98 protein-coding genes and 2 tRNA genes (2 of these 100 only partly in view) are annotated in these 114,256 nt (G+C 69.6%); 53 read left to right on the top strand and 47 right to left on the bottom strand.

Annotated elements, in window-relative coordinates; all coding sequences use genetic code 11:
* The 3 genes from LPC04_RS10625 to LPC04_RS10615 form a co-directional block, all read right to left on the bottom strand.
* Positions 1-216: the 5' end (the start) of an NADPH-dependent FMN reductase gene (locus LPC04_RS10625; protein ID WP_275682191.1), read on the bottom strand. 330 nt of this gene lie to the left of the window's left edge; only the first 216 of its 546 coding nucleotides appear in the window; it begins with the start codon at positions 214-216; the stop codon falls past the left edge of the window.
* A gap of 47 nt (positions 217-263) precedes the next feature.
* Positions 264-3,527: a PAS domain S-box protein gene (locus LPC04_RS10620; protein ID WP_275682190.1), complete on the bottom strand. Its 3,264-nt coding sequence runs from the start codon at positions 3,525-3,527 to the stop codon at positions 264-266.
* A gap of 104 nt (positions 3,528-3,631) precedes the next feature.
* Positions 3,632-4,681: an NADP-dependent oxidoreductase gene (locus LPC04_RS10615; protein WP_275682189.1), complete on the bottom strand. Its 1,050-nt coding sequence runs from the start codon at positions 4,679-4,681 to the stop codon at positions 3,632-3,634.
* 97 nt (positions 4,682-4,778) lie between these two features.
* On the opposite strand from LPC04_RS10615, the gene LPC04_RS10610 reads away from it, so the two are divergent.
* The 3 genes from LPC04_RS10610 (at position 4,779) to LPC04_RS10600 (ending at position 7,401) form a co-directional block, all read left to right on the top strand.
* Complete coding sequence (locus LPC04_RS10610; RefSeq protein ID WP_275682188.1) at positions 4,779-5,687, top strand: LysR family transcriptional regulator; 909 nt, start codon at positions 4,779-4,781, stop codon at positions 5,685-5,687.
* 66 nt (positions 5,688-5,753) lie between these two features.
* The gene (locus tag LPC04_RS10605) at positions 5,754-6,320 is read left to right on the top strand and encodes a tetratricopeptide repeat protein (RefSeq protein ID WP_275682187.1); all 567 of its coding nucleotides are present in this window, start codon (positions 5,754-5,756) and stop codon (positions 6,318-6,320) included.
* Positions 6,321-6,327: 7 nt separating this feature from the next.
* Complete coding sequence (locus LPC04_RS10600) at positions 6,328-7,401, top strand: cytochrome-c peroxidase (protein ID WP_275682186.1); 1,074 nt, start codon at positions 6,328-6,330, stop codon at positions 7,399-7,401.
* A gap of 16 nt (positions 7,402-7,417) precedes the next feature.
* Here LPC04_RS10600 and LPC04_RS10595 read toward each other — a convergent pair whose 3' ends face one another.
* Entirely contained in the window at positions 7,418-7,711 is a 294-nt protein-coding gene (locus LPC04_RS10595; protein WP_275682185.1) for a hypothetical protein, read from the bottom strand.
* An 82-nt stretch (positions 7,712-7,793) separates the two neighbouring features.
* Between LPC04_RS10595 and LPC04_RS10590 the strand changes: the two genes are divergently transcribed.
* The gene (locus tag LPC04_RS10590; protein WP_275682184.1) at positions 7,794-9,098 is read left to right on the top strand and encodes an NRAMP family divalent metal transporter; all 1,305 of its coding nucleotides are present in this window, start codon (positions 7,794-7,796) and stop codon (positions 9,096-9,098) included.
* 72 nt (positions 9,099-9,170) lie between these two features.
* On the opposite strand, the gene LPC04_RS10585 is transcribed toward LPC04_RS10590, so the two are convergent.
* Together LPC04_RS10585 and LPC04_RS10580 are read right to left on the bottom strand one after the other, a co-directional pair.
* Positions 9,171-9,533 (bottom strand): hypothetical protein, encoded by a 363-nt coding sequence (locus LPC04_RS10585; RefSeq protein WP_275682183.1) that lies wholly within the window; start codon positions 9,531-9,533, stop codon positions 9,171-9,173.
* A gap of 63 nt (positions 9,534-9,596) precedes the next feature.
* Positions 9,597-9,866, bottom strand: coding sequence for a GlsB/YeaQ/YmgE family stress response membrane protein (locus tag LPC04_RS10580; protein ID WP_275682182.1), 270 nt, complete (start codon positions 9,864-9,866; stop codon positions 9,597-9,599).
* 297 nt (positions 9,867-10,163) lie between these two features.
* Between LPC04_RS10580 and LPC04_RS10575 the strand changes: the two genes are divergently transcribed.
* The gene (locus LPC04_RS10575) at positions 10,164-11,609 is read left to right on the top strand and encodes a sigma-54-dependent transcriptional regulator (RefSeq protein WP_275682181.1); all 1,446 of its coding nucleotides are present in this window, start codon (positions 10,164-10,166) and stop codon (positions 11,607-11,609) included.
* Between the two features lie 59 nt (positions 11,610-11,668).
* Here the strand turns inward: LPC04_RS10575 and LPC04_RS10570 are convergent, their stop codons facing one another.
* Complete coding sequence (locus tag LPC04_RS10570) at positions 11,669-11,878, bottom strand: YMGG-like glycine zipper-containing protein (RefSeq protein WP_275682180.1); 210 nt, start codon at positions 11,876-11,878, stop codon at positions 11,669-11,671.
* Positions 11,879-12,092: 214 nt separating this feature from the next.
* Between LPC04_RS10570 and LPC04_RS10565 the strand changes: the two genes are divergently transcribed.
* The gene (locus LPC04_RS10565) at positions 12,093-12,533 is read left to right on the top strand and encodes a response regulator (RefSeq protein ID WP_275682179.1); all 441 of its coding nucleotides are present in this window, start codon (positions 12,093-12,095) and stop codon (positions 12,531-12,533) included.
* A 39-nt stretch (positions 12,534-12,572) separates the two neighbouring features.
* Here LPC04_RS10565 and LPC04_RS10560 read toward each other — a convergent pair whose 3' ends face one another.
* The 4 genes from LPC04_RS10560 to LPC04_RS10545 all read right to left on the bottom strand — a co-directional run bounded on the left by LPC04_RS10560 (position 12,573) and on the right by LPC04_RS10545 (position 22,610).
* On the bottom strand, positions 12,573-14,720 hold the full coding sequence (locus LPC04_RS10560; protein ID WP_275682178.1) for a response regulator: 2,148 nt from the start codon (positions 14,718-14,720) through the stop codon (positions 12,573-12,575).
* Positions 14,717-20,467, bottom strand: a complete 5,751-nt coding sequence (locus LPC04_RS10555) for a HAMP domain-containing protein (RefSeq protein ID WP_420854718.1) — start codon at positions 20,465-20,467, stop codon at positions 14,717-14,719. Before LPC04_RS10555 ends, LPC04_RS10560 begins: the two co-directional genes overlap by 4 nt.
* A gap of 267 nt (positions 20,468-20,734) precedes the next feature.
* Positions 20,735-21,628: a YihY/virulence factor BrkB family protein gene (locus LPC04_RS10550; protein WP_275682657.1), complete on the bottom strand. Its 894-nt coding sequence runs from the start codon at positions 21,626-21,628 to the stop codon at positions 20,735-20,737.
* Between the two features lie 64 nt (positions 21,629-21,692).
* The gene (locus LPC04_RS10545) at positions 21,693-22,610 is read right to left on the bottom strand and encodes a hypothetical protein (protein WP_275682176.1); all 918 of its coding nucleotides are present in this window, start codon (positions 22,608-22,610) and stop codon (positions 21,693-21,695) included.
* Between the two features lie 112 nt (positions 22,611-22,722).
* Here LPC04_RS10545 and LPC04_RS10540 point away from each other — a divergent pair, with 112 nt between their 5' ends.
* The 4 genes from LPC04_RS10540 to LPC04_RS10525 are packed head-to-tail and all read left to right on the top strand — an operon-like array spanning position 22,723 to position 28,003.
* Positions 22,723-24,033, top strand: coding sequence for a DNA topoisomerase IB (locus LPC04_RS10540; RefSeq protein WP_338055434.1), 1,311 nt, complete (start codon positions 22,723-22,725; stop codon positions 24,031-24,033).
* Positions 23,966-24,379 carry a CBS domain-containing protein gene (locus LPC04_RS10535; protein WP_275682175.1) on the top strand — a complete coding sequence of 138 codons (414 nt, stop codon included), beginning with the start codon at positions 23,966-23,968 and terminating at the stop codon, positions 24,377-24,379. The genes LPC04_RS10540 and LPC04_RS10535 overlap by 68 nt, the downstream gene beginning before the upstream one ends.
* A gap of 5 nt (positions 24,380-24,384) precedes the next feature.
* On the top strand, positions 24,385-26,661 hold the full coding sequence (locus LPC04_RS10530) for an AsmA family protein (RefSeq protein ID WP_275682174.1): 2,277 nt from the start codon (positions 24,385-24,387) through the stop codon (positions 26,659-26,661).
* Between the two features lie 43 nt (positions 26,662-26,704).
* Positions 26,705-28,003 carry a cation:proton antiporter gene (locus tag LPC04_RS10525; RefSeq protein WP_275682173.1) on the top strand — a complete coding sequence of 433 codons (1,299 nt, stop codon included), beginning with the start codon at positions 26,705-26,707 and terminating at the stop codon, positions 28,001-28,003.
* 12 nt (positions 28,004-28,015) lie between these two features.
* Here LPC04_RS10525 and LPC04_RS10520 read toward each other — a convergent pair whose 3' ends face one another.
* From LPC04_RS10520 to LPC04_RS10490, 7 genes are all read right to left on the bottom strand, one after another.
* Entirely contained in the window at positions 28,016-28,243 is a 228-nt protein-coding gene (locus tag LPC04_RS10520) for a hypothetical protein (protein WP_275682172.1), read from the bottom strand.
* A 32-nt stretch (positions 28,244-28,275) separates the two neighbouring features.
* Positions 28,276-28,719: a PRC-barrel domain-containing protein gene (locus tag LPC04_RS10515; protein ID WP_275682171.1), complete on the bottom strand. Its 444-nt coding sequence runs from the start codon at positions 28,717-28,719 to the stop codon at positions 28,276-28,278.
* 106 nt (positions 28,720-28,825) lie between these two features.
* Complete coding sequence (locus LPC04_RS10510; RefSeq protein WP_275682170.1) at positions 28,826-29,314, bottom strand: hypothetical protein; 489 nt, start codon at positions 29,312-29,314, stop codon at positions 28,826-28,828.
* Positions 29,307-29,738, bottom strand: a complete 432-nt coding sequence (locus LPC04_RS10505; RefSeq protein WP_275682169.1) for a phage holin family protein — start codon at positions 29,736-29,738, stop codon at positions 29,307-29,309. Before LPC04_RS10505 ends, LPC04_RS10510 begins: the two co-directional genes overlap by 8 nt.
* Positions 29,739-29,746: 8 nt before the next feature.
* Positions 29,747-30,190, bottom strand: coding sequence for an ElaB/YgaM/YqjD family protein (locus LPC04_RS10500; protein WP_275682168.1), 444 nt, complete (start codon positions 30,188-30,190; stop codon positions 29,747-29,749).
* A 304-nt stretch (positions 30,191-30,494) separates the two neighbouring features.
* Positions 30,495-30,992: a hypothetical protein gene (locus LPC04_RS10495; RefSeq protein ID WP_275682167.1), complete on the bottom strand. Its 498-nt coding sequence runs from the start codon at positions 30,990-30,992 to the stop codon at positions 30,495-30,497.
* Between the two features lie 140 nt (positions 30,993-31,132).
* On the bottom strand, positions 31,133-31,672 hold the full coding sequence (locus tag LPC04_RS10490; protein WP_275682166.1) for a hemerythrin domain-containing protein: 540 nt from the start codon (positions 31,670-31,672) through the stop codon (positions 31,133-31,135).
* 239 nt (positions 31,673-31,911) lie between these two features.
* Between LPC04_RS10490 and LPC04_RS10485 the strand changes: the two genes are divergently transcribed.
* The gene (locus LPC04_RS10485) at positions 31,912-40,776 is read left to right on the top strand and encodes a glycoside hydrolase family 94 protein (protein WP_275682165.1); all 8,865 of its coding nucleotides are present in this window, start codon (positions 31,912-31,914) and stop codon (positions 40,774-40,776) included.
* A 37-nt stretch (positions 40,777-40,813) separates the two neighbouring features.
* On the top strand, positions 40,814-41,215 hold the full coding sequence (locus tag LPC04_RS10480; protein WP_275682164.1) for a VOC family protein: 402 nt from the start codon (positions 40,814-40,816) through the stop codon (positions 41,213-41,215).
* Between the two features lie 50 nt (positions 41,216-41,265).
* Here the strand turns inward: LPC04_RS10480 and LPC04_RS10475 are convergent, their stop codons facing one another.
* On the bottom strand, positions 41,266-41,451 hold the full coding sequence (locus LPC04_RS10475; RefSeq protein ID WP_275682163.1) for a CsbD family protein: 186 nt from the start codon (positions 41,449-41,451) through the stop codon (positions 41,266-41,268).
* A gap of 178 nt (positions 41,452-41,629) precedes the next feature.
* Here LPC04_RS10475 and LPC04_RS10470 point away from each other — a divergent pair, with 178 nt between their 5' ends.
* Positions 41,630-43,636: a S9 family peptidase gene (locus LPC04_RS10470; protein WP_275682162.1), complete on the top strand. Its 2,007-nt coding sequence runs from the start codon at positions 41,630-41,632 to the stop codon at positions 43,634-43,636.
* 268 nt (positions 43,637-43,904) lie between these two features.
* Here the strand turns inward: LPC04_RS10470 and LPC04_RS10465 are convergent, their stop codons facing one another.
* Both LPC04_RS10465 and LPC04_RS10460 read right to left on the bottom strand, forming a co-directional pair.
* Complete coding sequence (locus LPC04_RS10465) at positions 43,905-44,426, bottom strand: hypothetical protein (RefSeq protein WP_275682161.1); 522 nt, start codon at positions 44,424-44,426, stop codon at positions 43,905-43,907.
* A gap of 149 nt (positions 44,427-44,575) precedes the next feature.
* The gene (locus LPC04_RS10460) at positions 44,576-44,767 is read right to left on the bottom strand and encodes a hypothetical protein (RefSeq protein ID WP_275682160.1); all 192 of its coding nucleotides are present in this window, start codon (positions 44,765-44,767) and stop codon (positions 44,576-44,578) included.
* A 146-nt stretch (positions 44,768-44,913) separates the two neighbouring features.
* On the opposite strand from LPC04_RS10460, the gene LPC04_RS10455 reads away from it, so the two are divergent.
* Positions 44,914-46,293 (top strand): zinc-binding metallopeptidase family protein, encoded by a 1,380-nt coding sequence (locus tag LPC04_RS10455; protein WP_275682159.1) that lies wholly within the window; start codon positions 44,914-44,916, stop codon positions 46,291-46,293.
* Here the strand turns inward: LPC04_RS10455 and LPC04_RS10450 are convergent.
* The 5 genes from LPC04_RS10450 to LPC04_RS10430 all read right to left on the bottom strand — a co-directional run bounded on the left by LPC04_RS10450 (position 46,283) and on the right by LPC04_RS10430 (position 50,916).
* On the bottom strand, positions 46,283-46,609 hold the full coding sequence (locus LPC04_RS10450) for a plasmid stabilization protein (RefSeq protein WP_275682158.1): 327 nt from the start codon (positions 46,607-46,609) through the stop codon (positions 46,283-46,285). The two genes, LPC04_RS10455 and LPC04_RS10450, sit on opposite strands and share 11 nt — an antisense overlap.
* An 82-nt stretch (positions 46,610-46,691) precedes the next feature.
* Positions 46,692-47,948, bottom strand: a complete 1,257-nt coding sequence (locus LPC04_RS10445) for a hybrid sensor histidine kinase/response regulator (RefSeq protein ID WP_275682157.1) — start codon at positions 47,946-47,948, stop codon at positions 46,692-46,694.
* Between the two features lie 270 nt (positions 47,949-48,218).
* The gene (gene rpoN, locus LPC04_RS10440; RefSeq protein WP_275682156.1) at positions 48,219-49,682 is read right to left on the bottom strand and encodes an RNA polymerase factor sigma-54; all 1,464 of its coding nucleotides are present in this window, start codon (positions 49,680-49,682) and stop codon (positions 48,219-48,221) included.
* A 299-nt stretch (positions 49,683-49,981) separates the two neighbouring features.
* Positions 49,982-50,266, bottom strand: a complete 285-nt coding sequence (locus LPC04_RS10435; protein ID WP_275682155.1) for a hypothetical protein — start codon at positions 50,264-50,266, stop codon at positions 49,982-49,984.
* A 29-nt stretch (positions 50,267-50,295) separates the two neighbouring features.
* Positions 50,296-50,916: an outer membrane beta-barrel protein gene (locus LPC04_RS10430; protein ID WP_275682154.1), complete on the bottom strand. Its 621-nt coding sequence runs from the start codon at positions 50,914-50,916 to the stop codon at positions 50,296-50,298.
* A 208-nt stretch (positions 50,917-51,124) separates the two neighbouring features.
* On the opposite strand from LPC04_RS10430, the gene LPC04_RS10425 reads away from it, so the two are divergent.
* From LPC04_RS10425 to LPC04_RS10405, 5 genes are all read left to right on the top strand, one after another.
* Positions 51,125-52,399, top strand: a complete 1,275-nt coding sequence (locus tag LPC04_RS10425; protein WP_275682153.1) for a phospholipase D-like domain-containing protein — start codon at positions 51,125-51,127, stop codon at positions 52,397-52,399.
* A gap of 103 nt (positions 52,400-52,502) precedes the next feature.
* Positions 52,503-52,958: a ferritin-like domain-containing protein gene (locus LPC04_RS10420; protein WP_275682152.1), complete on the top strand. Its 456-nt coding sequence runs from the start codon at positions 52,503-52,505 to the stop codon at positions 52,956-52,958.
* Between the two features lie 84 nt (positions 52,959-53,042).
* On the top strand, positions 53,043-53,933 hold the full coding sequence (locus LPC04_RS10415; RefSeq protein WP_275682151.1) for a YihY/virulence factor BrkB family protein: 891 nt from the start codon (positions 53,043-53,045) through the stop codon (positions 53,931-53,933).
* 164 nt (positions 53,934-54,097) lie between these two features.
* Positions 54,098-54,406, top strand: coding sequence for a hypothetical protein (locus LPC04_RS10410; protein WP_275682150.1), 309 nt, complete (start codon positions 54,098-54,100; stop codon positions 54,404-54,406).
* Between the two features lie 25 nt (positions 54,407-54,431).
* Entirely contained in the window at positions 54,432-55,139 is a 708-nt protein-coding gene (locus LPC04_RS10405; RefSeq protein WP_275682149.1) for a hypothetical protein, read from the top strand.
* Between the two features lie 3 nt (positions 55,140-55,142).
* On the opposite strand, the gene LPC04_RS10400 is transcribed toward LPC04_RS10405, so the two are convergent.
* From LPC04_RS10400 to LPC04_RS10390, 3 genes are all read right to left on the bottom strand, one after another.
* A complete protein-coding gene (locus LPC04_RS10400) occupies positions 55,143-55,631 on the bottom strand; it encodes a hemerythrin domain-containing protein (RefSeq protein WP_275682148.1) in 489 nt (162 codons plus the stop codon).
* A gap of 7 nt (positions 55,632-55,638) precedes the next feature.
* A complete protein-coding gene (locus LPC04_RS10395; protein WP_275682147.1) occupies positions 55,639-56,031 on the bottom strand; it encodes a hypothetical protein in 393 nt (130 codons plus the stop codon).
* Positions 56,032-56,109: 78 nt separating this feature from the next.
* Positions 56,110-57,702: a tannase/feruloyl esterase family alpha/beta hydrolase gene (locus tag LPC04_RS10390; RefSeq protein WP_275682146.1), complete on the bottom strand. Its 1,593-nt coding sequence runs from the start codon at positions 57,700-57,702 to the stop codon at positions 56,110-56,112.
* A 243-nt stretch (positions 57,703-57,945) separates the two neighbouring features.
* Between LPC04_RS10390 and LPC04_RS10385 the strand changes: the two genes are divergently transcribed.
* From LPC04_RS10385 to LPC04_RS10340, 10 genes are all read left to right on the top strand, one after another.
* A complete protein-coding gene (locus LPC04_RS10385) occupies positions 57,946-58,638 on the top strand; it encodes a TetR/AcrR family transcriptional regulator (RefSeq protein WP_275682145.1) in 693 nt (230 codons plus the stop codon).
* A 137-nt stretch (positions 58,639-58,775) separates the two neighbouring features.
* Positions 58,776-59,816 (top strand): branched-chain amino acid ABC transporter permease, encoded by a 1,041-nt coding sequence (locus LPC04_RS10380; protein ID WP_275682144.1) that lies wholly within the window; start codon positions 58,776-58,778, stop codon positions 59,814-59,816.
* Entirely contained in the window at positions 59,816-61,591 is a 1,776-nt protein-coding gene (locus LPC04_RS10375; protein ID WP_275682143.1) for a branched-chain amino acid ABC transporter ATP-binding protein/permease, read from the top strand. Before LPC04_RS10380 ends, LPC04_RS10375 begins: the two co-directional genes overlap by 1 nt.
* A 2-nt stretch (positions 61,592-61,593) precedes the next feature.
* Positions 61,594-62,322: an ABC transporter ATP-binding protein gene (locus LPC04_RS10370; RefSeq protein WP_275682142.1), complete on the top strand. Its 729-nt coding sequence runs from the start codon at positions 61,594-61,596 to the stop codon at positions 62,320-62,322.
* A 34-nt stretch (positions 62,323-62,356) separates the two neighbouring features.
* The gene (locus LPC04_RS10365) at positions 62,357-63,370 is read left to right on the top strand and encodes an AI-2E family transporter (protein WP_275682141.1); all 1,014 of its coding nucleotides are present in this window, start codon (positions 62,357-62,359) and stop codon (positions 63,368-63,370) included.
* Positions 63,371-63,529: 159 nt separating this feature from the next.
* Positions 63,530-65,857 carry an FdhF/YdeP family oxidoreductase gene (locus tag LPC04_RS10360; RefSeq protein ID WP_275682140.1) on the top strand — a complete coding sequence of 776 codons (2,328 nt, stop codon included), beginning with the start codon at positions 63,530-63,532 and terminating at the stop codon, positions 65,855-65,857.
* A 57-nt stretch (positions 65,858-65,914) separates the two neighbouring features.
* A complete protein-coding gene (locus LPC04_RS10355) occupies positions 65,915-66,196 on the top strand; it encodes a hypothetical protein (RefSeq protein WP_275682139.1) in 282 nt (93 codons plus the stop codon).
* Positions 66,197-66,429: 233 nt separating this feature from the next.
* Positions 66,430-67,644, top strand: coding sequence for a hypothetical protein (locus LPC04_RS10350; RefSeq protein WP_275682138.1), 1,215 nt, complete (start codon positions 66,430-66,432; stop codon positions 67,642-67,644).
* 14 nt (positions 67,645-67,658) lie between these two features.
* On the top strand, positions 67,659-68,090 hold the full coding sequence (locus tag LPC04_RS10345) for a type 2 periplasmic-binding domain-containing protein (protein WP_275682137.1): 432 nt from the start codon (positions 67,659-67,661) through the stop codon (positions 68,088-68,090).
* A gap of 61 nt (positions 68,091-68,151) precedes the next feature.
* Positions 68,152-69,684, top strand: a complete 1,533-nt coding sequence (locus LPC04_RS10340; RefSeq protein WP_275682136.1) for a methyl-accepting chemotaxis protein — start codon at positions 68,152-68,154, stop codon at positions 69,682-69,684.
* Positions 69,685-69,749: 65 nt separating this feature from the next.
* On the opposite strand, the gene LPC04_RS10335 is transcribed toward LPC04_RS10340, so the two are convergent.
* The 3 genes from LPC04_RS10335 to LPC04_RS10325 form a co-directional block, all read right to left on the bottom strand.
* The gene (locus tag LPC04_RS10335) at positions 69,750-71,543 is read right to left on the bottom strand and encodes a hypothetical protein (protein ID WP_275682135.1); all 1,794 of its coding nucleotides are present in this window, start codon (positions 71,541-71,543) and stop codon (positions 69,750-69,752) included.
* An 87-nt stretch (positions 71,544-71,630) separates the two neighbouring features.
* The gene (locus LPC04_RS10330; protein ID WP_275682134.1) at positions 71,631-76,025 is read right to left on the bottom strand and encodes an nSTAND1 domain-containing NTPase; all 4,395 of its coding nucleotides are present in this window, start codon (positions 76,023-76,025) and stop codon (positions 71,631-71,633) included.
* Positions 76,022-77,365, bottom strand: coding sequence for a TIR domain-containing protein (locus LPC04_RS10325; RefSeq protein ID WP_275682133.1), 1,344 nt, complete (start codon positions 77,363-77,365; stop codon positions 76,022-76,024). Before LPC04_RS10325 ends, LPC04_RS10330 begins: the two co-directional genes overlap by 4 nt.
* Positions 77,366-77,377: 12 nt before the next feature.
* Between LPC04_RS10325 and LPC04_RS10320 the strand changes: the two genes are divergently transcribed.
* Entirely contained in the window at positions 77,378-77,605 is a 228-nt protein-coding gene (locus LPC04_RS10320; RefSeq protein WP_275682132.1) for a hypothetical protein, read from the top strand.
* Between the two features lie 24 nt (positions 77,606-77,629).
* Here the strand turns inward: LPC04_RS10320 and LPC04_RS10315 are convergent.
* From LPC04_RS10315 to cysS, 6 genes are all read right to left on the bottom strand, one after another.
* Positions 77,630-77,722 (bottom strand) — tRNA-Ser (locus LPC04_RS10315).
* A 39-nt stretch (positions 77,723-77,761) separates the two neighbouring features.
* Positions 77,762-79,039 (bottom strand): aspartate kinase, encoded by a 1,278-nt coding sequence (locus LPC04_RS10310; RefSeq protein ID WP_275682131.1) that lies wholly within the window; start codon positions 79,037-79,039, stop codon positions 77,762-77,764.
* A 148-nt stretch (positions 79,040-79,187) separates the two neighbouring features.
* On the bottom strand, positions 79,188-80,507 hold the full coding sequence (gene tilS / locus LPC04_RS10305; protein WP_275682130.1) for a tRNA lysidine(34) synthetase TilS: 1,320 nt from the start codon (positions 80,505-80,507) through the stop codon (positions 79,188-79,190).
* Between the two features lies 1 nt (position 80,508).
* Positions 80,509-81,480, bottom strand: a complete 972-nt coding sequence (locus LPC04_RS10300) for an acetyl-CoA carboxylase carboxyltransferase subunit alpha (RefSeq protein WP_275682129.1) — start codon at positions 81,478-81,480, stop codon at positions 80,509-80,511.
* A gap of 11 nt (positions 81,481-81,491) precedes the next feature.
* Complete coding sequence (locus LPC04_RS10295; protein ID WP_275682128.1) at positions 81,492-82,169, bottom strand: DNA-3-methyladenine glycosylase family protein; 678 nt, start codon at positions 82,167-82,169, stop codon at positions 81,492-81,494.
* Position 82,170: 1 nt separating this feature from the next.
* Positions 82,171-83,583 (bottom strand): cysteine--tRNA ligase, encoded by a 1,413-nt coding sequence (gene cysS / locus LPC04_RS10290; RefSeq protein ID WP_275682127.1) that lies wholly within the window; start codon positions 83,581-83,583, stop codon positions 82,171-82,173.
* A 211-nt stretch (positions 83,584-83,794) separates the two neighbouring features.
* On the opposite strand from cysS, the gene LPC04_RS10285 reads away from it, so the two are divergent.
* From LPC04_RS10285 to LPC04_RS10265, 5 genes are all read left to right on the top strand, one after another.
* Positions 83,795-84,355: a peptidylprolyl isomerase gene (locus tag LPC04_RS10285; RefSeq protein ID WP_275682126.1), complete on the top strand. Its 561-nt coding sequence runs from the start codon at positions 83,795-83,797 to the stop codon at positions 84,353-84,355.
* Positions 84,356-84,357: 2 nt separating this feature from the next.
* Positions 84,358-84,861 carry a peptidylprolyl isomerase gene (locus tag LPC04_RS10280; protein ID WP_275682125.1) on the top strand — a complete coding sequence of 168 codons (504 nt, stop codon included), beginning with the start codon at positions 84,358-84,360 and terminating at the stop codon, positions 84,859-84,861.
* A complete protein-coding gene (locus tag LPC04_RS10275; RefSeq protein ID WP_275682124.1) occupies positions 84,858-85,637 on the top strand; it encodes a UDP-2,3-diacylglucosamine diphosphatase in 780 nt (259 codons plus the stop codon). The genes LPC04_RS10280 and LPC04_RS10275 overlap by 4 nt, the downstream gene beginning before the upstream one ends.
* Positions 85,637-86,416 carry a M90 family metallopeptidase gene (locus LPC04_RS10270; RefSeq protein ID WP_275682123.1) on the top strand — a complete coding sequence of 260 codons (780 nt, stop codon included), beginning with the start codon at positions 85,637-85,639 and terminating at the stop codon, positions 86,414-86,416. Before LPC04_RS10275 ends, LPC04_RS10270 begins: the two co-directional genes overlap by 1 nt.
* A 99-nt stretch (positions 86,417-86,515) precedes the next feature.
* Positions 86,516-87,814: a dicarboxylate/amino acid:cation symporter gene (locus LPC04_RS10265; protein WP_275682122.1), complete on the top strand. Its 1,299-nt coding sequence runs from the start codon at positions 86,516-86,518 to the stop codon at positions 87,812-87,814.
* A 93-nt stretch (positions 87,815-87,907) separates the two neighbouring features.
* On the opposite strand, the gene clpA is transcribed toward LPC04_RS10265, so the two are convergent.
* The 4 genes from clpA to LPC04_RS10245 all read right to left on the bottom strand — a co-directional run bounded on the left by clpA (position 87,908) and on the right by LPC04_RS10245 (position 92,520).
* Positions 87,908-90,214: an ATP-dependent Clp protease ATP-binding subunit ClpA gene (gene clpA, locus LPC04_RS10260; RefSeq protein ID WP_275682121.1), complete on the bottom strand. Its 2,307-nt coding sequence runs from the start codon at positions 90,212-90,214 to the stop codon at positions 87,908-87,910.
* Positions 90,211-90,573, bottom strand: coding sequence for an ATP-dependent Clp protease adapter ClpS (gene clpS / locus LPC04_RS10255; protein WP_275682120.1), 363 nt, complete (start codon positions 90,571-90,573; stop codon positions 90,211-90,213). Before clpS ends, clpA begins: the two co-directional genes overlap by 4 nt.
* A 301-nt stretch (positions 90,574-90,874) precedes the next feature.
* Positions 90,875-91,687 carry a plasmid replication/partition related protein gene (locus LPC04_RS10250; RefSeq protein WP_275682119.1) on the bottom strand — a complete coding sequence of 271 codons (813 nt, stop codon included), beginning with the start codon at positions 91,685-91,687 and terminating at the stop codon, positions 90,875-90,877.
* An 89-nt stretch (positions 91,688-91,776) separates the two neighbouring features.
* Complete coding sequence (locus LPC04_RS10245; protein WP_275682118.1) at positions 91,777-92,520, bottom strand: hypothetical protein; 744 nt, start codon at positions 92,518-92,520, stop codon at positions 91,777-91,779.
* A 216-nt stretch (positions 92,521-92,736) separates the two neighbouring features.
* Between LPC04_RS10245 and LPC04_RS10240 the strand changes: the two genes are divergently transcribed.
* The 3 genes from LPC04_RS10240 to LPC04_RS10230 are packed head-to-tail and all read left to right on the top strand — an operon-like array spanning position 92,737 to position 95,235.
* The gene (locus LPC04_RS10240; RefSeq protein ID WP_275682117.1) at positions 92,737-93,699 is read left to right on the top strand and encodes a polysaccharide deacetylase family protein; all 963 of its coding nucleotides are present in this window, start codon (positions 92,737-92,739) and stop codon (positions 93,697-93,699) included.
* Positions 93,696-94,640 carry a GNAT family N-acetyltransferase gene (locus LPC04_RS10235; RefSeq protein ID WP_275682116.1) on the top strand — a complete coding sequence of 315 codons (945 nt, stop codon included), beginning with the start codon at positions 93,696-93,698 and terminating at the stop codon, positions 94,638-94,640. The genes LPC04_RS10240 and LPC04_RS10235 overlap by 4 nt, the downstream gene beginning before the upstream one ends.
* Positions 94,641-94,656: 16 nt before the next feature.
* On the top strand, positions 94,657-95,235 hold the full coding sequence (locus LPC04_RS10230) for a GNAT family N-acetyltransferase (RefSeq protein ID WP_275682115.1): 579 nt from the start codon (positions 94,657-94,659) through the stop codon (positions 95,233-95,235).
* 4 nt (positions 95,236-95,239) lie between these two features.
* Here LPC04_RS10230 and icd read toward each other — a convergent pair whose 3' ends face one another.
* Positions 95,240-96,493: an NADP-dependent isocitrate dehydrogenase gene (gene icd, locus LPC04_RS10225; RefSeq protein ID WP_275682114.1), complete on the bottom strand. Its 1,254-nt coding sequence runs from the start codon at positions 96,491-96,493 to the stop codon at positions 95,240-95,242.
* 166 nt (positions 96,494-96,659) lie between these two features.
* Between icd and LPC04_RS10220 the strand changes: the two genes are divergently transcribed.
* The gene (locus tag LPC04_RS10220; RefSeq protein WP_275682113.1) at positions 96,660-96,824 is read left to right on the top strand and encodes a hypothetical protein; all 165 of its coding nucleotides are present in this window, start codon (positions 96,660-96,662) and stop codon (positions 96,822-96,824) included.
* A 126-nt stretch (positions 96,825-96,950) separates the two neighbouring features.
* Here the strand turns inward: LPC04_RS10220 and LPC04_RS10215 are convergent, their stop codons facing one another.
* Both LPC04_RS10215 and LPC04_RS10210 read right to left on the bottom strand, forming a co-directional pair.
* Positions 96,951-97,397 (bottom strand): DNA polymerase III subunit chi, encoded by a 447-nt coding sequence (locus tag LPC04_RS10215; protein WP_275682112.1) that lies wholly within the window; start codon positions 97,395-97,397, stop codon positions 96,951-96,953.
* A gap of 4 nt (positions 97,398-97,401) precedes the next feature.
* Entirely contained in the window at positions 97,402-98,853 is a 1,452-nt protein-coding gene (locus tag LPC04_RS10210; protein ID WP_275682111.1) for a leucyl aminopeptidase, read from the bottom strand.
* 36 nt (positions 98,854-98,889) lie between these two features.
* On the opposite strand from LPC04_RS10210, the gene lptF reads away from it, so the two are divergent.
* Genes lptF through LPC04_RS10185 form a run of 5 tightly spaced genes read left to right on the top strand, consistent with a single transcriptional unit; the run spans position 98,890 to position 103,624 of the window.
* A complete protein-coding gene (lptF, locus tag LPC04_RS10205) occupies positions 98,890-99,993 on the top strand; it encodes an LPS export ABC transporter permease LptF (RefSeq protein ID WP_275682110.1) in 1,104 nt (367 codons plus the stop codon).
* Positions 99,990-101,111 carry an LPS export ABC transporter permease LptG gene (gene lptG, locus LPC04_RS10200; protein WP_275682109.1) on the top strand — a complete coding sequence of 374 codons (1,122 nt, stop codon included), beginning with the start codon at positions 99,990-99,992 and terminating at the stop codon, positions 101,109-101,111. Before lptF ends, lptG begins: the two co-directional genes overlap by 4 nt.
* Positions 101,108-101,524 (top strand): sirohydrochlorin chelatase, encoded by a 417-nt coding sequence (locus tag LPC04_RS10195; RefSeq protein ID WP_275682108.1) that lies wholly within the window; start codon positions 101,108-101,110, stop codon positions 101,522-101,524. Before lptG ends, LPC04_RS10195 begins: the two co-directional genes overlap by 4 nt.
* Positions 101,521-102,465, top strand: coding sequence for a CysB family HTH-type transcriptional regulator (locus tag LPC04_RS10190; protein WP_275682107.1), 945 nt, complete (start codon positions 101,521-101,523; stop codon positions 102,463-102,465). Before LPC04_RS10195 ends, LPC04_RS10190 begins: the two co-directional genes overlap by 4 nt.
* On the top strand, positions 102,455-103,624 hold the full coding sequence (locus LPC04_RS10185) for a pyridoxal phosphate-dependent aminotransferase (protein ID WP_275682106.1): 1,170 nt from the start codon (positions 102,455-102,457) through the stop codon (positions 103,622-103,624). Before LPC04_RS10190 ends, LPC04_RS10185 begins: the two co-directional genes overlap by 11 nt.
* Before the next feature lie 6 nt (positions 103,625-103,630).
* Here LPC04_RS10185 and LPC04_RS10180 read toward each other — a convergent pair whose 3' ends face one another.
* A complete protein-coding gene (locus LPC04_RS10180; protein ID WP_275682105.1) occupies positions 103,631-105,724 on the bottom strand; it encodes a type IV pilus assembly protein FimV in 2,094 nt (697 codons plus the stop codon).
* A 213-nt stretch (positions 105,725-105,937) separates the two neighbouring features.
* Between LPC04_RS10180 and LPC04_RS10175 the strand changes: the two genes are divergently transcribed.
* The 5 genes from LPC04_RS10175 to LPC04_RS10155 all read left to right on the top strand — a co-directional run bounded on the left by LPC04_RS10175 (position 105,938) and on the right by LPC04_RS10155 (position 110,638).
* The gene (locus tag LPC04_RS10175) at positions 105,938-106,717 is read left to right on the top strand and encodes an oxepin-CoA hydrolase, alternative type (RefSeq protein ID WP_275682104.1); all 780 of its coding nucleotides are present in this window, start codon (positions 105,938-105,940) and stop codon (positions 106,715-106,717) included.
* Positions 106,718-106,824: 107 nt separating this feature from the next.
* Positions 106,825-107,499: a histidine phosphatase family protein gene (locus tag LPC04_RS10170; RefSeq protein ID WP_275682656.1), complete on the top strand. Its 675-nt coding sequence runs from the start codon at positions 106,825-106,827 to the stop codon at positions 107,497-107,499.
* Between the two features lie 66 nt (positions 107,500-107,565).
* Entirely contained in the window at positions 107,566-108,270 is a 705-nt protein-coding gene (locus LPC04_RS10165; protein ID WP_275682103.1) for a Crp/Fnr family transcriptional regulator, read from the top strand.
* Between the two features lie 57 nt (positions 108,271-108,327).
* Complete coding sequence (locus tag LPC04_RS10160; protein WP_275682102.1) at positions 108,328-109,413, top strand: phosphotransferase; 1,086 nt, start codon at positions 108,328-108,330, stop codon at positions 109,411-109,413.
* 1 nt (position 109,414) lies between these two features.
* On the top strand, positions 109,415-110,638 hold the full coding sequence (locus tag LPC04_RS10155) for an acyl-CoA dehydrogenase family protein (RefSeq protein WP_275682101.1): 1,224 nt from the start codon (positions 109,415-109,417) through the stop codon (positions 110,636-110,638).
* Here LPC04_RS10155 and LPC04_RS10150 read toward each other — a convergent pair.
* Positions 110,622-111,284 carry a hypothetical protein gene (locus LPC04_RS10150; protein WP_275682100.1) on the bottom strand — a complete coding sequence of 221 codons (663 nt, stop codon included), beginning with the start codon at positions 111,282-111,284 and terminating at the stop codon, positions 110,622-110,624. The genes LPC04_RS10155 and LPC04_RS10150 overlap by 17 nt on opposite strands.
* Positions 111,285-111,326: 42 nt before the next feature.
* Here LPC04_RS10150 and LPC04_RS10145 point away from each other — a divergent pair, with 42 nt between their 5' ends.
* From LPC04_RS10145 to LPC04_RS10130, 4 genes are all read left to right on the top strand, one after another.
* Positions 111,327-112,022: a glutathione S-transferase N-terminal domain-containing protein gene (locus LPC04_RS10145; RefSeq protein ID WP_275682099.1), complete on the top strand. Its 696-nt coding sequence runs from the start codon at positions 111,327-111,329 to the stop codon at positions 112,020-112,022.
* 31 nt (positions 112,023-112,053) lie between these two features.
* Positions 112,054-112,130, top strand: a tRNA-Arg gene (locus LPC04_RS10140).
* Positions 112,131-112,226: 96 nt separating this feature from the next.
* Complete coding sequence (locus LPC04_RS10135; protein WP_275682098.1) at positions 112,227-112,907, top strand: Dph6-related ATP pyrophosphatase; 681 nt, start codon at positions 112,227-112,229, stop codon at positions 112,905-112,907.
* A protein-coding gene (locus LPC04_RS10130) for a cobyric acid synthase (protein ID WP_275682097.1) crosses the window boundary here: on the top strand, positions 112,904-114,256 show its 5' portion. 138 nt of this gene lie beyond the right edge of the window; 1,353 of the gene's 1,491 nt are visible here — the first part of the coding sequence; it begins with the start codon at positions 112,904-112,906; its stop codon lies beyond the right edge, outside the window. Before LPC04_RS10135 ends, LPC04_RS10130 begins: the two co-directional genes overlap by 4 nt.

Genomic DNA, 114,256 nt, shown 5'->3' with positions numbered 1-114,256 from the left:
GATCAGCCCGCTGGCCGCGGCGATCTCGCCCTTGAGCCGCTTGACGGACTCGGCCGGCGTCGCGTCGTCGTCCTGGTTGTAGGGCGGCAGGTCGTCGATGCGCAGTTGCGTGAACTCGACGCCGGATGCCAGCCCGGGCAGCGCGTCGGCCAGCTTGCGATTGAACGAGTCCTTGCGGAGGCTGCCGACGATGACGGCGATGCGGGTCTGGGCCATGAGGAACTCCTCGAAACGCGAAGCTCGTCTTGCGGCAAGACGCGTTCCTAGCGCGCGGCAAGCTGCAACGGCTCCAGCCCCAGCCGCTGGCCGCCGGCCAGCACCCAGTGGACCACCGCGCCGAGTTCCTCCAGCGTGTACTGCTTGTGCACCAGCGCGCGCACGCCCGCGTGGCGGGCCTCGCTCTGCAACTGGTCCGGCAGGTTGCCGGAGCTGATGATCACCGGCAGGTCGGCGCGCAGGTGTTGCAGCGCGCGGGCGACGTCCAGGCCGGACAGCTCGGGCATGTTGAGGTCCGTGACCACCACGTCGAACGCCTGCGGCGCCGCGCGCACCACCTCGATCGCGCGCGCCGGGTCGCCCAGGCAGGTGACCGAGTAGCCCAGGCGTTCGAGCAGCCGCTGCACCATCACTACCATCACGTCGTCGTCGTCGATGTAGAGCACGTTCTCGCCGTGGCCGCGATGCGCCGTGGCCAGCGGCAGTCCGCGCCCGGCGGCGGCCGTGCTGGCGGAGCGCGGCAGGTAGATCTCGAAGGTGCTGCCCTCGCCTGGCGCGGTCTGCACGCGGATCACGCCGCCGTGCGCGGCGACGATGCCGTGGGCCACCGCCAGCCCGAGCCCGGTGCCTTCGCCCACCGGCTTGGTCGTGAAGAAGGGCTCGAAGATGCGCGCCCTCGTCTCGGCGTCCATGCCGCGGCCGTTGTCCGCGACGCTCAGGCGCGCGTAGGCGCCCGGCGTCAGGCCCGCGCCGAGATGGCGCGCCGCATTGGCGTCGAGCTCGACGGCGTCCAGCGCCACGTCGACCCGTCCCGGCTTGCCACCCAGCGAATGCCAGGCGTTGGTGCACAGGTTCATCAACACCTGCTCGACCTGGGTGGCATCGGCCATCACGAACAGCGGCTCGGCGTGCAGCGACGCCTCCAGCGTGACGCCCGCGGGCAGCGTGGAGCGCAGGAGCGCGACGCAGTCCTCCACCAGCGGCCGCAGCTCGCAGCTGACCACCGCGCGCGGCTGGCGGCGCGCGAAGGCGAGGATCTGCTGCACGAGGCCGCGCCCGCGCATTCCGCCCTTGCGGATCTGCTCCAGGCTGGCCGCGGCGGGGTGGTCGGGCGGCAGGTCCTGGATCGCCAGCGCCACGTTGCCGAGGATGCCGGCCAGCACGTTGTTGAAGTCGTGCGCGATGCCGCCGGCGAGCACGCCGATCGCCTCCATCTTCTGCGCCTCGCGCAACTGGGCCTCCAGCTCGAGGCGCACGGTCTGGGCGCGCCGCTGCTCGGTGATGTCGCGCCCGACGCCGCGGTAGCCCGTGAAGCGGCCGTGCTCGTCGAACACGGGCTCGCCGCTGACGCTGACGGTGTGCAGCTCGCCGTCGTCGCCGCGATGCGTGATCTCGAAATCGCGGAACGGCTCGTGCGCCTCGAGCTGGCGGCGATGGTTGTCCCAGTCGGCCTCCTCCATGTTCTCGCTGGCCGCCTCCCACGGCCGCTGGCCATAGCCGCGGCGCAGGCCGACATTGTGGTCGTACGCGCGCCCGCCCACGACCTTGGTGAGCCGGAACTCCTCGTCGTGTTCCCAGTACCAGTCCGACGACAGCATCGTCAACGAGCGGAAGCGTTCCTCGCTCTCGCGCAGCGCCTCCTCGGCGCGGCGGCGCTCCGTGATGTCGGTGACCATCGCGAGCGCGCCCTCGTAGCGGCCGTCGGCGTCGAACGCCGCGCTGGTGCTCATCGCCGTCCACAGGTCGCTGCCGTCCTTGCGCGTGAGCCGGAAGTCGTGCTGTTCCGAGATGCCCTGCTCGCGCCGGCGCACGTTCTCGCGCGCGTCGGCCTTGGCGCGCTCGTCCATGAAGTCGTACATGGAGCGGCCCATCATCTCCGCCGCGGTGTAGCCCAGCATGCTGGCCATCTTCGGGTTGACGAAGGTGGTGGCGGTCGCCGCATCGATCATCCAGATGCCCTCCTCGGCCGTCTGCACGATGCGCCGGTAGCGCTCCTCGCTGAGCTGCAGCGCCTGCTGCTGCTGCATGCGCTGCGTGATGTCGCGCATGAAGGCGCCGAAGACGCGGCTGCCGTCGATCTGCATGTCGCTGAAGGAGATCTCCACCGGGATCTCGCGGCCGTCGCGATGGCGCGCGACGATCTCCACCGCCCGCCAGTCGAGCTTGCGCGTGCCGGTCGCGAGATAGCGCGCGAAGCCCAGGCGATGCGCCTCGCGCATTCGTTCGGGCTGCAGCATCGTCAGCGGCTGCCCGACGACCTCCTCGGGCCGGTAGCCCAGCACCTGCAGGATGGCCGGATTGGCGAAGCGGATCAGGTTGCTCTCGCTGACCATCAGCACCACATCGGTCGACGTCTGCCACAGCAGGCGGTCGCGCTTGGCGCTCTCGAGCACGAGGCGCTCGGCGAGCCGGTTCTCGGTGATGTCCTGCAGCGTGCCGCGCAGGCGCACGACCCGCCCTTGCGCATTGCGCACGGGCTCGCAGGCGGCGCTCAGCCAGCGCGTCCGGCCGTCCGGCGCGACGTGGCGAAACTCCGTCTTCATCGGGACGTGCTCGTAGAACGCGCGCCGCACCACGGCGTCGAACTCGGGCCGCTCGGCCTCGGGCATGCTGGCGCTGAACTGCGCCGCCGTGATCGGACCGTCGGCGGGATCGCGGTCGAACAGCTCGTAGAGCGCGGCCGACCAGGCCGTCAGGCCCGTGTCGACGTCGATGTCCCAGCTTCCCAGCCGCGCCAGGCGCTGCGCCTGCCGCAGCATCGCCTCGGACTCGCCGAGCTCCGCCGCCAGGTCGACGGCGTGCTCGCGCTCCTGCTGCAGCAGCATGCGCTTGTTGCGCGCCTGCAGCAGGCTCTCGACCATGCCTGCGAGGTCGACCAGGATGGCGCGCTGGTCGTCGCTGAGCCGGCGCGGCCGCGAGTCGAGGACGCACACGGTGCCCAGCACGAGGCCGTCGAACAGCACCGGCACGCCGACGTAGGAGCGGATCGCGCGCGGCCCGCGCACGAACGGGTTGTCCGTGAAGCGCGCGTCCTGCGTCGCATCGCGGATCTCGACCAGCCCGGTGCCGTCCAGCGTGCTGGTGCAGAAGCTATCGCGCATCGAGGCCACCGTGGCCTGCGTGCCAACGCGCGAGCGGATGAACTGGCGGTCGCCGGCGATGAAGGTGATCATCGCGATCTCTGCGCCCGTGACGACCGCGGCGATGCGGCTCAGCCGGTCGAGCGCCGCATCGGGCTCGGCGCACAGCAGGTCCAGCGCGCGGAGCAGGTCGAGGCGGCGGGTATCGTCGGCGATTCGGGTGGAGTCCATCCTGGAGGCCGGAGTGTTGGGCCCAGGATAGCGCCGATGCTCGTCCGCGGCGAGTCGGTGTTGCTACCCATGATCGGGCAGCCGTACCCCCGCCCGGTATTTCCTCAGACTTCGACTAGCAGCTTGCCGCGATGGTCGCCCGTGAACAGCTGGTTCAGCGTCGCCGGCAGCTTGTCGAAGCCGTGGACGACGGTCTCCTCGAACACGATCTCGCCGCGCTGCACCCACGGGCCGGTGATGCGGATCATCTCGTCCATCCGGTGCAGGTAGTCGCGCGCCAGCATGCCCTGGATCGTGGCGCGCTGGTACAGCATGTGGTGCAGGAAGCGCGGGCCCAGCTCGGGCACGTCCAGGCCGCCCGAGTACTGGCTGATCGTGCCGCAGATCACGATGCGCGCTCGCCGGTTGATGATGGGGATGATGGCGTCGGTGATCCAGCCGCCGACGTTGTCGAAGTAGACGTCGACGCCGCCGGTGCGCTGCTTGATCGCCGCGGACAGCGCGTCCGCAGACTCGAAGGCCTTGTAGTCCAGCGCCCAGTCCAGCCCCAGCGTGCCGGTGAGCCAGTCGCACTTCGCGGCGCCGCCGGCGATGCCCAGCACGCGGCAGCCGTGGCGCTTGGCGAACTGCGCCACCAGCGAGCCGACGGCGCCGGCCGCGCCGGAGACGACGACGACCTCGCCCGCATGCGGCCGCCCCGATTCGGTCAGGCCGAACCAGGCGGTGCGTCCCGGCATGCCCAGCACGCCGAGTGCAGTGCTGACCGGCGCCAGCGCCGGGTCGAGCTTGCGCAGCGCGCCCTGGTGCACGCGCGCGTGCGTCTGCCAGCCCATCATGCCCTCGACCCAGTCGCCCGGCGCGAACGCCGCCGACTTCGACGCCACCACCTGGCCCACGGCGCCGGCGGTCTGCACGGTGTCCAGCGCATGCGGCAACTCGTTGTAGGTCGGCTTGAGCGACTGGTTGATGCGCATGTAGGGATCTACCGACACGTAGCGCATGCGCACCAGCGCCTCGCCGTCCGACAGCTCCAGCGACAGCGGCGCCTCGACGAGCTCGTAGTGCTCCGGCCCGACGACGCCCGCCGGATGGCGGCGATAGAGCCAGCGGCGGTGGATCTCGGCGGTGCTGGCGGGAACGAATGGGGTGGACATGAGGCGGACTCCGGCTTGCAGGATGGCCGGATCATGAAGCCTGGCAAGATTCCAGTAAAGCAATCAAAATGCACAGATCGTTGCGCCGCAGGCACTCATGGAATTCTCCGATCTTCGCCTTTTCGTCACCGCGACCCGCCACAGGACGCTGCTCGAAGCCGCCGGCGAGCTCAACCTGACGCCGTCGGCCGTGTCGCGCGCCATCCGCCGGCTCGAGGACGCCCTGCACGCGCCCTTGTTCGACCGCGCCGGCAAGTCGCTGCGGCTCAATGCCGCCGGCCAGCGGCTGCGCGAACGGGCGCTGGCGTTGCTGGCGCTGGCCGAGCAGACCCGCGCGGAGTTCGAGGGCGCCGACTTCGGCGTGCGTTGCCGCATCGCCGCACCGCCGCTGCTGCAGTGGCGCTTCGGCGCCGCGATCGCGGCGGCGCTGTCGGCGCGCTGGCGCGATTCGAGCCTGGCGCTGCGCCCGGCGTGGGAAGACGACGCGCTGGCGGCGCTCGCGCGCGGCGAGGTCGACTTCGCGATCGTCACCGACGAGCCGCTGCGCAACGCGCGCGCCGCCTCCGGCTTCGAGGCGATCGCGCTCGGCGCGTTGACGATGCAGGTCGCCGCCGGCCCGACGCATCCGCTGGCGCTCAAGGCGCGCGGCGGCAGCGCCCGCGCGTCGTCCGCCCGCGTGCTCGCGCACGATTTCGCCTGCCCGAGCCGCTCGATGCTGGGCGGCCAGCCGCGCGGCACGCGCGCCGACGGCTGGCGCGACGACCAGCTGCCGCGCCGCATCCGCTACTGGATCGACGACCTGCAGGTGCTGCTGAGCCTCGTGCGCCAGGGCCACGCGCTGGCCTACCTGCCTGCGTTCGCGCTGAAGGAAAGCGGGCTCGTGCAGGTCCGCGTCTCCGACTGCCCGTTCACGTGCGTGGAGCAGGCGCACCTGGTCTGGCGGCCGGTGGCGGCGGCGGGCTGGCAGGCCACGCTGGTCGACGCGATGCGCGTGCCCGATGCCTGAGTGAACCGCCGCGGGCGGCGCCGGCATCCACCTCGGACACCGCCACAACGTCCAGAGGAGTTCCTCATGCCATCGCTTTCGCATCCATTCGCCCGCCTGTCCTTCGTGTTGCTGCTGGCCGCCGGCTTCGCGGCCCCCGCATTCGCCTCCGGCGGTGGCGGGGGTGGGGGCGGCGGAGGCGGAGGCGGCGGTGGTGGGGGCGGCGGGATGACCACGCTGAGCAACGGCCAGCTGTCCTCGGTCGATCCGGAATACAGCCAGGCCGTCGACGAGATCCACGCCGAGCACTTCCCGCAGGCGATCACGCTGCTCGAGTCCTACATCTCGCGCAGCCCGGAGCACGATCACGACGCCGACGCGCACAACTGGCTCGGCTACGCCTATCGCAGGTCCGGCAACCTCGACGCCGCCTTCCTGAACTACGACAAGGCCCTCGCGATCAACCCGAAGCATCGCGGCGCGCACGAGTACATGGGCGAGGCCTACCTGATGACCGGCAACATCGCGCAGGCCGAGGAGCACCTGAAGGCGCTCGACAAGCTCTGCTTCACGCCGTGCTCGGAGTACTCGGCGCTCAAGCGCGCGGTCGCCAGCTGGAAGTCCGCGCATGCGGAGACGGTGGGCAGCAAGTAGCCGGGCGATGCGACGCTCGCTGGCTGCGGCGGCCGGTGCCCTGCTCGCCGGCGCGGTGCTGGTCGCGCTGCTGGTGCTCGCGGGCAACACGCCGGCGGCCGCCACTGACGCCGCGGCGCTGACGCCCTCCGAGCGCGCCGCGATCCTCGCGCTCGGCCCGTGGCCGCCCGCGCCGGTTCGCGACGCCGCCAATCCCGCGTCAGGCAGTCCGGAGGGCATCGCGTTCGGCGAAGCGCTGTTCCACAGCCCGCGCCTGTCGCCGACCGGCCTGCGCTGCGCCAGCTGCCACGAGCCGTGGCGCCACTTCGCCGACGGCCGCGTCGTCGCCCAGGGCGTGGCCGCCGGCTCGCGCAATACGCCCAGCCTGCTCGACGCCGCGCGCCATCGCCGCTACGGCTGGGACGGCGCGCGCGACCAGCTCTGGCAGCAGAGCCTGCGGCCGCTGCAGGATCCGCGCGAGATGCCCGCGGACGCGGCGCAGGTCGCGGCCCTGATCCGGAGCGACGCCGCGCTTTCGGCCCGGCATGCCCGCATCTTCGGTGCGCCGCCCGGTACGGACGACGAGCGCGTGCTGCGCGAGGTCGGCCTCGCGCTGTCCGCCTATGTCGAGACCCTCGCGACGCCGCGCGCGCCTTTCGACGACTGGCGCGACCGCCTCGCCGGCGCCGGCATCGAACCGGCGACGTCCGACGCATTCCCCGCCGCCGCCCGCCGCGGACTGCGGCTGTTCGTCGGTCGCGCCGGGTGCTCGGCCTGCCACGCCGGCCCGACCTTGGGCGACGACGCGTTCCACGTCTCGCTGGTGCATTCGATGACCGCGCCCGGCGTGCTCGACCCCGGCCACGCCGGCGAGCCGGCGAACCGGTTCCGCACGCCGGGGCTGCGCGACGTCGCGGCCACCGGCCCCTGGTTCCACGACGGCAGCGCCGCGCGCCTGTGCGACGCGGTGCAGCCCCACGCCGCCGATCCTGGCCTGGAACCGCCGCTGCTGACGGCGCTCGAACGACGCGACCTCGTCGCATTCCTGCGCACGCTTTCCGCGGATCCACCAGCCGACGAATCCTCCCGTGCCTGCGACTAGGTGCGACGGCCGACGCTCAATCGAACGTCAAGCCCAGGATCGGCACGAGCAGCACGGCCCAGGTCAGCGCGGTCGCATAAGGGATCAGTGCCAGCCGGCGCGCCTTCTCGGGTCGGTCGCGCCACTCCCGCTTTCGAAGGCGAAGCGCGATCAGCGCCGAGAGCACCAGCGGGATGGCAGCCGCCATCAGCGTGTGTCGGGCCAGATCCAGGCGATCGCGATGGAAATCGGACGTGACGGTCAGCCCGATCGCCACGAATGCCATCAGCATCGCCGCGCCGGCGAGAACCCGGTGGGTCAGCCAGTTCATCTCGTGCTCCCCTTTTCGCGCATGCTCATTGCAACCCCGAGTGTGACCTGAACGCCCGGCACGGCCATTGCCGTGGCGCGGCATGAAGCCCATCGCCGCCGCCGTCCCGAACACACGTTCCGCAGGCGACGGCGACGGCAAGAAGAAGGGCCTCGCCGCCCTCGTCGGCCCCGGCCTGCTCACCGGCGCGTCCGACGACGACCCCAGCGGCATCGGCACCTATTCGCAGGTCGGCGCGCAGTTCGGCACCGGCATGCTGTGGACGATGGTGTTCTCGTACCCGTTGATGGTGGCGGCGCAGCTGATCTGCGCGCGCATCGGGCGCGTCACCGGCAAGGGCCTGGCCGGCAACCTGCGCGAGCACTATCCGCGCTGGGCGCTGTATCCGCTGGTGTTGCTGCTGCTGGTGGCCAACACCATCAACATCGGCGCCGACCTCGGCGCCATGGGCGCGGCCGTGCGCCTGCTGCTGCCCGGCGAGGCCGGCTGGTACACGGTGGCCTTCGGCCTGCTGTCGGTCGTGCTCGAGGTGATGGTGCCGTACCACCGCTACGTTCACGTGCTCAAGTGGCTGACGCTGGCGCTGTTCGCCTACCTGGCCATCGGCTTCTTCGTGAAGATCCCGTGGGGCCAGGTGCTGCACGACACCTTCCTGCCGAAGCTCTCGTTCGACAAGGCCGCCGTCACCGCGATCGTCGCGATCTTCGGCACGACGATCAGCCCGTACCTGTTCTTCTGGCAGGCCTCGCAGGAGGTCGAGGACCTCGATGCCTGCGACGAGGACAAGCCGCTGCTCGAGGCGCCGCACCAGGCGACCGAGCAGCTGCACCGCATCGGCGTCGATACCTACCTGGGCATGGGCGCGTCCAACGTCGTCGCCTTCTTCATCATCCTGACGACCGCCGCCACGCTGCACGCGCACGGCGTGCACGACATCGAGAGCGCCGCCCAGACCGCGCAGGCGCTCAAGCCGGTGGCGGGTCAGTTCGCGTCGGCGCTGTTCGCTATGGGTATCGTCGGCACCGGCCTCCTCGCGGTGCCGGTGCTCGCGGGCAGCGCGGCCTACGCCGTGGGCGAGACGATGCAGTGGAAGAGCAGCCTCGAGAGCAAGCCGGGCAAGGCCCGCGGCTTCTACGCCGTCATCGCGGTCGCCACCCTCGTGGGCACCGCGATGAACTTCGTGCACGTCAACCCGATCAAGGCGCTGTTCTGGACGGCGGTGATCAACGGCGTGATCGCGGTGCCGATGCTGGCAGCGGTGATGCTCGTGGCCGCCAAGCAAAAGGCGATGGGCAGGTTCGCGATATCGGGAACGCTGCGCACGATGGGCTGGATCACCACGGCCGTCATGGCGGCCTGCGTCGTCGGCATGGCCGTCACCGCCTGAACGTGAAAGCGGCCCGCCCCTTGCAGGGCGAGCCGCGAGCGAGGACGCTGTCCAGGCGCCAACGCAGGAACTTCAGCGAATGGAATCGTCGCCGGCGCGTTCGGTCTCGTCGATCGTGTCGTCGTCGTCGGGGCCGAGGCCGGCCTCCGCGGGCGCGAGGCTGTCGCGCGCGAGATCGATGTCGGGGTCGCCGTCGACGACGCGCTCGGCGTCGCGATCGGCGTCCAGCGCCTCCTGGCTCGGGATCACCGACTCGCGCGCCACTTCGCGCGCCGCATCGAGATAGATGTCGCCCTTGCCGGACTTGGGTTGATCGGAGCGCTCGCCGGGCAGGTCGGCCCGGTCCTGGCGCGCCATGACGTCGTCGACGCCACCGGATTCGCGGTCGATGTCGTCGAGCGGATCGGCGGCGGGTCGGATGGAGGGTGCGGGCATGGGGGTCTCCAGTGGAAAGCTGTTGCTACCGTCTGGTTCGGCAACCCATATGCCACCTGCGACTCAACGGCGTCGACTGCGCACGACGCTCAACAGCGCCAGCGAGATGATCGCGCCCACGAGCGCGACCGACAGCGCGCCGAAGTCGAGCACCTTCGGGTCGCCCGCGTGCAGCCCGAAGTACGGCGCGACGATCCAGCCGGCGATCAGCGCCCCCAGCACGCCCACCAGCACGTTGACGAACACGCTCTGGTCGTCGTTGCCCCGCATCAGCAGTCCGGAGACCAGTCCGACGAACGCGCCGACGACCAGCCAGATGACGATGTGCAGCATGACGAAAAGTTCCTTTGCGGGTGAGCAATTGTTCAGTGAACGCCGGGCGTCGCCAGCTCGACGGCAATCTCCATTCCCGAGCAGCTGCACCCCTGGACCGTAGGTGAACATCCCCCAGCGGTCGAGCTATCGTCTGACAAGCGTCTCGCTCGACCATGTGCAGAATCACCTCTGACTCGGCGTATCCTTCACTGGACTTCAGCCGACGCCGGGCGGTGCCCCCGAGGGTTGAGGGAACGCCCGCCGAGCCCCTGCCCTCGCGGCAAGCCGACCGACCGCCAGAAGAAACTGACTGCCATGACCCATGCGCTGATCGTCGAAGACGACGCCGACTCCGCCGAGACGATGGCGGCCCTGATCTCCGCCCAGGGCTTCACCGTCGCCATCGCCAGGACGATGCGGGACGCCCGCCGCCAGATCGTGCTTCAACTGCCCGACCTGGTGCTGCTGGATCTGCAACTGCCCGACGGCAGCGGCATGGACCTGTTCCAGGATGCCCAGCTCGTCGCCAATTCCGAGATCGTACTGATCACCGGCCACGCCAGCCTCGAGAGCTCGATCCAGGCGCTGCGCATGGGGGCGGCCGACTACCTCGTCAAGCCGATCAACATGAAGCAGCTGCAGGGCATCCTGTCGCGCGTCATGCGGCCGTCCGCGATCCAGGCCGAGCTGGCCTCGCTGACCGCCGAATGGGAGGCGTCCGGGCATTTCGGCCATCTGTGGGGACGTTCGGCGCCGATGCGGCGCATCTACGAGCAGATCTCGCGCGTTGCCGTCACCGCCGTGTCAGTATTCATCACCGGCGAGAGCGGAACCGGCAAGGAGGTCGTCGCGCAAACGGTGCATGACCTCAGCCGCCGCCGCAAGCATCCATTCCTGGCCGTCAACTGCGGCGCGATCTCGCCCAACCTGATCGAGAGCGAGATCTTCGGCCACGAGAAAGGCAGCTTCACCGGCGCCGATCGCCAACACCAGGGCTTCTTCGAGCGCGCCCACGGCGGCACGCTGTTCCTCGACGAGATCACCGAGATGCCGCTGGAGCTACAGGTCAAGCTGCTGCGCGTGCTCGAGACGGGCATGTTCATGCGCGTCGGCTCGACCGTCGCGCAGGAGACCGATGTCCGCGTCATCGCCGCCACCAACCGCCCGCCGGAGCTCGCCGTGTCCTCGGGCAAGCTGCGCGAAGACCTGCTGTACCGACTGAACGTCTTCCCGATCGAGCTGCCGCCGCTGCGCGACCGTTCGGAGGACGTGCCGTTGCTGGCACAGCACTTCCTGACGGCCATCTGCGAGCGCGAAGGCACCTCCAAGAACTTCACGCCCGGTGCGCTGACCCGCCTGACCGCCTACCGCTGGCCCGGCAACGTGCGCGAGCTGCGCAACGTGGTCCAGCGCGCCTACGTGATGGCCTCGGGCAACTCGATCAACGAGGAATGGCTGCCCGACGATCCGCACGGGGCCAACAGCGCCTATTCGACGACCCTCACGCCGCGCAGCGCTGCGCCGTCGTCTGCCCCTGCAACTGCGCCGGCCGCATCGTCCGCCAGCGGCGGGCCGTCGATCACGATCCCGATCGGCACCTCGATGGCCGAGGCCGAGCGCCAGCTGATCCTGGCCACGCTGGAGCACTTCAACCAGCAGAAGGAACGCACGGCCGCCGCGCTGGGCGTGAGCCTGAAGACGCTCTACAACCGGCTGAAGGAATACGCCGCGGACAAGGTCGTCGACGTCACGCCGGAGTGATCCGGCCTCCGTCAAGAAGAACGGCACCCGCGGGTGCCGTTTCTTCTGGTCAGGAGCGATCAGCGCTTGATCTGGTTGCCGATCACGCCGCCGGCCGCGGCGCCGACCGCGGCGCCTTCAGGCGTGCCGGTCAGCACGGCGCCGGCGACGCCGCCGACGCCCGCGCCAACGGCGGTGCTGTGTTCGCGCGGCGTCATGTCGGAGCAGGCGCCCAGGGTGGCGACGAGGGCCAGGCCGGCGATCATGGAGTGGATTCGGGTGGAGGTCATGGTCAGTTCCTTGTGGGTGGCGGGCGACGGCCCGATGCCCCGAAACTGGCAAGCGACGTACCGCGGCCACGCGCGCGCAAGAGTTGCCGACGGTCGTGCCGGTTCCGATCCCTCAGTCCCCCTCAAAATGGGGGATCCGCGGGAACGCCGATTGCTCCACAGTCCCTCGGGTCGAGGTGACACGCCCGGCAAAGCCGGCCAGCAGGGGAACGAGATGCGTGATGTGGTGCTGTATGTCGAGGATCACCCGGTCAACGTGCTGCTGATGCAGACGGTGTTCGAGTTGAGGCCCGAACTGGAACTGGTGATCGCCATCGACGGGGCGTCTGCGATGGCCACCACCCTGCAGCTCAAGCCCTCGCTGCTGCTGCTGGACCTGCGCCTGCCCGATTGCCACGGCACGGAGCTGCTGGAGCGCATGCGCCGGGTGTCGGGCTGGGAGGAGATCCCGGCCATCGCCGTCACCGCCGAGGCGGAGTTCATGCCGGCCGGCACGACGTTCTGCGACGTCTGGCACAAGCCGTTGCGCGTGCCCACGCTGCTGACTCGCCTGGATCGCGTCATCGCGCCCAAGCCCGTGCGGCGCGAGTCGCCGCCCAGCCCCGCGGCCGGGCGCGCGCCGTCGCCGTTCTCGCGGACGACCTTCGCGACCTGAACGGGCCGCGTTCACGGCGCCGCCCCCCGCCGTCCGGCCTCAGCCCTCGATCATCTTCGCCAGCGCGTGCGGGTCGACGGGTTTGAGCATGTGCCCGTCGAAGCCCGCGTCGCGACCGCGCTGGCGGTCGCCCTGCTGGCCGTAGCCCGTCAAGGCGATCAACAGCGCGCCCGCGGTCTGCGGCGTCTGGCGCAGGCGGCGCGCCACCTCGTAGCCATCCATCAGCGGCAGGCCGATGTCCAGCAGCACGACGTCGGGCCGGAACTCGGTGGCGATGTGCAGCGCCTGCAGGCCGTCCTTGGCGCTGCGGACCTGATGGCCCGACAGCGACAGCAGCATCGTCGTCGTCTCGACGACGTCGACGTTGTCGTCGACCACGAGGATGCGACGCGCCACCGTCGCCGCCGGCAGCTGCTCGCTGCGCTCCGGCGCGACCGGCTCCTCGACATCGCCCAGGCACGGCAGCAGCACGCGGAACTGCGAGCCCTGCCCGGCCCCGGCACTCGTGGCCACCACCTCGCCGCCATGCAGCTGCACCAGGCGCTGCACCAGCGTCAGGCCCACGCCCAGGCCGCCCTGCGTGCGATCGAGCGCGCGCTTGCCCTGCTCGAACAGCTCGAACACGTGCGGCAGGAGATCGGCGTCGATGCCGATGCCGTTGTCGCTGACCTCCAGCAACGCGAACTCCCCGGGGCCGCCCGGCTCGTGCGCGACGCTGACCGAGATCGCACCGCCCTCGGGCGTGTACTTGATCGCGTTGGACAGCAGGTTGTTGACGACCTGCGCGAGCCGCGTGGCATCGCCGTTGAGGTTGACCGGCTTGTCCGGCAGCGACAGCGTCAGCGTCTGGTGGCGCTTGTGCAGCATGTCGCGCTGCGAGTCGATGGCCTGCGTCACCAGCGTCACGAGGTCGAGGCACTGCGTCTGCAGCACCACCTTGCCCTGGCTGATGCGCGCGACATCCAGCAGCTCGTCGACCAGCCGCGTCAGCTGGCGCACCTGGCGGTCGGTGACGTCGGCGGCCCAGCGCACCTTGGCCTCGGCCGGCGCGGCCAGTCGGATCAGTTCGACCGCGTTGCGGATCGGCGCGAGCGGATTGCGCAGCTCGTGGGCCAGCATCGCGAGGAATTCGTCCTTGCGCCGGCTGGCCTCCTCGAGGCGCGCCTCGGCCTGCCGCCGCTCGGCGATCTCCACCTGCAGCGCACCGTAGAGGCTGGCCGTGGCGAACGCGATCGCCGCGCGCGCGGCCACCTCGTCGAGCAGCGCGGCCGACAGCGCCGTCAGTTCGCCGTCGATCCACAGCCCGCCGATGAAGCGGTCGCCGTGGATCAGCGGCAGCATCTGCAACGCGCCGTCGACGAAATTGGCGGTGCGGGCAGGCGCGTCGGCCGGCGCCTCGAGCGCTTCGCGCAGCAGCGCGAAGTGCGCGCTGGGCAAGGCCGAGGGTGAAAGCTCGACGCTCGCGGCGTCGTCCTCGAACAGGCTGGACCGCGTGGCCGCGTGCGTGACGACGCCGCGCTCGTCGACCAGCGCCACCGTCGCATTGGCGGCCAGCGCCGGCACCACGTGCGTGAGCAGCGCGTGGATGCCCTGGCGCAGGTCGAGCACGCCACTCAGCGCATGGCTCAGCCCGGCGAGCAGGCTGGAGCGCCGCGTCGACTCCTCCGCCAGCCGCAGCGCCGCCTCGGACGCCGCCAGCGCGACGCGCTCCTCGGCCTGGCGCGCGATGCGGCGCTGCAGGATGTGCAGCTCGACGAACACGCGGATCTTCGAACGCAGAACCTCGGGCACCACGGGTGACGGGATGTAGTCGACCGCGCCCAGCGAATAGCCGCGCGCCGTCTGCATCTCGTCGGCGTACGACGTGATGAAGATGATGGGCGTGTGCGCGGCGCGCTTGTAGCGGCGGATCAGCGTGGCCGTCTCGAAGCCGTCCATGTCCGGCATGTTGACGTCCAGCAGGATCACCGCGAAGTCGCGCCGCAGGATCTGGCGCAGCGCGTCCGCGCCGGAGCGCGCGAAGACCAGGTTCTGGTTCAGGTCGCCCAGCACCGTCTCGAACACGAGCAGCTTCTCGGGCAGGTCGTCGACGATCAGGATGTCCGCGCGATCGGCCGGACCGTCGAGGCCGCCCCAGATGCTGGACGGTGCCGCGGCGGCCGCGGACGTTGCGGAAACGGCGCTCATCGGCACAGCCACCCCCTCAGCACGGACATCAGGTGGCGTGGATCGACCGGCTTGGAGATGTAGTCCCAGGCCCCCGCCTCGATGCACTTCTGGCGATCGCCTTTCATCGCCTTGGCCGTCACCGCCACCATCGGCAGCTCGCGGCCGCGCGGCAGCTTGCGGATCTCCTGCATCGTCGCGATGCCGTCCATCTCCGGCATCATGATGTCCATCAGCACGATGTCGATCGTCGGATCCTCCTGCACCAGCCGGATGGCCTCGCGGCCGTTGTCGGCCGACACGATGATCATGCCCTCCTCGTCCAGCACGGTGGCGAGCGCGAAGATGTTGCGCATGTCGTCGTCGACGATCAGCGCCTTGCGGCCCTTGAGCACGTCGCCGTCGACCATCAGGCCTTCGATCGCGTCGCGGTCGGCGTCCGACAGCGACGACGGGCTGCGATGCAGCCACAGCGCCGTCTGCATGCGCAGCTCGGGCAGCGAGCTGGCCTCCGCGATGGTCAATCCGGCGCGGCGCTGGTTCCAGTTGCCCGTCTCGCTTGCGCTGCCGTGGTACAGCACCACCGGCAGCTGGCAGATGCCGTGGCGCTCGGCGATGATGTCGAGGACGTCCTCGGGGCCGAAGTCGGCCAGCGTGTCCTCCACCACCAGCGCGTCGGCGCCGGCCAGCGCGTGGCGCGCGGACTCGCGATCCTCGGCGAGCACGACGTCGACGTCGGTGTCCAGCGTCGCGATGAACGCGCTGCGCCGCGCCGACGGCGGCATCACGACCGCCAGGCGCTTGGTGCCGCGCTCCGCGTAGGTGTGCAGCTGCGCGATGACGGCATCGGCCTCGTCGGAGGACTGCAGCGGCTTGGCCAGGAAGCCCAGCGCGCCGGACTGCAGCGCGCGGTCGCGCGCGTCGTCGGTCGAGACGACGCAGATCGGAATGTGCCGCGTCACGAGATCCCCCTTCAGGCGATCGAGGATTCGCCAGCCCGGCATGTCGGGCAGGTGGATGTCGAGCGTGATCACGGCCGGATGGAACTCGCGCGCCATCGTCAGCGCGCTCGCGCCCGTGCTGGTGACCAGGCCCTTGAAGCCGGCCGCGCGCGCGCTGGCGAGCAGGATGCGCGCGAAGGCCAGGTCGTTCTCGACGATGAGCAGCACGCGGTCGCCGGTGGCGATGTTGCCGCGGTCGTCGTCCGCCGCGTTGGCGAAGGCGACGGAATCGGCGGACTGCTTCTCGCGTTCCTCGTAGCGCCAGTCGCCGAGGCCGTCCTGCGATTCGCCGGCCGGCGCGCTGCGTGCGCGGGCGGTCGTCTCGGCTTCGGTCGCGACGGGCGCGGCCGGGCGTGCGTGACGCCCGCTGCGCGCGGGGTTGTAGCTCTGCGGCAGGTACAGCGTGAACTCGCTGCCCTTGCCCGGCGAGCTGACCAGGCGGATCTCGCCGCCCAGCAGCTTGGACAGCTCCCGGCTGATCGCCAGGCCCAGGCCGGTGCCGCCGTACTTGCGGGAGGTCGAGCCGTCGGCCTGCTGGAAGGCCTCGAAGATGATCTGCTGCTTGTCCGGCGAGATACCGATGCCCGTATCGCGCACCGAGAACGCCAGCACGGTGCCGGCGCGATGCAGCTCGTCGTTGTCCACCGACCAGCCGCTGGTGGCGGTGGAGATGCTGAACGTGACCTGCCCCTCGTGCGTGAACTTGAACGCGTTGGACAGCAGGTTCTTGATGATCTGCTGCAGACGCTTGACGTCGGTGACCATCGTCTTGGGCAGCGGATGGTTGAGTTCGACGACGAAGTCGACATGCTTGGACTCGGCGAAGTGGCGGAAGCCGCGTTCCACCGAGCGGTGCAGGTCGTCGACGCGCAGCTCGCTCGCGTCCACCGCGACCGTGCCGGACTCGATCTTCGAGAGGTCGAGGATGTCGTTGATCAGCATCAGCAGGTCGTTGCCGGACGAGTGGATCGTCTTCGAGAACTCCACCTGCTTGGCCGACAGGTTGCCGTCCGGGTTCTTGCACAGCTGGTCCGACAGGATCAGCAGGCTGTTGAGCGGGGTGCGCAGCTCGTGCGACATGTTGGCCAGGAACTCGGACTTGTACTTGGACGTCAGCGCGAGCTGTTCGGCCTTTTCTTCCAGCGCCTGCCGCGCCTGCTCCACTTCCTGGTTCTTGCGCTCGACCTCCTGGTTCTGGTGCGCCAGCAGCCGCGCCTTGTCGCCCAGCTCCTGGTTGGTCTGCTGCAGCTCCTCCTGGCGCGAGCCGAGTTCCTCGGCCAGCGACTGCGATTGCTTCAGCAGGTCCTCGGTGCGCGAGTTCGCCTCGATGGTGTTGATCACGATGCCGATCGACTCGGTCAGCTGGTCTAGGAAGGCCTCGTGCACCGGGTTGAAGCGCTCCAGCGATGCGAGCTCGAGCACCCCGCGCAGCTGGCCCTCGAACACGATGGGCAGCACCAGCACGTCCATCGCGGTGCTCTCGCTGAGGCCCGAGGCCACGCGGAACGCGCTGGAGGGCACATTGGTCAGCAGCACCTTGCGCTTGTCCACAGCGCATTGGCCGACCAGGCCCTCGCCGAGATGCACTTCCTTGCCATGCGTGTTCTGGCCGCCCGACGCGTAGCTCGCGAACAGGCGCAGCCGCGGCGCGTCGCTTGTCGCGTTGAGCACGTAGAACTCGGCCTGCTGTGCGCCCACCACCGGCGCCAGCTCGGACAGGATCAGATGGCCCACGGTCACCAGGTCCTTCTGGCCCTGCAGCATCCGGCTGAACTTGGCGAGGTTGGTCTTGAGCCAGTCCTGCTCGGTGTTCTTCTGCGTCGTGTCCTTGAGGTTGCGGATCATCTCGTTGATCGTGTCCTTCAGCGACGCGACCTCGCCCTGCGTCTCGACGGTGATCGAGCGCGTCAGGTCGCCCTGCGTCACCGCGGTGGCGACCTCGGCGATCGCGCGCACCTGCGTCGTGAGGTTGGCGGCGAGTTCATTGACGTTCTCGGTCAGCGCCTTCCACGTGCCCGACGCGCCCGGCACCTTGGCCTGGCCGCCCAGCTTGCCCTCGACGCCCACCTCGCGCGCCACGGTCGTCACCTGGTCGGCGAAGGTCGCGAGCGTCGACGTCATCGCGTTGATGGTGTCGGCCAGCGCGGCGATCTCGCCCTTGGCCTCCACGGTCAGCTTCAGCTTCAGGTCGCCGTCGGCCACGGCCGTCACGACCTTGGCGATGCCGCGCACCTGCGACGTGAGGTTGCCGGCCATGAAGTTAACGTTGTCGGTCAGGTCCTTCCACGTGCCCGACACGCCTTGCACCTGCGCCTGGCCGCCGAGACGCCCTTCGGTGCCGACCTCGCGCGCGACGCGCGTCACTTCCGCGGCGAAGGAGCGCAGCTGGTCGACCATCGTGTTGACGGTGGCCTTGAGTTCGAGGATCTCGCCCTTGACGTCGACGGTGATCTTCTTGGACAGGTCGCCCTGCGCCACGGCCTTGGTCACGTCGGCGATGTTGCGCACCTGGGACGTGAGGTTGCCGGCCATCGAGTTGACGGAGTCGGTCAGGTCCTTCCACGTGCCGGACACGCCCTGCACGTCCGCCTGGCCACCGAGCTTGCCTTCGGTACCCACCTCGCGTGCGACCCGCGTCACTTCCGCGGCGAACGACGACAGCTGGTCGACCATGGTGTTGATCGTGTTCTTCAGCTCGGAGATCTCGCCCTTGACGTCGACGGTGATCTTCTTCGACAAGTCGCCGGCCGCCACGGCCGTCGTCACTTCCGCGATGTTGCGCACCTGCGACGTCAGGTTGCCGGCCATGAAGTTCACCGACTCGGTCAAATCCTTCCACGTGCCCGCCACGCCCTGCACGTCGGCCTGGCCGCCGAGCTTGCCTTCGGTGCCGACCTCGCGTGCCACCCGCGTCACTTCGGCCGCGAACGATCGCAGCTGGTCGACCATGGTGTTGATCGTCGCCTTCAGCTCGAGGATCTCGCCCTTGACGTCCACGGTGATCTTCTTCGACAGGTCACCCGCCGCCACGGCCTTGGTCACGTCGGCGATGTTCCGGACTTGAGACGTGAGGTTGCCGGCCATCGAGTTCACGGAGTCGGTCAGGTCCTTCCACGTGCCCGACACGCCCTGCACGTCCGCCTGGCCGCCGAGACGCCCTTCGGTGCCGACCTCGCGCGCCACCCGCGTCACTTCCGCGGCGAACGACGACAGCTGGTCGACCATGGTGTTGATCGTGGCCTTCAGCTCGAGGATCTCGCCCTTGACGTCGACGGTGATCTTCTTGGACAGGTCGCCCGCCGCCACGGCCTTGGTCACGTCGGCGATGTTGCGCACCTGGGACGTCAGGTTCGACGCCATCGAGTTCACCGAGTCGGTCAGGTCCTTCCACGTGCCGGCCACGCCCTGCACCTCGGCCTGGCCGCCCAGCTTGCCTTCGGTGCCGACCTCGCGCGCGACCCGCGTCACTTCCGCGGCGAACGAGCGCAGCTGGTCGACCATGGTGTTGATCGTGTTCTTCAGCTCGGAGATCTCGCCCTTGACGTCGACGGTGATCTTCTTCGACAGGTCACCGGCCGCCACGGCCGTCGTCACCTCGGCGATGTTCCGGACCTGCGACGTGAGGTTGCCGGCCATGAAGTTGACCGACTCGGTCAGGTCCTTCCACGTGCCGGCCACGCCCTGCACGTCAGCCTGGCCGCCCAGCTTGCCTTCGGTGCCCACCTCGCGCGCCACCCGCGTCACTTCCGCGGCGAATGATCGCAGCTGGTCGACCATCGTGTTGACGGTGTTCTTCAGCTCGAGGATCTCGCCCTTGACGTCCACCGTGATCTTCTTGGACAGGTCGCCCTGCGCCACGGCCTTGGTCACCTCGGCGATGTTGCGCACCTGGGACGTGAGGTTGCCGGCCATCGAATTCACGGAGTCGGTCAAGTCCTTCCACGTGCCCGAGACGCCTTCGACGCGCGCCTGGCCGCCGAGCGAGCCTTCGGTGCCGACCTCGCGCGCCACCCGCGTCACTTCGGACGCGAACGAACGCAGCTGGTCGACCATGGTGTTGATCGTGTTCTTCACCGTCAGGAACTCGCCCTTGACGTCGACGTCGATCTTCTTGGAGAGGTCGCCCTTGGCCACGGCCGTCGTCACGTCGGCGATGTTGCGCACCTGGTCGGTCAGGTTGCCGGCCATCGAGTTGACGGAGTCGGTGAGATCCTTCCACGTGCCCGCCACGCCCTTGACCTTGGCCTGGCCGCCCAGCTTGCCTTCGGTGCCGACCTCGCGCGCCACGCGCGTCACTTCCGCCGAGAAGTTGCCGAGCTGGTCGACCATCTTGTTGATGGTCTTGGCCGTGCGCAGGAATTCGCCCTCGAGCGGACGCGCATCGACTTCCAGCGCCATGCTCTTGCTCAGGTCGCCCTGCGCCACGGCGCCGATCACACGCGCCACTTCGCTGGTCGGGTGCACGAGGTCGTCTATCAGCGAGTTGATGCAGTCGATCGACTCGCCCCAGAAGCCGCGCGCCTCGCGCAGCGACGCGCGCTGCTTGAGCTTGCCTTCCTTGCCGACCACCTGGCGCAGCCGCGCGAGCTCCTCGGCCATGTTGGCATTCTGCTCGACGACGTCGTTGAACGCATCGGCCACCCGGCCCGCGACGCCCGACCAGTGGATGGGCAATCGAACCGTCGGATCCCCCTTTCGAAGCTGCACCAAAGCGCCAAGCAGTTGCTGCATCTCAGTGGCGGGATCCGCCACGGGGCGGCTTTCCATGATGGTCATGAGCGTCGGTCTCCAGGTCGTCGTCGAGTGGCATGTCGGTTCAGGACATGCCACCTCGCGTTCGACTGCTCTGCAGTTTCCATGCCAGACGAGTCCTACACCGGTGCCGCTCCGCCTGGCCTGGTTTCACCGGGCGTAGCCGGGCGTGGCACGGGTTTCCACCCCCGTGGGCGCTCTCTTCATGCATCGTCTGATCGGTAGCTTTTACCGTATGGACTGCCGCGCTGGACGGTACTTCCTGTCCCGCTGAACGCGCGCTCAGGTCGGATGGATCACGAGATCGGCCGGCGGCGGTTTCGGCGCGTGCGCGACCAGGCGCTCGTATTCCGAGATCACCTGCGCGCCCAGCAGCACGAGCGTCGCGCCGAGCTCCAGGCTCAGCAGCACGACGATGGTGGTCGTCATCGAGCCGTAGACGACGCCCACCTGCGACAGCGTCGCGAAATACCAGACGAGCACGTGGCGCGTGACCTCCCACAGCAGCACCGCCGAGACGGCGCCCAGCAGCGCATGGCGAACGTCCAGCCGGCCGGCGGGCATGACGACGTAGATCGAGGTCAGCAGCACCGTCTCGCCGGCCAGTCCCAGCAGGTACAGCAGCAGGTGCGAGAAGCGACCGAGCGAGAACTCGCGGCCGAACAGGCCGATCTGGTACTCGCCGAGGTTGACCAGCGCCTCGGCGACCAGCGTCACCAGCAGCAGGCCGATCGCCAGGCAGGCCACGTAGACGTAGGGCATCAGCAGCTTCATCACCCACGAGCGCTGGCGATCGATGATGCGGTGCACGAAGATCACCGACAGCGCGTTCTCCAGCACCGCGAACGCCAGCGAGCTGAAGAACAGCATCGAGCCGAGCAGCAGCCAGCTGACGACGTCGCGGTGGTCGAGGAAGCCGTGCAGCTCGGTGACGACCGCGTTGGACTGGCTGGGCACCAGCCACGCGAGGTAGCGGCCGATGGTGGCCAGCAACTCGTGCTCGGGGATGACGTGCGACAACGCGATCACGCTGAGGATCAGCAGCGGGATGATGGACAGCAGCGCGTAATACGCGATCGCGCCGGCCAGCAGCAGGCCCTGGTTGGCGCGGAAGCCGCACAGCACGCGCCACGCGAACGCGCGCGGGTGCGCGAGGCATTGCTGCGCCGGCGTCATGTCGTGGCGCGGTGCGAAGACGGAGTCCTTGTCGGCCACGCAGCTTCCCTGGGGCGCACGCGGGTCAGCGCTGCGCCACGTCCTTCGGGGCCAGCGTGCTCGATTCCAGCGTCGCGACCGACTGGGTCGGCGCGCCCTGCTCGAACACCTCGGCGAAGGTCTTGCGCTCGGGGATCACGTAGGTCACGCCCGGGCGCTTGCCGAACACCGGCGAGATGTAGGCGTCGAAGAACGGGATCGGGATGTTGATGCACCCCCACGAGATGCGGCGCGCCTTCGGATTCGGGTTGGCCAGGTGCTGCAGGCGGTGCTCGGCCTTGACCTTGTTGATGACGCGGTGCATCGCGAGCGCCGCGTCGTAGTCCAGCCAGACGACGTCGGTGTGGTCGGCGTCCAGGCCGGGGCGCGTCACGAAGCGTCCGGCGGCGGTCGTGCGTTGGTAGGGCTTGACCTGCGCGATGGGCACGTCGCCGATGCCCGGGAAGGTCTCGTCGCCGTGCGCCGAGCCGAGCAGCACGGGCGTGTCGCCGACCAACTCGCCATTCGGCTTGAAGACGTAGAGGCGCGCGTCGCGCTTGTCGAGGACGACGAAGGACATGCGGCCGTTGTCGTGGCGCGCGACGACCCAGTCGGCCATGTGGCGGGCGTCGGGCGTCGGCTCCGAGTCCTTGAAATCGGCCGCGGTGAGCGTGGGCATCTGCGGCGGCGGTGCCACCGGGCCCGCGGACGGCGCCGCCGTGCCGGGATAGCGGTCCTCGAGGATCGCGAGCGCGCGTTCGGCCTCGGCCCGGCGGGCACTCTCGGCGGCCAGGTCGGGGCGGGGCTGCTGCAGCGTCATCGCGAAGTGGATCGCGACGATCGCCAGCGCGCCGGCGGCCGGGCCGACCAGGCCCATGATCAGCAGGTCGCGCAGGCGCCGGACGAGGCGCTGGAACAGGCCGTCGTCGCCGTATTGGCGGGTGTCGGCGGGGCGTTGGGGCATCGGATGGCGGCGCGGCGCCGGGTCTGCGAAGGTATTGGCGGACATGGTGCGGCCTGCACGGCAAGCCGCGAGCCCACCCCGACGGCACGCGGCCTGCCATGGCGAGCCCACCATGACCCGCACGCCCGCCGCCCGCCGCCGCCATCAGCCGTCCGCGCAGCCCGCCCACGTGGCCGACGCGCCGGAAACCGTGCCCGCGGGCCTGGTCTGGGTCAGCGATGCGGAGCCCGGCCTGCGACGCGTCAAGCGCGGCGACCTCGTCCACTACCTCGACGCCGCCGGCAAGCGCGTGCGCGACGAGGCGGTGCTCGCGCGCATCCGCAAGCTGGCGATTCCGCCGGCGTACGAGCAGGTGTGGATCTGCGCCCAGGCCAACGGCCACCTGCAGGCCACGGGCCGCGACGCCCGCGGCCGCAAGCAGTACCGCTACCACCCGCAATGGCAGCAGCAGCGCGGCGACGACAAGTTCGAGGCGATGCGCGCGTTCGGCGCCGCGCTGCCGCGGATCCGTCGCTGCGTCCAGCGCGACCTCGCCGCCCACGACGGCCGCCGCCCGACCCGCACGCTGGTGCTGGCCACGCTGGTGCGCCTGCTCGACACCACCTTCATCCGCATCGGCAACGAGGAATACGCGCGCGGCAACGGCTCGTATGGCCTGACGACGCTGCGCACCCGCCACGCCGGCGTGCGCGAGGGCGAGCTGCGGCTGTCGTTCAAGGGCAAGAGCGGCGTGCGCCACGAGGTGACGCTGTCGGACCGCCGGGTCGCGGCCGTCGTGCGCCGCTGCAAGGCGCTGCCGGGCCAGGAGCTGTTCCAGTACGCCGACGACGAGGGCGGCCTGCACAAGGTGACCTCGGCCGACGTCAACGACTACCTCAGCGAGATCGCCGGCGCGCGCGTCACGGCCAAGGACTTCCGCACCTGGCACGGCAGCGTGCTGGCCCTCGAGTTCACGCGCGCGGCCTGCGCCGGCGAGCGCGTGCCGGGGGCCGCCAAGCAGGTGATCGCGCAGGTCGCGGCGCGGCTGCGCAACACGGTGGCGGTCTGCAGGAAGTCCTACATCCATCCCAAGGTGCTGGAGCTCGGCGCGCTGCTGGGCGACGACGAGGCGCGTGCCGCGCTGCTGCAGCAACGCTGGACGAAGGCCGCCGAAGCCGCGCGCGGCCGGGCGCTGTCGGCAGCCGAACGGCGCCTGCTGGCGCTGCTGGGGCCGCTCACGCCGCGCCGTGCAACTCGAAACAAGTCAATGCAGCGGACGCGCGCCGACGGGAGCGGCATTTGCCCGACGGCCCCCGACCATTCCGTCGCCAACGCCCCGCATCGCAAGGCCTCCCATGCAGAAGATCTCGGATTTCATGACGCGCAACGTGCAGGTCGTCCGCCCCGACGAGAGCCTGCAGCGAGCCGCGCAAGTGATGGATGAGCTCAACGTCGGCGCCCTGCCCGTCTGCGACAAGAGCGGCCTCGTCGGCATGATCACCGACCGTGACATCACCGTGCGCGCCACGGCCGCCGGCCTGCCCGCCAACACCCGCGTGGCCGACGTGATGACCGACCACGCCCGCTGGTGCACCGGCGAGCAGACGGTGCAGGAGGCGATGCAGCAGATGTCCGACGTGCAGATCCGCCGCATGCCGGTCGTCGATGCCGAGAACCGCGTCGTCGGCATCGTGTCGCTGGGCGACCTCGCGATGCGCCACCAGGGCCACGTCGCGGCGGCGCTGCGCCGCATCTCCGATCCGTCGATGCCGGACCGGCCGTCGAACTGACCGCGATGGATCGCGCGAACCCTGATTCGAGCAAACACCGCTGGCGCAACGCCGGCCTCGGCGTGCTGGGCGTCGTCGTCCTGCTGGTGGTCGCGATCTGCGTCTGCGAGGCCGTCGAATGGCCCTTCCTGCGCCATCCGCTGGAGAACAAGCTCTCGCAGATCCTCGATCGGCCCGTTGCCTTCGGCGACCAGTTCGGCGTGCGCCTGTTCGGCTCCGTGCGCGCGCACACCGACTCGATGACCATCGGCCCCGCGCCCGCCAACGGCCCGACGCTGGTGGACGACGCCGGCAAGCCGCGCGACTTCATGCATGCGAGCAACGTCAAGCTGGCGCTGGGCTATCGCACGTTGTACGAGCAGTGGAAGGGCACCGGCCAGCCGATCGCCGTGAAGCTGCTGGACGTCGACGGCCTCGAGCTGAACCTCAAGCGCAACGCCGACGGCCACGCCAACTGGCAGTTCGGTGCCGCGCAGCCCGCGACGTCCGCCAGCTCCGCGCAGTTGCCGAGCTTCGAGCGCCTGAACGTGCGCAACGGTGCGGTGCGCATCGTCGACGAGCCGCTGCAGATCACTGCCGACGCCCGCGTCACCACGCGCGAGGGCACGGCCGAGGCCGCGGCCATCGCGGCCTCGGGCGCGTCGACGCCGCAGGTGCGCGTCGCCACGGTCGGATCGACGACCCTCGCCGGCTCGGCGCCGATCGCCGCGTCCGGCGGCACCGCCACTCCCGCGCGCCAGCCGCTCGCCATCGACGACGACACGCCGGGCCTGCAGGTCGACGGCAAGGGCACGTACCGCAAGGCGCCGCTGCTGATCCAGCTGCGCTCCAGCGGCCTGCTGCCGCTCGCGGCGTCCGACTCCGCGGCCGTCTCGGTGCCGCTGTGGCTGGACGTCAACGCCGACAGGACCCACATCCGCGTCGACGGCACCGCCACCGACCTGCTGCACTTCGGCGGCATGGACGCGACCTTCGTCGCTTCGGGGCCGTCGCTGGCCGCCGTCGGCGACGCGCTGGGCGTCACGCTGCCGACGACCGCGAAGTTCGCCACGCACGGCCGCCTGCGGAAGCACGGCAGCGTGTGGGACGCCGGGATCGCCGCGATGGACATCGGCACCAGCCGCCTCAACGGCAGCTTCAAGTTCGACAACGGCCCCGACGTCCCGGTGCTGACCGGCACGCTGGGCGGCGCGCGCCTCGCGCTGGCCGACCTGGGCCCCGCCTTCGGCGCGGCGCCGCCGGATGCGCCGGCCTCGGCGTCCAACGCCAAGCCCGGCAAGGTGATCCCCGACCGCGCCTTCGACATCCCGTCGCTGAAGGCGATGAACGCCGACGTCGGCGTGCAGCTCGCGGTGCTCGATCTCGGCACCAGGCTGCTCGAGCCGTTCAAGCCGCTGCAGGGCCGCATCACGCTGCAGGACGGGGTGCTGAACCTGAAGGAACTGCTGGCGCGCACCTCGGCCGGCGAGGTGCAGGGCGGCATCGGCCTGGACAGCCGCCCCGCCGTGCCGAAGTGGAACGCCGACCTGCGCTGGAGCGGCATCCAGCTCGATCGCTTCCTGAAGGCGCGCGACGTCGCGGTGCACAAGGACGCCAGCGGCGCCAAGGCCGATGTCGGCTACATCAGCGGCGCGCTCGGCGGCAACGCGCAGCTCAAGGGCGAAGGCAACTCGAGCGCGAAGCTGCTCGCGTCGCTGGACGGCACCGCGCGGCTGTGGGTGCGCGACGGGACGGTGTCGCACATCCTCGTCGAGGCCGCCGGCATCGACGTGGCGCAGGCGCTGGGCGTATTCGTCAAGGGCGACGACAAGCTGCCGATGCAGTGCGCGCTGGCGCAGTTCGATCTCGTCAACGGCAAGGTGATGCCCGAGGTGTTCGTCATCGACACCAAGGACACGACGATGCTGATCGACGGCGACCTGTCGCTGGCCGCCGAGACGCTCGATCTGCGCATGACCGCGCACCCGCACGACACCAGCCCGCTGGCGCTGCGCACGCCGGTCAAGGTGACGGGCACGTTCGACGACCCGCACATCCGCCCCGAGGCCAAGCCGCTGGTCAAGCGCGGCGTGGCGGCGGTCGGCCTGTCGCTGATCAACCCGCTGGCGGCGTTGCTGGCGCTGGTGGACTTGCGGCAGCAGGAGCGCGACGTCTGCACCGCGGCCGTCTCGCATGTCCAGGGCGCGGCCGCGGCCGGCGTGAAGACGGGCCCGGCCACCGCGCCGCCGGTCGCCGCCTCGTCGCCAGCGGCCAAGCTCGCGCCCCCGCGCAAGGGCGCGTGACGCGCGCGCGACCGCGCGCGGGACGCCCCGGCGGGCGAGCACCATGTTGACCGCCACGCTGCTGCTGCTGGGCGCCGTGCTGCTGGCGATGTGCCTGCTGGAGCTGCACGTCACCCGCCTGCCGATGTCGCCGGCCACCGTGTACCTGGCCGTCGGCTGGATCGCCGGCTGGATGGTGCGCTCCCGCGTCATGACGCCGCCGACGGCGCCGGAGCGGGCCGACATGCTGGTGATCATCACCGAGACAGCGGTGCTGATCTCGCTGTTCGCCGTCGGCCTGCAGCTGCGCGTGCCGTGGACGCTCAAGGGCTGGCGCGTCGCCGCGATCCTGGCCAGCGCCACGATGCTGGTCACGATCGCGCTGGCAACGCTGGCCGGCGTCTGGCTGATGCCGGGACTGGGCTGGGGCGGCGCGGTGCTGCTGGCCGGCATCCTCGCGCCGACCGACCCGGTGCTGGCCTCGGAGGTGCAGATCCGCTCGCGCATCGACCGCGACGCCGGGCGCGTCGCACTGACCGCCGAGGGCGGCCTCAACGACGGCACATCGCTGCCCGCGGTCATGCTGGGCCTGGGCCTGCTGGGTATCGGCGATCTCGGCGCGCACGGCCTGCGCTGGCTCTGGATGGACCTGGTCTGGCCGATCGCCGGCGGCGCGTTGCTCGGCTGGGCCTTCGGCCACGTCCTCGGCAATCTCGTGCGCGGCCTGATGCGCCGCGGCCACGAGCTGCGCTGGGACGAGCTGCTCTATCTGGGCATCATCACGGTCGCCTACGGGCTGTCGCGCCTGACGGAGACCTCGTCGTTCCTGTTCGTGTTCGCGGCGGCGCTGGGCCTGTTCCATCGGCATTCGCAGCAGGCGTCCCCGTCGCTGGCGCCGGTGGGCGCGCAGACGGACGAACTGTCCGATCGCCTGCTTGCGTTCGGCGAGCGCTGCGGGCGGCTGGTCGAGGTGGTGATGGTGCTGCTGATGGGATTCGCGATGCCGTGGGTGCAGTGGCGCGGCGAGCCGCTGGCGTATGCCGCGCTGCTGCTCGTCGTGATTCGCCCGCTCAGCGTGTTCCTGACCCAGCCCGGGCTGCCGAAGACGCAGCGCCGCATCGTCGCCTGGTTCGGCATCCGCGGCGTCGGCTCGCTGTTCTACCTGGCGCTGGCGATCGACTCGGGGCTGTCGCCGGCACTGTGTGCCGACCTGGTCAACGCGACGTTGCCGGCGATCGCGCTGTCGGTGCTGCTGCACGGCGTGTCGGCGACGCCGCTGATGGCGATCTATCGCCGGCGCCGGGTGCGGCAGGAGCGCGAGAAGCGGCGCATCGAGCGCCGGGCGCGCGCGAGCCCGCCTTGACCGCAGGACGGCTCAGACGCCGCCGTGCGCGAGATCCGGATCGTTGACCGCCGCCGGCGCCACCTTCACGCCCGGCCCCGGGCCGCCGGTGGGCAGGCCACCGCCCTCGCCTTCCCAGGTCTGCACCTCTTCAGGCTTGGCCGCCGGCTTCGCGTGGAAGCGCGCGGTGTGAACCTTGTTGACGCGCGTCAACGCGGCGTAGGCGATGGTGATCAGGGCCAGGCTGGTGAGCAGTCGCATGGTGGTCTCCCGCGCCGGTCGAGGGCGCCAAGTCAGTGGACGTAATAACGGCGGTTGTCGGCGAGCCAGCGGTCGTCGCCGAGGTTGGGCCAGGTCTTGGAAGTGAATCCGGGGGTGGCCTGCAGGTGGGCCTTGTCGATGTCGAGGATGTGGTCGTCCTTAGGGCCCAGCGTCAGCGCGTCCCAGGGCACCGCATGCAGCCGGTCACCGACGCCGAGGAAGCCGCCGGTGGACACGATCGCCAGCTTGATGGTGCCGCGGTCGTCAACCACCAAGTCGCGGATGTCGCCGATCTTGTCGCCGGTCTTGTTGCGCACGTCCGATCCGATGACCTTGCTGAGACGGTGCGAGCGTTCCCAGTCGTGGCGCTCGGCGGGTGTCATCGAGGGCGCGTTGGCCTGGGCGAAGGCCGACATGGTCGACATCAACAGGGTTGCGGCGATGGCAGCGGCCGTCAGGACGCGGGCGTGGGTCATGGTTCCTCTCGTGATTGAGGCAGGGACTGTGACCAGGCCCCGCGGGCGATATGGCAAGTGCCATGCCCGACAGTAAACCAGTTCTTGGCGTCCGCGCAAGCGCTGCTCAGGAGGCCTGCGCCTGCCGCGGCTTGCGCCGGAACAGCTTGCCCAGCAGCGGCGCGAGGAACGTCAGCACGGTGCTCGCGGTGCCCGGCGTGACGGTGCGCCGCCAAGCGCGCGGCAGCATCGGCCACAGCAGCGGCAACAGCCCGGCCAGCGTGAAGCCGGCGTCGCGGAACAGGTGCTCGAAGGTCGCGTGCGAGTCGGCGTCCGGTGCCGCGGCCGGCTGCGGCGGCGGTGCGTTCTTGCGGTTGTGCCGGTTGATCCACCAGGTCAGCGCGAAGGTGCCCAGGCCCAGCAGCAGGCCGCCGCCGGCGTTCTTCAGCGCCTGCGTCCTGACGCGCCGAACCACCGCATCGGTGCGACGCCGGATGCGCAAGTCGCGCGCGATGACGGCCTGTTCGGCGAGCGCGATCTGGGTCTCGAGATCGATCTCGACGACCCGCGCCCCGATCTCGGGATATTTCCTGTGCGGGGAAGCGGCGTCAGCCATGGGACGAATCGCTTTCTTCTCGACGCTCGAACGCATCCGAATCGGTCAGCCGGCGCAGCGTCGCGGGCAGCGCGAGCAGCGGCGCCAGCGCCTTCACGCGCATCAACGCCCAGACGGCGGCCGAGAGGTTGACGAACAGCACCAGCAGCACGATCCAGGGCCACTTGAGGCCGACCGCGAGGAAGGCCTCGGCCAGCCCGATCCACAGCGTGATCCACGCGGTGGCGAACAGGATGGCAGCCAGCAGGCCCAGCGCCACCATCTGCCCCAGCGCGTTGGACGCGCGCCGCAGCTCGAGCGACAGCAGGTGGACGCGATCGCTCAGCAGCCCGGGCAGGTCGGCGAACAACGCACCGATCGCCTTGGGCAGCGACTCGACTTCGTCGGGTGGCGCCTCGGGCGGCGTCGGTGCGTCATGGTCCATGGACGGGATCAGCGATCGTTGTTGGAGGTGAGCTTGGCGAGGATGACGCCGAGTGCGAGCGCGGTGCCGATCGCGGCCAGCGGATGCTCGCGCACGGCCATGCGCAGGCTCTCCGTCCATTCGTCCTTCAGGTCGGCCGCCTGGTCGGCGCGCTGCTTGAGCGACTCGGCGGCGTCGTTGTAGGTGCCGCGCAGGCGTTCGACGGCCGGGATGGCCTTGTCGGCCAGGCGGTCGACGGCCTCGTGCGCGCCCTGCACCACGCGGCGCATCACGTCGCGCTCGGCGGCGGCGGCCTGGTCGATGGCGGCGTCGGCCTTGTCGGCCGCGACGCCCGCGCCCGTGGTGGGACGCGAGCCCGAGCCGCCGGCCGACGGCGTGGCCGGAGAGGCTGAGCTGGGCGTCGTGGTGCCGGTCTTGGGGAAGCTCGTGTCGGGGGTCGAGGGCGTTGTCATGGAGGGTCTCCGGGTTGACGTCGGACGGGCGTGGCTGCCCGGTTGAGCGCATTCACGGCAACCGGTGTGCCAGTCCGGCAAGGATCCGATGCGACGGCAGGTTAGCCGAAGCCTCATCGGGAAAATACCCCATGGGGCATGCAAAACCACTGCAAGCCGTGCCGAAGTGTCGGGGGCGGCCCGTAGTTCCTGCTGTCGCGTTGGCCAGGCGCAGTTGACCACCGCGCGGACACGGCGTCAAACGGGCGCGCGCCAAAAAAAACGGGCTCCGAGGAGCCCGTCGTCATCGAGGCGGGATCGCGCCTCAGTTGCGGTCGGCCTTCGGCGCGGGCATCGGCTCCGGCGCGGCTTGCGGAGCCGGGGTGGGCTCGGCGACCGGTGCGGGGGCCGCTTCCACCGGCGCGGGCGCCGGCGGCGCGATCGTCGTCGTGGTCGTGGTTTCCTTGGTCACGGCAACGGTCGTGTCCGGGCCGGGGATGGGCGGCGTGGCGTGGTCGCCGATGCTCGGACGGGTGATGCCGTCGACGACGCCCGTCGTCATCAGGTTGTTCTCCATGCCGAGCGGGCCGTCAGGCTGCTTGTCCGTGGGCATCACGGTGTTCTTGGGCTTGGCGAGCTCGATCACGCCCGTCGGCGGCGCGGGGATGACCTGCGTGGCGGTGTCGACCGTCGTGGTCGTCGTCGTCTGGTTGCCGTTGGCGTCGGTGGTCACGGTGTCGGTCGATTGCGCGGTGGCGAAACCGACGGTCGCGAGCAGGGCTGAAGCGGCCAGGGCGGTGATGGACTTGTGCATCGGGGACATGGAGGACTCCTAGTTCGTTGGGACGCCAGGCGGCGTCTGGTTCGGATGCCACGAGTCGTCTCGCGATTCGCGGCTGGCGGGAGTGAATAGGCAACGGCTATGCCCACGCGTCGTAGGACGGCACCCCGTTGGCACCTCGGTCAATGCGCCGCCGCACGCTCCCGGGCGCGCCTGTCCTCCACGGTGAAGACGTCGTCGTCCTGCGCGGCGAGACGGGCGTCGAGCCGCTGTCGCAGCGCGTCCATGTCCAGGCAGGACTCGCGCAGGCGCGGGAACAGCTCCACCTGCTCATGGCGGGCGTGGCGCTCCACGCATTCGGTCAGGGCCAGCACCAGCGCCTCGTAGCGCGGCTCGCCCGGCTCGGCGTTCTGCAGCTGGCGGATGATCTGGCGCGCGGTCGCATGTTCGAGCTCAGCGAGATCGACCAGTCGCGACGCCTCGAGCGCGGCGCGCGCGGCCGGGAAGAACAGTTCTTCCTCCAGCGCCGCCATGCGGTGGATCGCGCGGCACAAGGCTTCGGCGAGGCCCTGCATCGCCGGGTCGGCGGAGACGTGGCGCGCGACGCGCCGGCATTCGTCGGCCAGGGCGCGGGTCTGTTCGTGGCCCTGCGACAGCATGTCGAGCGCATCGGCGCAAGGGCTGTCGCATGGCGAGGCGGAGGTGGCGGCGGCAGTGGACATGGCGGTGGAGCTCGCATGCGGAGCCGGTTGGAGAGGTGGATTCGGGACGCTCGCGCATCCCGCGCTTGCCCATGACAAGGCAAGGGGTGTGCCAGCGCGCTTGCCGCAACGTTTACCCTGCTTCTGCCCACGCCCGCCGCGCCTGTCGAGCGCTCCCCCCGAACCGTCGCCCACGGTCGGGCTCACCATTTGCTGCACGCGCATCCACGGTCCGCTCCGGACCCCAAGGACACAAGCCAATGACGGGATCCGATCGCTCCATCCGCACCCTGCTCGCACACGCCACCGAATGGGCCCACGAGCACCTGTGGAACACCGGAGCCGGAAACGAGCACGAGGAAGAGGAGCCGCTGCGCGCCGCATTGTTCAGCAGCGACCAGATGGTGGCGCACGGCAAGCTGCTGGCCGGTCGCCACCGCCTCGCGCAGAGCCATCGCCCCGACCGCCTGCTGGCCCGCCTCGCCGCCAACGAGCGGGTGCTGGAGAACGTCGCGCGGCAGCTGCGCCAAGCGGTCGCGAAGGACCGGCCGGTCACGCCCGCGTCCGAATGGCTGCTGGACAACATGTACCTGATCGACGAGGAGATCCGCACGGCGCGGCGTCACCTCCCGCACGGCTACAGCCAGGAGCTGCCGCGGCTGGCCGAGGCCTCGCCCACCACCGACGGCACGACGCCGCGCGTCTACGACCTCGCGCTGGAGGCCATCGCCCACGCCGACGGCCGCCTGAGCCGCGGCACGCTGAGCCGCTTCGTCGCGGCCTACCAGTCGGGCCAGCCGCTCAAGCTGGGCGAGCTGTGGGCGTTCCCGATCATGCTGCGCCTGGCGCTGATCGAGAACCTGCGCCGCGTGGCGGTGCGCGTGGCCGCGGCGCTCGACGAGCGCGACCTCGCCGAGACCTGGGCCTCGCGCATGCTGCAGGCCGCCGAGGAGCGACCGAGCGACCTGATCCTGGTCATCGCCGACATGGCGCGCTCCAACCCGAACATGACCAGCGCCTTCGTCGCCGAGTTCGCGCGCCGCCTGCAGGGCCAGGGCGCGGCGCTCGCGCTGCCGCTTACGTGGATGGAGCAGCGCCTGTCGGACGCCAACGAGACCATCGAGCACCTGGTGCACCTGGAGAGCCAGAAGCAGGCGGCCAGCCAGGTGTCCGTGTCCAACAGCATCGGCAGCCTGCGCCTGCTGGGCGCGACGCACTGGCCGGAGTTCGTCGAGACCCTCAGCAGCGTCGAGCAGATCCTGCGCGGCGACCCGCTGGGCGTCTACGGCCGCATGGACTTCAGCACGCGCGACACCTACCGCCACGCCGTCGAGAGCGTGGCGCGCGCGTCCGCCGGCGACGAGCCCGCGGTGGCACGCAAGGCCATCGAGCTCGCGACCGCCGCGGGCGAGCGCCTGGGCAGCACCGCGCGCGAGCTGGGCGAGGACGACCGCGAGGCCCACGTCGGCTATTGGCTGATCGGCAACGGCCGCCCTGCCCTCGAGGCGGCGATGAACGCGCGCCGCACCGGCTTCCTCAACCGCGCGGGGCACTCGCCGCTGCCGGCCTACATCGGCGGCATCTTCATGTTCGCGATGCTGATGTCGCTGGGGCCGATCCGGCAGGCGGCGCACGAGCTCGACCTGCAGGTGTGGTCGCCCAAGGGACTCGTCCTGCTGCTGCTGCTGATGCTGGCCACGAGCCAGCTCGCGCTGTCGCTGGTCAACTGGATCGTCACGCTGAGCGTCACGCCCGAGGCCCTGCCGCGCCTGGACTACACGCTGGGCATCGACCCGCGCTCGCGCACGCTGGTCGCGGTGCCCACGCTGCTGGGCAAGCATGCGGACGTCGACACGCTGGTCGACGCGCTTGAGGTGCGCTTCCTCGCCAACCGCGACCCGCACCTGCAGTTCGCGCTGCTGACCGACCTGCGCGATGCCGTGCAGGAGACCATGCCCGAGGACGACGACCTCGTCGACTACGCGGCGATCCGGATCGAGGCCTTGAACAAGCGCTACGCCGAGCCGGATGGCAACCAGCAGAATCCGTCGCCCTTCCTGCTGCTGCATCGCCCGCGCCGGTGGAACGCGGTCGAGAACGTGTGGATGGGATGGGAGCGCAAGCGCGGCAAGCTGGCCGACCTCAACGCGCTGCTGCGCGGCCGGCCCGATGCCGAGAAGGCGTTCGCGCGCATCGTCGGCGACACGCTGTCGCTGCAGGACGTGCGCTACGTCATCACGCTGGACTCCGACACGCAGCTGCCGCGCGAGTCGGCCAGCGAGATGGTCTCGGCGATGGCCCATCCGCTCAATCGCCCGCGCTTCGGCAGCGGCGTCAAGAAGGACGTGGTCGTCGAGGGCTACGGCATCCTGCAGCCGCGCGTCGGCCTGAACCTGCCCAGCGTGGGACGCTCGGGCTATGCGCGCATGTTCGGCGGCGAGCCTGGCATCGATCCGTACACGCGCGCCGTGTCGGACGTCTACCAGGACCTGCTGGGCGAAGGCTCGTTCGTCGGCAAGGGCATCTACGACGTCGACGCCTTCGAGCGCGCGACGCACGACAGCATGCCCGAGAACCGCATCCTCAGCCACGACCTGATCGAGGGCTGCTACGCGCGCTCGGGGCTGCTGTCCGACGTGCAGCTGCTGGAGGACACGCCTTCGCGCTACAGCGCCGACATGGCGCGCCGCCACCGCTGGGTGCGCGGCGACTGGCAGCTGATCGGCTGGCTGCGCCGCCGCCTGCATTCGCTGCCTGGCGCGCCGCGCAATCCGCTGTCGACGCTGTCGAAGTGGAAGCTGTTCGACAACCTGCGGCGCAGCCTCGTGCCCACGGCGCTGATCGCGCTGGCCGTGCTGGGCTGGGCCCGGCTGCCCGAGCCGTTCATGTGGACGCTGCGCATCATCGTCATCGTCGGCATCGTGCCGTTCGCCGCGCACGTGATGGGGCTGGCGCGAGCGCCGATCAACTGGGTCAACTCGACGCCCTCGCCGCGCCGCCTGCTGCCGATCGCGCTGCAGCTGGTGCAGCTCGTGCACACGCTCGCCTGCCTGCCCACCGAGGCCGTCGCCACGCTGGACGCCATCGGCCGCACGATCTGGCGCATGGTGCGCGGACGCCGCCTGCTCGAATGGACGGCGTCGGCCGACATCCGCCTGGGCCACGCGCCCGGCACGATGGACGCGCTGCGCGACAACATCCGCGCGCTGTGGGCCGGCCCGACCGCCGCGATCCTGATCTCCGCGCTGCTGGCCGACGTGCGCCCGTGGGCCATCGCCGCGGCCGCCCCGCTGCTGCTGCTGTGGTTCTTCTCGCCGCTGATCGTGTGGCTGGCGGATCGTCCGCTGGCGCAGCCGCGCAGCGAACTCAACGCCGCGCAACGCAAGTTCCTGCGCCTGGTCGCGCGCCGCACCTGGGCCTTCTTCGAGACCTTCGTCGGCTCCGAGGACAACCACCTGCCGCCGGACAACGTGCAGCTGCACCCGGTCGCGCGCGTCGCGCACCGCACCTCGCCGACCAACATCGGCTTCTCGCTGCTGGCCAACCTCACGGCGCGCGACTCCGGCTTCATCACGCTGGACCAGATGCTCACGCGCATTGCCGCCACCGTCACGACGCTGGAGCGCATGGAGCGCCATCGCGGCCACTTCTACAACTGGTACGACACGCAGTCTCTGCTGCCGCTGGCGCCGCGCTACATCTCCACCGTCGACTCGGGCAACCTCGTCGCGCAGCTGATGACGCTGCGCATGGCCCTGCTCGCGCTGCCGTCGGAGCCGCCGTTCTCGCCGCTGTGGTGCCAGGGCGTGTCCGACGTCGTCGCCCTCATCCGCGAGAGCCTGCCCGCCGGCGCGCATCTGCCCGCGCTGGATCGCGCCGACAAGCTCGTGGCCGCGGCCTGCGCCGACATGCCGACCTCGGCGCCGAAGCTGCAGGCCGTCCTGGACTCGTTCGAGGGCGCGGCGCGCGAGGTGCTGGCCGCGGTCGAGGCCGCGCTGTCCGGCGAGGCGCGCGGCGCCGATGCCGACGAGGACACCGGCGAGGCCTTGCGCTGGGCGCGCTCGCTGGTCGCGCAATGCGAGGCCGGCCGTGACGAGCTCGCCGCGCTGGGCGGCCTCGCGCTGCCACTGGCGCCCGATGCCTCGCCCGCGGCGCTCGGCGCCGCCGCGCAGGCACCGTTGCCGACGCTGGGCGTGCTCGCATCGCTGGGCATCGGCAACGCGCGCATCACCCTCGACCGCATCGAGGAGCTCGCGCGCCGCGTCGACGCGCTGAGCGAGCAGGAGCAGTCCTTCCTGTACGACGACCGCCGCCACCTGATGGCGATCGGTTTCAACGTCGACGAGCGCGCGCTCGACGCCGGCCACTACGACCTGCTGGCCTCCGAGGCGCGGCTGGGCATCTTCACGGCGATCGCGCGCGGCCAGCTGCCGCAGGAGAGCTGGTTCTCGCTGGGCCGCCTGCTGACGGCGCACGACGGCAATCCGGTGCTGATGTCGTGGAGCGGCTCGATGTTCGAGTACCTGATGCCGCCGCTGATCATGCCCAACTTCGAGCAGACGCTGCTCGACGAGACCTGCCGCGCCGCCGTGCGCCGCCAGATCGACTACGGCCGCGAACGCGGCGTGCCCTGGGGGATCTCGGAGTCCGGCTACAACGCCACCGACACCGCGCTCAACTACCAGTACCGCGCGTTCGGCGTGCCGGGGCTGGGCCTCAAGCGCGGTCTGGGCGACGAGCTCGTGATCGCGCCGTACGCGACCGCGATGGCGACGATCGTCGAGCCCGTGGCCGCGTGTTCGAACCTGCAGCGCCTGGCGTCGCTGGGCGCAGCCGGCGAGTACGGCTTCTACGAGGCGGTCGACTACACGCCCATGCGCGTGCCGCGCGGCCAGACCAAGGCCGTCGTGCGCTCGTTCATGGCGCACCACCAGGGCATGAGCCTGCTGGCCATCGAGCAGGCGCTGGGCCACTCGCGCATGCAGCAGCACTTCGCGTCCGACCGCAGCGTGCAGGCCACGCTGATGCTGCTGCACGAACGCGTGCCCAAGGACGTGATGCCCATCGTCGCCGAAGCCACGATGGAGCCGTCGGCGCCGCGCTCGGTGTCGGCCACCACCGAGACGCCGCTGCGCCTGTTCACCGACGCGCAGACCCCCACGCCCGAAGTGCAGCTGCTGTCCAACGGCAGCTACCACGTGATGGTCACGCAGGCCGGCGGCGGCTACAGCCGCTACAAGGACATGGCCGTCACGCGCTGGCGCGAGGACACGACCCGCGACGAATGGGGCAGCTACGCCTACCTGCGCGACGTCGACTCCGGCGAATACTGGTCGACCTCCTTCCAGCCGACCGGCCGCAAGGCGACCGACTACCAGGCCATCTTCACCGAAGGCCGCGCCGAATTCCGCCGCCGCGACGCCGGCATCGACACGCACACCGAGATCGCCGTGTCGCCCGAGGACGCCATCGAGCTGCGCCGCATCCGCATCAAGAACACGACGCGGCGCGTGCGCACGATCGAGGTCACCAGCTACTGCGAGGTGGTGCTGATGACGCCCGCGGCCGACGTGCAGCATCCGGCCTTCGGCAAGCTGTTCGTGCAGACCGAGCTGGTCGACGGCCTGCCCGCCCTGCTGGCCAACCGGCGGCCGCGCGCGGAGAAGGATCCGTCGCCGTGGATGTTCCACCTGATGGCCGTGCACGCGCCGCGCGGTTCCGAGGTATCGGCCGTGACGCACGAGACCGACCGCGCCCGCTTCATCGGCCGCGGCGGCAGCCTGCGCGCGCCGGCCGCGATGTTCGGCGGCGAGGCGCTGTCGAACTCGCAGGGCTCGGTGCTGGACCCGGTGGCGTCGAGCCGTTGCGCCATCACGCTGCAGCCCGACCAGACGGTCATCGTCGACCTGGTCATCGGCGTCGGCGACCAGCGCGCCGACTGCCTGGCGCTGATCGAGAAGTACCGCGACCGGCGCCTGGCCGAACGCGTGTTCGAGCTCGCGTGGACGCACAGCCAGGTGCTGCTGCGCCAGCTCAACGCCAGCGAGGGCGACGCGCAGATGTATGCGCGCCTGGCCGGCGCGGTGCTGTTCAGCCAGGCCGCGCTGCGGGCCGATCCGGGCATCATCCGCCAGAACCGGCGCGGCCAGTCGGGCCTGTGGGGCTATGCGATCTCGGGCGACCTGCCCATCGTGCTGGTGCAGATCTCCGACGTCGCCAACCTCGAGCTCGTGCGCCAGCTCGTGATGGCGCACGCGTGGTGGCGCCTGAAGGGGCTGGCCGTCGACCTCGTCATCTGGAACGAGGAGCGCGACGTCTATCGCCAGCGCCTGCACGAGCAGGTCATGGGGCTGATCGCCGCGGGGGTCGAGGCGCATGTCGTCGACAGGCCGGGCGGCATCTTCGTGCGCCACGCCGACCAGATCCCGCAGGAAGACCGCATCCTGCTGCTGTCGGTCGCGCGCGCCGTGCTGAGCGACCGCCAGGGCTCGCTGGCCGAACAGCTGGCCCGACGCCTGCGCACCGAGCGCCGCACCGCGCCCAAGAGCCAGCTGCGCCAGAGCCCGGGCCCGGAACGCCGTCTCGCGCCGTTCGTGCCGACGCGCAGCGTGCGTCCGGAGACCTCGCCGCCGCAGCAGCGCGTGCCCACCGGCGACCTCGCGCTGTTCAACGGCTACGGCGGCTACGCCAAGGACGGCCGCGAGTACGTCGTCGCGCCGCCCGCGGGCGTGCGCACGCCCGCGCCCTGGGCCAACGTGATCGCCAATCCGGACTTCGGCACGGTGATCTCGGAGTCCGGCGCGGCCTACACGTGGGCCGAGAATGCGCACGAGTGGCGCCTCACGCCGTGGCACAACGACCCGGTCTCCGATCCCAGCGGCGAGAACTTCTACCTGCGCGACGAGGAGACCGGCGTCGCCTGGATGCCCAGCGGCGTCGCGCTCAACCCCGACGGCACGCCGGGCCGCGCGGCCGTCGCGCGCCACGGCTTCGGCTACAGCACCTTCGAGCAGAACGCGCAGGGCATCCGCAGCGAGCTGAAGGTCTTCTGCGCGATCGATGCGCCGATCAAGTTCTCGATGCTGACGATCCGCAACGACTCCGGCCGCGCGCGCCGCATCAGCGTGACGGGCTACGTCGAATGGGTGCTGGGCAGCCTGCGCCCGGCGACCGCGCCGCACATCGTCACCGACCACGTCGACGACGGCCCGGCCTTCGCGCGCAATCCGTACAGCGGCGATCACGCCGACTACATGGGCTTCTTCGACGTCGACCCCGAGCACCAGCTCGCCGGCTCGATGACCTGCGACCGCACCGAGTTCGTCGGCCGCAACGGCAACCTGATCGAGCCGATGGCGCTGCGCCGCGCCGGCCTGTCGGGCCGCACCGGCGCCGCGCTCGATCCGTGCGCCGCGTTCCAGGTGCCGATCGACCTGGCCGAGGGCGAGTCGCGCACCGTCGTGTTCCGCCTGGGCATGGGCAAGAACCACGGCGACTCCGAGCGCATCGCGCTGAAGTACCGCACCGACCCGGTCGCGCAGGCGGAGTTCGAGCGCGTCGTCGCCCACTGGACGAAGACGCTGGGCGCCGTGCAGGTGCGCACGCCCGACGCCGCGCTCAACGCGCTGGCCAACGGCTGGCTCGTCTACCAGACGATCGCGTGCCGCCTGTGGGCGCGCAGCGGCTACTACCAGTCCGGCGGCGCCTTCGGCTTCCGCGACCAGCTGCAGGACGCGATGGCGCTGGTCCACGCGCGGCCCGAGCTGCTGCGCAAGCAGCTGCTGCTCGCCGCGAGCCGCCAGTTCGAGGAAGGCGACGTGCAGCACTGGTGGCATCCGCCGCAGGGCCGCGGCGTCCGCACGCACATCAGCGACGACTACCTGTGGCTGCCGCTGGGCCTGTGCCGCTACGTCGAGGCCACCGGCGACGTCGGGGTGCTGGACGAGCAGGTCACCTTCATCGAGGGCCGCCCGCTGCCCGACGATGCCGAGTCCTACTTCGACCTGCCCAACGTGTCGCACAAGACGGCCTCGCTCTACGACCACGCGGCGCTGGCGGTCAAGCACGGCCTGCGGCTGGGCTCGCACGGCCTGCCGCTGATCGGCGCCGGCGACTGGAACGACGGCATGAACCTGATCGGCGAGCACGGCAAGGGCGAGAGCGTGTGGATGGCGTTCTTCGTCTGCGAGGTGCTGCGCGAGTTCGCCAGGCTCGCGCGCATCCACCAGGACGACGCCTTCGCGCAGATGTGCGGCGAGGCGCGCGACAAGCTGTCCGTCTCCATCGAGGCCAATGCCTGGGACGGCGACTGGTACCGCCGCGCCTACTTCGACGACGGCACGCCGCTGGGCACCGCGAGCGGCGTCGAGTGCCAGATCGACTCGATCGCGCAGAGCTGGTCGGTGCTCTCCGGCATCGCGCCGCGCGACAAGGCGAAGAAGGCGCTCGACTCGCTGGCCGCGCGGCTGGTCAATCCGCAGCAGCGCATCGTCAAGCTGCTCGACCCGCCGTTCAACGGCAAGGGCCCGAATCCCGGATACATCAGCGGGTATGTGCCCGGCGTGCGGGAGAACGGCGGCCAGTACACGCACGGCGCGATCTGGGCGGCGATGGCCTTCGCGGCCAGCGGCGACGCGCGGCGCTCGTGGGACGTGGTCGACATGATCAACCCGGTCAACCACTCGCGCACGCCGGCGGAGGTGGCCGTCTACAAGGTCGAGCCCTACGTGATGTCGGCCGACGTCTACAGCGTCGCGCCGCACACGGGCCGCGGCGGCTGGAGCTGGTACACCGGTTCCGCGGGCTGGATGTACCGGCTGCTGGTCGAGGCGGTGCTGGGCCTGCGGCTGGAGGTGGTCGACGGCCACCCGTCGCTGCTGCTCGATCCGCGCATCCCGCCGCACTGGACGAGCTTCGAGGTCGACTACGTGCACGGGACGACGTTGTTCCGCCTGCAGTTCGACCGCAGCGGCCACGACAAGCAGCCGCAGGTCACGCTCGACGGCCGCGCGCTGGGCTCGAGCCGGCTGCCGCTGGTCGACGACGGACGGCAGCACAGCGTGCAGATCGCGCTGCCGTCGATGACGCCGGTGCCCACGGGCGAGTCCAGCGAGCTGCTTCTGTGAGCGGGCAGAATCCGGAACTCGCTTCCGGATTCCACCCATGCTGCATCACGTGTCCTTTGGCGTCGCCGACCTGCGCCGCTCCGCCGCCTTCTACGACGCCGCGCTCGGCGCGCTCGGCTTCGTGCGTGTCTGGGCCGACTTCGAGGGCGGCGCCAACGACCAGGCCGTCGGCTACGGCCGCGCGGGCGGCGGCGACAAGTTCGCGATCAAGCAGCGCACCGCGACGGCGATCGTTCCGCCGCCCGGCTTCCACATCGCGTTCGCGGCCCCCGACCACGCGGCGATCCACCGCTTCCACGCCGAGGCCCTGGCCCACGGCGGCATCGACAACGGCGCGCCCGGCCCGCGCTCGCACTACGGGCCGAACTACTACGCGGCCTTCGTGATCGACCCCGACGGCTACCACGTCGAAGCCGTGCTGAACGCGCCGGCCGCCTGAAGGAAAAATCCCGGCACGCGGCCGGGATTTCTGCGGAGCAGGAGATCGACTTACGAGCGGTCGATCGCGTTCTTGACCTTTTCCTTGGCATCGCCCAGGCCAGCCTGCGCCTTGCCCTTGGCCTGGTCGACCAGGCCTTCGCCCTGCAGCTTCTGGTTGCCCACCATCTTGCCGGCGGCTTCCTTGATGTCGCCCTTGGCCTCGGTGGCACGGCCTTGCACTTGGTCCTTGTTCATGTCGAACTCCTTCAGGTGTTGCGGATCGATGTGATCCGTTGATCCTGATTCGGCAAGGGCTGTGCCCAGTACGCGGCCGCGGCACGGGCCGCTAGACTCGGGCCTCCCACGCACCGCATCGACGACAGCCGCCGGGCGAACACGCCCCGAGCGCGCGGATTCCAAGGAGGAGAGAGACATGTCGTTCCCGAGCATCGCCGCCCGGATGAGCAACCACGCACGACACCTGGCGCTCGCGCTGGCCGCCCTTTGCGGCACGCTCGCGCACGCCGCGGACGATCCCGCCGATCCCGCGCACTTCTTCGCGTCGCCGCACATGACCGGCGCGTCGATCTCGCCCGACGGCCAGACGGTGGCGATGACGATGGCCGGGCCGGACACCGGCCGCATCCGCCTCGTCGCGATGAATCTCGCCACGAGGAAGCTCACGCTGCTGGCCTCCTACGACGATGCCGACGTCCGCTCGTTCGATTGGGTCAACGACCACCGCCTCGTGTTCGACCTGGCCGACCTGCAGGAGCCGGTCGGCGAGCACCGCTACGCCAACGGGCTCTACGCCGTCAACGCCGACGGCGGCACGTTGCGCCAGCTGGTCGATCGCGACTGGGCGCCCTGGATCCAGCGCGGCGGCGAGAAGCCGCTGCTGCCGTGGTGGACGCATTTCCTGCGGCCCGTCGGCGACGGCAGCGACGACGTCTATATCGTCACGGCCCAGGAAGGCGACCAGACGCACGTCGACTACGTGAAGCTGGAGCGCCTGGAGACCATCCACGGCCGCACCTCGGAGGTCGAGACGCCCGTGCACAGCTTCGAATGGGTCTTCGACAGCCACGGCGCGCTGCGCGTGGTCACCACGTTCAAGGACGACCGCGCGACGGTGCTGGCGCGCGACCCGGCCTCGGACAAGTGGACGCCGCTCGCGGAGTTCGGGCGCTACAACGACGGCAAGGCGCTGCATCCCGAGTTCATCGACGCGGACGACACGCTCTACCTGTCGGCCAACAACGGCGGCGACACCGCGGCGGTCTGGACCTACGACCTCGCCCACCACAGGCTGGCCGACAAGCCTTACCTCGTCTCGCAGCGCTACGACCTGGCCCCGACCTACCTGTCGTCGCAGGGCAAGCTGGCCGGCTTGCGCTACGACGTCGACGCCGAGGTGACGCAGTGGATCGCGCCCGACGTGGAAGCGCTGCAGGCGAAGATCGACAAGCTGCTGCCGTCGACGGTCAACCGGCTGTCGGTGGCCCCGCATGGCGACGGGCATTTCGTCGTGATCACCGCGTACTCCGACCACGTCCCCGGCCTGTACTTCCTGTACAGCGTGCCCGACGGCAAGATGATGACGCTGGGCAACGCGCGCCCCGACATCGATCCGAAGAAGATGGCCGACATGGAGCAGGTGCACTACGCCGCGCGCGACGGCCTCGAGATCCCGGCCTACCTCAGCGTGCCGCGCGGCGCGGAGCGCAGGAACCTGCCGCTCGTGGTGCTGGTGCACGGCGGCCCGTACATGCGCGGCCGCGTGTGGGGCTGGGATCCCGAAGTCCAGTTCCTCGCGGCCCATGGCTACGCCGTGCTGGAGCCCGAGTTCCGCGGCAGCACCGGCTACGGCGCGAAGCTGTTCGCGGCGGGCTGGAAGCAATGGGGACTGGCGATGCAGGACGACCTCGCCGACGGCGTGAAATGGGCCGTGGCGCAAGGGCTGGTCGATCCGAAGCGCGTGTGCATCGCCGGCGCCAGCTACGGCGGCTATGCGGTGCTGATGGGCCTGATCAAGGATCCCAACCTGTACCGCTGTGGCGTCGACTGGGTCGGCGTCACGGACATCGACCTGCTGTTCACCTCACGCTGGAGCGATGCCAGCGACGCATGGAAGAAGTACGGCTTGACCCAGCTTGTCGGCGACCCGGTGGCCGACGCCGCGAAGTTCAAGGCGACGTCGCCGACCGAGAATGCCGCGAAGATCCACGCGCCGGTGCTGCTGGCCTACGGCGAGAAGGACAAGCGCGTGCCGCTGGAGCACGGCGAGCGCTTCCACGACGCGTTGATGAAGCAGCCCGGCGCGAAGGTGGAATGGATCGTCTACGAGGACGAGGGCCACGGCTGGCACTACTACGAGCACACGATCGACTTCTGGAACCGCGTCGCGAAGTTCCTCGACGCCAACATCGGCGCGCATTGAATCCGCATCCCGAAACGACGACGGCGCCCCGGATCGCATCGCTGCGACCCCGAGGCGCCGTGCGGGGACCGCGCGTTCAGTGAAAGAAGAAGTACAGGATGACCAGTACGAAGACCGGAACGCCCAACAGCCAACCGACGAGATACTTGCCCATGATGATGTCTCCTGGAATGTTGCGGCGACGAATCGCCTGATCCGGTCGGCGCTCCTGGCGAGTCGCGTTCCGGGATGAAGAAGGCCGACGCGCCCGCGCCGGCCCGGTGAAGGATCAGCTGCGGATCAGCTGGCCGTTGGCGTCGCGCCACGAGTTCTCGAAGGCGAGCGCGTCGTCGGCGCTGCGCGGACGCACGCCCATCAGGATGCCGCCGTCGCGGATGCCCGATTCGTACTCGGCGATGCGCTCTTCCGGGATGCCCCAGCCGATCAGCGCGCCCACGAGGCCGCCCGCGGCGCCGCCCGCGCCCGCGCCCGCGAGGGCCGCGGCGATGGGGCCGGCGATGACCAGGCCGAGGCCCGGCAGCACGAGGCTGGTGCCGACGGCGGCGACGGCCGCGGCGATTGCGCCGACGGTCCCGCCGATGGCGCCGCCGATGCCCGCGCCCTCGGCGGCCTTGGTACCCAGCTCGGTATTGACGACGGCGTCCGGCGCGAAGTGGCGCTGGCGCGTCTCGTCCGACATGACGAGGTTGACGTCATCGCGGTCGTAGCCGCGCGACGCGACGGAGGAATAGGCGCGCTCGGCGCTGTCACGATCGGGGAACAGGCCGGTGACGAGTCGGGGATCTGCCATGTCGGTCTCCTGCGAAGTTGAAGTGTCTGCCCGGTGCGCGCGAGTGCCGTTTGCATTTGGCAATCACCGACCGGATTCGTTTCAACTTCAGCAAGCGAGAGGCCCGCCCTGCAGGGCATTCGTTCAGCCCTGGCCGCGTTCGGACGCCCTCAGCGGCGGATGCGCTTGCCCGCCGCGATGGCCTTGACCAGCGGCACCGTCATCATCAGCGCCGCCGAGCCAGCGAGCGCCATCGGGATGAACGAATGCGTCCACGCCATCGCGGCGGCGCCGCCGAGGATCGTGGCCTGGCCGGCCAGCCACAGGCGCAGCGGACGGCCGCGGGAAGAAGTGTTGTTCATGTCGAGGTGCCTGGACAGGACGGCGCAACGGCGCCACGAGGGCTCCAGTCTGCGCCGGCCGTTTGCCGGCGATCGCGCGATCAGCCCGCGGTTCACCGGGCAGATCCTATCCTCGCCACGGGCCCGGAGATTGCCTTCGAGTGGGGATGGACACGCCCCTGCCCGCCTACATCCGCCGCCTCGTCCCGACGCTGCTCACGTCGACCCCGACCGCCCGCCGCGCCTTCCGCTGCCGCTGCGGCCGCCCGGTCTTCTTTCGCAACGACGTCTGCCTGGCCTGCGGCACGCCGCTGGGCTACGACCCGGACCTCGTGCTGCTGCGCCCGCTCGCGCCCACGCGCAACCCGGAAGTGTTCCGCGCGATGCGCACGCGCGGCGCCGGCAAGACCGCGCCGCTGACGACCTACCGCCGCTGCATCAACTGGACATCGGCCGCGCCGTGCAACTGGCTGCTGCCCGACAACGACGAGGCGCGGCTCAAGCCCTACTGCCGATCGTGCCGGCTCGACCGCACCGTGCCCGACCCGACCGATCGCGACAACGCCGAGCTGTGGCTCAAGGTCGAGCTCGCCAAGCGCGCGCTGGTCTCGCAGCTGATCGCGATGCGCCTGCCCGTCGAGTCCCGGGTCAGCGAGAACCCCGAGCAAGGGGTGATGTTCGACCTGCTGCGCGCGCCAGAGGGTGCCCCGGCGGTGATGACGGGCCACGACGACGGCCTGATCACGCTGGACATCCAGGAGGCCGACGACGTGCACCGCGAGACGGTGCGCTCGCAGATGCACGAGCCCTATCGCACGCTGATCGGCCATCTGCGCCACGAGATCGGTCACTACTACTGGCAGCGCCTGGTGCGCGGCACCGAGTGGGAAGAGCCCTGCCGCGCGATCTTCGGCGACGACCGCCTGGACTACGGCCTGGCGCTGCAGGACTACTACGCCAGCGGCGCCCCGTTCGACTGGAAGAACCGCCATGTCAGCGCATACGCGTCGGCGCATCCCTACGAGGACTGGGCCGAGACCTGGGCGCACTACCTGCACATGGTCGACTCGCTCGACACCGCGCGCAGCTTCGGCCTCGTCGCGCACCATGACGAGATCCAGTACGACGCCTTCACGCCGCAGGTGCTGCACCCGGACGAGCCGGACGCGAAGCCCTCGGCCGACGACCTCGCCTTCCTGGCGGTGGTCAACGGCTGGATCGAGCTGACCGGCGCACTCAACGAGGTGACCCGCAGCATGGGCGAGCCGGACTTCTACCCGTTCGTGCTGTCGAAGCCGGCCGTGCGCAAGCTGCACTTCATCCACAAGGTCGTGAGGAACGCGGCAGGCGGCTTGGCGCGCGGCGGCTCGCCGACCGGCGCGGGCGGCGTGGCGCTCGGAGACGGATCGTCGACCGGCGCAGGCGGCGGCGCCATCGGCGGCGACTCCGGCGGTGCCGGCGGCGCGGAAGGCGGCAGCCCCGTGTCGGGCGGCACCGGCACGCTGCCGCCGGCGTCGGACGGGGTGGAGTCGCCGCTCATCGCTTGAGCGCCTGTTCGAGCTGCGCCTTGCTCATGCGGGACCGCCCCGCCAGGCCGGCAAGCTTCGCGTCCTCGTAGAGCTGGGCGCGCGTGCGGCCCTGCGCGCCGATGTGCGAGTGCTCCCCGCCGCGCTTCGACGGCGACATGTCGTTCAAGGACGCGGCACTGGCCTCCTCCGCCTCGCCGTGCTGCGCGCGCGTCTTGTTGACGGTGCGCGCGGCGATCTCCTCGGCGAGCTTCTCGCTGCGGCCGCGCGACAGCAGGCTTTGCTTGATGTCCCTGTATTGGCGCTCGCGCTTGGCGCTCCATTGGCCTTGAGGCATGACGTTTCTCCCGGTCGGGTCGGCGCCGCCAGCGGGCGCCCTCGCCTGCAGGCGGCAACGTCCATGCCCAGACGGCAAGAACTCAGGCCACCCGCGTGGACGCGAACCCGCCCGGCACGCGCGCGACCGCGCCGCTGCGCACCGCCTGGGCGGCGTCGAGCGCGTCGCGCACGTCCTGCATCGCGAAAGGCTTGACGAGGTAGCGGTCGAAGCCCGCCTCGGCCGCGCGCGCCCGGTCCTCGGCGCCGCCGCGGCCGGTGACGGCCACCAGCACCACGTCCTGCGTGTTGCCCTGGCCGCGGACGCGCCGCACCGTCTCGACGCCGTCGAGCGAGGGCATGCCGATGTCGACGAACGCGATGTCGGGCGGCGACCCGACGATGGATGCCACCGCCGACAGCCCGTCGTGCACGACCTCCACACGGTGGCCCAGCAGCTCCAGCATCGTGCCGAAGCTGTGCGAGAAATCGATGTTGTCGTCCGCCAGCAGCACCGACAGCGCGGGCTCGCCGGTGGCCGGCTGCGCCGGGCTGGCGCTCGCGGGCGAGGCCTCCGCCGCGGCGCTCGCGTCCACCGGCAGCGTCAGCGTGAAGCGCGCGCGGCGCGCTCCGGGCGGACGCCGGCCGCGCAGGCCGCCGCCGTGCAGCGCCGACAGCTGCAGCGCCAGCGCGACGCCCAGGCCCAGCGCGGCGACATCGACGTCCTCGAGCGGCCTTGGCGACCCGCCGGCGTCTTCGTCGAGGTCGGCGGCGGTCGCGATCGTCAGCGCGAGCGTCTGGCCTTCCCTGCTCGCCGCGATGCGGATCGTGCTGCCGCGCTCGGTGTGTCGCACGATGTCGTCGACGAGATGCCCGACCGCCTGCGCGATGCGCGGGGCGTCGCCGCGCAGGCGCGGCAGCGAGGCGGTGTCGAGCTGCAGCGTCATCTCCTGCGCGCGCAGCGTCGGCTCCAGGCGGTCGGCGAGGCCGCGCAGGACCTCGCCCGGATCGAACGAGGCCCGCTGCAGCGTCGAGTGGTCGCCGGACAGCCGCGCCAGATCGGACAGCTCGTCGGCGATGCGCATCAGGTTGCCGACCTGGCGCTCCATGATGCCGCGCGTGCGCAGCCGGCCGGCGGGGTCGTTGTCGGTCAGGCGCAGCAGCTCGATGCCGTTGGACAGCGGCGCCAGCGGATTGCGCAGGTCGTGTGCGAGGCCGGCCAGGAAGGCATGGCGCTGGCGATGCGCCGCCTCGGCATCGCGGATCGCGCCGTCGCGCTCGGCGCGCACGGCCGCGAGCGCCGACTGGGCGTCGCTCAGCGCGGTCTTCACGCGCAGCAGTTCATCGTCGATCGTGGACATGCGTAACGCCTCCTGGCGAGCCTTGGCGATCGTCTCGACATCCCGGTCGCGCTGATCCCTCAATTCCGCGATGTGGGCCGACGCCGAGCGCAGGCGCGCCGCGAGCAACACGACGAAGGCCGCCAGGGCCACGCAGAGCAGGATGAGGACAGCGATGACGGACTCTCGACGTAACGGCGCCGCCGGCAGCGAATCAGGACGTTCGCTCGCGGGCGACGCGCAGGCCCCGGCTTGACGGCCGGGCCGCGGCGATCAGACAGGGACGGCGACTCAGGACGGCGCGTGGCGGCGGCGCCGCTCGACGGCCTCGATCTTGAGCAACTGGCGATACTTGGTGACGGTGCGGCGCGCCACCTGCAGACCTTGCGTGGCGAGCTGGCGCGCGATCTCGGCATCGGACAGCGGCGCCATCGGTGCCTCGGCCTCGATGATGTCCTTGATCAGGCCGCGGATCGCGGTGCCCGAGCAGGCGCCGCCGCTGGCCGTCGTCATTGCGCGCGAGAAGAAGTACTTCAGCTCGAACACGCCGATCGGCGTGGCCATGTACTTGTTGTTCGTCACGCGCGACACGGTCGACTCGTGCAGGCCCAGCTCGTCGGCGATCTCGCGCAGGCCCAGCGGCTTCATCGCCATCGCGCCGAATTCGAGGAAGTGCTTCTGGCGCGACACGATGGCCTCGGCCACGCTGAGGATGGTCGAGAAGCGCTGCTCCACGTTGCGCATCGTCCACTTGGCTTCCTGCAGGTGAGTCGCCATCTCGGCGTTCTGGACGCCGCGCTTGTGGCGCTGGAACAGCTCCGCGTAGACCTGGTTCAGGCGCACCTTCGGGATGATGGCGGGGTTCAGCTGCACGTTCCACTGGCCGCGCACCTTGCGCACGATGACGTCGGGGATCACGTACTGCAGCTGCGTCGAGCCGAAGCGCCAGCCCGGCCGCGGGTCGAGGCGGCGGATGCGGTCGCAGACGGCCTCGATCTCGGCCGGCGTGCGGCCGAGCGCGCGCGCCATCGTGCTGACGTCCTTGGCCGCGAGGCAGTTCAGGTGCTCGCCGATGATGTGGCGCGCGATCTCGCGGGCGTTCTCGTCCTCGATGGTCGACAGCTGCGCCAGCAGGCATTCGGAGACGCTGCGCGCGGCCACGCCGGCCGGCTCCAGCGCCTGCACGCGCTTCAGGGCGATCTGCATCTCCTCGAGCGTCGCGGCGGGGTCGAGGTCGGCGACTTCGATCATCTCCTGCAGGTCGGTGCGCAGGTAGCCGTCGTCGTCCAGCGATTCGACGATCACCTTGGCCAGCACGAGGTCGCGCAGCGTCAGCGGCAGCACGGCGAGCTGGCCGTGCAGGTGGGCGGCGAGCGAGGTGGGCACGGCCATCATGTCGAGCGCGCTGGTCTCGTCGTCGTCGGCGCGCTTGCCCGACCCGAGGCCGTCGGCCTGCCACATGTCGCGGTCGCCTTCGCCGGGCAGGTCGCCCTCGGGCGCGGCCATGGTCTCGGCGGCGGCCTCCTGGGCCTCGCGCGCTTCCTGCGCCTCGGCGGCCTGTTCGGGCGACAGCCCGTCGTCGCCTTGATCGTCGGGATTGCCGTCCTCTTCCAGGAACGGGTTCTTGCCCAGGGCGTCGTGGACTTGCTGGGCGAATTCGAGCGAGGAGAGCTGCAGCAGCCGGACGGCGTGCTGCAGGCGGGGGGACAGCGTCTGTGTCTGGCGCTGTTCGGTGCGGAAGTCCATCGAACCCATTGGTTCCTCCTGAGCGTAGGGGCCCGCGTCGCCGGCAAGAGTTGCCGGATTCGCGTTCATGCCTCAGTGGATTGCAACGGTCGTGCCAGAATTCTCATCCGAGGGTAAACCCGCCACCCTCCACGTTTGATTGCTCTCAAATGAGGCAATCCCCCACTTTTGTGCAGCCTGATTGAACGCCCAGGCCGTCAATGCTCCATGCATTTGAATAATGCGGGCGGGGCAACCCGGATTCCAACGCCACCGGGCCCCAGAATTGCTGCAAGCCCGGCGCCTCGCCGCGCGCGTCCGCGGCTCGCTCAATGGCGCGGACTCGCGGGTCCGCGATGCGGCGCGACCTGCTCGTTGTAGAGCTTGTCCATCACCGGTCCCTTGTCGGTGTCCGCGCTGCCGTCGGTGGCGTCGTCGTAGGCCTTGCGGCCCACTTCCTGGTGCTGCGGCGTGGCGCTCGCCTGGCTGCTGCTGGACTCGTCCTGCTCGTGCGGCAGCGACGGCTCGTGCGCGCTGTCGCGCGACGTGGTCGTCGAGCCCTTGGGAGTCGCATCGAGCGACGCGGGATGGCGGACGGGATAGACGTGTTTCATGGAAGACCCTTGGTTGTCGTGGCGCGCGTTCAGAAGGTGTAGCCCAGCGCCAGCGTCACGTTCTTGACGTTGGAGCGGCCCTGGCCGGCGAACTTGAAGTCATGCTGCTCCCAGCCGAGCGAGCCGTGCAGGCCGCGCGCCACGTTGACGTCGAGCGCCACGCCGTAGCCCAGGCCGACGCCGGACGCGCGGCCGGTGACCAGGCCCGACTCGGTCGCCGCGGTGACGTGCGTCACGCCGTAGGTCGGACCCACCTTGCCTTCGACGGCGAACGTGTCGCCGAGCGGCACGCGGCCGACGGCGGCGAGGTTGATGCCGCGCGCGATCACGCTGCCGCCGGCGACGTTGGCCTTGCCGAGGTTCATGGCGGAGAGCTCGATGCCGACGTTGTCGGTGATCATGTTGCCGGCCGTCAGGCTGTAGGAGGTCGTGCCGCGCGAGCAGGTCAGCCCGGCCACGTTGCCGCACGAGGTGTTGTACGTGGCCTTGCCGACCGACAGGTCGACGAAGCTCTTGCCCGCCTGCGGTCCCGCGTCCCCGATCTCCTTCGCCAGGCTGGTCTGCGAGGACTGGGCGCAGGCAGCGAACGCGATCCCGAGCGCCGCCGCGGCGACTGCGCCGTGGGTGAGTGCACGAAACTTGGAGGTCATTTGGGGTTCCTCGGATGTCTTGTGAGACTGTGATGACCTGTTTTGGCAACCACCGTGCCGCGACCTTGGCGTGCGTCGTAGGACGACGGCTCGTTGGCGAGCCGCCTCCTCCTACAGCGCCGGCTGGGCATGGGCGTTGCCATGAAGACTGCCCCGCCTGCGGCAGTGCGCGTCTCCTCGCGCAGCCGAACCCGGGAAGGAAACGCCGATGTCCGCGCCCGTCTCGCTCCGGTTGTCCCCGCCGGCCAAGCTCGTTCCCGCCAAGGTGGCACCGTTGACGGCCGTGCACGCCAGCCATGCGCACGCGCTCGTCGCGGGCCTCGGCGAGCCGCTGGTCACCGGCAACCGCGTCGACCTGCTGCAGGACGGCCCCGACACCTACGCCGCGATGTTCGAGGCCATCGCCAACGCGCGCGACCACGTCAACCTCGAGAGCTACATCCTCGAGGCCGACGGCCCCGGCGAGGAATTCGCGCGGCGGCTCATCGACAAGGCCAGGGCCGGCGTGCGCGTCAACGTCATCTACGACAGCCTCGGCTCGCTCGCCACGCCCGCCAGCTTCTTCGACGAGTTGCGCGCCAACGGCGTCAACGTGTGCGAATACAGCCCCGTGCGAAAGCTGGGCAACCTGCTCAGCCGGGCGCTGCACCTGCGCGACCATCGCAAGATGATGGTGGTGGACGGGCGCATCGGCTTCATCGGCGGCGTCAACATCAGCTCGGTGTATTCGGCGGGCTCGTCGCCGCTGGCCGCGATGGGCGGCTCGGGCCCCGCCGACGGGGCCGCCGACAAGCCGGGCTGGCGCGACACCCACGTGCGCGTCGAAGGCCCGATCGTGGCGCAGCTGCAGCGGCTGTTCATGCGGCACTGGAGCCGGCACTCGGAGATCGCGCTGCGCGGCACGCACTACTTCCCGCCGCTCGCGCCCGTCGGCAGCCAACGCGTCGCGCTCGCCGCCTGCGATGCCGGGCGGCGGCGCAATCCGTTCTATCGCGCGCTGCTGTCGGCGCTGGACGCCTCGCAGCACCGCATCTTCCTCACGACGGCCTACCTGGTGCCGACGCGCCGCCTGATGCGCTCGCTGCTGCGCGCCGCGCGGCGTGGCGTCGACGTGCACCTGCTGCTGCCCGGCGTCAGCGACTTCTGGGCGCCCCTGCAGGCCGGCCGCTCGCACTACACGCGGCTGCTGCGCGCGGGCATCCACCTGCACGAACTGCACGACACCTTGCTGCACGCCAAGACCTGCGTCATCGACGGCATGTGGACGACGGTCGGCTCCAGCAACCTCGACTGGCGCAGCTTCCTGCACAACGCCGAGGCCAACCTCATCGCCCTCGACGCCGGGCTCGCGCAGGAGATGGAACGTGTCTTCATGGCGGACGTCGCGCGCTCCAAGGAGATCGTACCGGCCGAATGGAAGAAGCGCGGCTGGCGCCAGCGCGTCGTCGAGACCATCGCGCGGCGCTTCGAGTTCTTCCTCTGAGCCACGGACCAGCAGGACTTCCCGATCGCCCGCGTCGCCGCGCGACGGGCACACGATCTGCCGTCCAAGCCTTACTTCACTGCCACTCTGAAAGGCCTCCATCATGGACAACCAAGACACCATCGACGTCCTCAACACCCTCATCGAGACCTGCAACGACGGCGAGCGCGGCTTTCGTAACGTGGCCGAGCACGTGCACTCCGCGGACCTGAAGACGCTGTTCGCCACCCGTGCGAGCGAGTGCCACCAGGCCTGCGCCGACCTGCGCGCGCAGGTGCTGCAGCTGGGCGGCGATCCGGAGACCGGCGGCAGCGCCAGCGGCGCGCTGCATCGCGGCTGGGTCTCGCTGCTGGGCACGCTCTCGGGCTACAGCGACAAGTCGCTGCTCGAAGCCTGCGAGAAGGGCGAGGACTCCGCGATGGAACGCTATCGCGACGCGCTCGACCAGGCGCTGCCCGACAACGTCCGCATGCTGATCGAGCGCCAGTACGAGGGCGTCAAGCGCAACCACGCGCAGGTGCGCTCGCTGCGCGACCAGGCGCGCGCGACGGCGTCCTGATCGCCGTGCATCCGTGACGGGCTTCGCCCCGTCCGCCTGCGCCCGCCTCGTGCGGGCGCTGTCGTTTTGGAGATTCAAACCTTGATGAAGCCCGCCACCGCCTGGTCGCTCGCGCGCGAGACGCTCGCGTCCTGGAGCAACGACTACGCCTCCAGCATGGGCGCCGCCCTCGCCTACTACACGATGTTCTCGATCGCGCCGCTGCTGCTGATCGTGATCTCGGTGGCGGGCCTGTTCTTCGGCGAGCAGGCCGCGCGCGGCGAGATCCTCGACCAGCTCGAGGGCCTGATGGGCGTCGACGGCGCCCGCGCGGTGCAGAGCCTGCTCGCGAGCGTCAACCATCCGAAGGCCGGCATCCTCGCGACGCTGTTCGGCATCGGCGCGCTCGTCATCGGCGCGACGACGGTGATCGGCGAGTTGCAGAACTCGCTGGACCGCATCTGGCGCGCGCCGCAGCGCGACACCCACACCAGCGTCTTCAAGTGGTTCCGCTCGCGGATGATGTCTCTCGGCATGATCATGGGCATCGGCTTCCTGCTGATGGTCTCGCTCGTGGCCAGCGCGCTGCTGGCGACGGTGCAGCGCTGGTTCGGCAGCGTGCTGGATCTCGGCGCGGCCGCGTCGGCGGTCGATTTCGTCACCAGCTTCGGCTTCGTCACGGTGGCCTTCGCGATGATCTACAAGCTGATGCCGCGCGTGCGCATCGAGTGGCGCGACGTCTGGATCGGCGCCGTCGTGACCTCGCTGCTGTTCACGGTCGGCAAGATGGCGATCGGCCTGTATATCGGCCGCAGCGCGGTGGCGTCGACCTTCGGCGCGGCGGCGTCGCTGGTGGCGATGGTCGTGTGGGTCTACTGGTCGGCGCAGATTTTCCTGCTGGGCGCCGAGTTCACCTGGGTCTACGCGCGCCGCTGCGGATCGCTGCGCGACCGGGGCGCGGCCATGCCCGCACCGGTATCGCCGGCGCCAGGCTGAGGCGCGCGACATCTGTCAGTCCGCAAGCCGTGTAACGGGGTGTCGCCAGGCGCGCCCGCAAGCACCGCCGCGGCCGCCAGATTTCCCGTTCCGACCGGGAAAAACGCACATTTGCGCCCGGTGTTCCGCGGAACGGGGCCCATGGCCGATGTCATGCTTCAGTCATGGACTCGAAACAGCTCTTCATCGAACACCTCGCCGGCGAACTGCAGGCCATGGAGGTGGGTCGCGTGCCCATGAACGCGCTGCGCTACCGCGTGCACGCCAAGATGCTGCGCAAGGCGCTGCTGGGCGCGGCCACGCCGTCGCTGCTGGAGCGCCAGGGCGGCGCCCACCCGCAGGTCGTGCATGCGCTGTCCAACCGCTTCTTCGAGGAGACCGGCCACCTGCTGCAACCCAACGCGACGGGGCACAAGGCGCGTTCGCTGCTGGAGCGTACCCTGGCCAGTTGCCGTCAGGCGCGCCAGAAGTAGCCCAGGACTGTCTCGAGGAGCCGACGTGGCCGCCAGAATCGCTTCCGTCCTGGCGTTCTCCGCCCTGCTCCTCGCGTCGCACGCCGCCCCCGCGGCAGCCGACCTCACCGACACCGAACGCCGCTGGCTCGCCGGCGCCACGCCGCCCGTGGCCTGGGCGCTCAAGCAAGGCCTGCCGATCGACATCGTCGTGCTGCCGCAGGCCGAAGCCGGCGCCGCGCCCATCGCGATGGGCTACGACGAAGGCCGCTGCAAGCTGGTCTTCGCGATGCGCGGCAACCCCGCCGCCGAATCCACGCTCGCCGCCATCCCCCCGCCGCTGCTGCAGGCCACGCTCGAGGCGATGGCCGCGCACGAGATCGGCCACTGCCAACGCCACCGCAGCGGCGCGTTCAACAGCCTGCCCTCGGGCCTGGCCGACAAGCCAGACGCGATCGAGAACCGCCAGCCCACCGTCGAACTGCAGGCGATCGCGCGCGAGATGCGCATCACGCGACGCGAGGAGGCCTACGCCGACCTCGTCGGCCTGGCCTGGACGCACGCCCACCACGCCGACCAGTACGCCCAGGTGCTCGCCTGGTTCGACCAGGCGCGCTCGGACGAGACGCCGCGCGGCTTCCACGACACGCGGCACTGGCTCGCGCTCGCGCACGCCGCCGACGCGTTCACCGGGACGGCGGGCCCGTTCGACGAAGCCGACGCCATGTGGCAGCGCGGCCTGCTCGACGACTGACGTTCAGGGCAGCGGACGCGCCGCGTCCGTCTGCTCGTGCACCGTCTTGCGCGGCTTGCCGCGCGCCTGCATGCGCAGTTCCTGCGCCTCCATCTCACGGCCCAGCGCTTCCAGCCGCGCCGCGTCCATCTTCGCCCGCACTTCCGGAAATAGCTTGCGCTCCTCGTCGCGGTGGTGATGCTCGGCCTGCTCGCGCAGCACGTGCAGCTTGGGCTGGAAGGTCACGTCGTCGCCATGCAGCGCGAGAAGGTCCGACAGCAGGCGCTTCAGCGCGAGGTGCTCCTCGAGCGACTCCAGCAGCACGTCCTCGTTGGGCTTTTCGTGCACGGCCGGATAGAACACCAGCTCCTCCGCGGCGATGTGCAGGATCAGCGCATCGGCGATGTCGAGGAAGCGGCTGCGCTTGACGTCGGGGTTGTCGACGGCCAGCGCGGCGCGCAGCGCCTCCTCGATCTCGCGGTGCTGGCGCGTCAGGTACTCGGTGGCCTCCATGCCGGCCTCAGCGGCTGCTCGACACGAGCGACACCGTCACCGCGCGCGCGGCGTTCTCCTGCTGGTAGAGCGCGTTGGGCGGCGCGACATCGGGCGCGGCCTGCGCCGCGACCACGTCGCCGTTGAACAGCGCGATGCAGCGGCCGCGCTGGTCGGCGGGTTGGTCGGCCTCGCACTGCGCCTCGGCCACCGCGCGCGAGCGCTGCGTGGCGTGCTCCAGTTCGCTGTGGTCGACGTCCCTCTGCAGCACGATCACATACATCGCCAGCACGAACGCCGACAGCGCCAGCAGCGCCGCGCCCGTCCATTGCTCGCGCGTGAATTCGAGGCGCTGCTCCGCGGCGCGCGGCGCGAGCCGGCCGGATTGCCAGACGGTGACGGTTCCCTGTTGCGTGTCCATGATGTGGTGCTCCGTGGCGCGGCAGGAGGCCGCGCGATGCACCTTCATGGCAAGGCAGGCTCCCGCCCGTCCGTGCGGTCAGAGGCCCGGCCGGCACACGTAGTTCGCCGCCGCGTCGACGTCGCCCCGGCCGACGTAGTGCGCATAGGACGGGTACGGGCACAGCGGGCGCGTGAACGAGGCGCCGCTGACGTCCGCCGGGGCGGAGGCGCCGGCGCGCTTCCAGGCGACGGTGGGATTGCGGTACGACCCCGGCTCCTCGTTCTGCTCGACCCACTTCGCCGCCACGGCCACGAGATCCGTCGAGTCGGCGCCGTTGCCGCCGCCGCAATGGGCGACCGCCGGATCCATGTAGAGCCGGACGTTGTCGGAGGCCTCGCCCTCCGCGCGGGTCAGCGCCTTGAAGAAGTCGACGCTGACGTACGACGGCACGACGGGATCCTCCCAGCCGTGGAACAGGATCAGCTTCTTGCCGCGCTTCAGGTATCGCTCGATGCCGTAGAGATCGCCGGTCATGCCGTACACGCCGTCGAGCACCGCGGCGACGTCCGCGAACTGGCGCGGGATGTCGAACGTCGCCGGGTTGACCGGCGCCGGCGTGCGCATGGCCATCGCGAGGAAGCCGCTGCCCAGGCCGAACGACGACGCGCCGACCAGCGAGAGATCGGTCGCGCCCGACCAGGGCGCGCCGATCACGCGGCCGTCCAGCTTCAGCGGCGTGATGTAGCCCGTCACCTTGGCGAAGTCGGCATCGGACAGGCAGGCGCCGCTCGCGCCCGCGCTGCAGCGCATGCGCTCCGCCACCCTCTCGATGTTGCACGCCTGGATGTTGGCAACGATGCCGTCCTTGACGCCGTCCAGCCCGTCGCACGCGTTGACCACCGCCGCATGCAACGCGGCGCCCTGTGCCGGCGTGATCGAGCCGAGCTGCACGGTCTGGGCCCACTTCGAGGTCAGGCCCGCCATGTCGCTGCCGCCCACCGGATCGCGCGCCTGGCCCCAGACGCCGTCGCCGCCGATGATGGCGTCGAAGTAGTCCGGGAAGTTCGACGCCGCGACGGACGCGTTCTTGCCGCCGTTCGAGCAGCCCGAGAAATAGTTGTAGCGGGCCTCGTGGCCGTAGTACTGCAGCATCAGCGCGGTGGCCACCAGATGGGTGTCGAAGATCTTGCCCGAGGCGTAGCTCAAGGTCAGGCCGCGATCGACGGCGAAGCTGGCGCCGGGATACTGCGAGCCGCGATGGCCGCCGTTGTCCGCGGTCACGACGTAGCCGTTGGCGACCAGGTTGTCGCCCGCGGCCGCGAAGGCGCCACCGGCGGCCATCGCGGCGGCGTCCGGCACGTTGCCGTCGAAGCCGCCGCCACCCGATTGCAGGTAGCGGCTCTTCCAGTTGTCGGGAAGCACGACCTGGACGTCGTGCTGGGGCGCGACCGTGGCGCCGACCAGGCAGTAGTTGCCCGTCGCGGCCGTCACGTAGGTTGCGCTGGTGACCGTGGTGTTGGCGATGGGCGTGGCCTTCAGCGCCACGCACGTCGCCGCACCGGGCGCCGCCATCGCCTGCAGGATCGTCGACGACGCGAGGATGCTGGCGGCGGCGAGCGCCGTGCGGCTCGGGCCGGGCCGACGGCGGCGGGGCGAAGGATGGGTCGGGGTGGCCGTGAAGCTGTCCATTGCTTGTCTCCAGCGTGCGTTGATGTGCGGTTCGAGGACGCGGGGCTGCGCGCGCCTGCGTCCGGCCGATGCGCCGATCGTTTCGCTGCCGGAGAAATCCAGGCTCCCGACCGACCGGTCGGTTGGGATACTAAGTCGCGCGTCTTCGACGGTCTTCGGTGGAAACCCGCGCGCGGGATCCGCGTCGCATCGCTCACGCCCGTGCCTCGCCACCGTATAAGATCCCGCCATCAGATCGACGCAATGGCACGCAGCATCCAACCTTCCGTCCCTCCCCATGGCAAGGGCCAGCGCGAGGCCATCCTCGCCGAGGCCGCGGCGCTGTTCGCCCTGCGCGGCTACCACGGCACGTCGATGAGCGATCTCGCGGAGGCCTGCGGGCTGTCCAAGGCGACGCTGTATCACCACTACCGCGACAAGAGCGAGGTGCTGACGCATATCGCCGACGGGCATGTCAGCCGGCTGGTCGAGCTGTGCGACTCCGTCGAACGCGACCCCGCGGTGACGCCCGACGACCGCCTGCGCGTGCTGGTCGAACGGTTCCTGGCCGAATACGCCGAGGCGCAGAACTCCCACCGGGTGCTGACGGAAGACGTGCGCTTCCTGCCGTCGCCGGACCGCAACCGCATCCTCGACAAGGAACGCCACGTCGTCCAGTCGTTCGCCGATGCCGTCGCCGCGCTGCGGCCGGATCTCGCGAAGAAGAAGCTGACGAAGCCGCTGGCGATGCTCCTGTTCGGCATGTTGAACTGGATGTTCACGTGGCTCAGGCCGAACGGCGCGCTGACCCATGCCTCCGTCACGCCGCTGGTGCTGAATCTCTTCTTCGACGGCGTGCGCAACATGCCGGCGCCGATGCCCCACCCGCGGCTTGTCCGCGTCCCGCGTGCGGCGCCCGTCGCCGCCAAGCGTGCATCGCGGGCGAGGACGGCTTGAGACGCCCACGCCCGGGTCATCCCCAAGCCGGCGACGCGGCACGCCACCTATACTTCCTGCAATTCACGACCGACCGGTCGGTCGGGCATTGATCGGCGCCTCCACCCGGCGGAGCTTCCCAAGATGATGGAGGGTTGATGGATTCGACGATCGCCGCCGTGCTGCTGCTCGATGGCATCGGCAACGGCGCCGTGTATGCCTTGCTGGGCATGGCCATCGTGCTGGTGTTCGCCGTCACGCGCGTCATCCTGATCCCGCAAGGCGAGTTCGTCGCCTACAGCGCGTTGACGCTCGCGATGCTGCAGCTCGGGCGCGTGCCCGGCACGGTCTGGCTGGCGCTGCTGCTGGCCGCGCTGACCGTGCTGCGCGAGCTGTGGGACGGCGTGCGCACGAAGCGTGCGTGGCCGGCCACCGGCCTCGAGATCGCGCGGCTGTGCGCCCTGCCCGTCGCGGCGGCCGCGGTCACGTATGTCGCGAGCGGGCATCAGTGGCCGCTGGCCTTGCAGGGCGTGATCACGCTGGTCCTCGTCACGGCCCTCGGCCCGCTGGTCTATCGGCTCGCCTACCAGCCGCTGGCCGACGCCTCGGTGCTGCTGCTGCTGATCGTCTCGGTCGGCGTGCACTTCACGCTGGTCGGCCTGGGCCTCGTGTTCTTCGGCGCCGAGGGCTACCGCACGCCGCCGTTCTGGGACGCCAGCTTCGCCGTCGGCGCGGTGACGGTCTCGGGCCAGACCATCGTGACCGTGCTGACGTCCGCGCTGCTGATGGGCGCGCTGTACCTGTTCTTCGCGCGCACGCTCGCCGGCAAGGCGCTGCGCGCCACGGCCATCAACCGGCTCGGCGCGCGGCTGATGGGCGTGTCGACCGAGCACGCCGGCCGCAGCGCGTTCTCGATGGCGGCGTTCATCGGCGCGCTGTCCGGGCTGCTGATCGGCCCGACCACGACGATGATCTACGACGGCGGCTTCCTCATCGGCCTCAAAGGCTTCGTCGCCGCGATCTTCGGCGGCCTCGCGAGCTATCCGCTGGCCGTGGGCGGCGCGCTGCTCGTCGGCCTGCTGGACTCGTTCAGCTCGTTCTGGGCCAGCGCCTACAAGGACGTGATCGTGTTCACCGCGATCATCCCGATCCTGCTGCTGCGCTCGCTGACCGACCGCCAGCACGACGACGACGAGTGATGAAAACCTCTGCCTTCAAGATCGCCACCGCCGCCGGCGTCGCGCTGCTGTTCGCGCTGCCGCTGCTGCCCGTGCCCGAGTTCTGGATCACGCAGCTGGACTACATCGGCCTGTATGCGACGGTGGTGCTGGGCCTGGTGCTGCTGACCGGCGTGGCCGGGCTCACGTCGTTCGGGCAGGCCGCGTTCGTCGGCCTGGGCGCGTACGCGTCCGCGTACGTCACGACCGCGCTCGGCTGGTCGCCGTGGATCGGGCTCGCGTGCGGGATCGCGCTGACGCTGGTCGTCGCACTGGTCGTCGCAGGCGTCACGTTGCGCATGTCGGGCCACTACCTGCCGCTGGCCACCATCGCGTGGGGGCTGGCGATGTTCTTCCTGGTCGGCAACCTCGACTTCCTCGGCAAGTTCGACGGCCTGCAGGGCATCCCGCCGGTGGCCATCGGCAGCCTCGAGCTCCGCACCGGCCGCGCGTCGTACTTCCTGATCTGGATCGTCGCGCTGCTGGGCGCCGTGGCGCTGCGCCACCTGCTCGACTCGCGCCCCGGCCGGGCGATCCGCGCGTTGAAGGGCGGCACGCTGATGGCCGAGGCCATGGGCATCGCGACGCTGCGCTACAAGGTGCTGGCGTTCGTCATCGCGGCGATCTACGCGTCGCTCTCGGGCTGGCTGTTCGCGCATTACCAGCGCTCGGTCAACCCGTCGCCGTTCGGGCTGCAGATGGGCATCGAGTACCTGTTCATGGCGGTGCTGGGCGGTGTCGGGCTGGTCGGTGGTGCGTTCGTCGGCGCCGCGGCGGTCAAGGTCGCCGAGGACCAGTTGCAGAACTGGCTGCCGGCGCTGCTCAACACCAGCGGGCCGGTGGAGCTGGTGGTGTTCGGCATGGTGCTGATCCTGGTGCTGCAGGTGACGCCGCAGGGGCTGTGGTCGCTGGCCACCCGGCGCCTGCCGCAGCGGCGGCAGGATCCGTCGACCTGGGCCGATGCAGCGCCGCTGCCGAAGGCGACGCCGCCGGCGCGCGGCGAGACGGTGCTGTCGGTCGCGAAGGCGCGCAAGCAGTTCGGCGGCCTCGTCGCGGTCAACGACGTCGGCTTCGACGTGCGCGCCGGCGAGATCGTCGGCCTGATCGGGCCCAACGGCGCGGGCAAGTCGACGATGTTCAACCTCATCACGGGCGTGCTGCCTCTCACGAGCGGGCAAGTGGACTTCCGCGGCGCGCGCGTGAGCGGGCTCACTTCGCGCGCGATCGCGCGGCGTGGCATGTCGCGCACCTTCCAGCATGTGCGCATGATCGCCGACATGAGCGTGCTCGAGAACGTGGCTCTCGGCGCGCATCGGCGCGTCGGTGCCGGCGTGCTGCGCGCGATGCTGCGCCTCGACCGCCGCGACGAGCGTCGCCTGCTGGCCGAAGCCTGGAGGCAGCTCGATCGCATCGGCATGAGCGCGCTCGCCAACGAGCCCGCCGGCAATCTCGCGCTGGGCCAGCAGCGCCTGATGGAGATCGCGCGCGCGCTGTGCACCGATCCCGCGCTGCTGCTGCTGGACGAACCCGCCGCCGGCCTGCGCCTGAAGGAGAAGCAGGCCCTGGCCGAGGTGCTGTCGCAGCTGCGCGCCGAAGGCATGAGCCTGCTGCTGGTGGAGCACGACATGGACTTCGTGATGACGCTGACCGACCGCATCGTGGTCGTCGAGTTCGGCACCAAGCTGACCGAGGGCACGCCGGACGCCGTGCGCGAGGATCCCGCGGTGCGCGCGGCCTATCTCGGCGTGGAGCATTGATGATGACCACGCCACTCCTCGAAGTCGACGGCCTGCACGCAGGCTATGGCCGCGCCGAGGTGCTGTCCGGCGTCAGCCTCTCGGCGAAGTCCGGCAGCGTGGTCGCCGTCGTCGGGCCCAACGGCGCCGGCAAGAGCACGCTGCTCAACGCCTTGATGGGCGTCCTGCCGTCGCGCGGCGAGCTGCGCTTCGATGGCGAGACGATCCAGCGGCTGTCGCTCGAGCAACGCGTGCAGCGCGGCATCGCGCTGGTGCCCGAGACGCGCGCCCTCTTCGCGACGATGCCCGTCGTCGACAACCTCGTGCTGGGCGGCTATCGCCAGCGCCGCACGCCGCGCGCCGAGCAGGCCGCGCGGCTGGACGAGATCTACCAGCTGTTCCCGCGCCTGCACGAACGCCAGGCGCAGGCGGCGGGCACGCTGTCGGGCGGCGAACGCCAGATGCTGGCGATCGGCCGCGCGCTGATGGGCCGGCCGCGCCTGCTGATGCTCGACGAGCCCAGCCTCGGACTGGCCCCGCTGGTCGTCAAGGAGATCTTCCGCATCATCGAGCGACTGCGCGAGAGCGGCGCCACCATCCTGCTGATCGAGCAGAATGCGCGGGCCGCGATGGCGGTGGCCGACCATGCCTACGTGCTCGAGACCGGCGCGATCGCGCTGTCCGGTCCGGCTTCGGAACTTGCCGCGGACCCGCGCGTCATAGAAACCTACCTCGGCAAGGCCAAGGCTTGATCCCGCGGCCCGCCGCCCCCAACTGACAACAACAATGAGCCCCTCGACCCGCGAGCAGACCATCCGCCTGTCGTCCTACCTCCTGGCGGCTGTCGCGCTGGTCGGCGTGCTGGAGCTGCACCTGCTGGTGCCGCTGCTGGTGGGCCTGCTGGTGTACCAGCTCGTGGTGTCGATCACGCCGTTGGCGCAGCGCTGGTTCAACACCAAGCTCGCCAAGATGCTGGTGGTGATCCTGTTCGCCTCCGTCGTCATCGCCGCGATCGCGGGCGCGGTGTTCGGCCTGGTCTCGTTCTTCCGCAGCGACATCGAGAACCTGCCCCACCTGCTCGCCAAGGTGTCGGACATCCTCGATCGCGTGCGCGCCGGCATCCCGCCGTTCATGGCCGCCTACCTGCCCGACGACATCGCCGACCTGCAGCAGAAGGCGCTCGACTGGCTGCGCGCCCACGTGGCGGAGCTGCAGATGATGGGGGCGCACACGCTGGTCACCGTCGCCGAGACGATCATCGCCATCGTCATCGGCGTCGTGCTGTCGCTGCGCGAAGTCGATCCGCACGCCACGCCGGGCCCGCTGGCCCGTGCGCTGACGGCGCGCGCCGAACACTTCGCGCACGCGTTCCGGAACGTCGCGCTGTCGCAGCTCTCGATCTCGCTGCTCAACACCAGCTTCACCGCGATCTACCTCGTCATCGGGCTGCACCTGTTCGGCGTCCACCTGCCGCTGACCAAGACGATGATCGCGATCACCTTCATCGTCGGCCTGCTGCCCATCGTCGGCAACCTGACGTCCAACACCATCGTCGTGATCGTCAGCCTGGCCCACTCGCCGGCCGTGGCCGTCGCGTCGCTGGTGTTCCTGATCGTGATCCACAAGCTCGAGTACTTCCTGGGCGCGCGCATCGTCGGCACGCGCATCAAGTCGCAGATCTGGGAGCTGCTCATCGCGATGATGGTGATGGAGGCGCTGTTCGGCATCCCGGGCCTGGTCGCCGCGCCGATCTACTACGCCTACCTCAAGAGCGAGCTGCTGGACGCCAAGCTGATCTGACCGCTCGCGGCGGGCGCGGGAGCGCCTGCCCGACGGCGGGCAATCGCTTCAACTGGGGAGTTGTTGCGGTGCACCACATATTTTCGGGAATCGCGGAGTCGGGCACACTCGGGTCATTGAGGGTTTTCCCGCCCTCTTCGACTTGAAAGTTTCGAGCCGGTGAGCGAAAAGAAGATCGAGTTCTACAAGGGTCCGGCCGGTGGCTGGGCCGCGCTGAAAAGCGTCAGCAAGGCCCTGCTGGCCCAGGACATCGCCGTGAAGGGCGCCAAGACGCTGCTGTCGGCCAACCAGCCCGACGGCTTCGACTGCCCCGGCTGCGCCTGGCCCGACCGCAACCATGCGTCGACCTTCGAGTTCTGCGAGAACGGCGCCAAGGCCGTCGCGGCCGAGGCCACGGCGCGCCGCGTCACGCGCGAGTTCTTCGCCCAGCACACGGTCACCGAGCTGGCCGGCAAGAGCGATTTCTTTCTCGAGGACCAGGGCCGCCTGACCGAGCCGATGGTCTACGACCGCGCCAGCGACAAGTACCTGCCCATCGAGTGGGACACGGCGTTCGAGATGATCGCGGGCCACCTCAACGCCCTGCCCGACCCGAACCAGGCGATGTTCTACACCTCGGGCCGCGCCAGCAACGAAGCCGCGTTCCTGTACCAGCTGTTCGTGCGCGAGTTCGGCACCAACAACTTCCCCGACTGCTCCAACATGTGCCACGAGCCGAGCGGCTCGGCGATGCGGCCGCAGATCGGCGTCGGCAAGGGCACCGTCACGCTGGACGACTTCGAGCAGGCCGACGCGATCTTCATCTTCGGCCAGAACCCGGGCACCAACCACCCACGCATGCTGGGCGAGCTGCGCGCGGCCGCGAAGCGCGGCGCACGCATCGTCAGCTTCAATCCGCTGCGCGAGCGCGGGCTGGAGCGCTTCGCCGACCCGCAGGCCAAGCTCGAGATGGCCACGCTGGGCTCGACGCAGATCAGCTCGCACTACTTCCAGCTGCGCGTCGGCGGCGACTTCGCGCTCGTCAAGGGCATGATGAAGCACGTCGTCGAGCAGGAGGACGCGCGCGGCGGCGTCCTCGACCACGCCTTCATCGCGGAGCACACCGTGGGCATCGAGGCGCTGCTGGAAGACCTGCGTGGCGAATCGTGGCCGCTGCTGGAGCAGGAGTCCGGGCTGTCCGAGGCGCAGATGCGCGCGGCCGGCGACGTCTACCTGGGCGCCGAGCGCGTCATCGCCTGCTGGGGCATGGGCATCACGCAGCACGCGCACTCGGTGGCGACGATCCAGATGATAGCCAACCTGCTGATGCTGCGCGGGAACATCGGCCGGCCGGGCGCCGGCGCGTGCCCCGTGCGCGGCCACAGCAACGTGCAGGGCGACCGCACGATGGGCATCTGGGAGAAGCCGCCCGCGGCGCTGCTCGATCGCCTGCGCGACGTGTTCGGCTTCGAGCCGCCGCGCACGCCGGGCGTCGACGTCGTCGAGTCCATCAAGCTGATGCTCTCGGGCCGCGGCAAGGTCTTCATCGCACTCGGCGGCAACTTCGCCGCGGCCACGCCCGACACCTACGAGACCTGGAAGGGCCTGCGCAACTGCGACCTGACGGTGCACGTGACGACCAAGCTGAACCGCAGCCACATCGTCCACGGCCGCAACGCGCTGATCCTGCCCTGCCTGGGACGCACCGAGATCGACGTGCAGGCCGCCGGCCCGCAAGGCGTGACGGTGGAGGATTCGATGAGCATGGTGCACATCTCGTCGGGCATCAACCCGCCGGCGTCCGAGCACCTGCTGTCGGAGCCGGCGATCGTCGCGCGCCTGGCCGCCGCGACGCTGGGCAAGCGCAGCAAGACGCCCTGGCTGTGGCTGATCGAGGACTACGACCGCATCCGCGACAAGATCGAGGCCGTCTTCGACGACTTCTTCGACTTCAACGAGCGCATCAAGGTGCCCGGCGGCTTCCGGCTGCGCAACACCGCCAGCGAACGCGTGTGGGCCACCGAGCCCGGCAAGGCCGTCTTCTGCACGCACGCCGTGCCGCTGGACACGCCCGCGCACCGCGCCCGCGCGCGCCAGCTGGACAAGGTCGTCTTCACGCTGCTGACGACGCGCTCGCACGACCAGTACAACACGACGATCTACGGCCAGGACGACCGCTACCGCGGCGTGTTCGGCCAGCGCCGCGTGGTCTTCATCAACGCGGCCGACATCAAGCACCTGGGCCTGCGCGACGGCCAGTGGGTGGACATCCACACGGTCTGGAGCGACGGCGTCGAGCGCCGCGCCGACCGCTTCAAGCTGGTGGCCTACGACATCCCGCGCGGCAACCTGGCGGCGTACTACCCGGAGACGAATCCGCTGGTGCCGCTGTCGGCGACGGCCATCGAGGCCGGCACGCCGACGTCGAAGTCGATTCCCGTCATACTCACGCCACACGAGGCCACGGGATCCGCCCAGCAGGCCGACACGACGTTCGCGGGCGCCTGACCGCAGCGGGCCGCCCGGCTCGCTCCCCGGGCGCCACGCGGGCGCACGAGGGGACGCATGGACGACGAGAACCTTCCCGCGCTGGACGAGCTGTCCATCGCCATCCTGCGCGAACTGGCCGCGGCACCGGGCGAAGCGGGCATGTCCCTTCCGCGCCTCGGAAAGCACCTGGGCCAGGGCGCGAGCGTGCTGATGCGCTCGCTGGCGGCGATGAGCCACGCCCGGATCGGCGGCGTCGAGGGCCCGGGATGGGTCCGCGTCACGCAGGTCGAGGAACGCTGGAACGCCGCGCTCACCGGAACCGGACGAGCGTTCTGCGAGCGCTACCTGGGTCGCTGAGTTTTCGGCGGCGGCACTGCTGTCCAACGCTGTCAGTCGAATAAGTCACCGTACGAGACGAGTCAAGACTGCCCGGCAGCGTTTTATCAGGCCTTCCGACTCAAGTCGGGGCGGCAAGCTCCGAAAGAGGCCTGTCACGGTCCGGTCACATCCGGTCCGTGCCGCCCTCTCGCGCGCCCCGGACATCCATTCGACAAGGGTGGGCGCGCCGATCAAAACGAACCGGACCTCCGATGAAGCTCACCCCCCTCCTCAGCGCCGCACTCGCCGGCGCCTGCGGCCTTGCCTCGAACGCCGCCCATGCCGACGCCACCTCCTGGGATCCGTCCTGGGCCTTCTCGGGCTTCGGCACCGTGGGCTATGTCGAGACCAATACCGACGCCGGCCTCTACAGCGGCCCCGGCCAGGCAGGCGGCGCCAGCAAGGAAGGCACGCTCGGCGTCGATTCCAAGCTCGGCGCCCAGGTGAACGCGAAGGCCAACAACGTCTTCTCCGCGACCGTGCAGGCGATCTCGCAGCGCAACGGCGACGGCAACTTCAAGCCCGCGATCGAGTGGGCGTTCGTCAAGGCCCAGGTCACGCCGGGCCTGAGCCTGCGCGCCGGCCGCATCGGCGCGCCGCTGTTCGCGGTCTCCGACTTCCGCAGCATCGGCTACTCCAACCTGTGGCTGCGCACGCCGATCGACGTCTACGGCCAGGTGCCCTTCAGCCACTTCGACGGCGGCGACGCGATCTACCAGGACACCGTGGGCTCGACCACCCTGACGGCGCAGCTGTTCGGCGGCAAGTCCGACAGCGTCGCCGACGGCCTGCCCGTGCACGTCAAGAAGGAAGTCGGCCTGAACGTCACGGCCGAATTCGACAATGGCATCACGCTGCGCGTGGGCCGCGTCCAGGGCAAGCTGACCGTGGACAGCGCCTCCGTCAACGGCCTGCTGGCCATCCTGCGCACGACGCCGTTCGCCGGCGTCGCCGACCAGATGGACGCCGACGACAAGGACGCCTCGTTCACCGGCGTGGGCGCCGCCTACGACCAGGGCAACTGGATCGCCAACGCCGAGTTCACGAAGCGCAAGACGTCCTCGTATGTCTCGAGCACCACCGGCTGGGAGGCCACCCTTGGCTACCGCGTGGGCAAGTTCACGCCGTATGCGACGGTGTCGCAGCTCAAGCTCGATAGCACCAACGTCAACAACGACATCCCGACGTCCGTGCCGGCGCTCGCGCCGCTGGCCGCTGCCGTCGACACCGTGCTGTTCCGCCAGAACCTCGCCCAGAAGACCGACTCCATCGGCATGCGCTGGGATGCGTGGAAGAACATCGACGTCAAGGCGCAGTTCGACCGCATCAAGCCGACCCAGAACGGCACGGGCCTGTTCAACCGCGTCAACACGACGCTGCCCAGCTCCGTGAACGTCTACAGCGTCGCTGTCGACTTCGTGTTCTGAGACGGAGAGCGCACATGAACAAGTTCAACGCCATCCGTCTCGCCGCCGCCGTCGTCCTGTGCGCCGGCTCCGTGGGCGCGTTCGCCCAGGTCGCCGTCGTCGTCGGGCCGAAGAGCCCGGTCGCCTCGCTGACGGCCGACCAGGTCAGCGCGATCTTCCTGGGCAAGAGCAGCACGTTCCCGTCCGGCGGCACCGCCGCCCCCACCGACCTGCCCGACTCGGCGCCGGCGCACGACCTGTTCTACACCAAGGTCACCGGCAAGAACTCGGCGCAGGTCAAGGCCGCCTGGTCGCGCCTGGTGTTCTCCGGCAAGGCGACGCCGCCGAAGGAACTCGCCACCGCGGCCGACGTGAAGAAGTTCGTCGCGTCCAACCCGGACGCGATCGGCTACATCGAGAAGTCCGCGGTCGACGCGTCCGTGAAGGTCGTCTTCAGCGCCGACTGACGATGACGCCCGCCCGGCCTCGCGCCGGGCGCGGCGGCTGTGGAAGAACCTGGAGAGTGTCATGAGTGTGAAGAACAGAATCTGGATGCTGCCGCTGCTGGCGATCCTCATCTTCGTGGTCGGTATCGCCACGGTGCTCGCCTTCTCGGCGGGCACGTCGAAGTCCATCACCGGGCTGGGTGCGGTCGACTATCCGTATCTCGACGCCACGACGCAGTTCGCGTCGCAGCTCGAGGCGCTGGGCACGACGATCCAGGGCGCGGTCGCCGAAGGCGACAAGAAGCGCCTGGACGAGGCCACCGACAAGGCCGCCGCGATGCGCAAGACGATCGCAGGCATCAAGGCCATCCCGGGCAAGGCCGACGTCGGCGAGAACCTGGGCAAGCTGTTCGAGACCTACTTCACCGCGTCGAGCGACTGTGCGCAGATGTTCCTGGGCACCAGGACCGGCGACCAGGGCGCGGCCGTCGCGGCGATGCAGGGCGCGCAGAAGGCGCTCGAGGCCAGCCTGAAGTCCATGCGCGACAGCGCCCGCTCGAGCTTCGACGCCGGCCTCGCCGGCGCCAAGGGCGGCGTCTCCAACAGCCTGTATGCGACGCTCGCCAGCGCGCTGCTGGTCGTCGTCGGGCTGGGCATCGGCTCGTACTTCGTCATCGGCAGCGTCTGGCGCCAGCTGGGCGGCGAGCCCGAATATGCGCGCGACGTGATGCGCCGCATCGCCGCCGGCGACCTGTCGCAGGACATCAAGGTGCAGCCGGGCGCGGGCAACAGCCTGCTGGCGGCGGTGCGCGACATGTCCGGCGGCCTCGCGTCCATCGTCGGCGAGGTGCGCAGCGGCTCGAGCCGCATGCGCTCGGCGGCGCAGGAGATCGCGTCTGGCAACCAGGACCTGTCGGAACGCACCGAGATGCAGGCCGCGTCGCTCGAACGCACGACGGCCCGCATGCACCAGCTGACCGAGACGGTGCAGTCGAACGCGTCCAACGCCCACCAGGCCAGCGACCTCGCGTCGTCGGCCTCGACGGTGGCCTCGCGCGGCGGCGAGGTCGTGGCGCAGGTCGTCTCGACGATGGAGCAGATCAACCAGAGCAGCAAGAAGATCTCCGACATCATCGGCGTGATCGACGGCATCGCGTTCCAGACCAACATCCTCGCGCTGAACGCCGCCGTCGAGGCGGCGCGCGCGGGCGAGCAAGGCCGCGGCTTCGCAGTCGTGGCCGGCGAGGTGCGCAACCTGGCGCAGCGCTCGGCGGAAGCCGCGCGCGAGATCAAGACGCTGATCGGCGCCTCGGTCGACCGCGTCGAATCGGGCTCCAAGCTCGTGCGCGACGCCGGCTCCACGATGACCGAGATCGTCGAGTCGGTTGCCCGCGTGACGACGATCATCAACGAGATCACCACCGCCGCCGCGGAGCAGAGCCGCGGCATCAGCGAGGTCAACGGCGACGTGTCGCAGCTCGACGAGATGACGCAGCGCAACGCGGCACTGGTCGAACAGGCGGCCGCCGCCGCCGCGAGCATGGAGCAGCAGTCCGAAGGCCTGGAGTCGGCCGTGGCGACGTTCAAGCTCGAGGGCGACCGGCAGGTCGCCTGACTTTCGCGTCCTCGACGACGAACGGGCCCGCGGGCCCGTTTTTTCGTTGGCAGGTTCGTGCGGCCTCAACCGGCAGTGGGGGCCTCCGGCTCGCGCTCGCGGTGCATCATCACCCAGTCGCCGTTCTCGCTCAGGGCCTCGGTACCGAGTTCCACGAGAAGACGTTGCGCGGCGTCGAGGTCCTTGGCGTCCAGGGCCTCCTTCAGGCGCTGGCGCGCGCGATCGAACAAGGCCGCCATCCACTGATATCGCTTGGCCTGCGGCACGAAGGCCATCTGCTTCGAATAGCCGCTCAGGGCGGCGGCGATCGTCGGGGCGAGCACCATCAGGACGATGAGCTTGTTCCGCAGGTGCTCGAAGAGCTCCTTCAGCTGCATCGCCAGCGCGACGCCCGCCAGCAACAGGCCCGCCACCAGCAGGCTGTCTTCCAGCTTCTCCCGCAACTCGGTCTTCCCATGATTGCTGTTCGTCGCGTCCGAGAAGAACTTGTGCTCTCGCACCACCCAGCGCGGCAGCGTCCAGCGCTCGATCGTCTCCAGCAGCCGGCCGGGATCCTCGTCGGCAGGGACGCACCGTGCCTCCCACTGCTGCAGGAGCACCTGCGTGCGCAAGGCTTCGCGCAGCCATTCGAGTTCCGTGCGCTGCTTGCGCAAATAGCGGTCGGAGACGTCGTCGGCAACGCCCGCCAGGCACCAGAACAACTGCACGCGCAGGCCCTCGGCGAGCGCGCGGTAGTCGAGGTGCTTGTTGTGGAAGTCGAAGTGCTTGGCCACCCAGAAGATGAGCCAGGCGAGCGCCATCGCGCCCAGGTAGAGACTGAGCATCAAGGCGTGCGCGAAGAAGTGCTCGTACACGGCGACGAACGCGACGGCGAGGACGACGATGCTGAACAAGGCACGATTGACCCAGCGCCGCCGGGCATAGAACAGGATCGCCAGTCGGTCGGCGGTCACGTACTGCCGCAGGATGAGGCGCCCGGCCGGCCCCGAGGGCAAGGAGTCCTCGCTCGGCGCGGGATCGTCGGCATGCAGCCGCAGACGCGAGGGATGGCGGCGCGCGAGGGCCCGGGCCTGGCGGTTGTAGGTGTCCAGCCGTCGCAGCCCGGTCGCGATCGGCGTCGACGCGAGCCGGGCGCCTAAGATGGGCTCGCTGTCGTCGCTGCCCGACTCGGTCGGCATGAGCATGCGGATCGATGCCGGCTTGCCCACCGCCGGCGGCGAGGCCTGGCGCGAACACACGATGTGGATCAAGGGCCCGGCATCGTTCACGTCCAGCAGGTTGGCGGACGATCGCGGCGGCAGCCCATCGAGTCGGTAGCGGACGACATGGGCCGTGCCGCCGACCGGCTCCACCTCCGGCGTGTGTCCGTCCCACAGCGCGAGCAGGACGTGGCTGTTGCGGACGATGTAGGCCCCGGCCTGCGCGTACTGGGCGTCGCGCGCCGGCCCTTGCTGGCTGATGCTGGCGCCGTTGTTGCCCGCGACCAGCGGCAGCGCGAAACGCGGATTCGCGCGCTTCAGCAGCGCTTCGAACTTGTCGGAAGTGTCCGGGCCCGGCACGGCGTCGGCATCGTGCCGGAAGTCCTTCTCGTACTCCGGGATCTCCATTGGCAGCGGCGCCACCAGCCGGATGCCCATGTCGAGCGCGACGCCGGCCACGAGCTGATCGGCGCCCTCTGCAAGCGACGACAGCAGGATCAGCGGCGTGTCGGGGCAGAGTTGCCGCAGTTGCATGAGGCAATCGCGCACCGCCGCCTTGAGCGGCTCGATCTCGGTCTCCACGAGATCGCGGTGTCCGGTGACACCGATGATCATGGGCAGCCGGTCGATTGCCGGACTCTCGGCAGCGGGCTCGTTCATGTGCATTCCAACGTGGGATCTGCGTGCGGGACGGATTGATGCAAGGGGCCGCAGGCGGACCGTATGTACGGGGCGGACACGATCGATCTATCGCGGCGTCGGCGCACCGAGCAGCGCCTGCTGGTCGCGGATGTAGGCCGTGACGCCGGCGTCCTTCGACAGGGCCTCGGCCCGGGACAAGGCCGCGCGTGCCTCCTCCTTGCGGCCCAGGCGCCGGAAGGCATCTCCGAGGTGCGCCTGCATCTCGGCCTCCTCGGGTTGGCTCGCCACGGCCGACTGGAGAGTCGCGAGGCCTGTCTCGGTGTCGCCTGTCAGCACCTCTGCCCAGCCCAGGCTGTCCCGGATGTACGCATTGTCCGGTGCAAGCCTGGCGGCACGCTGCAGTTGCGCGAGAGCGATCGGCAAGTTCTTGTCCTCCGTGACCCAGGTGTAGGCCAACGCGTTCAGCAACTCCGCATTGTCCGGGTCGATCGACAAGGCAGCTGCATAGTCCGCCTCCGCCAACGCCAGTTCGCCGAGCTTGTCGTGGACGATTCCCCGATATCGCAGCAGCAAGGCCAGCGTCTCGGGCTTGACATCCTTCTGCATGGACAAGGTCGCATCGAGGACGGCGCGCGCCGCGCGCGGATTGCCGCTCGCATAGACCATTGACGCGATGCTGGCCAGTTGGGGCGAGAAGTCGCTTGCCTGGTCGTCCCCGATCAGCTTGGAGATGGCATCCGCGACGACAGCCGGCTTCGCCTCGGTATTCTTGTCCTTGCTCCAGGCTCCCAGAACGTATCCGGCGGCCTGGTCCAACTTGTCGTTGACGATCGACTTGTGGACGTCGTACGCCAGCCGCGAGACGTCCGAAACCGCATAGTTCGTCAGCTCGGTGTAGCCCATCTTGCTGTCGCTGGCCAACTTTGGAATCGAAGCGATGGCGGACTTGGTGGTTTCGGCAAATCGATAGCCCTCGATGTATTCGTACTCGTAGAAGAACCGCGCGACGAAGTCGTCCTTGTCGTCGCGAGGATTCTCGATATAGACGGTCACGCGCATCGGCGTGTTGTCGCCGTTCCAGCGCGCCGTCGCCGTCACCGAGAAGCTGTCTCGACCCCAAGCCCGGCTTGCGAGCAGCGTGTCATAGGTCTTCGCCTTGGCCAGGTCACGCTCGACGGGGCCCGAGCCGGTGCGATACCAGTCCGCCAACTGCTTGACGCACGCCTGGTCGAACAGGCGTGCGCCGGACTCCGCCGCGGCGATGGCTTCGTCCGGCCGGGTCAAGCCAGCGAGCACCTTGGCCAACGAATGATCGATGCGCCCGAGCTTGTCGGCGACCAGCCACGCTTTGGGAAAGGTCTGCAGGAAATCGATGCTCTGTCTCTGCGAATAGCGCAGGCGCCTGAGTTGCTCCTCCGGGCGCTTCGACGCAGGAATCTCCTCGGGCAGCGCCTGCATCGCCCAATACCATGCACGGCGAGCATTGGCGGCATCTTGTTCATCAGCCGGGTGCGCCAGCACGGCCTTGGCCTTTGCGACCACTTCCTTGACGTAGCCCACCGCCTCGTCGTATCGATCGTCCTTGCGTACGGCATCGAACTTGAAGAGCGCCCTGGCCAGATCGGCCTTGTCCACGATCTCGCAGTCGCGGCACCAGCCCGCCTTTTGCTTCGCGGTCATTTCGCCCAGCAGGGCCACGTGATCCCGCTCGACCTCGACGATCTGCCCCAAGAGTTCGGGGTCGGTATCCCATGCCAAGCCGTTGAGAGCGATCTGCTGGTTTGCCAGCGCATTGGCCGCAGCATCCGAAAGATGTGCGTAGCTGCGCCACTCGTCATCGGAGAACGCCAGTTCGTGCGCCGTGTGATACCACGGCAGCGCCGAGCGCCTGTCGTTCTCGTCGATATACGTCATGCCGATATCGTCCAGGCGGTCGACCAGTTCGGCCCGCAGCTTCGGCCGTTCGCGGATGTCCTGATCCGAAAGATCGAGCAGCTTCTCCGAATGCTGGAAATAGCTCCTGGCCAGCGCATAGTCCTTGTTCTCCCTGGCAGAGAAGCCCAGATTCGCCAGGGCCCGCGACTCGCCATAGAGCATCGGAATCGTCTTGTCGGAGGGTGCGATCCGCTCGAGCAGATCGAGGGCCAGTTTCGTCTCCTCGACGCTCTGCCGCTTCTTGCCGAGCTTGTAGTCGAAATACCCCAGCACCACGTGGCAGCGACTTTCGTAGAGCGAACGCTCCGGCGTCTTCGCGACACCGGGCCGACGCAGCAGCTCGATGCAGCGCGAAGCCTCCGGAACGCCCTCGGCCGCGTCGTCCCGGTCCACATAGCGCGAGATGTCGTAGTGGGCCCGGGCCTGCTCGAACAAGCTCCTTCCGGCAGCATCGGCGGGCAGCGCGTCGGCGATCCGGACCATTTGCAGCGCCTTGTCGCGCGCCAGGCCAAGGTCATCCAGGGCATCGACGTCGTAGAACTCGCTGATGAGGCTGCCGATCTCGAGTTGTTCCAGCGTCTCGTCGGGATTGAGCTTCCCGGAATCGCCACCCGACAGCAGCAGGGACTCGGCCTTCTGCGCGAGCTTCAGGCCCTCGTCGAAACGGCCCCGATCCAGCATCACGCGCGCGCCGACAGCCATGAATCGCACGCGCGTCAGGCGCAGGAGGCGCCTGTTTTCCACCTGGGGCTCGAGGCCGTCGAGGTACAGCTGGCCCGCTTCGAGTTGCTCGGACACCTGGGCTCGCGGGATGCCCGGCGTCACGAGCAGCTTCTTGGCCATGCCGACCACGAAGCGGTCGGCCGTCGCGATGATCTGGTCGTTGGACGCCTGCGCCTGATGCTTTGAACTCACCAGATTGTCGTAGACGTCGTGCAGCGTCTTGTACGTTTCAGCCTGCTTCGCGTTGGAGCGATCCAGCTGCAGCTTTTCCCAATAGGCGTTGCCCGCGACCGCCACGCAGATCGCGGCAAGCACCGCATAGGCGGCCGTGCGCCGCTTCAAGGCACGCCGCTCGCGCTCGAGGCGGCTGCGCTCCGCGCGCGTGCGCTGCTCCTCCGCGTCGCGGCTCTTGCGGATGAAGTCCTGAATCTCCGCGTAGCGGCCACCGTGTGCGTCCGCCCACGCCGGCGTCGGCTGCTCGCGTTCCCACCAGGCCAGCGCGGTCGCGAGATCCAGGCCGCTGAGCAGCTCCGCATGACCCGCGGCGTGCTCGGCCTGGTCGAACAGCAGGCGCTCCCACAACGACCGGCCGGCCACCTCGGTCTCGAACCAGCCGGACAGGCTGCCCCATTGCCGGATGAGGCTCTCGTGGCTGACATCGACGATGGTGCCGTCGTCGAGCGGATGGCCTTCGGGCGGGCGCAGGAAATTGCAGTCGCGCGCACGGAACGCATTCACCACCTCGCGAACCAGCGCCGGATCGGCGCCGGTGACGATGCACAGGTCGCCGAAGCGCATCGGCCGGCGCACCGCGTCGGCCAGCGTCGAGCCCGCGACGAGGGCACGGAAGATGCGTGGCGTGGCCGCCTTCGCCGCATCGCCCAGGCGTTCCGTCACCTCGTTGGCGTGCTGCTCCACGGCGCCCTGCAACTGGCCGATGTCCTCGTAGTCCTTGAGCGTGAGCGTGGGACGTCCGCCACCCGCGCGACGCCAGGCGATCTGCCAGAGGCGGCTCAGCGTGTGCTGCATCAGCGGCAGCTGGTCGGCCTGGCGCGCGAGGCGCTGCAGCTGCGACGAGGCGCGATCGGCCTCCCACGGTGCGAACGCCGCCAGCTCGTTCAGCAACCGGTTGACCAGGCCGGGTTCGATGTCGAAGCCCATCACGCCGGCGGGTCCCTCGATCGCTTCCCGGCACTCTTCGCGGGTCATGCGCCGCGTCAGGTAGAGCGACGCATTGATGCGCTCGGCCAGCCCGGGGATCAGCGCGCAGGCGCCCAGGTATTCGGATCGCATCGTGATGACGACATGGATGCGGGGATGGGCCTTCACGCTTTCCAGCAGCAGCGCGACGAAGGCCTCGGCCTCCTCGCGGCCCGCGTAGTCGCCGTAGCGGAACAGCTCCTCGAACTGGTCGACCAGGATCAGCAGGTTCTGGCCTTCGATCAGGTTGCCGTCTTCCACCCACTCGATGATGGCGCGCGGGCCTCGCCGCAGGAAGGTGCACAGCGACTCGAGGGCGAACGCGTCATCGGCGGCCCCCGGCCGCAGCGCGAGCAACGCGACGGCGAGATGGCGGATCGCATCGCCGCCGGGATGGCAGTCCGCCACGCACCAGACCGAGCCCGCCTTCCGGTACAGGCCGAGTTCGAGGCCGTCGAGAAGCCCGGTGCGCACCAGCGAGGACTTGCCGCTGCCCGACGTCCCGAGCACGGCGAGGAAATGCGTCGCCGAGAGGATGTCGATCATCTCGTTGACGCAGCCCTCGCGGCCGAAGAACAGGTCGGTCTCGTCGCGTTCGTAAGCCCGCAGGCCCGGATAGGGCAGTCTGGGCGGCGCGCTCATCCCTCGAGCTCCGCGATCAGGGACTTCACCGGATCCATCGACCAATCCGGCGGGAAGCTGATCCAGCGCAGGTCGGGCATCGTCATCCCGACGTCCGCGTTCTTGCCCTCCGGCGGCCCGACGAAGATCGCGACGATCGTGGCATGCGAGCCTGACCTGAGCTTGCTGAAGAGCCGGATCTGGCTACGCACCCACGCTGCCGGCGCCGTGCCGTAGAGGATGACGAGCACGTCGCAGTCCTTGATGTTCTCCGTCAGGTCCTGCTGCAGCTGCTCCGCCGTGCCGGCATACAGCGGCAGGATCGTCGGCATGCTGCGCTTGCTGAACTCCTGCTGGACGATCCGGGCGACGTCGTAGTCGGATTCCGCGGCGTTGATGAAGACCAGCGAGGCCTGCTTCGAGTCGCGCACCTTTTCCTGCGGATGCGTCTCGAGCCGGCGCCGCACCTCGGCCTTGAAGCTTTCGAGGCCGCAGGCGATGACGCGCGCGTCGGTGAGCAGCGCGCACTGGCGCGTGTCGGCCACCTTCTCGAGATCGAGTTCCGGATGGCGCCACAGGACGATGTTCCTGCCGGCGGCCTTGGCCGCCTCGAGCTGCGCCGCGCCGTAGCCTTCGGGAACGTCGGACGGATAGCGTCCGGCCCGTGGCCCGAGCAGATGCACGTAGAGGTCGGACTGCGCGACGTCATGGCCGATCGCGGCCCGGAATGCGTCGCCCCCGCCCGGCAGTTCGCCGCCGGGCAGGGTCAGGAATCCGAACTGCTCCAGATAACGCTGCACCTGCATGCGCTCCTCTTCGAGATCGTCCGTCGTCTGTGCCAGGTAGACGATGCCCTTGGCACGCCGTGCCGCGGAGCCCGAGACGGCCTCGGCGATCTCGCGGATCGCCGGGCGCGTTCCCTCGGCGACGTTGATCGCGAGCAGCTGCTGCTTGATCTGTTCGGCGAGGTCGTGGACCCGGTTGCGAAACACGTCCCCGTACGGCGACAGCGGCATGGCGTTGCGCGAGAACCCGCCCTGCTCCCAGAACTTGAGGCGCTTGTGGCCCTGCAGCGGTTCCGGCAGCGTCACGCCGCTGTCCAGCGGCAGGTAGTCGACCGCGAACAGGCGGCGGGTGTCGGCGGCGTTCTTGACGAAGGCCGCCAGCTCGCGCTGGGTCCAGTCCCGTTGCGCGTAGGCCGGCGAGGCGATGGCGAGAAACAGCGCCGACCGGTTGACCGCACCGAGAAGCTCGTCGATCTGCTGATTGCCGCGCAGGTCGCGCAGATCGAAGTAGATGTTCAGCTTGCCACGTCCGCCAAGCCGGCTCGTGAACACGGCATTGAGGTGCTGGACGAACATCGATATCCACCCATGCCCCTGCTCGCCGACAGGCTCCGCATCATCGACCGACGCATAGCTGATGAAGAGGTCGAACTCGAAACCCGCGGCATACCCCATCGTTGCTCCCTGCGTGGTGGGATTTGTAACGATTGTGTAGGCGCCGTCGGGTGGCTGCAAGAGAACATCCGGGCCCGTCGCGCACTGGGCGTTCGCCATTCAGGGGATTGCATCCGCCAGAAAGCAAAAAACCCCAAGTGAGCGGATCACTTGGGGTTGCATGGCTGGCGGAGATGGAGGGATTCGAACCCTCGATGCAGCTCATCACCGCATGCTCCCTTAGCAGGGGAGTACCTTCGACCACTCGGCCACATCTCCAACCTAAGCTGGCATTCTAGCCTGGATTTCGCGACCTCTTCAAGTCGCGGCGGCCGCAGGTTCTTCCAGATCGAAGGCCTTGTGTAGCGCGCGCACCGCAAGCTCCATGTACTTCTCGTCGATGACGACCGACGTCTTGATCTCGCTGGTGGTGATCATCATGATGTTGATGCCCTCCTCGCTCAGCGTACGGAACATCTTCGAGGCCACGCCCACGTGGCTGCGCATGCCGATGCCCACGATCGAGACCTTGCAGATCTTCGGGTCGCCCAGCACGGTGGCCGCGCCGGTAGCCGGGGCCACCTTGTTCTTGAGCAGGTCCATCGTGCGCGCGTAGTCGTTGCGGTGCACGGTGAACGAGAAGTCGGTCTTGCCGTCGTGCGAGACGTTCTGGATGATGACGTCGACGTCGATGTTGGCGTCGGCCACCTCGCCCAGGATCTGGTAGGCGATGCCGGGCTTGTCGGGGACGCCCATCACGGTGACCTTGGCCTCGTCGCGGTTGAACGCGATGCCTGATACGACTGCTTGTTCCATGTTGACGTCTTCCTCGAAAGTGATCAGCGTGCCCGAGCGGGCCTCTTCAGTGATGTCGATATCCCAGGGCGTGAAGCTCGAGAGCACGCGCAGCGGCACGCGGTACTTGCCGGCGAACTCCACCGAGCGGATCTGCAGCACCTTGGAGCCGAGGCTGGCCATCTCGAGCATCTCCTCGAACGAGATGGTCTGCAGGCGGCGCGCCTCGGGCACGACGCGCGGGTCGGTCGTGTAGACGCCGTCGACGTCGGTGTAGATCAGGCATTCGGCCGCCTTCATCGCGGCGGCGATGGCGACGGCCGACGTGTCGGAGCCGCCGCGGCCCAGCGTCGTGATGTGGCCGTCGTCGTCGATGCCCTGGAAGCCGGTGATGACCACCACCTTGCCGGCCGCGAGGTCGGCACGCACGCGGTCGTCGTCGATGCTCTCGATGCGCGCCTTCGTGTACGACGAGTCCGTCTTCACGGGCACCTGCCAGCCGGTGTAGCTGACGGCCTCGAGGCCTTCGGCCTGCAGCGCCAGCGACAGCAGGCCCACCGACACCTGCTCGCCGGTCGAGGCGATCATGTCGAGCTCGCGGTCCGACGCCGGCGTGTTGACGCCGGGGAACAGCTCCTTGGCCAGGCCCAGCAGGCGATTGGTCTCGCCGCTCATCGCCGACGGCACGACGACCAGCTGGTGGCCCGCGCGCACCCATTTCGCGACACGCTTGGCGACGTTGCGAATGCGCTCCGTCGAACCCATCGAGGTGCCGCCGTACTTGTGAACTATCAATGCCATGGTCTGGAACGCCTGGTTGACTCAAGGACAGGCGCGCGCGGCCTGACCACCCAAACCACATAGTCTAGCGCGCAGCCAGGGGTTTTCCCGGGCCACGGCGGTTCGCGGGTCGTGGAGCTGCGCTTCTTTCGGCACGAACACAACTTGCCTAGACAGGCTGAGCCTTCGCCGCTTGCGCAGGACTCGTCCATCGCAGGCCCCATTGCGGCACGCCGGCCGGCGCCCAGGCGCGCGCGTCGACGCCCAGGCCCGGCACGAACAGCAGCGCGCCCGCCGCATCGAACAGCAACGGCCCGTCGCGGCCCTCGGCCGGGATGCCCAGCGCCTGGTACTGCTTCTTCAGGCTGCGCGCGATGCCGCCCGGGTGCAGCTGGAACTGCTCGCCGCCTGCGCGCACGCGCACGACGAGATGCGCAAGTAGATGCGGCGCGATGCCGCATCCGTCGGTCGAGAAGACCTCCAGCGCGCCGTCCCACCCATCGAGCATGTAGCGGTCGCAACGCAGCAGCGACAGCGCGCCGTCCGCGCGTGCGCCCGCCGGCGTGACGCACGCGCGCGCCAGCGCGACGAGCGCGAGCGCGCCGCGCCACGAGCGCAGCACGCGATCGCCGCCGACGAGCCAGCGACGCGTCGTGTCGTCGGCGGTCTCGGCGAGCAGGCGGTCGACCAGCGTCTGCGGCACCGGCGCGTCCAGCACTTGCGCAAGCCAGGCGCGCAACGCGTTCGTTCGCCGCGCGATCGACAGCGCGCGCCACGGCGCCAGCGGCAACGCCTCGCCGGCGGCGATGCGGCGAAGGTCCTCCGCGGCCACGTCGTCGAGCACCGCCCTCGCCTCGCCCGCGCGCCGCGCGACGGCCGCGAGCGCGACGTCGGCTTCGGGAAATGCGGCGCGCAACGCCGGCATCACGTGCTCGCGCAATCGACTGCGCGCGAAGCGTGGATCGGCGTTGCTCGGATCGATCGCCGGCTGCACGTCCAGCGTCGCGGCATACGACGCGATCTCCGGGCCCGTTCGCGCCAGCCACGGCCTCGCCCACGTCAATCCATCGCGCTCGACGACACGTGGCATCGCCGCGAGCCCCGCCGGCCCGGCGCCGCGCAAGGCCTGCAGCAGCACCGTCTCGGCCTGGTCGTGCAGGTGATGTCCCAGCAGCACGATGCTCGCCCCCGCACCCCGCGCCATGCGCGCCAGCGCGCGATAGCGCTCGCGGCGCGCCCAGGCCTCGATGCTCTCACCGGAGGCGGGAGATCCCTGCAGCCGCTCGCAGGCGAAATCCGCGTTCCAGCGCTCGCACAGGGCCTCGACCTCGCAGGCCCAGCGGTCGGCCTCGGCCATCAGGCCGTGATGCACGTGCAGCGCGACAACGCGCATCCCGAGTTCGCGCCCCGCGGCCAGCGTCGCATGCAGCAACGCGACCGAATCGCGTCCGCCGCTGCAGGCAACCGCAACGACAGGGCGCGAAGGCATGCTATCGATCGGTCGTGTCGGCGAAGCGGCCGTAGGCCATCAGGCGCTCCTGGCGGCGCGCCAGCAGTTCCTTCGGCTTGAGGTCGGCCACCTGGCGCAGCCCGTCGCCGAGCGCGCGCTTGAGGCTCGACGCCATCGCCTTCGGGTCGCGATGGGCGCCGCCCACCGGTTCGTTGACGATCTTGTCGACCAGGCCCAGCGCCTTCAGGCGGTGCGCGGTGATGCCCAGCGCCTCGGCGGCGTCGGCCGCGCGCTCGGCGGTCTTCCACAGGATCGATGCGCAGCCTTCCGGCGAGATCACCGAGTAGGCCGAGAACTGCAGCATCAGCATCTGGTCGCAGACGCCGATGGCCAGCGCGCCGCCGGAGCCGCCCTCGCCGATGATGGTGGAGATGATGGGCACCTCCAGTTGCGCCATCTCGAAGATGCTCGCGCCGATGGCTTCCGACTGGCCGCGCTCCTCGGCGCCGATGCCCGGGTAGGCGCCCATCGTGTCGATGAACGTGAAGACCGGCAGCCCGAACTTCTCGGCCGTCTTCATCAGGCGCTGCGCCTTGCGGTAGCCCTCGGGACGGGGCATGCCGAAGTTGCGCACCTGGCGATCCTTGGTGTCGTAGCCGCGCTGGTGGCCGACGATCATGCAGGCCTGGCCGTTGAAGCGCGCGAGGCCGCCGACGATGGCGGCGTCGTCCGCGAAGCTGCGGTCGCCGTGCAGTTCCTCGAACTCGGTGAAGACCTCGGCGGTGTAGTCCAGCGTCTGCGGGCGCTGCGGATGGCGCGCGATCTGGTAGACCTGCCACGGCTGCAGGCTCGAGTAGATGTCCTTGGTGAGCTGCAGGCTCTTCTTGTCGAGACGGTCGATCTCCTCGGAGATGTCGACCGCGGATTCGTTCTGCACGTAGCGCAGCTCTTCGATCTTCGATTCCAACTCGGCGATCGGTTGCTCGAATTCCAGGAAATGGCGTTTGGTCATCAGGGAGTTCCTCATTGCGCGGCGGTCATCGGGTCAAGACTGCGCCAGAGATACCACGTGGCGACCGAGCGGTACGGAGCCCACCCATCGCCCAGTTCGCGGGCCTCGGCGCGCGAGACCGGCTCGCCGCTGAAGTAATTTTCGCTGATTCCGCGGATCAGGTTCGGATCGTCCAGCGGAAGCACGTTCGGGCGCAGCAGATGGAAGATCAGGAACATCTCCGCCGTCCAGCGGCCGATGCCGCGGATGGCCACCAGTTCGTCGATGATCGCCTCGTCGTCCATGCCCTGCCACTGGCCGACATGCACGGCGCCGTCGCGGAAATGGCGCGCCAGGTCGCTCAGGTACTCGACCTTGCGCACCGACAGCCCGACGCCGCGCAGCGTCTCCGAGGCCAGCTCGAGCACCGCCGCGGGCTGCAGCAGCTCGACGTCGGGGCCGTCGACCGCGGCGACCAGCTTGCGCCAGACGCCCTGCGCCGACTTGGTCGACACCTGCTGCCCGACGATGGAACGCGCGAGCGTGGTGAACGCGTCGCCGTTGCTCTGCAGGCGCGCATCGCCGAACTGCGGGATCAGCTTCTTCATCACGCGGTCGCGCTTGGTGAGATGGCGACAGGCCTCATCCCAGTAGCCCGGCACGTCGCGGGCGGATTCGGGCACGGCGGCTCCAGCCGGGACAGCGACCATGTCAGGCCTTCACCCAGGTGGTGCCGTCGGGGCCGTCCTTCAGCGTGATGCCGAGGTCCGCGAGCTCCTTGCGGATGCGATCGCCTTGCGCGAAGTCCTTGTCCTTCTTGGCCTGCGCGCGCGCCGCGATGCGGGCCTGGATCTCGTTCTCGGTCAGCGCTGCGCCAGCCTGCAGGAAGGCCTGTGGCGACTGCTGCAGCACGCCCAGCGTCGCGCCGAGCGCGCGCAGCAGGCGGGCGGTGGCGACGGACTTCGTGCGGTTGAGGTCGGTGACCATCTCGAACAGCACGGCCAGCGCGCCGGGCGTGTTGAAGTCGTCGTTCATCGCGTCGCGGAACGCGGCCGCGCGCGGGTCGGTCCAGTCGATCGCGCCCGCGTCCACCGGTTGCTCGGCGACGCCGGCAGCGTTGTCATCGGGCAGCGAGACGGAACCGAGCGCGGTGTACAGGCGGCGCAGCGCCGAACGGGCGTCGTCGAGATGCGCGTCGCTGAAGTTGAACGGGCTGCGGTAGTGCGTGCGCAGCATGAAGAAGCGCAGCGTCTCGCCGTCGAACTTCTTGAGCACGTCACGGATGGTGAAGAAGTTGCCGAGCGACTTCGACATCTTCTCGTTGTCGACGTTCAGGAAGCCGTTGTGCAGCCAGTAGTTGACGAACGGATGGCCGAGCGCGCCCTCGCTCTGCGCGATCTCGTTCTCGTGATGGGGGAACTGCAGGTCCATGCCGCCGCCGTGGATGTCGAAGCGCTCGCCGAGGACGGCGCAGGACATCGCGGAGCACTCGATGTGCCAGCCCGGACGGCCCGGGCCGTACGCGCTGTCCCACTTGGCGTCGGCCGGCTCGGTCGGCTTGGCCGACTTCCACAGCACGAAGTCCAGCGGATCGGTCTTGCCGTCGGCCACCGCCACGCGCTCGCCCGCGCGCAGGTCGTCGAGCGACTTGCCCGACAGCTTGCCGTAGCCCGGGAACCTGCGCACCGCGAAGTTCACGTCGCCGTTGTCGGCCTGGTACGCGAGGCCCTTGTCCTGCAGCGTCGAGATCATCGAGAGCATCTGCGGCACGTACTCCGTGGCGCGCGGCTCGTGCGTGGGCGCCTCGATGCCGATCGCGCCGATGTCCTCGCGCATCGCGGCGATCATCTCGTCGGTCAGCTCGCGGATCGTGATGCCGCGCTCGACCGCGCGCTTGATGATCTTGTCCTCGATGTCCGTGATGTTGCGGACGTACGTGACCTCGTAGCCGAGCACCTGCAGCCAGCGATAGACAACGTCGAACGCCATCATCATGCGGGCGTGGCCCATGTGGCACAGGTCATAGATCGTCATGCCGCACACGTACATGCGCGCTTGGCCCGGGACGATCGGAACGAATTCTTCGGCTTGGCCGGTGAGAGTGTTGAAGAGACGCAGCGTCATCGGCAGGAACGGGAGCCGGCGGTCGGACTTTCAGCGCAAAAGCCGGTCGGCGGATGGAGAGGAAATTTGGGGGCTTGGTTCGACGGCCGGGGGAACGTGTCGCTACGGGCTGCCGGACAGCAAGGGTGGGCGGAGTCTGGTTGACCGGGACGGAAAAGCAGTCTCGCCTGCCCTCGGTAGAATCGGGAAGTATAGCCAAGGAGACCTTCAGATGAGCATCCCCCAACAAACCCGGTGGGCCGCGCTGGCCCTGGCCGGCCTGACGGCATTCGCCGCCCCGGCCTGGGCCGCGGACCGGGTGCTTCTCGTCACGTCGATGGGCAACATCGAGATCGAGCTCGACGCGCAGAAGGCGCCGAAGTCCGTCGCCAACTTCGAGCAGTACGTCAAGGAAGGCCACTACGACGGCACCGTGTTCCATCGCGTGATCCCCAACTTCATGCTCCAGGGCGGCGGCATGACGCCCGACCTGAAGGAGAAGCCCACGCACAAGCCGATCCCGCTCGAGTCGCACAACGGCCTGACCAACGTCGTGGGCAGCGTCGCGATGGCGCGCACCGGCGACCCCAACTCGGCCACCGCGCAGTTCTTCATCAACGTCAAGGACAACGCCTTCCTCGACGAGGGCGACGGCTACGCCGTGTTCGGCCATGTCGTGTCGGGCATGGACGTCGTCAAGAAGATCGAGGGCGTGGCCACCATCACCCGCGGGCCGTACGAGAACGTGCCCACGATGCCCGTCACCATCAAGAAAGCCACTCTGGAGAAATAAGCATGACCAAGTACGTGAAGATGAGCACCACCAAGGGCGACCTGCGCATCGAGCTCGATGACGAGAAGGCCCCGATCTCCGTCGCCAACTTCCTGTCCTACGTGAACAAGGGCTTCTACGACGGCACGATCTTCCACCGCGTGATCCGCAACTTCATGATCCAGGGCGGCGGCTTCGAGTCCGGCATGAAGCAGAAGCCGACCGACGCGCCGATCAAGAACGAGGCCAAGAACGGCCTGAAGAACGACAAGTACGCGCTGGCGATGGCGCGCACCGGCGACCCGCACTCGGCCACCGGCCAGTTCTTCATCAACACGACCAACAACGGCTTCCTGAACAACGCCGAGGCGCAGGACGGCTGGGGCTACGCCGTGTTCGGCAAGGTCGTCGAGGGCATGGACGTCGTCGACCAGCTGGGCGCCGTCAAGACCGGCCGCAAGGGCTTCCACGACGACGTGCCGGTGGACGACATCCAGATCGTCAAGGCCGAGGAAGTCCAGGCTTGAGCATTCAGGCGACGTTCGATTCCGAGCTGCAGTTCGGCGACGACATCCACGTCGTCGACTTCATCTCCGACATCCACCTCAGCGAGACCATGCCGGCCACGGCCGCGGCATGGGAGGCCTACATGGCCGCGACGAAGGCCGACGCGGTGTTCCTGCTCGGCGACGTCTTCGAGGTGTGGGTCGGAGACGACGCGCGCACGCGCCCGTTCGAGGCGCGCTGCACCGCGGCCATCGCGGCGACGGCCGCGCGCGTGCCGGTCTGGCTGCAGCACGGCAATCGCGACTTCCTGATCGGCGGCGAGTTCGCCCAGGCCACCGGCGCGCGGCTGCTGGCCGATCCGGCCTCGGTCACGGCCTTCGGCAGGACGCTGCTGCTGACGCACGGCGACGAGCTGGTCGTCGACGACGTGCCCTACCAGATGTTCCGCCAACAGGTGCGCGATCCCGGGTACCAGCAGCAGTTCCTGTCGCAGCCGCTGGAGGCGCGCCTCGCGCTCGCCGCGAAGATGCGTGCCGCCAGCATGGCGCGCCACGACGAGCCGGTCACCTACGCCGACGTCGACGAGACCATGGCCAAGGCCTGGCTCGCGCGCCTGGGCACCGACACGATGATCCACGGCCACACGCATCGCCCCGGCTCGCAGGCGCGCGACGGCTGGACGCGCCATGTGCTGAGCGACTGGGACCGGGACACGCCCGTGCCCGAGGCCCGGCGCGCGCAGGTGCTGCGCTGGACGGCCGCTGGCTTCGAGCGGCTGGCGCCCGAGCAGGCCTGATGGCCTTGTCGGTCTTCTCGCGGCTGGGCGCCTGGCGCGAGCGTCGCGCGCTCGAGCGGCGCGCGATTCCCGACGCGCTGTGGGAGCTGACGCTGCTGCGCCTGCCCTTCCTCGCGCGCCTCGACGAGGCCGACCGTGCCGAGCTGCGGCGCCTGTGCAGCCTGTTCCTCGACCGCAAGCAGTTCCACGGCGCCGGCGGCATCGCCGTCACCGACGAGATGGCCCTGCTGATCGCGGCGCAGGCCTGCCTGCCCGTGCTGCGCCTCGGGCTGCACTACTACGACGGCTTCGTCGGCATCGTCGTCCACCCGGACGAGGTCGTCGCGCAACGCAGCGTGATGGACGAGGACGGCATCGTCCACGAGTACGAGGAGAACCTCACCGGCGAGGCGATGAGCGGCGGCCCGCTGATGCTGGCCTGGGCCGACGTGCAGGACGCCGCCGAGGCCGCCGACTGGGCCTACAACGTCGTGATCCACGAGTTCGCGCACGTCATCGACATGGCCGCGGGCCTCGCCGACGGCGTGCCGCCGTTGCCCGACGCGGCCGCGCGCGACCGCTGGATCGCGGTGATCGACGGCGCGTACGAACAGTTCTGCGAGCTCGTCGACAGCGGTGCCGACACGGTCGTCGACCCGTACGGCGCCGAGGCCGTCGAGGAGTTCTTCGCGGTGGCGGTGGAGGCCTTCTTCGTCGCCTCGATGCCCTTCAAGCGCGAGTCGCCCGCGATGTACGCGCTTCTCGCGGACTACTTCAGGCAGGATCCCGCCGGCGCCTGAGGGCACGCCATGTGGTTTCCCACGGCTGGCGCGGACATCGCCGCCGTCGCAGAATCGGCCGACCGAGCCGCGAGCTCGCCAGAACAAGAGCGCCGAGACATGAAGACTCCGTTCTACAAGATCCTGTACGTCCAGGTGCTGTTCGCGATCGTGCTCGGGGTCCTCCTCGGCCAGTTCGATCCCGGCCTGGCGCAGAAGATGAAGCCGCTGGGCGACGGCTTCGTCGCGCTGATCCGCATGGTGATCGCGCCCATCATCTTCTGCACCGTCGTCTCGGGCATCGCCCACATGGACGACATGAAGAAGGTCGGCCGCGTCGGCGGCAAGGCCCTGCTCTACTTCGAGGTGATGTCGACGATCGCGCTGCTCGTGGGGCTGCTGGTGGCGCACGTGCTGCATCCGGGCTCGGGCTTCAACGCCGATCCGAAGGCGCTCGATGCGCATGCGGTGTCGGGCTACGCGACGCAGGCGCACGAGCAGAGCACGGTCGATTTCCTGCTGCACATCATTCCGCTGACCGTCGTCGACGCCTTCGCCAAGGGCGAGGTGCTGCAGGTGCTGCTGGTGGCCCTGCTATTCGGCAGCGCGCTCGCGCACCTGGGCCCGCGCGGCGCGCCGCTGCTGGGGCTGATCGACCAGTTCTCCGGCGTGTTCTTCCGCATGGTCACGATCATCACGCGCGTCGCGCCGATCGGCGCCTTCGGCGCGATGGCGTTCACGATCGGCAAGTACGGCCTCGGCTCGCTGCTGCCGCTGCTCAAGCTGGTGGGCACGTTCTACGTCACCTCGCTGCTGTTCGTGCTGGTCGTGCTGGGCCTGGTCGCGCGCGTGGTCGGCTTCAACATCGTGCGCTTCCTGGTCTACATCAAGGAGGAACTGCTGATCGTGCTGGGCACGAGTTCCTCCGAGGCCGCGCTGCCGCAGCTGATGGCCAAGCTGGAGAACCTCGGCTGCTCGAAGCCGGTCGTCGGGCTGGTGGTGCCGACCGGCTACTCGTTCAACCTCGACGGCACCAACATCTACATGACGCTGGCGGTGCTGTTCATCGCACAGGCTCTCAACGTCGAACTGACGACCACGCAGGAAGCCACGATCCTGCTGGTGGCCATGCTGACGTCCAAGGGCGCGAGCGGCGTCACCGGCTCGGGCTTCATCACGCTGGCGGCCACGCTCTCGGTGGTGCAAGGGCTGCCGGTCGAGGGCATGGTGCTGATCCTGGGCATCGACAAGTTCATGAGCGAATGCCGCGCGCTCACCAACATCGTTGGCAACGGCGTCGCGTGCGTGGTCGTGTCGGCGTGGGAACGCGAACTCGATCGCGCGCGCCTGGCCTCGGTGTTGCGGTCGCCGGCGGAAATCCAGGCCGCCGAACCCGACGAGGCGCCGGTCGCCCGCTGAGCCCGGCGCACTCGCCCTCGAGGCGCGCGCGCCTCGCCATGAAAAAACCCGGCGGGACTCGCGTCCGGCCGGGCTTCCTGGTCTGACGCGGCGTCAGATCGCCGTGGCTTCCGCCTTGGGCTTGTCGGCCTTGCCGCCGGACTGGATGTCCAGCACGGTCTCGCCCTTGTCGTCGACGTCCACGCCCAGGCGGCCGCCGTCGACCAGGCGGCCGAACAGCAGTTCGTCGGCCAGCGCACGACGGATCGTGTCCTGGATCAGGCGCTGCATCGGACGCGCGCCCATCAGCGGATCGAAGCCCTTCTTGCCCAGGTGCTTGCGCAGGGCGTCGGAGAACGTGACCTCGACCTTCTTCTCGGCCAGTTGCGCCTCGAGCTGCAGCAGGAACTTGTCGACCACGCGCAGGATGATCTCCTCGTCGATCGCCTTGAAGTTGACGATCGCGTCGAGGCGATTGCGGAACTCCGGCGTGAACATGCGCTTGATGTCGCCCATCTCGTCGCCTTGCTGGCGCGAGTTGGTGAAGCCGATCGTCGCCTTGCTCATCGTCTCGGCGCCTGCATTCGTCGTCATGATGATGATGACGTTGCGGAAGTCGGACTTGCGGCCGTTGTTGTCGGTCAGCGTGCCGTGGTCCATCACCTGCAGCAGCACGTTGAAGACGTCCGGGTGCGCCTTCTCGATCTCGTCGAGCAGCAGCACGCAATGCGGCTTCTTGGTGATCTGCTCGGTGAGCAGGCCGCCCTGGTCGAAGCCGACGTAGCCCGGAGGCGCGCCGATCAGGCGGCTGACCGCATGGCGTTCCATGTACTCCGACATGTCGAAGCGGATCAGGTCGATGCCGAGGATGAAGGCGAGCTGCTTGGCGACCTCGGTCTTGCCGACGCCGGTGGGCCCCGAGAACAGGAACGAGCCGATCGGCTTGTCCGGCTTGCCGAGACCCGAGCGCGCCATCTTGATGGCCGCGGCGAGCGCGTCGATGGCCGGATCCTGGCCGAAGACGACGCTCTTGAGGTCGCGGTCGATCGTGCGCAGCTTGTCGCGGTCGTCGCTCGTGACGCTCGCGGGCGGGATGCGCGCGATCTTGGCCACGATCTCTTCCACCTCGTTGCGGGTGATCGTCTTCTTCTGGCGGCTCTTGGGCAGGATGCGTTGCGCCGCGCCGGCCTCGTCGATGACGTCGATCGCCTTGTCGGGCAGATGGCGGTCATTGATGTACTTGGCCGACAGCTCCGCCGCGGCCTGCAGCGCGCCGATGGCGTACTTGACGCTGTGGTGCTCCTCGAAGCGCGACTTCAGGCCCTTCAGGATCTCGACGGTCTGCTCCACGGTGGGCTCGTTGACGTCGACCTTCTGGAAGCGCCGCGACAGCGCCGCATCCTTCTCGAAGATGCCGCGGTACTCGGTGAACGTGGTCGCGCCGATGCACTTCATCGTGCCGTTGGACAGCGCCGGCTTGAGCAGGTTGCTCGCGTCCAGCGTGCCGCCCGACGCGGCGCCCGCGCCGATCAGCGTATGGATCTCGTCGATGAACAGCACGGCGCGCGGCTGTTCCTTGAGCTGCTTCAACACGCCCTTCAGGCGTTGCTCGAAGTCGCCGCGGTACTTGGTGCCGGCCAGCAGCGCGCCCATGTCCAGCGAGTAGACGACGGCGTCGGCCAGCACGTCGGGCACGTCGTTCTGCGTGATGCGCCAGGCCAGGCCCTCGGCGATGGCCGTCTTGCCGACGCCGGCTTCGCCGACCAGCAGCGGGTTGTTCTTGCGCCGGCGGCACAGGATCTGGATGACCCGCTCGACCTCGTGCTCGCGACCGATCAGCGGATCGATCTTGCCGTCGCGGGCCATCTGGTTGAGGTTCTGCGTGAACTGGTCCAGCGGCGAGCCCTTGCCTTCGCCGCCGTCGTCCTTCTCGGCCTGCTCGCCGCCCGCCTCTCCGCTGGCCTTCGGCGGCTCCGGCGGGTCGGACTTCTTGATGCCGTGGGCGATGTAGTTGACGACGTCCAGGCGCGTGACGCCCTGCTGGTGCAGGTAGTAGACCGCGTGGGAATCCTTCTCGCCGAAGATCGCCACGAGCACGTTGGCGCCGGTGACTTCCTTCTTGCCGCCGCCGGTGGACTGCACGTGCATGATCGCGCGCTGGATCACGCGCTGGAAGCCCAGCGTCGGCTGCGTGTCGACTTCCTCGGAACCGCCCACGGTGGGGGTGTTCTCGCGGATGAAGGTGGAGAGGCTCTTCCTCAGATCCTCGATGTTGGCGGCGCAGGCGCGCAGCACCTCCGCGGCGGACGGGTTGTCCAGCAACGCGAGCAGCAGGTGCTCGACGGTGATGAACTCATGCCGCTGCTGACGCGCCTCGACAAACGCCATGTGCAGGCTGACTTCCAGTTCTTGCGCAATCATGCGGCCTCCATAATGCATTGAAGCGGGTGTCCGTAGCGACGTGCGGCGGCCAGTACCAACTCGACCTTTGTCGCGGCGATGTCCTTGGTGAACAAACCGCAGACGCCACGACCTTCATGATGAATCTTCAGCATGATCTGCGTGGAGGTTTCGAGGTCCAACTTGAAATATTCCTGCAGCACCATGACGACGAATTCCATCGGAGTGAAGTCGTCATTGAGCAGCACCACCTGGTACATGCGGGGCGGCTTGGTTCGAGCCGCCTTGCGTTCGGCCACGACGGCACCCTGGCCGGAGTCCGGAAGACTCGGCTTGGGCAGCGCGGGTGGCGGCGGTGGAGGGTTCTCTTCCTCGGGCATGAATTGATTCTATAGACTCGCGCACGTCCGGGCGCGATGGGACATATCGTCGCCCTGACAGGGTCAAGAGCATTGCCGGATAAGCTTTGCTCAGGGTACGCATTTCGGGACGACGCAGTTCATTTCAAGACGAGCGTACTGGACAACTTCTCCGCGCCCGCGCTCCGGCCTTCAAGGCCAGGCCGGCGAGAGGAGAAAACCGTTTCGACATGGCCCCAAGGTAGCACGTCGCGCGCCCGGGTTGGGACGGTGTTGCCCTGACCTGACGCGGATTTTTCCGCGCCCGGCGCCCGTCCAGGCGTCAGACGCCCAGCCGGGCCTGGAGTTCCGCCACCTGGCCGCGCAGGTATTCGTTCTCCGCGGTCAGCTCCGCGACGCGATCCTGCAGCGCCTGCACCTCGGTGGTCGGGCGCTGGCTCGCCTCCTCGCGCGGCTTGCGCGTCGACTCGCGGGCGCGCTTGGCCGCCTGCTTGAGCTCGTCCTTGCCGGCACTCGCCGCGGCCACCTGCTCGTCGACCGGCAGGCCGGCCACCGCCGCAGCCGCGTTGAGCGAGATCGTGCCGGCGCGCACCGCTGCCACCACCTCGGGCGCGGCCTGCTTCTGGATCTTCTCGATCATCGTGACCTGGCTGGGCGTCAGCTTGGCGGCCTTGGCGACCGCCTCGCGCGACTTCAGCGGCGGCTCGGCCACGGCTGCCGGCTCGCCATCGATCGGCGACACCGGCTCCGCCTCGCCCAGCACCTCGGCGCGCATGTGGGCGTCCTTCTTCGTCGCGCGAGCCGCCGCCTGGCGCTCCTCGACGATCTGCTTCTTGCGTAGCGCCAGCACGCCGCGCTGGAAGTCGGATACGCTGCGCCGCCCCAGGTGCTGGTCGATCATCCACAGGTGCACGTCCTCGAGGCTGCGGAAGCGCGTGTTCTGCACCGTGTTGAACGCGAGCCCGTGCTTCTGGCAGATGCCGTAGCGGTTGTGGCCGTCGACCAGGATGTCGCCCCACAGCACGAGTGCGTCGCGGCAGCCCTCGGCGAGCAGGCTGCGCTCCAGCGCGTCGTACTCGTCGGGCGTCAGCGGATCGATGTAGGTCTTGAGGTCTTCTTGGACGACGATGTTCACGGTGCGGGATCGGCAAGCGGAGGTCGGAAGACGCGAAGGCCTGCACGGAGCGGGCCTGTCGGTCGGAAGCAGGTCGCCATTCTAAGGCGCTAGGGCTCCACCAGCACCTCGCCGGCGACGCGGCGGCGCTGCAGCCGCAGCACGCCCGCGCCCCAGGCGAGCGCCAGCAGCACGACCGCCACGCCCAGCGCATGCGTGAACGCCCCGATCGCCTGCGCGTGGTGCAACTGGTTGACGGAGTCGAACAGGTAGATCCAGTCGTGGAAGCTGTCGTTGCCGGTGCCGCCGCCCAGCAGCGTCAGCTTCGGCTCCCAGGCGTCGTACATGTAGGGCGCGACGTCCAGCAGCGACACGCCGAACAGCCACAGCCCGATCGACGCGCCGAACGGATCGCGGTTCTTCCACAGCAGCGCGCCGCACAGGATCGCGGGCATCAGCAACTGCCCCAGCGTGCCACCCGCCACCGTCACCCACTCGCCGAACAACCGGAAGATCACGTGGCCGGCCTCGTGGAACACCAGCAGCGGGCCATGGATGAACGAATCCATCATGTCGCCCTCGCGCAGGCTCATCCAGCTCAGTCGCCCTCCCCAGATCGCGAAGAACACGAGCAGCGCGACACGCAGCTTGAACGCGGTCGCGTCGACCTTGTCGGGCACGTGCCACAGCGACGAGTCGCCGCGCGCGGCCTCGGCAAGTCCATGCATCTCCGGCCGCTCGCGCGCGAGCGTGCCGGCGCGGGCGAGGATCACCCCGCAGGCCGGGCATTCGGCGGGAAACGCCTGGTCGGCGGGCAGCGGCGCGTGGCCGCATTTGGGACAGAGCTGGCGCATCGGCGCCAGTCTAGGGCGCGGCGCCGCGGGCGAGCCTTCGCCCGCCGCCCGAAAGCGTGCGAAATCAACGCTCCGGCGGCGCGCACCACGGGCTCCGTCGGGCGATCAACCCCCACGTTGAGAGCCTGCGCAACGGCGACTTACTGCCGTGTTCGTGCATAGAATCCGCCGGCGCCGCTGTCGGGCGACGCGGGCGGGGCGCACGGGGGACCGGCGATGCTGGATGTCTTTTTTACGGTCGATGTCGAACTGTGGTGCGACGGCTGGCACGAACTCGATTCGACGTTCGCTCGATCCTTCGACCGCTACATCCTCGGCACGACGCCGACCGGCCAATATGGCCTGCCCTATCAACTGGCCGTGCTGGCCGACCACGGCCTCGAGGGCGTGTTCTTCGTCGAGCCCCTGTTCTCGACCCATTTCGGTGCGGGCCCGCTCGACGAGATCGTGGGCGTCATCCAGGAGGCCCGGCAGGAAATCCAGCTGCACCTGCACACCGAATGGGTCGACGAGGCGTCGACGCCGTTGCTGGACAACGTGACCGTCAAGCGCCAGCACATGCGCTGCTTCTCGCTGGACGATCAGACGCGCCTGATCTCGATCGGCAAGGAGCTGCTCGCGCATGCCGGGGTCGACACGGTGTCGGCGTTCCGGGCCGGCAGTTTCGGCTTCAACCTCGACACGCTGGCCGCGCTGGCCAGCAACGGCGTGTTCCTGGACGCCAGCTACGACGCCACGATGATGGGGCCGGACAGCGGGCTGCTGCCCGGCGTCACGGTGGTGGAGCCGGTCGAATGGCGAGGCGTCGTCGAATATCCCATGACGGTCTTCCAGGACGGTCCCCGGCACCTGCGCCACGCGCAGCTGACGGCGTGTTCGTACTCCGAGCTGGAAGGCCTGCTGTGGAGCGCGCTGGCCGAAGGGCGCCAGGCCTTCACGGTCCTGTCCCACAATTTCGAGCTGCTCGATGCGGCGCGCAGCGGCGCGGATCGGGTCGTCATCGATCGCTTCCAGCGCCTGTGCAGCTTCCTCGACAAGAACAGGGATTCGTTCCGCGTGCGCGGATTCGACGGCCTGCTCGCGACGCCGGTGGCGCGCCAGCCGGCGCCGCTCGCCTCGCCGATCTGGAAGACCGCCGGCAGGATGTTCGAGCAGTTCAGGCGAAGGGCGACCACGTGAGCAGCTGGCAGCTCAATCGGGTTCCGCTCAAGTTCCAGCTCGGTGACCTGACGCTGTTCAGCGTTGCGTTGTCGATGCAGACGCGATCCGACCGCCTGAGCGACGAGACCCGGGCCGTCGAGTCCCCTGCCCGGCCCGGCGATCCCCTGGAGCGCGGCAGCCAGGGCTTCATGATCCGCGCCCTGCCCGTCGCCGGCGAACTTCCGACGCTGCGCGCCATCGACGGCTTCCTGCGCTACGTCCCCCTGCAGTACCGGCATTGCTACATCGACCTGCGGACGTCGTTCGACGAGTACCAGAACAAGTTCTCGTCGAAGACCCGCGCGACCATCAAGCGCAAGCTCCGCAAGTACGCCGAACACTGCGGCGGCCAGATCGACTGGAAGACCTTCGCGTCGCCGGCGGAGATGCGCGACTTCCATCGCCACGCGCGCGAGGTCTCGCGCAAGACCTACCAGGAAAAGCTCCTGGACGCCGGCATTCCGGACACCCAGGAGTTCATGAGCGAGATGGAGAGCCTCGCCGCCGCGGGCCAGGTGCGCGGCTACGTGCTCTTCGACCGCGAGCGCGCCGTGTCGTACCTCTACTGCCCCGTGCATTTCGGCACGCTGGTCTATGCGTACCTCGGCTACGACCCGGCCTACATGCAGCATTCGGTCGGCACGGTGCTGCAATGGCTGGCGGTGCAGCAGATGTTCGAGGAATCGATCTTCAAGTTCTTCGACTTCACCGAGGGCCAGTCCGACCACAAGCGCCTGTTCGCGACCCATGAACTGCGCTGCGCCAACGTGATCTTCGTCAGGCGCACCCTGCCCAACATCATTCTTCTGCGCAGCCACTGGTGGATGGGCCGCTTCTCGAAATGGCTGGGCGATTCCCTGCAGGCCCTGGGTCTCAAGGACTGGATCAAGCGCAGGCTGCGCTTCGGTGGCGCCCAATGACCCTCGCCACGACGCCATGAACGCCCTCCTCAAGACCGCGGCCCGCGCCCTGCTCGGGGATTACGCCATCTACTTCGTCTATCGCCTCGACAAGGACGCGGCCCCGGCGCCGGCGCCCCCCGGGCATGGCAAGTTCTCCTTCGAATTCGTCGACGAGGCCAGCGCGCGGGCCAGCGTGGATCCGCTGATCCAGTCCCAGATCGAGTATGTCGGGGCCGGCGCCTGGGCCTTCGCGTGCCGGGACGGTGCCCGGGTCGTCGGGCTCTGCTTCTACTGGGCCGGCGACCGCTACCGGCGGCGCAACTTCTGGCCGCTGGCGGACGACGAGGCCAAGCTGGTGCAGCTCGTGACGCTGCCGGAGATGCGCGGGCGCGGCATCGCCGGCGACCTCATCGGCTGGTCGTCCCGGGCCATGTTCGACCAGGGCTTCCGGCAACTGTTCGCGCGCATCTGGCACTCCAACAAGCCGTCATGGCGCGCGTTCGAACGGGCTCACTGGAAGCGCGCCGCCCTCGTGGTCGAGATCAGTCCCCTGAAGCGGGCGAGGCCCGTCAGGATCCGCATCGGCCGCCGGCCCTCGGGCCGGACGGACTGAATCGTCACATGTGCTCGATCATCACGTCGCCGAAGCCCGAGCACGACACCTGCGTCGCGCCGTCCATCAGCCGCGCGAAGTCGTAGGTGACCTTCTTGCTGAGGATCGCGCGCTCCATGGAGGCAATGATCAGGTCGGCGGCTTCCGTCCAGCCCATGTGGCGCAGCATCATCTCGGCCGACAGGATCTCCGAGCCCGGGTTGACGTAGTCCTTGCCGGCGTACTTGGGCGCGGTGCCGTGCGTGGCCTCGAACATGGCGACGGTGTCGGACATGTTGGCGCCCGGCGCGATGCCGATGCCGCCGACCTGCGCGGCGAGCGCGTCGGAGATGTAGTCGCCGTTGAGGTTCAGCGTCGCGATGACCGAGTATTCGGCCGGGCGCAGGATGATCTGCTGCAGGAAGGCGTCGGCGATGACGTCCTTGACGGTGATGTCGCGGCCGGTCTTCGGGTTCTTGAACTTCACCCAGGGGCCGCCGTCGATCAGCTGGGCGCCGAACTCCTTCTGCGCCAGCGCGTAGCCCCAGTCGCGGAAGCCACCCTCGGTGAACTTCATGATGTTGCCCTTGTGCACCAGCGTGACGGACGGGCGGTCGTTGTCGATCGCGTACTGCAGCGCCTTGCGCACCAGGCGCTCGGTGCCCTCGATCGACACCGGCTTCACGCCGATGGCCGAGGTACCGGGGAAGCGGATCTTGGTCGCGCCCATCTCGTCCTTCAGGAACGCGATCAGCTTCCTGGCCTGGTCGCTGCCGGCCTCGTACTCGATGCCCGCGTAGATGTCTTCCGAGTTCTCGCGGAAGATGACCATGTCGACCTTCTCGGGGCTCTTGACCGGCGAGGGCACGCCCTTGAAGTAGCGCACCGGCCGCAGGCAGACATACAGATCGAGCTGCTGGCGCAGCGTGACGTTCAGCGAGCGGATGCCGCCGCCCACCGGCGTGGTCAGCGGGCCCTTGATGGAGATGATGTAGTCCTTGACGATGTCCAGCGTCTCGTCCGGCAGCCAGACGTCCGCGCCGTAGACCTTGGTCGCCTTCTCGCCGGCGAAGATCTCCATCCAGTGGATCCGGCGCTTGCCGCCGTAGGACTTGGCGACCGCGGCGTCGACCACCTTGAGCATGACCGGCGTGATGTCCAGGCCGGTGCCGTCGCCCTCGATGTACGGGATGATCGGCTGATCGGGCACGTTCAGGGAGAAGTCCGCATTGACGGTGATCTTCTGCCCGCCCGCCGGCACCGTGACATGTTGGCTCATTGACTCTTGCTCCAGGTTGTTCTGGCGCCGGGTGCACCGAAGGAGGGCCCGGCAAAAAATAAATTCTAGTTCACAAAAAACTGTCAACCGCTCGACAAGGCGATGCGTTTGAGGGCTGCTACGCCCTGACGGGCAAGCAACTTCAACTTATCTAAGGTACCTTAAAATGACCAAGCTCCTGGCCGCCCTGATCGTCTCCACCTTCGCCGTTGGCGCCTTCGCTGCCGACGCCGCTTCGGCTCCGGCTTCGGCCCCCGCCAAGAAGGCCGTCAAGGCCGAGAAGAAGGCTGCGAAGAAGGCTGACGCCGCTTCGGCCGCTGCTTCGAAGTAATTCGAACTTCTCTGGACCGCACCGGCTCGCCGGCGCGGTTCGAGATGAGAGAACGCCCGGCTTCGGCCGGGCGTTTTCATTGGCGCGACGAAATCGACGCGTGAACCATTTCACCGATTGTGCGCCTCAGCCCTCGCCGCTCGCCGGCTTCGCGACGTGGCTCACCGCGTGGCCCGCGCGCTCGTACTCGCGCCAGCGCTGGCGCCCCGCCTCGCGATGCTCGGGATCGAGCCCGACGATCGCGATCAGCCGATCGAACACGCCCACGTCCGCCACCGGATGGCCCGCCAGCGTGACGCCGATGCGACATTGCGCCGGCGCCGTCGCCGCGCCCTTGACCAGCACGATCGGCGACAGCGCGAGACGCCCCGCGTCGGCGCCGTCCCGCGGCAGCATCACGTGCGGCACGAACTCGAGCGACTCGAAGGTCCACAGCGCCTGGTCGAGGCGATCCAGCAGGGCCGGCTCGCCATGCACCGCGACCCTCGCGCCCGATCGATAGGCCTTGCGCAGCAGCCGGCACGCGTAATCCAGCGGATTCGCGATGCCGGTGTGGAAGGCGACGTCGGTCAAGGCCTTACTTGGCGCGCGACATCACGAAGTGCGTGAGCAAGGGCACCGGCCGGCCGGTCGCGCCCTTGGCGGCGCCCGAACGATGCGCCGTGCCGGCGATGTCGATGTGGGCCCAGGGGAACTTGGACGTGTAGCGCTGCAGGAACTTGGCCGCGGTGATCGAGCCGCCGGCGCGGCCGCCGATGTTGGCCATGTCGGCGAAGTTGCTCTTGAGGAGATCGTCGTACTCGTCGTCCAGCGGCATGCGCCAGGCCGGATCCAGGCCGGCGGCCGAGGCGGCCAGCAGGTCGGCGGCGAGCGCGTCGTCCGGCGAGAACAGGCCCGAGTTGTGATGACCCAGCGCGATCACGATGGCGCCCGTCAGCGTGGCGATGTCGACGACGGCGGCCGGCTTGAAGCGCTCGGCGTAGGTCAGCGCGTCGCACAGGATCAGGCGGCCTTCGGCGTCGGTGTTGAGGATCTCGATGGTCTGGCCCGACATGCTGGTGACGACGTCGCCCGGCTTCGTCGCCTTGCCCGAAGGCATGTTGTCGCAGGTCGGGATCAGGCCGACGAGGTTGACCTTGAGCTTGAGCTCGGCGACCGAGCGCAGCGTGCCCAGCACGCTGGCGGCGCCGCACATGTCGAACTTCATCTCGTCCATCTCGGGGCCGGGCTTCAGCGAGATGCCACCGGTGTCGAACGTGATGCCCTTGCCCACCAGCACCACCGGGGCGTCCTTCTTGGCGCCGCCCTTGTACTGCATGACGATGAACTTCGGCGGCTCCTCGGAACCGCGCGCGACCGACAGGAACGAGCCCATGCCCAGCTTCTCGCAGGCCTTGCGATCGAGCACCTCGACCTCGAGGCCGTGCGTCTTGACCATGGCCAGCGCCTGCTCGCCCAGGTAGGTCGGCGTGGCGTAGTTGGCCGGCAGGTTGGCGCACTCGCGCGCCAGGTCCATCCCCGAGACGATGGCCGCGCCAACGCCCAGGCCCGTCTTCGCGGCGGCCGCGGCGGACTTCGGCACCGCATACGACACCTTGGCCAGCGCCGGCGCCGGCGCGGCGCTCGGCTTGGTCTTGCTGTAGTGGTAGACGGCGTCGCCCACGGCGATCGCCAGCGCCTCGGCATGCGCCGCGCTGGCGTCGCCGCCGACGACGGCCACGTGCTTGGCCGGGCCCGACTTGACGGCGGCGAGGGCCGAGGCGACGGCCGACTTGAAGGCCTTGGCCGAGGCGTCGCGCGAGACGGCCAGCACGACGCGGCCGGCCTTCACGCCGGCCACTCGCGGCAGGTAGACCGACTTGCCGGCCTTGCGCTCCAGGTCGCCGCCCTTGAGCGCGTCGGCCAGCGCCGCGTCCACGACGCCGCCGAAACTGGGCAGATCGCCGGTAGCGGGCAGGACGACGATCAGGGCATCGGCAGCGATGCCGGAGACGCCAGATTCGGGCAGAGCCAGGGTTTGGAAGTCCATGGTGGGTACTTGTTGTCGATTGGAGATAATCAAGCGATGTTATTCGATTCGACAGTCCGCAAGGAGTTGGCGCGCAGCTTCGGGGCGACGCTGATGGTGATCCTCACCATCTTCATGACCAACATGGTCATCCGCACGCTGGGCCTGGCCGCCAACGGCGCGGTGGCGCCGCAGGACGTCGTCTTCATCTTCACGCTGCTGGGCCTGCAGACGCTGCCCATCATCCTGTCGCTGTCGATGTTCATCGGGGTCATCCTCACGCTCGGGCGGATGTACCGCGAGAGCGAGATGGCGATCTGGTTCTCCAGCGGCGTCGGCCTCGCGCGCTTCATCCGGCCGGTGATCGCGACCAGCTGGCCGGTGATCGTGCTGGTGGGCATCCTGATGCTGTTCGTCTGGCCGTGGAGCTACAGCCAGTACAACGACCTGCGCCAGCGCTTCGAGCAGCGCGCCGACGTGCTGCGCGCGTCGCCGGGGCAGTTCCAGTCTTCGGGCGACGGGCGCCGCGTCTTCTTCGTCGAGAAGGCGGCCAGCGGCGCGGCCGCCGGCGGGCGCAACGTGTTCATCCTGAACGACGCGGGCACGCGCGAATCGGTGGCGCTGTCGCAGTCGGGCAAGATCGAGAACGTCGGCGACGACCGCTTCCTCGTGCTCGATTCGGGCCACATGGAGCAGACCGACAAGACCTCGGGCGAGCACACCCACGTCGAGTTCAAGAACTACCGCGTGCACGCGGGCACCGGCGCCGCCCCGAACAACAACGCGCCCTCGCCGCGCGCGGTCGACACCGCCGATCTCGTGCTGGGCGGCGGCCCGGCCTACATGGGCGAACTCACCTATCGCGTCGGCCTGATCCTGGGCGTGACCAACCTGTTGTTCATGGGCATCAGCCTGTCGGCCGCGAACCCGCGGCGCGCGAGCAACTGGAGCCTGCTGTTCGCGGCGCTGGCGTTCGTCATCTACTTCAACCTGCTCAACCTGACGCAGGCCTGGGTGACCGCCGGGCGCGCCAACATCGTCGTCGTGCTCGTCGGCCTGCACGGGGCCGCGTTCCTGCTGGGCCTCGGCCTGATCTGGTGGCGCGAGCACGCCACGGTGATCCATCCGCTCAAGCTGCTGCTGCGCCGGAGCGCTCGATGAAGACCGTCCGCAACCTTCTCTACCGCGACGTGCTGTGGTCGGTGTTCTTCGTGACCATCTTCTTCATCGCGCTGTTCTTCTTCATCGACTTCGTCGACGAGATGAGCCGCGTCGGCCGCAACGGCTACTCGATGGCCGCCGCCGCGCTCGCGGTGCTGCTGGAGCAGCCGGGCCACGTCTACGAGCTGTTCCCCATCGCGGTGCTGATCGGCACGATCTACTCGATGGCGCGGCTGGCGCAGTCGTCGGAGTTCACGATCCTGCGCACTGCGGGCCTCGGCCCCGGCCGCGCGCTGAGCCTGCTGGGCGTGGTCGGGCTGCTGTTCGCGGTGCTCACGTTCAGCCTCGGCGAGTACGTGACGCCGCACAGCGAGCAGGCCGCCGGCTTCCTGAAGGCGCGCTTCGGCATGGGCCTGGCGATCGGGCGCACCGGCGCGTGGCTCAAGGAGCGCCGCGCCGACCCCGACGGCGAGCTCAGCATCACCGTCAACGTGCGCGGCGTCGGCAAGGACGGCGAGCTGACGGGCGTGCGCATCTACGAGATGGACCCGAGCGGCCGCGAGGTGCGCAGCCTCGTCGCCGAGCACGCGATCGTGCCGCGCGCGCGCTCCGTCTCCGAGTGGACGCTGCAGGACGTCACCGAGACCAGCTGGATCGCGCGCAGCGCCGCCGGCGAACCGCATGTCGAGACGAAGACGCTGCCGCAGATGGCATGGCCGACCCGCCTCAACGCGTCCGTCGCCGCGGCCGCGCTGCTGCCCGCGCAGAGCATGGGCGCGCTCGCGCTGTGGCGCTACAGCACGCACCTGGCCGAACAGGAGCAGTCGACGCAGAACTACCGCATCCTGTTCTGGAAGCGCGTCCTGCACCCGTTCGCGTGCCTGGTGATGGTGGCGCTCGCGCTGCCCTTCGCGTACCTGCATGCGCGCGCGGGCGGCGTCAGCGTCAAGGTGTTCGGCGGCATCATGCTGGGCATCAGCTTCGTGCTGCTGAACAACGTCGTCGGCCACCTCGGGCTGCTGCACGAATGGACGCCGTGGGTCGCGGCCTCGGTGCCCAGCGTGGTCTACCTGCTGATGTCGATGTCGGCGTTCGCGTGGCTGGTGAGATATCGATGAGCAAGCGCGGCATCGTCCTCCTGGCCCATGGCGCGCGCGATCCGGCGTGGGCCGTGCCCTTCGAGGCCGTCGCGGCGCGCGTGCGCGAGCGCGCGCCCGAGGCCGTCGTGCGGCTCGCCTTCCTCGAGCTGATGGCGCCCCCGCTCGCGGATGCCGGCGCCGAGCTGGCCGGCCTCGGCTGCACGCGCGTCGATGTCGTGCCCGTGTTCCTCGGCGGCGGCGGCCACGTGCGGCGCGACGTGCCGGCGCAGCTCGCCAGGCTGCGCGAGACGCATGCCGAGGTCGTCTGGACGCTGCACGATGCGCTGGGCGAGACGCCGCACGTCATCGCCGCGCTGGCCGACGCCGCGATCGACCTCGCCGGCCTCGGCTTCGCCGCCGGCCACCACCCGCTGGACGGACTGGCCACATGAACCTGCACCAGTTCCGTTTCGTGCAGGAGGCCGTGCGCCGCAACCTGAACCTGACCGAGACCGCGAAGGCGCTGTTCACGTCCCAGCCCGGCATCTCCAAGGCCATCCTCGAGCTGGAGGAGGAGCTGGGCATCGATCTCTTCGTGCGCCACGGCAAGCGCCTGCGCCGCGTCACCGAGCCCGGCCAGGAGGTGCTCAAGGCGATCGACGTGATCCTGCGCGAGGTCGCCAACATGAAGCGCATCGGCGAGGAGTATTCGAAGCAGGACGCCGGCACGCTGTCGATCGCCGCCACGCACACGCAGGCGCGCTACGTCCTGCCCGAGCCGGTCGCGCAGCTGCGCCGCCGCTTCCCGAAGGTGCAGGTGAGCCTGCACCAGGGCTCGCCCGACCAGGTCGTGCAGATGCTGCTGGATGGCACCGCCGACATCGGGCTGGCGACGGAATCGCTGTCGGAGCCCGAGGATCTCGTCTCGCTGCCCTGCTACGAATGGCAGCACGTGATCGTGATGCGCGCCGAGCACCCGCTGGCCGAGGTCGAGAAGATCACGCTGGAGCAGCTCGCCAACGAGACCCTGATCTCGTACCACCCGTCGTTCACCGGCCGCAAGCGCATCGACGCCGCATTCGCGCAGCGCCGCCTCAAGCCCAACATCGCGCTCGAGGCGATCGACTCGGATGTCATCAAGACCTACGTCAAGTCGGGGCTCGGCGTGGGCATCGTCGCCGAGATGGCCGTGCGCGACGACCCGCCCGGCGGCGAGCTGGTGAGCCGGCCGGCGGGCCACCTGTTCGGCACCAACGTCACGCGCGTCGCGTTCCGCCGGGGCGCCTACCTGCGCGGCTATGTCCTCACGTTCGCGGAGCTGCTGTCCGACCGCCTGACGCGCCCGCTGCTGCTGCGCGCGCTCGGCGGCGACGGAGAAAACTATGACCTCTGACATCGACACCCTCGTCGGCGCAAGCCGCCTGCCCGCCGTGGGCACGACCATCTTCACCGTGATGTCGGCGCTGGCCGCCAGGACGGGCGCGATCAACCTCGGCCAGGGCTTCCCCGACTTCGACTGCGACCCTGCGCTGGTCGACGCCGTCGCCGCCGCGATGCGCGCCGGCCACAACCAGTACCCGCCGATGACCGGCGTGCCGGCGCTGCGCCAGGCCGTGTCCGACAAGATCGCGCTGACCACCGGCCGCCGCTACGACGCGGACTCGGAGATCACGATCACCGCCGGTGCCACGCAAGGCATCCTGTCGACCGTGCTGGCGCTGGTGCATCCGGGCGACGACGTCGTCGTGCTGGAGCCTTGCTACGACAGCTACGGCCCGTCGATCACGCTGGCCGGCGGCAACACGATCCGCGTGCCGCTGACGCCGGGCACCTGGCGCCCTGACTTCGACGCGCTCGCCAAGGCACTGACGCCGCGCACGCGGCTGGTCATCGTCAACACGCCGCACAACCCGAGCGGCACGGTCTGGACCGCCGACGAGATGGCGCGCTTCGCCGCGCTGCTCGCGCCGACGCGCGCGCTGGTGCTGTCCGACGAGGTCTACGAGCACATGGTGTTCGACGGCGTCGCGCATGCCAGCGTCTCGGCCATTCCCGAGCTGGCCGAACGCAGCGTGGTGGTGTCGAGCTTCGGCAAGACCTTCCACGTCACCGGCTGGAAGGTCGGCTACGTCGCCGCGCCGGCCGCGCTGATGCGCGAGTTCCGCAAGGTGCACCAGTTCAACGTGTTCACGGTCAACGCGCCGATGCAGCACGGCATCGCGGCCTTCCTGGCCGACCCGTCGCACTGGCAGTCGCTCGCGCCGTTCTACCAGGCCAGGCGCGACCGCTTCCGCGCCGGGCTGGCGGCGACGCCGTTGACGCTGCTGCCCTGCGAGGGCACGTATTTCCAGTGCGTCGACTATTCGGCGCTGTCCGACAAGAGTGACCTCGCATTCTGCGAATGGCTCGCCACCGAGGTCGGCGTGGCCGCGATCCCGATGTCGGCGTTCTACGACCAGGCGCCCGACATGCGCGTGATCCGCTTCTGCTTCGCCAAGAAGGAAGCCACGCTCGACGAGGCGCTGCGCCGGCTGCGGGCCCTCAAGGCCTGAGACGGTTCAGCGCCTGGTCGGCAGCTCGGAGTCGGGCGGATCGCCTTCGTGCCAGTCCAGCGGCGACGGCTTGGGCCGGGTCGCGGCGGCGGGCGACAGGCTCAGCTCGTCGAGCGTCGCGTGCACGTCCCCGCCCTCGACCAGCACGTCGCCCTGCGGCAGCTCGAGATCGAGATGGGCGACGCCGTGCCCGGGCTCGAAGCCGGTGAGCTCGAAGCTGGTCAGCATGCCGTGCCGGGTATCGCCCTCGGCGTCGACCGAGTCGAGGTCGAGACCGCGATCCCCAGCCGGCAGCGCGCTCTCGTTGACTTCGCGCGCGCTCGGATAGACGGGCATCGCCGCGGTGGGCTCGGAATCGCCCAGCGGCAGCAGGACGTCGATCTGCGTGCCGCCGTGGCCGCCGCCGTTCTGCCACAGGTCGCGCGCCAGCGAGTACAGCACCAGCACGTCGCGGTAGGCCGGCAGGTCGAACAGCTCGCTGGTGTCGTCGCGCTTGAACAGCAGTCCTTCGAGCACCGCCATCGCGTCGATCGGCGAGGCCCAGGTGCTTTCGAGCAGCTCGATGGTCTCGGGATAGTCCTCCAGCGAGCGGCCGGCGGTGGGGCCGGTGTCCCAGTCGGGCGCGTAGGCGTTGAAGCGGCGGTTGAAGCGCGCGCGGGTGCGCTCGTAGGCGCTGCGGTCGCCCTGGCGCCTGTAGATCTCGAGCAGCTTGGTGTACGGCAGCGGGCTCTGGCCGCCGGCGCTGCGCAGGTGCGACATCAGCAGGTCGACCGCCGCGTCCTCCTGGCCCAGCGCGATGAAGAAGTCGGCCTGCTGCTCGAGGTCGAGCAGTTCCTCGACCGACAGCTCGCGGGGCGCCGGCTCGGGCGCGGGCCGCATCGCGGCGGCCATGGTCTGGCGATCGAGCGGACGCGTGGCGGAGTGGTCGGGTGCGACGGGTACGCCGCGCGCGTCGCTCTCGTCGATGGGCGGCAGCTCGGGGAGCGAGTCTTCCAGCGTCGGCAGCGCCGGGGTGTCGGCGACGGGCGCGACCGGCACGACCTCGACGACCGGCTCGGGTTCGGGCATGGCCGACGACGCCGGGCCCAGTTGGGACTGGTTGAACCAGTCGCTGTGCGCGATCCGGTTCTGCTGGCGCAGCTTCCACGCCAGCGCGGCGATGGCCGCGGCGGCGATCGCCAGCAGGCCCAGCAGCCAGGGCGCCCAGTCAGTGCGCGATTCCGCCTCCGCCAATTGCGCCTTCAGCCTGGCGGCCTCGTCGTGCTGCACCTGGTTGTCGTGCTTGAGCGCCTGGATGCTCTGGTCGAGCGCCTTCAGCTGGCGGATGTCGGGATCATCGGCATCCGCGAGGCCGATCGCCGCGCCCGAGGCGGCGGACGGCGGCGGGATGATCGGCTCCTCCATGTCGAGCTTGAGGTGCGGCACGCCCTGATCGAGCACCAGGCGCGCGGCGTCCTCGGCCGAGGTCGGTGGCGCGACCCGCGGCCCCGGCTTGCGGGCGCTCCCGGCATCGGCGACGACGTGGCGCCTGGACGGCGCCGCCGCCGGCGGTGCGTTGAGTTCGTTGGCCAGCGCCATCGTCGGGCCCTTGCGCACGACGCGCGCGCGCCCGTTGCCCGCCGCGCTGGCGCCGCGCTGCGCTGCATAGGCATTGGAAAACGCGCTGGTCGGCGCCGCGGCCGGCGAGGCCTGCGCGACGCGCGAGCCCGGCGCCGGCGCGGCATTGACGGGCGCGACCTGCGGCAGCTGCGCGGTCGTCGCGCCGAGGCTGGGCGGATCGGCGAACACCGAGAAGCGGCGCGTGAACGGCCGGTCGCAGCTGGCGTTGAGTGCCACCTCGACGATCGGCTCCGCCACCGGCGCGCTCGCCGTGATCTTGACGATCCAGGCGTAGTCGCCCGTCCCCGGTTGCAGTTCCGTGCGAACCTGGGTCGGCGGCAGCGGCGACTCACCGTAGTAAACCTGGGTCGTCAGGCATTCCAGGCCGATATGCTCGCCCGGTTCGACGCGGATGGGTACCGTGAAAGTGAACGCCTGGCCGAGTACCGCGTCGGAAACCGCGCGACCGAAACCCAGCGCCCAGGCTTGTTGGGACGCCAATGCGGTCGCGGCGAAAATGATGTGCGCGGTAAAGTGTTTTTTCATTCCTGTGGACACCACAGATTACCCGATCGACTCTATCACGGTTGCTTACAGAAACTGTCGCCGGAACATCGGGGGAGAATGATGCTTATTCGTGACATATGGTTCAACGCGCAATTCGTTGAATATCTCCGGTTTCGCCAATTTCTGTATCCATCCTGAAGGCCGCCAATGCCGAGTGAACTCCTGACTTCCCGCGAAGGTTCAACCCTGATATTGACCCTGAGCGACCCCGCCACCCGCAACACGTTGTCGCCCCAGGTCTACTCGGCAGGCGTCGAGGCGCTGAACGTCGCGGAATCCGACGATTCCATCCGGGCAGTCATCGTGCGCGGCGACGGCGAGCATTTCTGCGCCGGCGGCGACCTGAATCGAATCATCGGATTGCGCAAGACCGGCCCGCAAGCCCAGTCGGAATCGATCGCGTTGTTCCACCAATTGATCGAATCGCTGCGCGCTTTCCCGAAACCCACGATCGCCGCGGTGGAGGGTTTTGCGGCCGGCGGGGGAATGTCGCTGGCGCTGGCCTGCGACCTGCTGGTCGCGGCGTCGGACGCCAAGTTCGTCATGTCCTACGGCAAGGTCGGCCTGACGCCGGACGGCGGCGGCTCCTGGCACGTGGCGCGCATGCTGCCGCGGCCGGTGGCGCTCGAGATGCTGTGGCTGGCCGGCCCGATGAAGCCGGAACGCCTGCATGCGCTGGGGCTTGTCAACCGCGTGACAGACAAGGGCCAGGCGCTCGCCGAAGCTCTGGCCCTGGCCGACAAGCTCGCCGCGATGGCCCCGAACGCCGTCGCCGGCGCCAAGGAACTGGTCGCCCGCGCCGCCCTGTCGCCGCTGGGCGAACACCTCGAGGCGGAACGCCGGCAATTCATCGTCAACCTGTTCCACGACAACGGCGACGAGGGTTTGAAGGCCTTCTTCGAGAAACGCCTGCCGGTATTCCGCTGACGATTCTTGCGCGAGTCGGCGGCATCGAACTGCATAACCAACGGAATTTCCCCTTGCCCGCCGACCGCCCTGCCCCGCAACTGCCCGTCCGACGCCGCCTCTACCTCATGCGGCACGGCTCGGTCGACTATTTCACCGCCGATGGGACGCCCGTCCCGCCGCACACGGTGCCGCTGAACGACGCTGGCCGCGCGCAGGCGGACGCCGCCGGCGCGCTGTTCGCCGCCGCGGGCGTGCGCTTCGACCGCGTGCTGGTGAGCGGCCTGGCGCGCACCGTCGAGACCGCGCGGCGCGTCCTGGCCGCCGCCGGCCAGGACACGGCGATCGCGCACGATCCGCGGCTCGAGGAGATCCGCCCCGGCCGCCTCGATTCGATCCCGCGCGAGCAGCTGCGCGCCGCGTTCACCGGTGTCTTCAGCGCCGCGGCCGACGTCGAAACCTTGCGGTTCCTGGGCGGCGAGACGGTCGGCGCGATGATGGACCGCTGCCTGCCGGCGTTCGACGAGCTGCTGGCCGATCCGTCCTGGCACTGCGCGCTGCTGGTGCTGCACGGCGGCATCAACCGCGCGCTGCTGGGCCACGCGCTGACGGGCGGACGGACCTTCCTCGGCCGCCTGGAGCAGTCGCCGGCCTGCATCAACGTGCTGGACATCGGCGCCGGCGACATCGTCGTGCGCGGCACCAACCTCGCACCCACGCAATGGCTGCACGAGCGCGAGCGCTACACGACCATGGAGAAGCTGCTGGCGCAGTACCTGCGCGCGGGGGATATTCCGGTTTGAGACGACAATCGAAGCATCGCGGACCCGCGCCAGGCGGGCCCGCCGCTGTCGCGTCTGGGACTAGGAATGAACAACCCGATTCTTACAATCGAAGAACAGAACAACATCGACGCGGGGCCATGGTTCTCCAAACTGTCCGAGGAACTGCGCGCCGCGATCCTGTCGCGTGCCGTCGTGCGACGGCTGGCGGACGGCGCGCCGCTGGCCTCGCGCGGATCGCCCGCGGAAGACTGGTGCGGCGTGGCCAAGGGCGCGGTGCGCGTCAGCTCGGTGTCGATGTCGGGCAAGCAGGTCTCGCTGACCTACGTCGAGCCGGGCACCTGGTTCGGCGACATCGCGCTGTTCGACGGCCTGCCGCGCACGCACGACGCCGATGCGCACGGCGCCACCACGCTGCTGTCGGTGCGCAAGGCCGACTTCAAGGACCTGCTGCAGCAGCACGTCGAGCTGTACGACGCGCTGCTGCGCCTGAACTGCCGCCGGCTGCGCATCATGTTCAACCTCGTCGAGGACCTGAACACGCGGCCGCTGTCCGCGCGCCTGGCCAAGAACATCCTGATGCTGGCCAAGAGCTACGGCATCAACCAGGGCGACGAGGTGCGCATCGGCCTGCAGCTCGCGCAGGAAGACCTGGCGCAACTGGTGGGCGCGTCGCGCCAGCGCGTCAACCAGGAGCTCAAGGAGCTTGAGCGCGAAGGCGCATTGCGCATCGAGCCGACCCGCATCGTCGTGCTCTCGCGCGAGAAGCTCGTGCACGCCGCCGAACGATAAGCTGCATCGGACAGGTCTCCGGTGCGTTGAACGACAACAACGATCGAGACATTTTCGATGAACCAGACAGAACAGAACACCGGCACCCGCCCGGTCGCCGACAGCCATCGCTTCGACATTGCCGCCCTCGAGGCGTATCTCGCGAAGAACCTGGACGGCTTCGCCGGCCCGTTGAGCGTGGAGCAGTTCAAGGGCGGCCAGTCCAATCCGACGTACAAGCTCGTCACGCCGTCGCGTTCGTACGTGATGCGATCCAAGCCGGGCCCCGTCGCGAAACTGCTGCCGTCGGCGCATGCCGTCGAACGCGAGTACCGCGTGATGGACGCGCTCGCGGGCACCGACGTGCCGGTCGCGAAGATGCACCTGCTGTGCGAGGACGAGTCCGTCATCGGCCGCGCGTTCTACGTGATGGACTTCGTCGACGGCCGCGTGCTCTGGGACCAGGCCCTGCCGGGCATGGCGCCGGCGCAACGCGGCGCGATCTACGACGAGATGAACCGCGTGATCGCGGCGATGCACAGCGTCGACGTGAACGCCATCGGCCTGGCCGACTACGGCAAGCCCGGCAACTTCTTCGCGCGCCAGATCGGCCGCTGGACCAAGCAGTACCAGGCCTCGATCACCGACCCGATCGAGGCCATGGACCGCCTGATCGAGTGGCTGCCCGCGCACATGCCCGCGAGCGCGATGGACGAGTCGCAGGTATCCATCGTGCATGGCGACTACCGCATGGACAACCTGATCTTCCACCCGACCGAGCCGCGCGTGCTGGCGGTGCTCGACTGGGAGCTGTCGACGCTCGGCCATCCGCTGGGCGACTTCAGCTACCACTGCATGGCCTGGCACATCCCGCCGGGTACGTTCAGGGGTATCGCCGGCCTAGACCACGCGGCGCTCGGCATCCCGTCCGAGCGCGACTACGTGCGCCGCTACTGCGAGCGCACCGGCCGCGCCGACCCCGACGCGCTGCTGGCCGACTGGAACTTCTACCTCGCCTACAACCTGTTCCGCCTCGCGGCCATCCTGCAAGGCATCGCGCGCCGTGTCGTCGACGGCACCGCCTCGAGCGCGCAGGCGCGCACGACGGCCGCCGGCGCGCGGCCGCTCGCCGAACTCGCCTGGCAATTCGCCAACAAGGCCTGACATGGACTTCAGCTACTCGCCCCGCACCGTCGACCTGCAGCAACGCCTGCTCGCCTTCTTCGCCGAGCACATCACGCCCGCCGAGCCGCGCTACTTCGAGGAGATCGCGGCCAACACCGCGGCCGGCAGGCGCTGGACGCCGCTGCAGCTGATCGAGGATCTGAAGGCCAAGGCACGCGCCGCCGGGCTCTGGAACCTGTTCCTGCCCGACAGCGAGCGCGGCGCGGGCCTGTCGAACCAGGACTACGCGCCGCTGGCCGAGATCATGGGCCGCACGCCGTGGGCCAGCGAGGTCTTCAACTGCTCCGCGCCCGACACCGGCAACATGGAGGTGCTCGTTCGCTACGGCACGCCCGAGCACCAGCAGCGCTGGCTCGAACCCTTGCTGGAAGGGAAGATTCGCAGCGCCTTCGCGATGACCGAGCCGGCAGTGGCGTCGTCGGACGCGACCAACATCCAGGCCAGCATCGCTCGCGACGGCGACGAGTACGTGCTCAACGGCCGCAAGTGGTGGACGTCGGGCGCGGGCGACCCGCGCTGCGCGGTCTACATCTTCATGGGCAAGTCCGACCCGGAGGCGCCGTCGCATTCGCAGCAGTCGATGATCCTCGTGCCGGCCGACGCGCCCGGCGTCAAGGTGCTGCGTCCGCTGACCGTGTTCGGCTACGACGACGCGCCGCACGGCCACATGGAAGTGGCCTTCGACGACGTGCGCGTGCCGGTCTCCAACATCCTGCTCGGAGAGGGCCGCGGGTTCGAGATCGCCCAGGGCCGGTTGGGCCCCGGCCGCATCCACCACTGCATGCGCCTGATCGGCCTGGCCGAACGCGCGCTCGAGCTGATGTGCGAGCGGGCGTCGGAGCGCGTCGCGTTCGGCAAGCCGCTGTCCAGGCAGACGGTGACGCAGGAGCGCATCGCCGAGGCGCGCTGCCAGATCGACATGGCGCGCCTGCTCACGCTCAAGGCTGCGTGGATGATGGACGTGGCGGGCAACAAGTCGGCCAAGTCCGAGATCGCGATGATCAAGGTCGTCGCGCCCAACATGGCCTGCCGCGTCATCGACTGGGCGATGCAGGTGTTCGGCGCGATGGGCATGTCGGAGGACGCGCCGCTGGCCTACTTCTACACGATCGCCCGCACGCTGCGTTTCGCCGACGGCCCCGACGAGGTGCACCGCAACTCGATCGCCAAGATCGAGCTGGGAAAGCTCAGGCAGTCTTCCTGAGCGCGGCGTCGACGGCCTCGGCCACGGCGATGCAGGTCTCCAGCACGTGCGCGCGCGGCGTCGCGGCCGCCTGCCGGATCACGACCTGGCCGCGCGACAGCCGCAGGATGAACGGCTCGGCCGACACCGCCTCGATCGGCATCGCTTCGGCGCGCTGCTTCAGCGCGTCGGCGATCGGGCCGGCCAGCCAGTGCGAGACCCAGGCCGCGTCGTTGCTGATCGCGCCATAGCGGTCGCGCAGCGGCACGCCCATCTGGTTGGGGCTCAGCTTGGCGTGCATCGCGAGCCAGCGCATCTCCTCGGGCGTCTCTTCGTCGAGACGGGTCTGCACGTTGTCGGTGAACTGCGCATAGACCTCGTGGTCGAGGCGCGCCAGCAGCGGCCGATCCAGCACCAGCGCCTGCACGTCGGAGTTCTGCGCGACCTCGAAGCGGATGCGGAACTCGTGGCTGCTCATGAAGCTGCGCTGCGCCGGGCCCCATTCGATGCGCCAGCCCGCGTGCGCCGGGTTGTGATCCATGGCCCAGCCGTCGTGCGCGATGGTGCGCTTGAGCGTCCACTGGTGGTCGCGGGCCCAGGCGACGAAGTCCTCCCAATTGGGAAGCGCCCCTCCCCACGTCAACCATCGCCGCACCGCGTCAAGCATGATGTTGTATTGTTCGTCACCAGCCCCTCGAGGAGGCATCCGATGATCGAAGTGTATTCGTGGGCCACGCCGAACGGCCACAAGGTCCACATCATGCTCGAAGAATGCGGCCTGCCGTATCGCGTGCACGCGGTCGACATCGGCGCGGGCGACCAGTTCAAGCCGGACTTCCTCAAGATCAGTCCGAACAACAAGATCCCTGCCATCGTCGATCCCGACGGCCCCGACGGCAAGCCGATCAGCCTGTTCGAATCGGGCGCGATCCTGCTGTACCTCGCGGGCAAGACGGGCCGCTTCCTGCCCGAGAGCGTCGCCGAGCGCTACGAGATGCTGCAGTGGCTGATGTTCCAGATGGGCGGCGTCGGCCCGATGCTGGGCCAGGCGCACCACTTCCGCATCTACGCGCCCGAGAAGATCGCCTATGCCGTCGACCGCTACACCAACGAGGCGCGCCGCCTGTACGGCGTGATGGACAAGCGCCTCGCGAAGTCGCGCTACATCGGCGGCAAGGACTACGGCATCGCCGACATGGCCATCTTCCCGTGGCTGCGCTCGTGGAAGAACCAGGGCATCTCGTGGGCCGACTTCCCGCACCTGAAGGGCTGGTTCGACGAGATCTCCGCCCGACCCGCCGTGATCCGCGGCGTGGACGTCCTCACCGGCCAGCGCCGGCCGCTCGACGTCGATCCGAAGGCGCGCGAGATGCTGTTCGGGCAGACGCAGTACGCGCGCCGATGAGCGGGCCGATAGAATCGCGGGCTGCACGAGACTGCCCATAGCTCAACTGGATAGAGCAGTTGCCTTCTAAGCAACAGGTCGGGGGTTCGAGTCCCTCTGGGCAGGCCACCTACTCCGCTCCTTCGATCCCGACGCACGCATGCTCAAAGCCCTCGCCGCCTGCAGCGTGCTGATCGTCGAGGGGCTGCCGCCGCGGCGCCGCCGATGACCGCACGCTGCGCCATCAGCTGGAGCGCCGGCAAGGACTCGTGGCTCGCGCTGATGCGTGCGCGCGAGCATAGCCTGGCCGTCACCACCTTCGTGACGATGTGCGACGAGGACGGCACGAGCAAGTCGCACGCGCTGCCGCCCGACCTCATCGCGGCGCAGGTGCGCGCGCTCGGTGGCGAGTCGAGGAGCGTGCGCGTGCCGCCGGGCGAATACGCCGCGCGCTTCGATGCCGGCCTGCGGGAGGTCGCCGCGTCCGGCCACACGCACATGGTCTTCGGCGACATCGACCTGCAGGCCCATCGCGACTGGCTCGCGCCCGCGTGCGAGCGCGCGGGGCTCGTCGCGCTGTTTCCGCTGTGGCGCGAGACGCGCGAAGCGCTCGCGCGCGAGCTCGTCGCGCGCGGCGTGCGGGCGCGCGTCGTCTGCGTGGACACGCGCTGGCTCGACGCGTCGTACTGCGGCGCGGACTACGACGCCGCCTTCCTCGCGCGCCTGCCCGCGGGCGTGTGCCCGTGCGGCGAGGACGGCGAGTTCCACACCTTCGTGACGGGCGGCCCGGGCTTCGCGGCGCCGCTGCGCGTGGTCGACGCACCGCAGCGCCGCGTCGCGTCGCAGCCGCCGTTCGCGCCGACCGAGTTCGTGTTCCAGCCGCTGTCGCTGGCGGGGCCGGCATGACGCGCTTCGTGATGGTCTGGGGCACGTCCAGCGGCGCCGGCAAGAGCTGGCTCGCGACGGCGCTGTGCCGCGCGGCGGCGCGCCGCGGCACGGCGGTCAAGCCGTTCAAGGCGCAGAACATGAGCAACAACGCGCGCGTCGTCGCCGGCCTCGACGGCCTGGGCGCCGAGATCGGCGCCGCGCAGTATTTCCAGGCCCTGGCCGCGGGCACGGAGCCGGGCGTCGACATGAATCCCGTGCTGCTCAAGCCCGAGCGCGACACCGCGAGCCAGGTCGTCGTGCACGGACGCGTCGACGCCGCGCTCGGCCGCATGGGCTGGCGCGAGCGCAGCGCGACGCTGGCGGCCGCCGCGCGCGAAAGCCTGCGACGGCTGGCCGGCACCTGCGAGCTGGTCGTCATCGAAGGCGCGGGCTCGCCCGCCGAGATCAACCTCGCGCCGCAGGACTACGTCAACCTCGGCACGGCGCGCCAGGCCTGCGGGCTGGGCGCGTTCGACGGCCTGCTGGTGGCCGACATCGACCGCGGCGGCGCGTTCGCGCATCTCTACGGCACCTGGGCCCTGCTGCCCGACGACCTGCGCGGCTCGCTGCGCGGCTTCGTGCTGAACAAGTTCCGCGGCGACGCCGCGCTGCTGGAGCCCGGCCCGCGCGATCTGCAGCGCCTGACCGGCGTGCCGCTCGCCGGCGTGATCCCGATGGTGCGCGACCACGGCCTGCCCGACGAGGACGGCCTGTTCGATGCCGGCGACCCGCGCGCGACCAGGGCCGGCCGGCTGCGCATCGCCGTGCTGTGTCCGCCGCACATCAGCAACCTCGACGAATTCGAGCCGCTGCGCCGCCAGCCCGGCGTGCAGCTCGCGTGGGCACGCGACGAGGCCGAGCTTTCCGGCGCGGACTGGATCGTGCTGCCCGGCTCCAAGCAGGTCAGCGGCGACCTCGCATGGCTGCGTCGGCAAGGCCTGGACGCCGCCATCGCGCGGCACGCCGCCGCCGGCCGTCCGGTGCTGGGCATCTGCGGTGGCCTGCAGATGCTGGGCGAGGCGCTGGTCGACCCGGACGGCCACGACGGCGACGCCGGCTTCAACGGCCCGGGCCTGGGACTGCTGCCGCTGGTCACGCGCTACGAGCGCGACAAGCGCGTGCGCCGCACGACCTTGCACTTCGGGCTGACAACGGGCGCCTGGTCGCCGTGGGCCGGCGTCGAGGCGACGGGCTACGAGATCCACTGCGGCGTCACCGTGCCCCACCCCGACCTGCCGCCCGCGTCGGTCGCGCTGCGCGATGCCGACCGCGAGGCCATCGGCTGGCAGCGCGGCAACGTGCTGGGCGTCTACGCGCACGGGCTGTTC

Source organism: Scleromatobacter humisilvae (genome assembly GCF_023231945.1).
In the GTDB taxonomy this organism is placed as follows: domain Bacteria; phylum Pseudomonadota; class Gammaproteobacteria; order Burkholderiales; family Burkholderiaceae_C; genus Scleromatobacter; species Scleromatobacter humisilvae.
This window is presented reverse-complemented; position numbering and strand designations above follow the sequence as displayed.

Coding starts and splice junctions, on each gene's coding strand:
- LPC04_RS10620 (WP_275682190.1), bottom strand. CDS start 3,527: ATGGACTCCACCCGAATCGCCGACGATACCCGCCGCCTCGACCTGCTC.
- LPC04_RS10615 (WP_275682189.1), bottom strand. CDS start 4,681: ATGTCCACCCCATTCGTTCCCGCCAGCACCGCCGAGATCCACCGCCGC.
- LPC04_RS10610 (WP_275682188.1), top strand. CDS start 4,779: ATGGAATTCTCCGATCTTCGCCTTTTCGTCACCGCGACCCGCCACAGG.
- LPC04_RS10605 (WP_275682187.1), top strand. CDS start 5,754: ATGCCATCGCTTTCGCATCCATTCGCCCGCCTGTCCTTCGTGTTGCTG.
- LPC04_RS10600 (WP_275682186.1), top strand. CDS start 6,328: ATGCGACGCTCGCTGGCTGCGGCGGCCGGTGCCCTGCTCGCCGGCGCG.
- LPC04_RS10595 (WP_275682185.1), bottom strand. CDS start 7,711: ATGAACTGGCTGACCCACCGGGTTCTCGCCGGCGCGGCGATGCTGATG.
- LPC04_RS10590 (WP_275682184.1), top strand. CDS start 7,794: ATGAAGCCCATCGCCGCCGCCGTCCCGAACACACGTTCCGCAGGCGAC.
- LPC04_RS10585 (WP_275682183.1), bottom strand. CDS start 9,533: ATGCCCGCACCCTCCATCCGACCCGCCGCCGATCCGCTCGACGACATC.
- LPC04_RS10580 (WP_275682182.1), bottom strand. CDS start 9,866: ATGCTGCACATCGTCATCTGGCTGGTCGTCGGCGCGTTCGTCGGACTG.
- LPC04_RS10575 (WP_275682181.1), top strand. CDS start 10,164: ATGACCCATGCGCTGATCGTCGAAGACGACGCCGACTCCGCCGAGACG.
- LPC04_RS10570 (WP_275682180.1), bottom strand. CDS start 11,878: ATGACCTCCACCCGAATCCACTCCATGATCGCCGGCCTGGCCCTCGTC.
- LPC04_RS10565 (WP_275682179.1), top strand. CDS start 12,093: ATGCGTGATGTGGTGCTGTATGTCGAGGATCACCCGGTCAACGTGCTG.
- LPC04_RS10560 (WP_275682178.1), bottom strand. CDS start 14,720: ATGAGCGCCGTTTCCGCAACGTCCGCGGCCGCCGCGGCACCGTCCAGC.
- LPC04_RS10555 (WP_420854718.1), bottom strand. CDS start 20,467: ATGGAAAGCCGCCCCGTGGCGGATCCCGCCACTGAGATGCAGCAACTG.
- LPC04_RS10550 (WP_275682657.1), bottom strand. CDS start 21,628: ATGACGCCGGCGCAGCAATGCCTCGCGCACCCGCGCGCGTTCGCGTGG.
- LPC04_RS10545 (WP_275682176.1), bottom strand. CDS start 22,610: ATGCCCCAACGCCCCGCCGACACCCGCCAATACGGCGACGACGGCCTG.
- LPC04_RS10540 (WP_338055434.1), top strand. CDS start 22,723: ATGACCCGCACGCCCGCCGCCCGCCGCCGCCATCAGCCGTCCGCGCAG.
- LPC04_RS10535 (WP_275682175.1), top strand. CDS start 23,966: ATGACGCGCAACGTGCAGGTCGTCCGCCCCGACGAGAGCCTGCAGCGA.
- LPC04_RS10530 (WP_275682174.1), top strand. CDS start 24,385: ATGGATCGCGCGAACCCTGATTCGAGCAAACACCGCTGGCGCAACGCC.
- LPC04_RS10525 (WP_275682173.1), top strand. CDS start 26,705: ATGTTGACCGCCACGCTGCTGCTGCTGGGCGCCGTGCTGCTGGCGATG.
- LPC04_RS10520 (WP_275682172.1), bottom strand. CDS start 28,243: ATGCGACTGCTCACCAGCCTGGCCCTGATCACCATCGCCTACGCCGCG.
- LPC04_RS10515 (WP_275682171.1), bottom strand. CDS start 28,719: ATGACCCACGCCCGCGTCCTGACGGCCGCTGCCATCGCCGCAACCCTG.
- LPC04_RS10510 (WP_275682170.1), bottom strand. CDS start 29,314: ATGGCTGACGCCGCTTCCCCGCACAGGAAATATCCCGAGATCGGGGCG.
- LPC04_RS10505 (WP_275682169.1), bottom strand. CDS start 29,738: ATGGACCATGACGCACCGACGCCGCCCGAGGCGCCACCCGACGAAGTC.
- LPC04_RS10500 (WP_275682168.1), bottom strand. CDS start 30,190: ATGACAACGCCCTCGACCCCCGACACGAGCTTCCCCAAGACCGGCACC.
- LPC04_RS10495 (WP_275682167.1), bottom strand. CDS start 30,992: ATGTCCCCGATGCACAAGTCCATCACCGCCCTGGCCGCTTCAGCCCTG.
- LPC04_RS10490 (WP_275682166.1), bottom strand. CDS start 31,672: ATGTCCACTGCCGCCGCCACCTCCGCCTCGCCATGCGACAGCCCTTGC.
- LPC04_RS10485 (WP_275682165.1), top strand. CDS start 31,912: ATGACGGGATCCGATCGCTCCATCCGCACCCTGCTCGCACACGCCACC.
- LPC04_RS10480 (WP_275682164.1), top strand. CDS start 40,814: ATGCTGCATCACGTGTCCTTTGGCGTCGCCGACCTGCGCCGCTCCGCC.
- LPC04_RS10475 (WP_275682163.1), bottom strand. CDS start 41,451: ATGAACAAGGACCAAGTGCAAGGCCGTGCCACCGAGGCCAAGGGCGAC.
- LPC04_RS10470 (WP_275682162.1), top strand. CDS start 41,630: ATGTCGTTCCCGAGCATCGCCGCCCGGATGAGCAACCACGCACGACAC.
- LPC04_RS10465 (WP_275682161.1), bottom strand. CDS start 44,426: ATGGCAGATCCCCGACTCGTCACCGGCCTGTTCCCCGATCGTGACAGC.
- LPC04_RS10460 (WP_275682160.1), bottom strand. CDS start 44,767: ATGAACAACACTTCTTCCCGCGGCCGTCCGCTGCGCCTGTGGCTGGCC.
- LPC04_RS10455 (WP_275682159.1), top strand. CDS start 44,914: ATGGACACGCCCCTGCCCGCCTACATCCGCCGCCTCGTCCCGACGCTG.
- LPC04_RS10450 (WP_275682158.1), bottom strand. CDS start 46,609: ATGCCTCAAGGCCAATGGAGCGCCAAGCGCGAGCGCCAATACAGGGAC.
- LPC04_RS10445 (WP_275682157.1), bottom strand. CDS start 47,948: ATGTCCACGATCGACGATGAACTGCTGCGCGTGAAGACCGCGCTGAGC.
- rpoN (WP_275682156.1), bottom strand. CDS start 49,682: ATGGGTTCGATGGACTTCCGCACCGAACAGCGCCAGACACAGACGCTG.
- LPC04_RS10435 (WP_275682155.1), bottom strand. CDS start 50,266: ATGAAACACGTCTATCCCGTCCGCCATCCCGCGTCGCTCGATGCGACT.
- LPC04_RS10430 (WP_275682154.1), bottom strand. CDS start 50,916: ATGACCTCCAAGTTTCGTGCACTCACCCACGGCGCAGTCGCCGCGGCG.
- LPC04_RS10425 (WP_275682153.1), top strand. CDS start 51,125: ATGTCCGCGCCCGTCTCGCTCCGGTTGTCCCCGCCGGCCAAGCTCGTT.
- LPC04_RS10420 (WP_275682152.1), top strand. CDS start 52,503: ATGGACAACCAAGACACCATCGACGTCCTCAACACCCTCATCGAGACC.
- LPC04_RS10415 (WP_275682151.1), top strand. CDS start 53,043: ATGAAGCCCGCCACCGCCTGGTCGCTCGCGCGCGAGACGCTCGCGTCC.
- LPC04_RS10410 (WP_275682150.1), top strand. CDS start 54,098: ATGGACTCGAAACAGCTCTTCATCGAACACCTCGCCGGCGAACTGCAG.
- LPC04_RS10400 (WP_275682148.1), bottom strand. CDS start 55,631: ATGGAGGCCACCGAGTACCTGACGCGCCAGCACCGCGAGATCGAGGAG.
- LPC04_RS10395 (WP_275682147.1), bottom strand. CDS start 56,031: ATGGACACGCAACAGGGAACCGTCACCGTCTGGCAATCCGGCCGGCTC.
- LPC04_RS10390 (WP_275682146.1), bottom strand. CDS start 57,702: ATGGACAGCTTCACGGCCACCCCGACCCATCCTTCGCCCCGCCGCCGT.
- LPC04_RS10385 (WP_275682145.1), top strand. CDS start 57,946: ATGGCACGCAGCATCCAACCTTCCGTCCCTCCCCATGGCAAGGGCCAG.
- LPC04_RS10380 (WP_275682144.1), top strand. CDS start 58,776: ATGGATTCGACGATCGCCGCCGTGCTGCTGCTCGATGGCATCGGCAAC.
- LPC04_RS10375 (WP_275682143.1), top strand. CDS start 59,816: ATGAAAACCTCTGCCTTCAAGATCGCCACCGCCGCCGGCGTCGCGCTG.
- LPC04_RS10370 (WP_275682142.1), top strand. CDS start 61,594: ATGACCACGCCACTCCTCGAAGTCGACGGCCTGCACGCAGGCTATGGC.
- LPC04_RS10365 (WP_275682141.1), top strand. CDS start 62,357: ATGAGCCCCTCGACCCGCGAGCAGACCATCCGCCTGTCGTCCTACCTC.
- LPC04_RS10355 (WP_275682139.1), top strand. CDS start 65,915: ATGGACGACGAGAACCTTCCCGCGCTGGACGAGCTGTCCATCGCCATC.
- LPC04_RS10350 (WP_275682138.1), top strand. CDS start 66,430: ATGAAGCTCACCCCCCTCCTCAGCGCCGCACTCGCCGGCGCCTGCGGC.
- LPC04_RS10345 (WP_275682137.1), top strand. CDS start 67,659: ATGAACAAGTTCAACGCCATCCGTCTCGCCGCCGCCGTCGTCCTGTGC.
- LPC04_RS10340 (WP_275682136.1), top strand. CDS start 68,152: ATGAGTGTGAAGAACAGAATCTGGATGCTGCCGCTGCTGGCGATCCTC.
- LPC04_RS10335 (WP_275682135.1), bottom strand. CDS start 71,543: ATGAACGAGCCCGCTGCCGAGAGTCCGGCAATCGACCGGCTGCCCATG.
- LPC04_RS10330 (WP_275682134.1), bottom strand. CDS start 76,025: ATGAGCGCGCCGCCCAGACTGCCCTATCCGGGCCTGCGGGCTTACGAA.
- LPC04_RS10325 (WP_275682133.1), bottom strand. CDS start 77,365: ATGTTCGTCCAGCACCTCAATGCCGTGTTCACGAGCCGGCTTGGCGGA.
- LPC04_RS10320 (WP_275682132.1), top strand. CDS start 77,378: ATGCCCCTGCTCGCCGACAGGCTCCGCATCATCGACCGACGCATAGCT.
- LPC04_RS10310 (WP_275682131.1), bottom strand. CDS start 79,039: ATGGCATTGATAGTTCACAAGTACGGCGGCACCTCGATGGGTTCGACG.
- tilS (WP_275682130.1), bottom strand. CDS start 80,507: ATGCCTTCGCGCCCTGTCGTTGCGGTTGCCTGCAGCGGCGGACGCGAT.
- LPC04_RS10300 (WP_275682129.1), bottom strand. CDS start 81,480: ATGACCAAACGCCATTTCCTGGAATTCGAGCAACCGATCGCCGAGTTG.
- LPC04_RS10295 (WP_275682128.1), bottom strand. CDS start 82,169: ATGGTCGCTGTCCCGGCTGGAGCCGCCGTGCCCGAATCCGCCCGCGAC.
- cysS (WP_275682127.1), bottom strand. CDS start 83,583: ATGACGCTGCGTCTCTTCAACACTCTCACCGGCCAAGCCGAAGAATTC.
- LPC04_RS10285 (WP_275682126.1), top strand. CDS start 83,795: ATGAGCATCCCCCAACAAACCCGGTGGGCCGCGCTGGCCCTGGCCGGC.
- LPC04_RS10280 (WP_275682125.1), top strand. CDS start 84,358: ATGACCAAGTACGTGAAGATGAGCACCACCAAGGGCGACCTGCGCATC.
- LPC04_RS10270 (WP_275682123.1), top strand. CDS start 85,637: ATGGCCTTGTCGGTCTTCTCGCGGCTGGGCGCCTGGCGCGAGCGTCGC.
- LPC04_RS10265 (WP_275682122.1), top strand. CDS start 86,516: ATGAAGACTCCGTTCTACAAGATCCTGTACGTCCAGGTGCTGTTCGCG.
- clpA (WP_275682121.1), bottom strand. CDS start 90,214: ATGATTGCGCAAGAACTGGAAGTCAGCCTGCACATGGCGTTTGTCGAG.
- clpS (WP_275682120.1), bottom strand. CDS start 90,573: ATGCCCGAGGAAGAGAACCCTCCACCGCCGCCACCCGCGCTGCCCAAG.
- LPC04_RS10245 (WP_275682118.1), bottom strand. CDS start 92,520: ATGCGCCAGCTCTGTCCCAAATGCGGCCACGCGCCGCTGCCCGCCGAC.
- LPC04_RS10240 (WP_275682117.1), top strand. CDS start 92,737: ATGCTGGATGTCTTTTTTACGGTCGATGTCGAACTGTGGTGCGACGGC.
- LPC04_RS10230 (WP_275682115.1), top strand. CDS start 94,657: ATGAACGCCCTCCTCAAGACCGCGGCCCGCGCCCTGCTCGGGGATTAC.
- icd (WP_275682114.1), bottom strand. CDS start 96,493: ATGAGCCAACATGTCACGGTGCCGGCGGGCGGGCAGAAGATCACCGTC.
- LPC04_RS10220 (WP_275682113.1), top strand. CDS start 96,660: ATGACCAAGCTCCTGGCCGCCCTGATCGTCTCCACCTTCGCCGTTGGC.
- LPC04_RS10210 (WP_275682111.1), bottom strand. CDS start 98,853: ATGGACTTCCAAACCCTGGCTCTGCCCGAATCTGGCGTCTCCGGCATC.
- lptF (WP_275682110.1), top strand. CDS start 98,890: ATGTTATTCGATTCGACAGTCCGCAAGGAGTTGGCGCGCAGCTTCGGG.
- lptG (WP_275682109.1), top strand. CDS start 99,990: ATGAAGACCGTCCGCAACCTTCTCTACCGCGACGTGCTGTGGTCGGTG.
- LPC04_RS10195 (WP_275682108.1), top strand. CDS start 101,108: ATGAGCAAGCGCGGCATCGTCCTCCTGGCCCATGGCGCGCGCGATCCG.
- LPC04_RS10190 (WP_275682107.1), top strand. CDS start 101,521: ATGAACCTGCACCAGTTCCGTTTCGTGCAGGAGGCCGTGCGCCGCAAC.
- LPC04_RS10185 (WP_275682106.1), top strand. CDS start 102,455: ATGACCTCTGACATCGACACCCTCGTCGGCGCAAGCCGCCTGCCCGCC.
- LPC04_RS10175 (WP_275682104.1), top strand. CDS start 105,938: ATGCCGAGTGAACTCCTGACTTCCCGCGAAGGTTCAACCCTGATATTG.
- LPC04_RS10170 (WP_275682656.1), top strand. CDS start 106,825: ATGCGGCACGGCTCGGTCGACTATTTCACCGCCGATGGGACGCCCGTC.
- LPC04_RS10165 (WP_275682103.1), top strand. CDS start 107,566: ATGAACAACCCGATTCTTACAATCGAAGAACAGAACAACATCGACGCG.
- LPC04_RS10160 (WP_275682102.1), top strand. CDS start 108,328: ATGAACCAGACAGAACAGAACACCGGCACCCGCCCGGTCGCCGACAGC.
- LPC04_RS10155 (WP_275682101.1), top strand. CDS start 109,415: ATGGACTTCAGCTACTCGCCCCGCACCGTCGACCTGCAGCAACGCCTG.
- LPC04_RS10150 (WP_275682100.1), bottom strand. CDS start 111,284: ATGCTTGACGCGGTGCGGCGATGGTTGACGTGGGGAGGGGCGCTTCCC.
- LPC04_RS10145 (WP_275682099.1), top strand. CDS start 111,327: ATGATCGAAGTGTATTCGTGGGCCACGCCGAACGGCCACAAGGTCCAC.
- LPC04_RS10135 (WP_275682098.1), top strand. CDS start 112,227: ATGACCGCACGCTGCGCCATCAGCTGGAGCGCCGGCAAGGACTCGTGG.